Genomic DNA, 97,360 nt, shown 5'->3' on the forward strand with positions numbered 1-97,360 from the left:
GTTTTATCTGGGCTTTATAATCGTAATTTATAATAACATTATGCCATATATAGTCAAGTATGTTGAAAATAACAGGTTCAGTAACTCTAATTTGTCTTGTTCCTGATGGGTCAAATCTTTCCCACTGTCCTTTTATCCAGGCTTCAACCCATAAATGGGCATCTGATGCTCTTATTATATAGTAGCCTCCGAAAGGATTATAACTGCCTCCTCTAAATCCTCCTACAACCCTTGCAGGAATTCCTTTAATGCGAAGCATAAGAGCCATAGAGGTTGCAAAATACTCACAGTTTCCTTTTTTCGTTTTAAAAATAAAATCTTCTACCGGATTTTCTCCCTTTGGAAGAACTTTCAAAGAGTACTCATAGTTTCCAAGAAAAGCAAGTATTTTATTGATTATTTCCCTTTCATCTTTAGCCTCTGATGTTATGTTTTCAGTTAGTGATTTAAATTTTTCAGAAATTAATTTCGGAATTTGAAGATAAATTTTTGATGGTTCACTTTCATATAAATTAAAGTTTAAATAAGATTCGGCAGTATATTTTAAAGTTTTATCAATTGGTGATTCTGTTTTATATACTCCAGGATACTCTAAAATAAGATTTCGTAAAAAAACAATAGATGGAAAATCAAGGACAGCAATGTAGTTTTCAAAGGATGGTTCAAATAAAACTGTATATCTGATTTTTTCACCGGTAACCGTTGGTTTTAAGTTTAAATTTTCTTTTTTAATCCATTTTGTACCATCAAAGGTATCAAAGGTTATCATTCTCCAATACAACTGATTATCTTGAATTCTGTTCATTGTAATCCTCATTACTACAGTTCTGTCTTCTTCTATAGAAGCTACACTTCCAAGATTTACTGTTGATGTAAATCCTGTTTTTGCCTTTGTTAATCCTATGTCAAGTAATGGATAGGGAGTTCTTGGTAAAAAGAAGAAAAAAAGAAAACTCAAAGGTATGGAACAAATAGTTATTATAAGTGCATATCTTAATAATTCGACCAGAATTTTCCTTTCAATAAAAGTATGAGAAGTTTCTTTTGTATAGGTAATGATTAAAATAGAAAATACAGTTAAAATGAGTATTAGACATACTCTTATTAGAAAAACCCATGATATATCAAAAAGAGTTGAGGCTACTAAAAGAAGCATTGAAAGAAGATAAATCTGAAAATATTCTCTTAATGTTTTTTTACCTAATAATCTTATAACTGTGATTAATGTTAAAGCCTCTGTAGAGGGTAAAACAATATCCTCAATAGAAAAACCTAAAAAAGGATAAATCAACAAAATTACTGAAATTATATTTATTAGCCATTGATTTATAGTTTTTCCCTTAAAATAAAATAATATGCTAAGCAAAAATATGAAGAAAGAGAGTAATATTGTTGTATTTGATATATAAGAAACAATACCTAACAGGGCAATAAAAACTGTGGATATAGAAAAGATAAAGAGTAAATTGTCGGTTTTTATTTCTCTAATAAACAGAGAGAGCATAAAGAAGTTTCCTTATATGAGTTGGTCTTAAATCGGGTTTATAAACAGTATTGTCTATTTTCAATCCAATTGGTATACCTTTTTTTGAAAGACTAAGGATAGCATAGGTTGTTTTACTAATTTTTTGTTCAATATCTCCCTGGAAATCTGTTAATTTTAAAATTACAGGATTACCTCTGTATGGAGAAAATTCCTTAGTCATTAGTTCTGAAGTTTTAGCAGTAGCTTTCCAGTGAATATATTTAAGAGGGTCTTGAATACTGTATTCTTTTACTCCTGTAATCTCACCTTCAAAAGAACTACCCCTTGTTAAAGTTGTCTCTAACTTTGTTTTGCCCTCATTTAATAGATTAGAAAAATCACATTTAATAGGTTTTGGAAAAACTATTACCTCATAATCAATGGGTAATCGGAGAATTCTTTTAAAAAAATAAAAGGGAAAATAGGAAGATACAAAGATTTCTGAAATTTTTATCTTCCCTCTTTTTTGAAATATTACAGGTAAATTAACAAGAATTTTATCTTTAACAAAAGGTAAAATGATTTCATTATCCTCTAACCTTATTCTTATCAAAAAGCAGGGAAGAAAATATTTATTTTTTAATTCAATTTTTATATATCCTGGTGTCTGGGCAAATATATCGTTATGAGACAATAAAAAAATTTGAATATTTTTTAAATTAAAAAATGACAAAAAGCCACTTAAAGCCATTAAACTCAAAAGAAATGCAAGAACTATAAAAACTAAATTATTTCCTGTATTTACTGCAGCAAAACCAATAAATAATGTAACAACTATAAATATCCATCCTGTATTTGTTATTTTTACGGAGGGACTGAAACTCCTTCTAAAATTGATAATATCACCTCTTCCTTAGATAATGAATCATCTTTGAGAATTATTCTATGGGGTGTTACAAAGGGTATAATATCCTTAACATCTTCAGGAGCAACATATTCTCTGTTTTTGAAGTAGGCATTCGTTTTTGAAGTATATGTTATTGCCAAACCAGCTCTTGTTGAAAGCCCTAAAAGTATTCTTTTGTCTTTTCTTGTTAATTCTATGAAATTAATAATCCAGTTAATTATTTTATCGGATATGTAAATTTGTCTTATTTCATTTTGAGTTTTTATTATTTCTTCTTTGTCAATTACAGATTCAAGTTTATAAAGCTCTTCTCTTGAGCTTCCTTTTTTAAGAATTTCTTTTTCAGCTTCATAACTTGGATAGCCGATGCTTATTTTTAACATAAATCTGTCAAGTTGTCCTTCTGGAAGTGGAAAGGTGCCGTAAAATTCAATAGGATTTTGAGTTGCTATAACAAAAAAAGGTTTTGGAAGTTTATATGTAACTCCGTCAACAGTTACTTGTTCTTCTGCCATTGCTTCAAGCAATGCCGATTGAGTTTTTGGAGTAGCTCTGTTTATTTCATCGACTAACACTATATTATTGAAAATAGGTCCTGGTTTAAATTCAAATTCTCCAGTATTTTTATTGTAAATAGAGAGTCCTGTTATATCAGTTGGCAGTAAATCATTTGTGCATTGAATTCTTCCAAAGTTTAATGCTAATGTCCTTGATAAAGCAATTGCCAATGATGTTTTACCAAGTCCAGGTAAATCTTCAATTAAAATATGTCCCTTTGAAAAGATTGATATTAGACAGAGAATTATTGCTTTTTCTTTTCCATGAAGACAGCTTTGAAGATGATTGATTATCTTTAATATTTTTTGATTTTTTACTTTTTCAATCATATAGAGGGGGACAAAGCCCCCTCTTTTATTTTAACCTTCCATGTAAACCTTTTCAACTGGAGGTGCAACTTGTTTTTTACGGGACATAACTCCAGGAAGCCATACAGAAGGACCAGATACTTCAACATTGAATGCTTTTTTAATTACATCTGCATTTCCAGAATAGTAAAGTTCTGTTCCTTCTTTTATTATATCTGTAGCCATAAAAATGACCATATCATAACCTTTAGAATTTTTAAGATCATTTAGATAGGCTATAAACTCATCTTTGCGTTCATAAACTTCTTCAATATCTATAACTTCTGTTTGTCCAATTCCAACTTTTTTACCCTTAAAGTCATAATCTTTGAAATCTACATGAACAACATCGGCTATTGGTTTGCCCTTTATGCTTGCCTTTGCCTTTTTGATATCAACTCCAAATTTTGTGATATCTGATATGCCTGCTACTGCTGCCAATTCCTGAGCAACTTTTTTGTCTTCTTCTGTAGTAGTTGGAGATTTAAATATTACTGTGTCAGAAAGAATTGCGCTGAGGAGCAATCCTGCATAAGTTTTATTTGCTTTTACTTCGTTTGAGAACATCTTTGCAATAACTGTTGCTGTACTACCAACAGGTTCAACATGAATAAAAATTGGGTCAGGATAGTTGAAGTTCATCTTGTGATGATCAATGATTTCGAGAATTTTTTCTGCTCCATCAACTCTTTGACCAGGCTCATTGTGGTCAACAAGAACAAGTGTTTTCCCTGCAGCATTTTCTAAAATCTCTGGCGCTGGAACTCCAAACTGTTTTAGCACAAACTCTGTTTCCTCATTAATTGGTCCTGCTACAGCTGCTTTGTAACCTTTAATACCTGCATAAACAATTGCTGAACAGACTGTGTCTGTGTCTGGTGCCTTATGGCCAATTACATAAATATCACTCATTTTCCCCTCCTAAACAAATTTTTTTAAATTGTAAAATTTTGACAATTTCACACTTAAAATGTCAAGAAAAAACCCATTAAAATTTAAAATAGAGTTATTAAAGCTTTTCGAGTAATTTTTGAACCGTTAATCCTATTTCAGGATGAACAAAATCAGGTGCGATTTCACTCAAGGGTTTCAATACAAAATATCTTTCATGCATGAGAGGATGTGGAATAATGAGTTCTTTACTCTTTAAAATAAGGTCATTATAGAAAATTATATCAATATCAATAATTCTCGGACCGTATTTAATAGTATCTGTTCTTCCTAAATTTTTTTCTATTTTTTTAATACATTTTAGTAATTCCAAAGGTTCAAGTGTTGTATAGACCTCTAATGCCATATTTAAAAAATCTTCTTGCTCTGTAAATCCCCATGGAGAGGTGTTGTATATTGAGGAGATTTTTGAAATAACTAAACCATAATTTTTTAATTCCTCAATTGCTTTTTTTAAATTTTCCTCTCTATTTCCTATGTTTGAGCCAATGGACAAATAAACTCTATTCATATCAATAATTTTAATGGTAAAATTAAAAAAATAACAAATCTTAGAAGTGGGAGGGGAAAATGATAAATGCAAAAGTTAAATGGGTTCAAAATATGCAGTTTGTAGGACAGTCAGGAACGAATCACGCAATAGTCATGGATGCTCATCCAGATTATGGTGGAGAAAATACAGGAATGAGACCAATGGAATTATTATTAGTAGGTCTTGGTGGATGCAGTGGAATGGATATAGTATCTATCCTTAAAAAGAAAAAACAAGATATAAGGGGATTAGAGATAAATGTAAAAGGACAGCAACCAGATAGTTATCCAAAAAGATTCACAGAAATTGAAATAGAATTTATTGTAAAAGGGAAAAATCTTTCAGAAGAAGCAGTAAAAAGAGCTGTTGAACTTTCAATGAATAAGTACTGTTCGGTTAAAGCAACTCTTGAGCATTCGGCAAAGATAATTTATTCTTATAAAATTGAAAATATTGAATAGTTTTTACTAAACAGTTTGAGCGGACAGTTGAAAGTTAAAATAAGGTTCTTCCTCTAATTCATAACATCCAGATTCTATAAGATGTTTTAAAAAATTTATATGTGCGGTATGTCCGCCCTTTTCAATAATGAAATGCCCTTTTATGGGATAACCCAATAGAGATAAATCTCCAATTGCATCAAGAATTTTATGCCTGACAAATTCATCTCTAAATCTGAGTTTTCCTCCTACAACTCCTTTTTCATCAAGAACAAGGGCATTTTCAAGGGAACCACCACGAGCAAAGCCATTTTGAAGAAGATACTGTATATCCTTTAAAAATCCAAAAGTTCTTGCAGGTGCTATATCGCTAAGAAAATTCTGCTCATTTATTTCAATTGATAGAGATTGTTCTAAAATTAAAGGATGTTCATAGAAAATTTTATAGGTTATTTTAAAACCTTTGTATGGTTTCGCAATTATTTTTGACCGAGTCTCTTCATAAAAAATAGGCTTTGTTATTTTTAATGATGGAATTGTTTTCCCCTGCTTTGCAATTCCTGTTTTCAATATAGTCTTTGCAAAATCAATTGCACTTCCGTCCATAACAGGAATTTCTGAACCATCTATTTCAATAATTAGATTAGTAATTCCAAAAACATAAAGAGTGGCAAGAAGATGTTCAACTGTTCTAATTTTTACTCCGTCAATTCCTATAGTTGTTGCTAAGGAAGTATCAATAACAAAGGGAAGTTTTGCTTTTATAGGCAAACCTCTATCAGTTCTGTAAAAAACAATACCTGTATCCCTTTTTGCAGGAATAAGTCTTATATTGATCTTTTTGCCTGTGTGTATTCCTACACCAGAAACTGAGATTTCAGATTTTATGGTTTTCTGAAAAGGCATCAAAAAATATTATACAAAAAGGATGCCAAATCAAAATTGTTGATTTTTAGAATTTCAAATATATTGATTGTGGTAAAAATTATACATTAATGGAAAAAAATCAAAAATATGGATGAAGATATTTTTTCTTGATTTAAAGAAATAATGTATGTTAGATTGAACTAAATAAAATAATGAAAATTTTTTAAAAAAGGAAGAATCATGAATAAAAAGTTTCTGTGTTTTTTAACAAGCTTGATTGTATTTATAATTTTAGTTGGGTGTAAAACAGAAAAATACGGGTCTCCTATTAATAAAAATGTACCAACAATTAAAATAAAAGAAATAATGCTAAATAAATCATCTATAGGACAAACAGTAAATCTTGAAGGCATTATAATAACTCAATGTCAAAGTAAGGGCTGTTGGTTTTTTTTGAAAGATGATACGGGACAGATTTTTATTAATCTTGCACCTGCTAATATTTCTATCCCCCCTAAAACAGGTAAAAAGGCTATTGTTACAGGTGAAGTAGCCTTCGAAAATGGTAATTTTTTTATTATAGCTCGGGGATTAGAAATTAGATAATGATCTTTCTTAAGTTAGCCTTTAAAAATCTTTTAAGGCATAAAATAAGAAGTTTTTTAACAGTTTTAGGGATATCTGCTTCTATATCAGTACTTTTCTCAATCATATCTTTCAATAAAGGTTTTGAAAGTAGTCTTCAAAAGGAATTATACAGAACAGGTATACATTTTATGATAGTTCCCTCAGGATGTCCCCATGAGGTAGCTTCATTAGTTCTTCATGGTGCAGTTACACCTAATTTTCTAAATATTGAGGTATTTCAAAAAATAAAGGAATTTGATGAAATAGAATTTATTGCTCCAATACTTATAACTCAAATACCGAACATTGAAAAAGAAAAGATTGATCTCGTGTATGGAATAGAGATGTCAAATATAAAACAAATCAAACCTCAATGGAAAATTGATGGAACAATACCATTTTCAGATGATTCCATTTTATTAGGTTATGATGTAGCTGAACACTATTCAATAAAAAAGGGAGATATATTAACATATGAAAACAAAAGGTTTACTGTCTCTGGAATAGTTCAGAAGACATCAAGTCAAGATGATGCCTTTGTATATATGCCTTTAAAAGCACTACAGGATATCATAAAAAAACCAAATGGTGCTACAGCAATAGGAGTAAAAGTAAAAGATGTAGATAAATTAAATACAGTAATAGAGGAAATTTCTCTAAAAATTCCAGGAATCCAGATAGTTACAATGAGTCAGGTTGTAAATAGTCTTGCTAATCTCGCAGGTTCTGCAAAGATTTTGAGTCTTTCAATTGCCTTGGTAGCAATATTAATTAGTGCTATAGGGGTAATGAATTCTATCTTGATGGCAATTTTTGAACGAACAGAAGAAATAGGTTTGATGCGTGCAATCGGTGCATCTAAGTTTGATATCTTTAGAATAATAATAAAAGAGACAGTACTTTTAACTTTAACGGGAGGCTTAATAGGGCTTATAATGTCTCTTGTTGGAGCAAATATCATAGAGGGCTTTGTTAGAAATTTCATGCCTTACATTCCTTCTGGAAAAATGATTCAATTTGATCCATTCCTTGCTTTAATATGCTTATTTTTTTCAATCTTTTTAGGAATATTTGCAGGAATTTTTCCTGCATGGAGAGCCACTAAGATAAATCCGATAAAGGCAATAAGGGGATGATAGAGCTTAAAAATATCGTAAAAACATATAAAAGAGGAGCTGAGATAGTTTATGCTCTAAAAGATATAAACTTAAAAATTGAGAAGGGAGATTTCATCGCAATTACAGGACCATCAGGTTCGGGGAAAACAACTCTTTTACACATAATAGGATGTCTTGATAAACCATCAAGTGGCGTTATGAAATTTAATGATAAAGATATCGGAAAAATGTCTGAAGCAGATTTAGTAAAAATAAGAAGAGAAAAAATTGGTTTTATTTTTCAACATTTTTATCTATTACCAGGGCTTAACGTACTGGAAAATATTACCCTTCCTTTAATATTTGGAAGAAAAACAAGAAGCAAAGAGGAAATTATTTCTCTTATCGAAAGCGTAGGATTAAAAGACAGGATCTATCATAGGATAAATCAGTTAAGTGGTGGAGAAATGCAGAGGGTTGCTATTGCACGGGCAATAGTTAGTAATCCTGAGATTCTTCTTGCTGATGAACCTACAGGGAATCTGGATACTGAAAACAGTGAAAAGATATTTGAATTATTGAGGTTACTTAACAAAAAGGGTCTTAGTGTAGTTATGGTAACTCATAATACAGAACTTGCTAAGAGGACTAATAAAGTAATAACCCTAAGGGATGGTAAAATATTTTATTGAAATTTTATAATTTTATCACCGTAAATTGCTGCCCCAAATGCTCCTGCAAAAGGAGATAATGGATTGGTTATTAACTTTTTACCTATTTCTCGTTCAATCAAATTTTGAAGCAATGAATTTGATGAGCACCCGCCAGCAAAAACAACATTTCCATCAATAGATATCTTCTTTAACATAGCTATTACCTTTTTTGTTATTGCCTTATGTATTGCAAGAGCAATATTTTCCCTTGGAATTCCTTTTGCTATCATAGAAATTACTTCTGATTCAGCAAATACCGTACACATACTGCTGATACTTATTGGATTAGTGAGATCAACTTTTACCTCTCCAAATTCTTCAAGGGAGTAACCCAATACCTGAGCCATTATTTCAAGAAATCTTCCAGTTCCTGCTGCACATTTATCATTCATTTCAAACTTTTTTACATTTCCTTCTTCGTCAATGTTAATAACCTTTGTATCCTGCCCTCCAATGTCTATTATGGTTTTACAATCGGGGAATAAAGTTTTACAACCTATCGCAAATGCTTTTATTTCAGTAATTGTTGGAATATCTCCATTAAAAGCAAAAAGATGTCTTCCATATCCAGTTGCTACAATTTTTTCAGTTTTAATTTCATTAATAATTTCCTCACATTTTTTTAATGGTTCATAGGATGTTTCTGTTTTCTTTAATTTTAAAATCTTCCCATTTTCGAGCCATAAAGCTTTAATAAATCTTGAACCAATATCAATTCCTAATGAAATCATTTTAAAGTTTCTATAAAAGCCTCAACCCTTGTTTTAATTTGACCAAAATCTTCCATGCTATAATCGGTTTCAATCCTCATATAGGGGAAATCAATTAGTTTTTCAATTTTAAATGCTTCCATCAAATAGGGAGTGCAGAATTGAAGGGAATAATGAATTACTCCATCTGCTTTTAATGTTTTCTTTAATTCTACAATATTGTCTAATCTTTCTTGATTAGGTGTAAAACATGCACAATCAATTGTTAAATAACGAGAGGCAATTTTTTCGATTCCTTCTTCAATTGTTGAAAAATTTTCATCTGTTAGTTCTCTGTAGTTTCTACTACCAACACATGACTCTTCACCAACAACTACAGCTCCGCTGTTTTCAATAATTGAGTGGAGTTTCCAGTTTGGGATTGCAAAAGGACTTCCTGCAATTAGAATTCTTGTTGTTCCCTTAGGAAAAACTCCTTTACCTCTCTTTACTCTCTCTTCTAATTCATCACATAATTCATTCACCTTTTGAGTAAATCTTATAGGGTCATCATAAAAGGAAATCTGATTAACTAACAGGGCATCAAGACCAGAAATTGGAACAGGATCAATGGCTCTTAATTGACTAAGTCTTTGTAAAGCCTTTCTTTTTTTATTTACGATATCCACAGCTTTTTTTAGGTTATCTAAAGTGATTTTTTTACCAGTTAAATCTTCAAGTTTTGTTTTGAATTTTTCAACTTCATTTAGCCATAGGATTCTATCAGATTCGTTTTTCATGTTTGGAATTTCCATTATATACATCTTTCTTGTTATATCATTAAAAATCTCATAGGCTTTCTTTTTACCATCACAGGTAGTCTCACCTACAATTAAATCTGTCATTTCAACATAAGGACATAAGCCAGCTAATTTGAAACCCATAAAAGCTTTTATAAGGGCACAGGTATTTCTTGGAACATACTTTTCTGCTTCTTCAAATCCTATTTCAGCACCAGCACATAATCCAACAAAAACACCATCAACAGCAATAATAAGCTCTTCAGGAACATATACGCAAAAGGTTCCAATAACTTTTCTTTTATTCTTCTTTGCCTCATAAAGCTCCTCAATCCTTAAACCATGAACTTCTGAAATTACAAAATCAAAATATTTCATTCCCTCTGGTCTATTTTTTTGAGATAGATAAATATTTTTGTATGCATCAGAAAGGACAGTTAATAATCCATCATGTTTTTCAAGATTAATTCCCAAATTTTCCCATAATTGAGTGTAATTTTTTGACATGATTTTCCTCCTGAATGTTTTTTGAAATTATAGAATAAAAAAGATAGAGAATTCCAATAGTTTATATTGATGAAAGTTTAGAAATTTATTGGAAAATTCTATAAATTTTCATATTTTATTTATTTTTATTCTACTTCGCCACCAACAACAATTTCTGGTATTCTTAATGTTGGCATTCCATCTGTTACTGGAACTCCCTGAGAATTTTTTCCGCAGGTTCCAATTGAAAATCCTAAATCATTTCCAACCATATCAATGTTTTTTAAAATTTCCTGTCCTGTTCCAATCAATAATGCACCTCTTACAGGTTCTCCAATTGCACCTTTTTCAATAATATATCCTTCTTGAACTTCAAATACAAATTCTCCTGTAACGGTGTTTACTTGTCCTCCGCCCATTTTTTTTACAAAAAGTCCTTTTTCAACAGAGCGAATTATATCCTCAGGTGAATGATTACCAGGTGCAATATATGTGTTACTCATTCTTGGAATAGGATAATGCTCATATGACTGTCTTCTTCCATTTCCTGTAGAAGATTTTCCCTCTTTCATCGCTGTATATTTATCATAAAGATAATTAACAAGAACTCCCTTTTCAACTAAAACTGTTCTTTGTGATGGAGTTCCTTCATCATCAAAAACATAGGAACCACGCATATTTGGAAGGGTAGGGTCATCAATTACAGTAATAAATTCAGATGCGAATCTTTTACCGAGTTTATCACTGTATACTGATAACCCTTCTTGAACTAAGTCTGCTTCAAGACCATGTCCAACTGCTTCATGGATCATCGTTCCACCAGCTTCAGAAGAAATCACAACAGGCATTCTTCCACCCTTTATTCTCCTTGCTTTAAGCATCATTAAAGCTCTCTTTGTTGCTTTAAGGGAGAGTTCTTCTGGTGAAATCTCTTCGAATATTTCAACTCCCTTTAATCCACCTATAACTTCATAGCCTGTCTGGATAATCCCATTTTCATAGGCTACCACATGGATTAAAAATAGTGTATGAATTCTCTCTTCCTCGGTTAAGGCACCTTCTGAATTAGCTATTATAATTTTTTGAAATGAATCCCCATATAGAACTTTAACTTGTTTAATATTTGGACTTTCCTTCCATGATACATCATTTGCTCTTTTTAAAAAATTTATTTTTTCTGAGATAGCCAATTCATTGGGATTTGTTTTTATTGGGAAATTTATTGATGGATTGATTTTTTTTAGATTAATTATATTTTTTGATTTCATGTTTTTTAAAGATGAAATCAATTCTTCAATTCCTTTTTTTGTTAAATCATTTGTATAGGCATAAAAAGTTTTTTCATCTTTAATTACTCTTACACCTAACCCCTTATCAAATACTGAAGAGCATTTTTGAACCTTATTTTCTTCCATCTGAAGCTGATTTGTTATTTTTTCCTCAAAGAAAACATCAATATAATCCCCCTTTAACTTGCTCAATATATCAATGAAAAAATCCATCTCTGCCTCCACAAAGAATTTTTTTATTTTAGCATAGACTCTGGTTAATTGATAATCAATTACTTGCAAAAATGCCTGAAATTTAAGAGAAAGAGAAAATTTAGAAGAATTCTATTTTTTGAACTCATCCCATCGCTCTATGCATTTGATCACATAGGATTTTTGCCTCAGGCGATATTGCCATGGGGATAAAAGCCGTTATCCCTTTAGCGATATAATACAAGAGGATTTTTAAAAGAGATGGACTTGTTAAAATCTTTTAGTGACAGAGAATTAATTGAGGACTGGGTAATGGATTGTGAGCCTCCTGCCTTTGACTTAAGATGGTATGCTACATTACCAGCTTTACTATAATAAAGGCAATCTATTTATGAAAGAGGCCTTGAAGACATAATGGAAGTAAAATAGGCGGATATTTCTTTGATTAAATGTGTGCTACAATATGGAGCATATCCTCCTGACTCGGATGACCCTGAAAAATACTTTTCTTACTAGTAGTGGTATCTTGATAAGATTGCAGATAAACCTACCTTCCAGAGCTCCTATCTAAGCATCTAAGGGAGATTTATTTAAAGGCATTTTAAACTTAGAGAAAATACCTAAGCCTTTCGTTAAATATTTTTTTAAGCCTCTTTCTTGTCATTTTTTATATCGTTTGCTGAAATAGTTAAATGCGAAAGGGCTACAGACATTAAAGTTATTTATTGAATCAGAAAGGGTCTTTCTACTCTTTTCTGTCCTCAAGTCCGATAGAGTTATCTTCTCTTCTACAATAAGTTCCACCATAAAATACTACTACACCTTCCTTTTTGATAGTGTTATAGGCTTCTTCTTTCTGAAATATATCAAGTGGTTTTATGACAGAAGAGAAGGGGATATTCGTCTTCGATTACCTCAAAATCCCTTTTTTCACGATTATGAGCACATCGAAGCCAGACTCACCATTGAAATCACCTCTTACCCTTGAGCCAAAGGCAATGACAGCTAGAAGATTTTCACCAAGTGCTCCTTTTAATCTCTCCGTTGCTCTCTTAATGGCTTCTTTTTCGATGGTGAACATATTGCATTCTTGAAATAATTCTAACACATTTTAGATGGTAAGTTTTTTGATTAGCGGGATTCCATTTTAAATACTCTTTAACTGTCTTTAAAATTTTCTGCCATATCTTTTTTCGTCAATTTCAAAAAATGGTTTTGCTGGAATCTGCATCTTTCTTTTGCCGAAAATACACTAAAGCCAGTACCGGGGTAATGGAGACTTTCGCCTTAAAGGATGAAATCTGTTTTTGAGATATTTTAAAAACAGGCAAATTGTTAAAAACAAACCAATGAAAATAAGAAATGGAATACTTAATATGAGTCCTATAAACACAGGCACTGGAGCAATTAATATTATGATTATCCATTTTAAAAAGTTCATAATTAAGGATAACATTTAAGATAATTTTTCTCAACTATATCAAGAAAATTAAATTCCATCTATTGACAATGTCGTAAATTTTGCTGTAAATTTTAAGATGATGAGCGAAAAAAAGCTGTATTATCGCTTTCTCTCAAATATCCTTCTTGATAAAAACTCAGGAAAGAGGATTATTTTAATCACAGGTGCTAGACAGACTGGTAAAACAACTCTTGCAAAAATAAAGTATTCAGGACTTAGATATATAAATCTTGATCTTATGGAAAACAGGGAAATATTAAGGGAGATTTCAGCTTTAAACTGGCATAGAGATATTGGAGAAGCTGTTATTGATGAAGCACAAAAAGAGGCATCGATATTTGAAAAGATTAAATATGCCTATGATGAGGATAAAATTTCTTTTCAAGTACTGCTTGGGTCAAGTCAGATAATGTTGCTCAAGAAAATAAGAGAATCTCTTGCAGGAAGAATATGGATTTATGAACTCTGGCCTCTTATGATGTGTGAAATGGCTGAAAGTATGACATATCCTCTTCTTGATTCGGTAATAAAGTCAACAAAGCTGGATAAAGTTTTAGAGTCAATATCTTCAGTTTTATTTGAACAGGAGGCATTAAAATTAAGAAGTATTGAGGATCATATTCTTAAATGGGGAGGCATGCCTGCTTTAATTCATATTGAAAGAGATGAAGAGAAAAAAAAGTGGCTTAAGGATTATCAATATACCTATCTTGAAAGAGACCTTTCAGACCTTGCAAGGCTTGAATATCTTGAGCCTTTCAGAAAATTTCAAAAGTTGGTTGCCCTCAGGTCAGGTAGTATTCTCAACTATTCAGACCTTGCAAGAGATAGCGGAATTAGTGTTGATACTGCGAAAAGATATTTTGAATATCTCAGGATAAGTTATCAGACTATTTTTATTCAGCCTTACTACAGAAACATAACAAGTTCAGTTATCAAGACTCCAAAGATTTATATTTCTGATATAGGACTTCTCAGGTCACTTACAGGAATATACGAAGCTGTAACAGGTGAAATATACGAAACAATGGTTGTAACAGAGGTTTATAAATGGGTTAATACAATGCAGATTCCATGTTCAATTTTTTACTACAGAACCCGTTCAGGACTTGAAGTGGACCTTTTGATAGAGACAGAAAAGGGCTTGATAGCCTTTGAAATAAAAGGAAGGCAGGAGGTTGACTCTGTAGACATAAGGTCAATGAAGGCTTTGGCAGAAAAGCTTGGTAATCAATGGATTGGTGGAATAGTTATATATAAAGGAAATCAGATAAAACGCCTTTCAGATAGCATATGGGCAGTGCCTTCATGGAGACTCTTTGTATGAGGTAAATTCAATTTAACTGTAAAGCGGGGATTTATAATGCTATAATAATTTATGGATTTATTTACAAAAAGAGTTTCCTATCTGCACATTCTTCATAATGACAAACCATTTAAAGCAGAGCCTTTATCACTTTTTGACGCTGAAAATAAAAATTTCACTGAGCTAAAAATTGTAACCTATGTTTCTTCTCCTGATTTTTTCTTTGATAAAGTGAAAAAGTTTAAGAAAGTAATAGCTATTCTTGGAGAAGAGGAATCTGCAAGAGAGTTTTATCAACTTGACCCTGTTTTTGAGGAAAGGATTATCCATTCCGCAGAATCAGATCCTGAAGTCCTTGAAGCCATTGCAAATGGTAGAATTGAGTTAAGATACATGAAAGCAGGTGAGCGAATACATTCAAAAATTTACATTTTATCAGATAATCAGGAAAATTCAAGGGTAATGGTAGGTTCTGCAAATTTTACCAGCTCTGCTTTTAGTAACAAAGGACAGTTTGAAGAATTAATCGTTTATGATAGTTTCTATAATCCTTCATTCTGTGAGGCTTACATTAAGAGATTTAATGAAATATATGAAAATTCAATGGATTTTTTGAGCGAAAAAACAAAGAAAAAGCTTCAAAGCCTTATCTTAAGGGCTGAAAATATACTGATTTTTACTCCCGATGACAGAGCAGACAACATCGTTGAAAAAGTTCACAGACAGATTCAAAGTGGTGGAGATGCTTCAAGTCTGGTTGTTGAGGTTATGGATGAAAAGGAGAGAGCTGAAAAAAGAATAATGGAGATTGAAAGAATTGAAAAAATCATTGAAAATGTTACAAAAAAAACAAAAGATGGCTATTCCTTTGAACCAAAACAAAAATTGATATCTCTCAAAGAAAAGCTTAAAGAGATTGTGTCCTTTTCTCACAGAAAAACACAGGAGTTTATTGACAAAAGAAACTTTCTTTATTTAAATCCAGCTAATTGGGAGTTTTACATAAAAGAAAATGATCAAGCAGTCTCTTATGATGCTAATTTAACAGAGGAAAAGCTGAAAGAAAATCTTATAAAGCTTGTTAACTTTGTTAATTCTTACTGGGAGTTTGCAGTTTATAAAGACAGAGAGGTTCTTAAGAGAGTTTTTGAGGCAATACTCTTTGCCTTTACCTCTCCTTTTATCTATCTTATAAGAAAATCAGTAAAGAAAAACAAAGGTGATGAGAAACTTGCAGAGATACCAATAGTTTTAATTCTTGGTGGACTTGCAAACACTGGGAAAACAAAGCTTCTTTTATTTATTAACAAACTTCTCGGGAATAACTTTGAAGTATTCAACTACAAAGACATATATACAAAAACACAGCGAATTCTCTATGACCTCTTCTATACTAACAATATTTTTCCAATTCTGGTTGATGAGATATATGACAACTTCTTCAGAGGAGAAGGTGAAAGACTTATAAAGACTCTCACAAATACAATTACTGAACCACATCCATGTCTGATTGGAACATCTAATGTGGGATTTAGTGCGGAAAGTCAGGTAATAAGACGTATTTACTATTTACATTTTGGTTCACCCTTTTCTGAAGACAAAAAAATAAAAGAAAGAGCTGAGAGATATTTTGAAGAAAATGTGGGAATTATTGATGACAGCCTTTTTAGATATTTCCTATCAGAGTTTGCAAGAAGAATGACTGAAGAGGAGTTTTTCAAAATTGAAGATCCTCTTTCTCTGTCAAGGAAAATATTTATTGATATGTTTTTCCTTGCTGGGATTGATATCCCTGATTTCATAAGCCACAGCCCCTGCGGAGACTACTATAAAATAGGAAGTCAGGAGTGGCAGGCTTTTTATCTAACAAGAAAAAAAGAGTTTAAAGAGATGAAGGATGCAGGAGAAAGATATCTTGTAATTGACCTTAAAAGCATTTATGAGCCAAGGGATGCGGAACAGCTTAAAAATAAACTCCCTCCAAGCGTTGTAAAGTCATCGGGCACTCCTCTGATTCTTCATAAGGACAGATTTCTCCAGTTTATAGGTCAGAAGGAAGGATTTTTGAAAAAATTTTTTGGATAAAGAAACCTCTTTTATACTTTATTGCTTATTTTTGTTGTTACAAGGAGTTCAGTATAAAAACTTATAGGATTTACAAATCATAGGTTTTTGAAATTTCTATCGGCAATTTTAAGATCCTATTTAGTTAGAATTGTAAGATTTTATTTAAATATCTTCCATGAAATTAAAATGAAAATTAAAAATATTAAGGATGCAATTTCAGCAACAACAATAAAAAAAACGATTCTTCTGCCTGCTGGAGTTAATCTAAGCCAAATTTTATCAATAATCTTTAACCATATTTTACTAAATATCGATTTCCTTTGGGTGATCTGAATATAATTGGCTATACTCTTAATCCACAAATGAATATTTCTCTTTTCTGATGTAGAAATTTCTTCATTGCATGTTTCTTCATAGGCAATATGAGTTTTTTGGTCTGTTATTTCTGTCATTTTAAGTGAAATAATACGAGATATTTCTCCATCAAGTTTTATTATTATCTGTTGAGGATTAAAATCAATAATGCTACCAGAATAATTAATTTCTCTTTCTGATATATCGTATCTTACTTTTAGCGTAAAATTTGAAGTAGGGTCATTTTTAATTTTTCTTTCAAAAAAAAGTACACTCCATTGTGGATTAAGACGAAAGACTTTTTCTAAATCAGTAAAAAGTTTATATATAAAATCTCTTCCAACTGGCAATATTAACTCAAAGGAATAATTCATATTTTACCTAACAAAAAACATAGGAATTGGTGATGATTTAAAAATTTTCTCTGGTAAATTAAATGATTCAAATTTCATCTTCCATCCTTTAAGCAATTTAGCTCCCATAATTATCAAATCATAACTATTTTCTTTAATCTCTTTTAATATTTCCTCTGCAGGATCTCCATATCTCATCTTGCTTATTGTATTTATCTGTCTTTCTTGAGCCAACCTTTGAAAATTATCTAAAGCAATCTTTCCCTCTGTCTGAATAGCCCTGTCAAGGTGGGCTCTACATTCATTTCTATTTATTGCATATATCTCATTGGTAAATTTTTTTAAAAAAGGATTAACAACGAATAAACACACAATAGTACTTTCAAATTTTTCAGCCAAACAAATCGCATATTGCTCTGCTTTTTTTGAATGTTCTTCGCCATCTGTACATAAAAGAATTTTTCTTATCATCTCTTTTAAATATTAGTTTTGAAATTAATACAGGGAATGCTCAAAGAGCATCCCCTGTATTTTAACATTAAAAGCAGTTTTTTATCCCTTTATTCTAAATATTTCTGTACCAAGTAGCATTACAACTATTGCAGCAAGTATAGCTTTTGCTGTTGCAGTGGTGAATCCTATTCCAAAGGCAGCGCCACCAGCTTTCTTTAAATCCTGAAAAGCTATGTTTAAACCGACACCAGCAAATCCAATAGCCATGAAAATTCTCACAAGATCCCTATAAAGGATGCTTTTCTGAGTATCTGTAAATACGCCCAACTCATTAAGTGTGACCATTATAAAGAAACCGATAATGAATATAGGGAATTTTTCTTTTATAACCTGCCAAGCACTGAATTTCTGAACCTCTCCTGTTTCTGCTTTAGCTGGTCTTATTACATAATAATAAATTGCCCACATAACAACTATTGGAATAAAACCAATTCTAACTACATTAACAACATTTGCAGTGAGAAGAGCTTCATGACCATACCATGTTGCAGCTGCCACTAATTGAGCAGTATTAAGTATCGCAGTTCCAACCCAAGCACCAAATACTGGTTCACTCATACCTAATAGTCTACCAATATAAGGGAATGTGAAAAGAGCAAGGGTACCAAAAAGAAGTATTGTTCCGATAGCATAGAAGAAATCTCTTGGTTTCGCATTAACAACAGGAGCAACTGCTACAGCCGCTGAAACTCCACAAACACCAACTCCTGCTCCCATTAATCCCATTAAGCCATCATCAGCTCTAACCTTTTTACCCCATATTGAGATTACAATTTGTGTTCCAAGAACAAAGACTATAACCAAAACAAGTCCAATTGCACCAACTCTTAAAACGTCAGACCACATATAATGGGCACCGAGTATTATAATTCCTGGTTTAATTATAGGGCGTGCTGCTAAGGTGCCATCTTGTAGTATTTTTGGTAGCCCGATTGTATTTCTAATTAACATTCCACCTAAAAGTAGGAAGGCAACATAAGTGAACTGAAACTGATTCATTCTCTCGCTAAAGGTAAACTTAAATGGAATTTCTTTGGTTTGAACAAGTTTATCATAGTCATCTTTCTTAAGAATAAAAGGTTTTGAAGGTTTTTTCTTCTCTAATCCTTGCTCATATTTTTTTAATCTTTCTTGGTATTCATTCTGTCTTTTTTGAACATACTCTTCATAGGTTAGCAATTCACCTTTTTCTTTATAGGCTTTTAAAATTCGTTTAGCCTCTGTATTGCCTTTCCCTAATTCACCGATCACGTAAAAATCCCACTGTAAGCCTATCCAGGCAAAAATTAAACAAATAATAAACCCAGGTAATATTTTAGGCCATTGCTTTACATTTAGTAGATCTACACCAACTCCCATATCTAATCCTCCAAGATTTTAATATTTGAAAAATAAAGAACTATAAAATTGTGTACCGATTATACCTAAAACAACCAAGATAACTGTTATTGTAGCTATAATGAGAACTGCGTAATCTTCCCTTCTTTCAGCGTTAAAGGTTTCCTTAGCCTTTTCTTCAAATTGCATTTTTTCATTTCTTTCTTCAGCCATATTTAACCTCCTTTAAAAGCATTTTTAAATATTCCTTTCTGAGACCATTATGCCTTAATTACAGTAACAGGACAAGAAGCACCCTCTAAAACTTTCTTTGCAACACTCCCCATTAGAAATTTTTTTAGTCCTCTTCTTCCATGGGAGGCAATAATAATTTCATCTACCTTTTCTTTTTCTGCAAAATCAATTATGGTTTCTGCTGGTGCACCAACTTCAACAACACCTCTTGCATTAATCCCCTCTTTCTTAATTTTTTCCAATGTGGAAGCAATAATGTTTTTTGACTCCTTCATTACCAATTCTCTAATTGTCTGACAATCCATCTGATCAAGACCTACTGGGCAAAAATCTTCTGCAACATTTAGAATAATCAATTCCGCCTCCTCTTTTTTAATCATCTCGATAGCCTTATTGATTGCCTTTTCGGCATTTGCAGAGCCGTCTGTTGGTACAAGTATTTTTTTCACTTTTTCACCCCCTTTCTAAATTTTTTTAATTTAAAATGCAAATCTAATACCATTTGCTATAACCTTTAAAAATCAAATGGATTTTAAACTATTTTTTTAAAAATGTTTCCTTATCGAAACATTTAATATTTTTTGGTGTTACCAATAAGAAACATTTTTTAATCCTAAATCCTTGATTAACTAACTTTAGCTTTTTATTTTTTAAAATTTGTTAAAAATCAATGTGTTATACTCTTTGTAAAATTCCTGTAACATAAAAATAATTGGTTTTAGGTATAATATTTCTAAATGTTAAAACAAAAAGGTAAATTTACAGATTTGCTTTTCTTTTCTTTTACTTTAATTACAGCTTTTAGCATAATTTTTATATCATTAGGAATTTTTATTGTTTTATTTAAAGAATCATTACCTGCAATGAATAAATTCGGTTTTATCGGTTTTATTCTTTCTAATGAATGGGACCCTGTAAAAGAATTATTTGGTGCAGCTCCAGCTTTGATTGGTACATTAATTACCTCTTTTTTAGCTCTTTTGTTCGCTACTCCAATAGCAATCGGAATCGCTATTTTCATTACTGAAATTGCTCCACCTTTTTTAAAAGGTATTATAGGTACAGCAATCGAACTCTTAGCTGCTATTCCGAGTATAATCTACGGAATGTGGGGATTATTTACGCTTGCACCAATAATGAGTCAAAATATTGAACCTTTTTTGCAAAAAACAGTTGGACAGCTTCCTTTAATTGGTAAACTTTTTGAAGGAACACCCCTTGGTGTTGATTTATTTACTGCAAGCATAATATTAAGTATTATGATTATCCCATTTACAGCTTCAATTGCAAGAGACTCTTTTAATCTCACACCATCGGTGCTTAAAGAGTCTGCCTATGCAATGGGAGCAACAAAATGGGAGGTTGTAAAAGATGTTGTAATGCCCTATTCAAAATTAGGAGTTTTAGGAGGAGTAGGACTTTCTCTTGGAAGAGCTCTTGGTGAGACAATGGCGGTTGCCTTTGTTTTAGGAAATTTGAATCAGATTCCAAAATCTCTATTTGAGGCAGCAGCAACAGTTACAGTAAAGCTTGCAAATGAATTTACAGAAGCTGATAAGGATATATATTTAAGTTCCCTTTATTATCTTGCATTTTTATTATTTATTATGAGTTTTGCAATTCTTGCAATAGCAAAAATGTTTCTTGTGAAAGCAGAAAAAAGATGATAATGAGAAAAAGAAAAATATTAAGCAGTGTAGCACTTTTCGTTTGTTTCCTTACTGCTTTATGGGGCATTTTCTGGCTATTTTTCATAATTATTGATGTTTTAAGGCATGGTATTACCGCAATTAATCCAGCTTTATTTTTAAATGATCCAGCTCCACCAGGCGAACTTGGAGGAGGCTTAAGAAATGCTTTTGTTGGTCATTTTTTAATAACTATTTGTGCCACCTTAATAGGAGTTCCTGTTGGAGTTCTTGGAGGAACCTTTCTTGCAGAATATGGTAGAAAATATAAAATCTCAAAAATAATAAGCACACTCGCAGATATCATGGTTAGTGTTCCAGCAATAATTGTTGGAGCCTTTGTATATGCCATTTTAGTAAAACCTCTTGGACATTTCAGTGGATGGGCAGGAGCTGTTGCATTGGCAATTATTATGATTCCTACAGTTTTAAGAACAACAGAAAATATGCTTTCCCTTATTCCTTGGACTTTAAGAGAAGCTGCCTTTGCATTAGGAGCTCCCTATTATAAAGTAATAATTCAGGTTGTATATCGTGGTGCAGCAACTGGAATTTTAACAGGGATTATTCTCGCAATTGCAAGAGTTACAGGTGAAGCAGCACCACTACTTTTTACAGCTTTCAATAATACTTTCTTCTCTACAAATATGAATGAACCTATAGCATCACTTACAGTTACTATATTTCAATATGCAATGGGTCCTTACGAGGACTGGCATGCCCAGGCATGGGGTGCTTCTTTAATGATAACTGTATTTATTCTTTTTGCAACAATTACGGGGAGAATTCTTATTAAAAGGAGGTATAAAGATTGACACCTGAAATTGAAGTTAGAGATCTTAATTTCTACTATGCTGGTAACGTGCATATTCTTAAAAATATAAACATGACAGTATATAAAAATAAAGTTACAGCATTGATTGGACCAAGTGGATGTGGTAAAACAACACTTTTAAGATGTTTTAACAGGATGCATGACCTGTATGCTGGGAATAAATATGATGGCGAAATTATCTTTCAGGGCAAAAACATTCTTTCAAAAGATACAGATTTGATTGAATTAAGAAGCAAAATTGGAATGGTGTTTCAAAAACCTACTCCCTTTCCAATGACAATTTTTGAGAACATTGCCTACGGATTAAAATTAAGAGGGATAAAAAATAGAAAAGAATTGAAAGAGAAAGTCGAAAAAGCTTTAAAAGATGCAGCCCTTTGGGATGAGGTCAAGGACAAATTAAATACAAATGCCTTTGGATTAAGTGGAGGACAGCAACAAAGACTCTGTATTGCAAGAGCTTTGGCAGTTGAGCCTGAAATTATCTTATTTGATGAACCAACAAGTGCCCTTGATCCAATTTCTACAGCAAAAATTGAAGAGTTAATTATTTCTTTAAAAGATAGAGTAACAATTATAATTGTTACCCATAACATGCAACAGGCAGCAAGAATATCTGACTGGACAGGATTTATGATGCTTGGTGAACTTATTGAATATGACAAGACAGGCAAGATATTTACCGTTCCATCAAACAAGCTTACAGAAGAATATATTACAGGTAGATTTGGTTAATCAGGATACCGAAAGGGATTTCCCCTTATAATTCTTTCAACCTTTGGAGGATTTCCTTTTATTAAGAAAATTGCAAGCCCTCTTTCTTCTGTTTCGTTTCCTAAATAACTCCATTTACCATTCCAAGAAACATATAGCTTGTAACCGTCCTTTTCCATCTCAGCAAACACAGGATTAAATTCGAGCTCTGCTTTGTCAAAGGGTCTTATTGAAGCTATTATTTCTCTGTATGCAGACTCCGAACAGTTTTTTCTTATTCCAGTATTATCTTTATTTTGATAAGCCAATCTTATTTCCTCGACAATATTAAAGGCTTGATTTGTATAGGAGTATTCTTCTGATGGAGTTTTGACCTGTTTTTTCCCTCCGCAACCAAAAATAATTAATATCAGAATAAAAATTATAAACCTTTTCATTTCTGCCTCCAAATAATTTATATTCTGTATTTTACTATTCTGTCCTTGGATATTGCATCAAATATTTTTCTGATTTCTTCTTCATTAACTCTAATAATAACTTCTAAATTATTTCTTTTTGAATAGTAGGCACATATTTTTGCAGCGGTATAGATTTCCTCTTGTGAAAAATCGCCTACTAAAAATATAACCGGACCTTTTCTATCGGCAGGATAAATAAATGTTCCTTTATATTTGTTCAGTAAAATTTCATTTTCTTTTTCATCTCTTCCAACAATTGCTTTACATTTTTCAGAGATTCTGAAATGTCTTCCAATTTTAAGCATCTCAATATTTTCTATTGTAAGCTGATTATGTTTTATAAGATCATTAACTTTCTTACAAAAAGAAGGATCTGTGAGAAGACATCCACCAGCTGGCTGAGGTATAGTCTCAATACCAAATTTTTTTGCTAAAGCAAGCTGAGGTTTTCTTGTTCTTCCCCAGATATCATATAAAAAATCTCTATTGATGATTCCCTCCACTTCAGGCTTCGTAGGAGGAAGAAGTTTTGCAGATAGGGGTCTTAAAATTAAACCTTGCAAATTCGCTTCCTTTTCAATAAGTGTAAGAAATTCTTTTTTCTGAGACATAGGCCTTTGAGAAAGTACTTCTCCAGTAATTATAAATGATGCATTAAACTCAAATAATTTTTCTTTTGCTTCCTTAAGCATCAGAATTTTACAATCAATACAGGGATTAAGATTTTTCCCATATCCATATTTTGGGTTTTTTAATATTTTAATAAATTTTTTTCTTATATCAATCTCGCTAATTTCAAAACCAAACTTTTTGGCATAAATTATGTCCCTTTTCTTTAATGGGCTAACAAATCCTGTTAAAAATCGTAGTGCAATTACATCAAATCCTTGACTCTTAATAATAAGAATTGAAAGTAAGCTATCAAGTCCACCAGAATAAAGTGCTATAGCTTTATGCATAAGGATGAGTTTTAAAGACTTCCATTATTTCCTCTTGTGTAGCTGTAGCAGTTCCTACCTTTCCAACAACAATTCCTGCTGCTACATTGGCTATTTTGGCAGCAAAAATTAAATCGGCACCTGAGACATGAGCAAGTGTTATAGTGGCAATTACAGTATCTCCTGCACCTGTCACATCAAATACTTTTTTAGCAACTGTTGGTAAATGAGTAACGATTACATCAGAATCCTTTTTTTCAAAAAGACTCATACCTTCTTCCCCTCTCGTTATCAGAACAGAATCACAGGAAAGTTTCTTTAAAAGATTAAAACCAGCCTTGATAAGAGTTTTTTCGTCTTTAATCTCAATTTCAGCACCATGAGAAGCCTCAGCAATATTGGGAGTTATAAGAGATACTTGTTTATAAAGTCTAAAGTGTCCTACTTTTGGGTCAACGGCAACGAAATTTCCATTTTTATTTTTATGATTAACTAAAATTCGAAACAGCTCCTCTGATATAACACCTTTTTTATAATCCGATACAATTATAGCGTCAAAATCATTTAATGCACTCTTTATCATGGAAAGAAAAAGCTCCTTTGCTTTTCCTTCAAGCCTTCTATGGTCTTCTATATCAAATCTTACAATCTGTTGATTTCCTGCGATTATTCTTGTTTTAACAGTTGTTCTTCGGTTATCTTCGAAAATATAGTCAATACCAATTCCTTTCTCTTCGAGTAAATCTTTTAATATTTTTCCTGTAGAACCTTTACCAATTATTCCTGAAATGTAAGCTTTTCCTCCCAAAGCAATAAGATTATTTGCCACATTTGCTGCACCTCCAAGTCTGTATGATTCTTCTGTAACTTCAACAACTGGTACAGGTGCTTCTGGAGAAATTCTTGAAACCTTTCCAAAGATATACCGATCTAAAATAATATCACCTATTACAAGAATTTTTTTGTTATGAAAAATTTTTAAAAGATTTTCTAACTTATTTAATGTCATTTTCACCTCTTATTATTTTCAAAATTTCTTCTATTGTTCCTTCACCTTGACTTCCTGTTTTCATATTTTTCCATCTATATAAAGATTTTTTAATTTCATCTTCACCCACTATAACTACCCATTCAACAGAGAGTCGATCTGCTTTTTTTAACTGACTTTTCAGAGATAACTCTTCATAGGGGGTCTCAGTAGCTATTCTTTTTTCTCTGAAAAAGTTGACCACTTTTTTTACTTCTCTGTCAAGTCCTTTCCCTGCATAGGCAACATACAAAATAGGCTTTTTGGTTTCGATTTTTAAATTTGTCTTGCAAACTTCTATTAATCTTTCCATTCCTATAGCAAAACCTGCCGCAGGAGTATAAGGTCCTCCAAAAGCCTCTACAAGATCATCATATCTACCACCAGCAGCTATAGCATTCTGTGCGCCAAGCATTTTAGTGGTTATTTCAAATACTGTTTTCGTATAATAATCTAAACCTCTTACAATTTTGGGATTTATCGTATAGGATACATTTAAAATTGCAAGTTCTTTTTGAAATTTTGATAAATGTTCTTTACAGTTGTTACATAAAAAATCAAGAATTTGGGGAACATTTTTTAAAATCTCTTTACAAGATAAAACCTTACAGTCAAGAACTCTTAAAGGATTTCTATTATATCTTCTTTGGCAGTCATTGCAAAATAAAGATATCTTATCACTTAAAAATTTATTAATTGCTTCTTTATAATTTGGTCTACAATCTTTACAACCAATTGAATTAATTTCGAAATTTAAATTTTTTATATCAAGACTTTCGAAAAGTATTTTTAGCATGTAAAGCATTTCTGCTTCCACAGAAGGAGAAGATACTCCAAAGGATTCAACTCCGATTTGATGAAACTGACGGAATCTACCCTTTTGAGGTCTTTCATATCTAAACATTGCACCAATATAATAAAATTTTTGCGGAGAAGGATTGTTAAAGAGTTGATTTTGAATATATGCTCGTACTACTCCAGCGGTACCTTCGGGTCTTAAGGCAATTTTTCTTCCCTTTTTGTCATCAAAAATATACATCTCTTTCTCTACAATATCTGTATCCTCGCCAATACTTCTTAAAAAAACTTCAGCATTTTCTAAAATAGGAGTTCGTATTTCCTGAAAATTAAAAAGTTCGAAGATCCTTCTTGCCTCTGATTCTAAATATTGCCATAGAGAAACATCAGAAGGAAGAATATCCTGCATACCTCTTATAGAGTTATACTTCACTTTCTTCTCCTTCTCTTTCTTTATCAAATTCAAGCATCCTTAGATGACTCTCAATAAGTCTTTTTATTTCTTCTTTAAAATGTCTTCTTATTCCTTTTAAGTCAACAATATCTTCATGGATTTTTACTACCTTTTCCTGGGCTTCCTTTAAAATTTGTTCTGCTTTAAGTTCTGCTTCCTTGATTATTAATTCTGCTTCTTTTTTAGCATTTTTTTGGTAATCTTCAACAAGTTTTTGCGCTGTCATTAATGTATCTCTAATTGACTGTTCCATTTTTCTGTATTCTTCTAACTGATTTTCAAGAATTGTAACTTTTTCCTTAAGCATGGAGTTTTCTTTTAAAATTTCTTCCAATGATTCTCTAATCATCTCAAGAAAAGAATAAACCTCTTCCATATCAAAGCCTCTGAATTTAACCTTAAATTGTTTCTGCTGAATATCTAAAGGCGTGATTCTCATACTGCTCCTCCTTTTAATTTAAACCCCAATTCAATGAGGCTCTGGATTAAAAATTTTTGTAAGAAATATATGATAAGCAATAATATCAATGGAGACAGGTCTATTGGTAATCTCAATCTTAATAATTTTCTTATAGGACGTAATAATGGTTCAGTTATTCCATATATAAAACGGACAATTGGATTATAAGGATCGGGATTTACCCAGCTTAAAACAGCTCCGATGATTATAATAAAAGAGTAAATTGTTAGGGCAAGATCTAAAATATTGGCTAAAGCAATTATAAAATTACCAAGAATAAACATTTACTCTTCCCTCTTTGATAGTTCTTGAGCTCTTTTTGTGGCTTCTTGAAGAGTTTGAAATAAAATTTCTCTTAAATTACTACTGGATAAAATCCTAAGACCTGCTTCTGTTGTTCCGCCTGGAGATGTAACCTTTTGTCTAATTTTATCAGGTGGAATCCCGCTGTCAAGAAGTTTTGCAGTTCCAATAAATGTCTGTATTATAAGTTCTTTTGCTGTCTCTTCAGCCAATCCAAGTTCTGTTGCTACATCCATAAACTGTTCCACTATATAACATAGAAATCCAGGTCCACTACCAGATAAAGCAGTAACAAGATTCATGTAATGTTCTGGAAGAGTAATAACTTTTCCTACACCCATGAAAATATCTCTTACAGGAGCTACTATTTTCATCTCAAGACATTCACAAATTGCAAGTACTGTCATGGATTCACCAACTATTGCTGCCAGATTAGGCATTGCTCTTATAAGTTTGTCTGTTTTGAGATAATTTTTTATCAGGTTTAAAGGAATTCCTGCGGCTATAGATACAACAGTATGTTTTTCTTTTACATGCTCTTTTATCTCTTCCAGAACTTCCAATATATTCTGGGGTTTTACTGCTATAACAATAATTTCTGAATTATTAACTACATCAATATTCGATGAAGTAGTCTTTATACCATAACATTTTTCGAGATATCTTCGACGCTCATCAACAGGATCAGATACTATTATATTTCTTTTCCCATTTTTTATAAGTCCCCTTATAAGGGCTTCTGCCATATTACCTCCGCCAATAAAACCTATCATCGATGAACCTCCTATTTTATTCTTTGCCCAAAGAGGGCTGTGCCTATTCTTACCATTGTAGCCCCTTCTTCAATTGCTACTTCAAAATCATGGGACATTCCCATAGATAACTCTTTGATAAAAGGATACTTGTTTGACAAAAAATCTCTGATTTGCCTTAGTTTACTAAAGTAGGGTCTTACATTATTAGGATTATCAAAATAGGGTGGAATTGTCATCAGTCCTTCGATTTTAATATTATTTAGATTTTTGCATTTCTCAATTAGTTTTTCAACTTCGTCTTCTTCTATGCCATACTTAGATTCTTCTTGGGATAGTTTTATCTGAATTAAAACTCTCTGAATTTTATTAATTTTTTCTGCTTCTTTATTTATAGATACAGCAAGTTTTTCTGAGTCTAAGGAATGAATAACTTCAAAAAGTCTTACCGCATCTTTGACTTTATTAGTCTGTAAGTGCCCTATCATGTGCCATTCAATATTAAAATCTTTTATTTTTTCGATTTTGTCTTTTGCTTCCTGGACTCTGCTTTCACCAAAAATTCTTAAACCCAAATCAGCAGCTTCTATTATTTTATCAATTGATTGCGATTTTGATACAGCGATTAGTTTAATTTCTTCTGGATTTCTTCCTGCACGCAAGGCAGCATAAGTTATTTTTTTAAAAATAGATGATATTCTTTGCGAAAGCATAATATAATACATTATACATGATTATAAAAATGTTTGATAAAATGTCTTTAAGGTGGAAACTGGTAATACTGTTGCTATTCCTTAATTTTGCATTAATGTCAACACTTTACATATTCTATACTCAGACAGAAAAAAGACTCTTAAAGGAAATTGAAAAACAAACGGCAGACCTTACAAAAGCTATTCAGGTAGGAGTTGAAGAAGTTACCCGAGGAGGTTCAAATAAACTAACAGAATACATTAATAAACTTAGCACTAAAGGTATAAAAGAAGTCTCGATCATCAGTAATCAACAGGAAATTATTGCAAGTACTAACCCTCAATATATTGGTAAACCTATAACACATCGAAAGAAGGAATTAATTATTAAAGCAGAACTTGGTGAACCAGTTTTTGAAGAGGAAAATGTCTATAACGTCATAGTTCCTGTAATTGCTGGCAATGTTCAATATGGTTATATTCATTTAAGAATAAATAAAGATGACTTTTCTCAAATTTTAAGAGATACTACATTAAAAAGAATAATAACAACCTTAATAATATTTTCAATAGGAATAATAATAACCTATTTTATTTCGACAAGATATACAAAACCTATTGATAATTTAACTGAAGCAGCACAAAGAGTAGCAAAGGGAGATTTTACCTATCGGTTAGAAATAAACAGAAAAGACGAAATTGGAAGAATTGCCGAAAGTTTTAACTTCATGATTCAGAAACTTGAAGAAAATCAAATATTACAAAAAAGACTAAGAGAAGCTGAACATCTTGCTGCTATAGGACAACTCAGCAGAACGATTGCCCATGAAGTAAGAAATCCTTTAAATTTTATTAATTTAAGCATTGACCATCTTATAGAAAAGTTAAAAAAAGAAAATGAAAATTCAAATAATTATATTAAACTTCTTGAAAACATGAAACAGGAAATATACAGAGTTAACAATCTAATTACAGAGTATCTTGAATATACAAAACCTCTCAAATTAAATAAAAAACCAGTAAATATTCTGGAAATTATTGAAGAGGTAGTCTATCTTATTGAAGCTACCGCTGAAAAAGAAGGTATCACTATCTATAAAGATTATAAAATTGATTTTATGCTTGATATTGATATAGACTTAATGAAAAGCTGTCTTTTAAATATTATAAAAAATTCTATATATGCAATGAAGGATAAAGAAGTCAAAAATCTTTTTATTAAAACAGAGCTTATAGAAGACGAAATTTTAATAAAAATAACAGATACGGGTTCTGGTGTTGCAGAAGAACTCATAGAAAAAATATTTGAACCCTTTTTCTCTACTAAAAAAGGTGGGTTGGGATTGGGACTGCCTTTAGCTAAAAAAGTTATAGAAGAACATGGTGGAAGAATAGAATTTTCAAGTAAATTAGGACAGGGAAGCGAAGTAAATATATATCTACCAATATAAAAATATGACAACAATTTTAATTATAGATGACGAACCTTTACAAAGAGATATTCTTACAACAATTCTATCAGAAGAAGATTATTTAGTATATTCAGCTTTAAACTTAGAAGAAGCTGAAAAAATAATTAACGAGTTTCATCCTGAGATTATTCTTACTGATCTAAAATTAGGCATGCAAAATGGAATGGATATTTTAAATAACCTTCCGCAAGAACCTTTCTCTCCATTAGTTATTGTTATTACAGCCTTCGGGACAATCTCATCTGCGGTAGAAGCTATAAAAAAAGGAGCCTTTGATTACCTGACCAAACCAATTGATAGAGAAATTCTTTTGTTAACAGTAAAAAAAGCAGAAGAAAGAATTAATCTTATGAAAGAAAATTTAAGGCTCAAAAAAGAATTATATGAAAAATTTAAAATAGAAGGAATCATAGGGAAATCAAAAAAGATGCTTCAAGTTCTTGATATTGTCAAAAAGGTTACTCCAACAAATGCCACAGTACTCATTTATGGAGAAAGTGGAACAGGAAAAGAGCTTATTGCAAGGGCAATTCATTATAACTCTCCAAGAAAAGATAAACCTTTTATTGCAATTAACTGTGCAGCAATACCAGAAACCTTAATTGAAAGCGAACTTTTTGGTTATGAACCAGGCGCATTTACAGGTGCAAATACAAGAAAAATAGGAATAATTGAATCAGCAGATAAGGGCACTCTTTTCCTCGACGAAATTGCTGAACTTCCTCCTTTAACACAATCTAAACTTTTGAGAGTTCTTCAGGAAAAAGAAGTTAGAAGAATTGGAGGAAAAGATGCCATAAAGGTTGACTTAAGAATCATTGCAGCAACAAACAAAAATCTATCTAAAGAAGTAGAACAAAACAGATTCAGAGAAGATTTGTATTATAGACTAAAGGTTATAACAGTTGAAATACCTCCTTTAAGAGAAAGAAAAGATGATATTCCCGAACTTGTAAACTTTTTTATAGAAAAATACTCAAAAGAATTTGGTAAAAGAGTTAATGGTATAGAGGAAAAGGCGCTTCAAGCTTTAATTAATTATCCCTGGCCAGGCAATATAAGACAGTTAGAGACGGTAATTGAAAGAGCAATAATAATTTGTGAAAAAGACAAAATTACATTGAGTGATATTCAAGACGAGTTAAAAATCTCTATACCTAAAAATATTTTGGATATAGAAATACCAGATGAAGGAATAAATTATGAAGAACTTGAAAAGGAAATACTTAAAAAAGCATTAATTAAATCCAATTATATTATTGCAAAAGCTGCAAGATTACTCGGAATGAGTTATAAAACATTCTGGTATAGGCTTGAAAAATTCGGTTTATCAGAAAATTTTCCCAAAAGGGAAAATTTTCCTAAATGAGGAAGTTTTTTATCAAAAACAATTAGAATTTTAGCTTTTTATATTCTGGCATTTATATTGCAACAATCAAATTTATTAGTCAAAATCGAAATCCCTTTTAAAAAAACAGAAAAGAAAGGAGGTGACAAAAGAGGATGAAGAAAATTTTAGCATTAGTAATGGTATTGGTATTCGCACTCACAGTAACAGTAGCATTTGCTCAACAGCCTGCTGCAAAACCAGCTGAACCTGCAAAGAAGGCTGAACCTGCAAAACCAGCTGAGCCTGCAAAGAAAGATGAAAAAGCAGATAAGAAAGAGAAAGTACAGCAGATTACTGGTGAAGTTACAGCTATTGACACAGTTGGTAAAACAATTACAGTAAAAAGCAAAAAGAAGGAACTCACAGTAGCAGTAACAGATGAGCAGATTAAAGATGTAAAGGCTGGTGACAAGGTTGTAGTAAAATATACTGAAAAAGACGGCAAGGCTACAGCAAAGAGCGTAAAGAAGGTAGCAGCCAAAGCTGAGAAAAAAGGTGAAGTAAAGAAAGAAGAAAAGAAAGCTGAGCCTGCAGCAAAACCAGCTGAAAAGAAACAGTAAGCTTTTTCAGTACAAAGGTGGAGGACATACCTCCACCTTTTTTATACTTCGATCCCTCTTTTTCTTAATTCTTCTAATTTCTTTTCCCTGCAGTTTTTGCATCTGAATTCTGGCTCAGGGTCATGAAGTTTGTCATAATTTTTTGTTTTCACTACTCTGTAACCCTCACATATTACTCCACAGTCAGCACATCTTACATTTTCTTTAATTTGCCATAGAGGGAAAAAGGCAGGAATTTTAAAGTGAGATTTAAAAATTGCCTTGTCCACAAACCAGAAAACATTAGCAAGTAAAAACTGATTGAGCAAAAAGGCAGGAATTGTATGAATCCTAAAATAATCACTTAAAACAAACTGCAAAAGTGCCCCTGCAATTCCTGAAAGAACTATCCAGCGACCAAATACATAAACAAACCATGTTTTCATTTTAAAACCTCCGCTAATTTCATTCTTTTTGGGCTTCTTTATATACTTTTTTTGAAAATTCCTCAAAAAGCCTTGTGCATTTTTTGAGTTTATCTATTGCTTCTTTTTTCAGAGGAGCATTTACAAAATCTCTTTTTTCCACTTTTTTAAACCATGTTTTAAGTTTTTCGAGTTCTTCTTCATTTTCCTCAACTTCTGCAAATATAAAGTTTTGTCTTTCAATTTCAAAGGATATTTCTTTAAAGAAGTCTTCACATTTCTCAATTATTTCTGTATATTCTTTGTTTCTTGCCTCTATAAAAGCATTTAAAATTTTTTCTTCCACTTCTTTATTCAAAACCTTTCCTTCTACTAAAAGAGCCTGTCCTCCGTAGTTTTCTATTACTTTCTTGAGATTTTGAATTTTATCGGAAATATCTTTTGAATAAGGTAGAATCCATACTGTTTGATAGTTAATAGCGCCAAGTTTTCTAAGTTCCCTCCATATAAAAACCCTTCCCCTTGAAGGATTTGAAGGAACTGTATAGGATACAAAAATCCACTTCATTTAATTTTTAGTGTAACATTTTTCTTACCTTTATAAGAAAGGGTATGGAGGAGAGCTGAAGAAGTACTGAAAAAACTATTAGTGTAGAGATTGAAAAATCATATAATAAACCTAAAGCAGTGCTACCCAAAAACCAAAAAAATCCGTAACCTGTATTAAATAAACCATATCCTACACCTCTTTTATCCTTAGGAACTAACAAGGCAACTGCTGCTCTCATTACAGACTCTTGAGCACCCATTCCTATCCCCCATAAAATCATTCCAAGGACTGCTTCATAAAATCCTCCAAGAAAACATAAAGGAGCAAAGCCTGCTGATACAATTACTGAAAAAATAAGAATTGCAAGCCCCTTTTTATCAAATAAATAGCCAAATAAAAGAGCAGCCAAAGCATCAACTCCCATTGCTATAGCATAAAAAACAGGTATCCACTGTTCAGAAACAGTTGCCACTTTTTTAAAATGATAAGCAATTAAAGGAAAATCCGCATATCCTGCTCCATTTAATGCAACTGCTACGAGATAAATCCAGTAGACCTTACTTAATCCTTTTGTTTCTATTTGAACAGTACTAATTTCCAAATCCTTAGGTGAAGGATACAAAAATCTTGCAAAAATTAAAATTGAAAAGGCAAGAACTGCCGGAATAAGTAAAATTCCGAAGGCTTCCCTGTAACCACCATGAAAATAAAAAACTCCAGCTATGATTAATGGCCCAAGCATTGCTCCAATCTGATCCATTGCCTCATGAAGACCAAAACCCCAGCCTCGACCAATCTCTACTGTTGCATGGCTAAGCATAGCATCCCTTGAAGGATTTCTTACTGCTTTACCAATTCTTTCAGCCATAATTAACACAGCTGCTATTTGCCACTGACCAACCAATGCCAGTGCTGGCACACTCAAAAGATTAATCAAATAGCCAACTATAGTTATGCTCCAGTATTTACCTGTTTTGTCAGCAATCCAGCCTGAGACAATCCTTAGGGCATACCCTAAAAACTCTCCCAATCCTGAGATAAATCCTACAAGTGTTCCAGTAGCGCCAAGTGCTAAAAGAAATGGTCCTGTAATACTTCTTGCAGCCTCATAGGTCATATCTGCAAAAAGACTTACAAAACCTAACAGAACAATAAATAAAGTAGCCTGTTTCATTTCTCTCCTTATTTAGCTCCTAAAAGCCATGAAAAAACTTTATATAAAATAAATGCTGTAGATGCAGATACAACAAGAGACACCAACCAGTTTATAACAATCTCCTTTATAACTTTAACTTGAATATATTTAACTCCCCTTGCAAGTCCTGCACCACCAATTGCTCCAACTATTGCCTGATTCATAGAAGTGGGGTATCCTAAGAGAGCTGCTACATATGCTGTTGTAGCCTGCCCTAATTGAGCTCCGATTGCGCTGTTTATTTCAAGTTGAACAATATGAAGCCCTACTTTCTCTAAAAGAGGTCTTCCCCATGTTAAAGCACCAATACCAACAACAACTCCTCCTATAAATCCTGCAAACAATAAAGATTTGACTGTGCCACTTCCATACAGAACACTAACAGCCAACCCGCTGTTGTTTGCTCCCAGAGTAAAAGAGGCATAACAGCATGCAAGAATTAAAACATATTTTTTGAATGTCTCTGCTGTTTTTGCTCTTATAGTGCCTACAGTTTTAGTAAAGATAAAACCCAGAATACATCCAACTAAAGGAGTTCCAACCCATGTAATCGCAAGAGGTAACATTGTATGTTCCCATGCAATTGGTGCACCTGTAGCAAGTCCGACACCGACTATTGAAAAACAGGCTAATTGAGCTGTTGATATAGGAAGCTTGAGCCAAGTGTTTACAGCAGTAACTAAAGCTGCATTAAGCATCATTATCATTGCTCTGAATGGTGTAAGATAATCAATAGGTATAATACCAGCACCAACAGTTTTAATTACTTCATGGCTTTGCAGTGTAGCACCCAGCAATGCAGATATTGCCATCAACAAAGTTGCCTTCTTAATATCTAATATTTTAGCACCATAAGCTGTTCCCATCACTGCACCAGTATAATGAGAACCAATAGTCCATCCAAAAAACAATCCTGCCATAATCATCCCTACAACATAAAAAGTTTCCATATTTTTACCTCCAAAAATTTAATGTAACTATTGTTACATAATTTTTAAAAAATGTCAAGAAAAATTTAGTATCAATTGTTACAACTTAATATCAAAATCTAAATTATAATAAAAAAGGAAATATCCTTTTTTAAAAATTTCTACTATGGTATAATTCTATACAATAACTCTCTCAAAAACAATAAAACCCTTTTACTTAAAATTGCCGATAAAAAAACACTGATTTTGTCATTCCGAAGGAGCGTAAGCGACTGAGGAATCTCCTCCTTTTTCACCAGATAGATTCTTTAATGAGAGATTCCTCGGGGTATTGAACCCCTCGGAATGACTGCATAAATATTATATTGCTTTTATCTCTATCGGCAATTTCAGGTTTTATCTTAATTATTACGAACAAAAGTTTATTTTTGAAGTTATAGAAAAAATAAAAAAATTTTTCCCTGAAGTAAAAAAATTATTCTCTATGGTTCTAAGGCAAGAGGAGATTTCCTCGAGGATTCAGATATTGACCCTTTATTTGTAACCGAAAGATTCATTGAAGCTCTTATCAGTTTCTACCACAGATGAATTTAAAATTACAGGATAAAATATAGATTCAGATACTTTCTTTTTAATAAAATTAGTAATTATGGAATACACGATTGATTCGATAGGAAGTATAAAGATATGCCAACCTAAGGAAGGTTATCGTTTTAGTGTTGATGCTTTAATTCTGGCAAATTTTGTCAATCTTAAAAGATTAACAAAGGCTGTTGACATAGGAGCAGGAACAGGAATTATTGGGATTATTCTGGCTAAAAAATATATAGAAAGTAAAATTGTTATGATTGAAATTCAACCTGAGATTGCTGAATTAGCGAAAAAAAGTATTAAATTAAATAATCTTGATAATCGAATAGAGATTATCTGTATGGATGCCAAAAATTTCAGTGCAAGTGGTTTTGATCTTGTTGTATCTAATCCTCCTTTTAGAAGTCCTGGAACAGGTAAAATGAGTCCAAAAGAAGAAAAAGCTCTTGCCCGTCATGAATTAAGTCTTTCAATAAAAGATATTGCAAAGATTAGTCAAAACTTACTTAAACATAGAGGAAGACTTTGTTTAATTCACCTTCCTGAAAGATTAATTGAAATAGTAAGAATAATGAGTAAACACAATCTTGAAATAAAAAGGGTTCGCTTTATTCATTCGAAAATAAATACAGAAGCAAAAATGGTTCTTATTGAGGCAGTTAAAGGAGGTAGGGTATCTTTAAAAGTTGACCCTCCACTTTTTATTTATAATGAAGATGGAAGTTATACTGATGAGATGAAAAAAATATACGAAATTTGAGTTTTTAAGTTTTAAATCTATGTCAATAAAATAGAATTTCTTCTATGAATCTCTCTCAATACTTCCTCTGCCAATATTTCATAATCAACAGCACCACGACTGTAGGGTGAATAAAATTTAACAGGGGTATGATTTTCAAAGGCTTCTACCAATTTAATATCTGTTCTTATCCCTGAGAAAACTTTATTTCTTCCGAATTGATTAGAAACATTTTCAGTAACTTTTCTGTGCTGTTGAATTCTTTGATTTATCATTACAGGGACTAATCCAAGCAGTTTTAATGAAGGGTTTTCTGTGGTTGCAATTTTAAAAAAAATTCTTGCAAGACTTCTTATTCCTTCGGTGGATAAAAAATGAGGTAAAAAGGGAACTAATACATAATCAGATGCAACAAGGGCATTAAGGAGAAGACTGTCAAGGGAAGGAGGTGTATCAATCAGAATAAAATCAAATTCCTCAATTATGCCAGCACTTTTTAATCCCTCTTTTAATAGTTTGTTATTTGAAACTCTTCCGTGTTCAAACAAAGGATTAGCTGGCATTATAAAGAGATTTTCCCATTTAGTTTGAAAAAGTGCTTTTGAAAGTATAAATTCAGGCTCTAAAAATAAAGAATGAACTTTTTGAGAATTTTTGTTTGGTGAAAAACCAAGCCCCAATGTAGCATGAGCCTGAGTATCCATGTCTATAACAAGAGTTCTTTTGCCTCTTATTGCAAACTCTGCAGATAAATTAACAGTGGTTGTACTCTTTCCTGTTCCACCTTTTCTATTTGTTATTGAAATAACTGTTGCCATGATTTTTAAAACAATTCAATTTTCGGTGCTTTTTCTCTTTCCTTTAAAACATTATTTACAATTTTTGCATGAATTTCCCTCTGGGATTGCATAACATATCTTTGATAAAAGCTATCTAAAAGTTTTTGTATTTCTATTGGTTTTTCTTCTAAATCAGGCGATGCTAACCATTTAAGTAAGGCTGTATTGTATTCGGAAAGTTCCTTTAAATCTTCTATTACTCTTTCAAGTTTCTGCCTTACAACATCCTGAAACTGGATTTTGCCGAGCAAATCTGTTACAGTGTTAAATACAACTTCATTCTGCTCATGAATTTTATGAATTATATCAAATATCATATTACCAACAGAACTAAAAGATGACTCCATTGCTTTTACTGTGTTTTCTGCATTTTCTAATTGTTTTAATTGTTCACTTTTTGATATTTCATTTTTTAAATTTTCAAATTCTTTATTCATTCTTTCTGAAAGTTTTTTAATCTGGCTTATAATTTGTTTGGAAGTGTTCTCTGTTTTCATTGAAAGTTTTCTTATTTCATCAGCTACAACTGCAAATCCTCTTCCCTTTTCACCAGCTCTTGCTGCCTCTATTGCTGCATTCAGGGCTAAAAGATTTGTTTGTTCAGCAATATCTTTTATACTATCCATAAGTGGAGTTAAATTATTTACTTCATTAACCAATGAACTCACACGATTCAAATTATCCTGTAAATTTCTTTGGTGTGATTCAATAAGGGATTCTAAAATTTTTATCATCTCTTTATTATGTTTCATCTGGTCTTCAATAACTGAAAGAAGATTTTGCCCAGAAGAGACAGAGCTTTCAATGAGTTCAGTTTGTTTTTTGGTGTTTTCATATAAATATTCAAGTCCTTTTATTAATTCCAAACTGTTTTCTTCAGTAATTTTTATCGTTGATGAAAGATGCTCTGAAAAAAGTTTAAATATATCATTTAACTTTAGCATCTGTTCATCTGAAAATTCATGCTCTGTAATCTTTTTTTCCAAGATTCCATATTCTTTTTCAATTGATTTATAAAGCTTTTTAATAGGACCTACTATCTTTACTGTAAGATAGCCACAAAGAAATAAACATAAAAGTATCAGGATAAAAAAAGTAATGAATATTTTCCATCTTATATCAAAAAAAGGAAAATATTCATATACTATGCTACCTAAAAAGCTAACAAGAATAGCAAAGGGAAGAGTAAAAATAAGATATTTTTTAATGACTTCTCTCATTTTTCTCTTACCTCCCAATAAAGGATACAATTTTATACCCCCCCCCCCCCCGATAAGGAGGACCATCAATAAAAGAGTTTTCATTTTAAGCTCCCGGTAGCACTTTTTTTATTACATTTATTAAATCTCCACCTGAAACAGGTTTTACAAGCCATCCAGTAGCACCCAATTTTTTAGCTTCCTCTCTTTTTTTCTGCTCACTTTCTGTTGTAAGAATTAAAATAGGAACAAATCTCAAGATAGGTCTTACATTTTTTATAAACTCCAATCCGTCCATTACTGGCATATTGATATCTGTAATTATAAGATTTGGTTTCAGTCCTGATTTTATTTTATCTAATGCTGACTGACCATTTGAGGCACTTTCAACTGTGAATCCCTGCATTTCAAGGGCTGCTTTAAGGCTCATTATCATAGTTGCTGAATCATCAACTATTAGAATCGTTTTGCTCATTTATCTCCCTCCTCTTTTTTTTAATATAATGAGACCCTTCACTTCGTTCAGGGTGACAAATAAATGACATTTTAAGCTCCCTTTTCTATAAATCTGAATTCCTTCTCTATCATTTTTTACTCCCTCCTTCTATCATTATTACTCATTTTCTGTCATTCTGACTCTTCTTTTTGTCATTCTGAGCGACAGCGAAGAATCCCCTTCTTCTTTCAGAGAGATTCTGCGGGCATCACATAATTTTTTGCTATTGTCTGGTAGTCAGCCAATATTTTAAATCCTCCTTTTCGGGATGTGCTATTATTTCAGGTTTAAATACAAACAAAAGCTGAAGACAGGCAGTGTGAATGTGGCAGAGTTCTGTTAGATCTACCTTAGGTTTTTTTCTTTCAAGAAACCAATTAAATAAAGCATCTGCATCTTCAATACTTACTAAATCAATAAGTTTTGCCGTGTTATTTTTAAATTCTACTGGCATTTATTAACTCCTTTGGATTTATTATTAATAAAACTGAACCATCTCCCATTATTGCAGTGCCTGCAAAAACTTTCATATTAGCAAGAAATCCTGTAAAGGGTTTAAGAATTATATCTGCTGTTTCATGAAATTTATCTACTACTACTCCTGTTAATTCTCCTTTTACTGAAAGCACAAGCAGAGCATATTTTCCTTCTTCATTTATGACATGAGGCTTGTTTATCTCAAGTAAATCATTTAAATAAAAAATTGGCACAATTTTGTTTCTTAAGACAGTAGTCATCTTGCCCTTCACCCTTTTAATTTTTTGTTTTGAAATTCTAACAGTTTCAACAACTGATTCCATTGGAACACCATATTTTTCTTTTGCAGATTCAATTATCATTACATGTGACACAGCCATTGAAAGAGGTAAAGAAAGAGTGATAGTTGTCCTTTTATTTATGACTGATTGAACTCTGACAGAGCCTCCAAATTTTTCAACTGCTGTTCTTACAACATCCATACCAACTCCTCTCCCTGAAAGGTCTGTAGCGGACTCTGCAGTTGAAAAACCGGGCAGAAAGATTAGATTTATTGCTTCGTTTTCTTTCATTTTTTCAAACTGTTCTTCAGTTATTAATCCTTTCTGGTAGGCTTTAAGTTTAATCTTTTCAGCATCTATTCCTTTCCCGTCATCAATTACCTCTATTAATACATGGTCTGCCTCATGCTTTGCTTTTAAAATAATTGTTCCAGTTTCAGGTTTTCCTTTAGAGATTCTTTCTTCTGGTGTTTCAATTCCATGGTCAAGGCTGTTTCTGATTATATGAATAAGAGGGTCTGAAAGAGATTCAATTACATTTTTGTCTGCTTCTGTTTCTTCTCCTTCAATTACAAGTTTTACCTTTTTATTAAGTTTTTTTGACAAATCTCTTACAAGTCTTGGAAATCTTTGAAATACTGTAGAAACAGGAACCATCCTGATTTGCATTATTGCATCCTGCATTTCCTCTGAAATACGATTTAAAACACTGTATTGGGCTTTTATCTCCTTTGAAAGTTCTGATATGCCATAAAAATTATCTGCTTTTTGAGCAAGATAGGGAAGGCTATTTTTAGCAACAACAAATTCACCAATTAGATTCATGAGTCTGTCAATTTTTGTTTCATCTACTTTTAGAACCTTGCTGATAGTGTGTGATAAAGAGACTTCTTTTTCTTGTGATTCAGTAGATGTAAAAGTGATTTCAGGAGAGACTGTTTCATCTACTTTTTCCGATGGTAAAGAAAAACCAAATTTTGTTTCTATCCATTTTTTTAATAGTTTGAAATCCTTTGGAGAAGTTTTTTGGGATAATTCTTGAAATTCATTTAGAATTTCAGTTTTCTTTAAAGACATCAATCCATTTTCAATGCTTGAGATAATGGATTGCAAAATATTTGTTTTTATTATATTGTTTTCTATGGTTTTAAGTTTTTCAAGGACAATTTTTTGGCTATTAAGAATTTTCAAAAATTCTTCAGGGAATTCAGGCTTTTCTTCTTTTTTTTGGGGTAGTGTGGGTTCTTTCTCAAGACCAAATTTAGGAGGAGTCATTGTTTCAAGACTTTGCAAAAGAGCTTCTATAATGTTTTTTGTCTTCGGTAAATAATCAATTAAAAGCTCTATCCATCTTAACACAGAAGTAAAATATAGCTCAGAAGAAGACAGCTCAATAAGACTTTTTACAGCATTTTTAAAAGTTTGTACATTGTTTTCCTCTAAGTATTTTATTGCATCTGAGACAAAATCTTCATAAACAGGTCCACCATTTTTTTCGCCTTCAGGAATTATTAAGTCAGTAGGTTCAACATCAAAGAATTTAACTTGGTCAAGAACATATTTAAAATGTTCAGAAAGTTCTTCTTTGTTTGCAGAGGATAAAAGCTCAAAATTAGTTATGCATTGATAAATATCCATTAATGAAGGGTCAGGAATCTCTTCTCTTAAGTAAGACCTTACCCATATAAGTTCTGGAGTATTTCTTACAAGGTAAAGAGGGTCTTCACCTTTGTAAAAACATTCAGCCTCTGGTCCATACTGAATCAAAATAATTTTTTTACCCTTTAAAGCCTCTTTTACTGCTTTTATGCGGAATTCTTCAGGTATAACTGAAAAATCAAAAATTTTTTCTGCTATTTCTTCTTTTTTCTCAGGTTTTTCTTCAATTTTCTGCTCTCTTTTTTCAGGAGATTTTAGAAATTTCTCTTTTATCTCTTTAGCTTTTTTTTCGGCTAATTGAATTGAATTGTGAGAAATTGAACCAGAATCCTTTATCTCATCAATGATTATTGAAACTATATCCATTGCCTCAAGCAAAAGGTCTGCTATATCAGAACTGTAAGGAATTGTGCCTTCCCTTACAAGATTCATTAAATCTTCTGAAGCATGTAAGAGCTTTGTCATAGAAGGAAAATCAAAGAGTCCTGAGTTACCCTTTAGAGTATGAACAAGACGAAAAAGTTCATTTAAAAGGTTTTTGTCTTCACCATTTTCTTCAAGGACAATTAAAATTTCGCCAATTCTCTGTAGATAATCTCTGCTTTCAATAATAAACTGTTCAATTAAAGGGTTACTCATAAGACACTCCTGTTAAAAGTTTACAGTACTTTGAAAATTCTTCTGGTTTAACAGGTTTAACAATATAAAAATTAGCTCCTTCCTCAAAGGCTTTATCCATATCTTTTTCTTCAGCCTCTGTAGTTACCATAATAACGGGTGATTGCCGAATGTTTTCTGTTTCCCTCAATTTTTTGACAAAGGAATAACCATCAAGTTTTGGCATGTTTATATCAACTATGTAAAGGTCATAATCATTTATTAATGCTTTCTCAAAGGCTTCTAAACCATTTACAGCTTCTTCAACTTCAAAGCCTGCGTTTTCAATGATTTTTTTGTGATACATTCTTACTGTTGCTGCATCATCTACCACTAAAATTTTCTTCATTTGCCCTCCTCCAGAGGTTTCTGATAGACAATAGCTTCAGGAAATTTTCTTATTTTGAAGATAGGTGATATTCTGCTCATTGATTCTGAATGCCCAAGACAGATAAACCCGCCAGGATTCATTGTATCAAAGAGATTTTCAACAGCTATTTTTCTTGATAAGTCATCAAAATATATGAGAAGATTCCTACAAAATACAATATCAAATCCTCTGTATCTTTTTGTTTCTTTGGTATCTACAATATTTACCCTTGTGAATTCTACTGAATTACGGAGATCTTCGCAAATCTGATAATATCCATTCCCAAGATATTTAAGATATTTTTGAATGATTGCCCTTGGAAGATTTTGAACTGAACGTTCAGAGTAAATACCTTTTTGGGCATTATCAAGAGCATTTGTATCTATATCTGAAGATATAATTTCTATATCCCATTTATCAATTTCTTTCCAGTATTCAAGAAGGTATATTGCAATTGAATAGGGCTCTTCTCCTGTTGAACTCGGAATTGACCATATTCTAATTATATCTCCTCTTCTTTTTCTTAATACTATTTCAGTAAGCATTCTGTTAATCATACATTGAAATTGATATTCCTCTCTGAAAAAGTAGGTTTCATTTATTGTTAAAACATTTATTAAATTCTGTAATTCCCTTCCTGTTGATTCAAATCTCAAAAAGATAAAATAATTTTTAAAGCTATTGTGTCCTGTTGCTTTTATTCTTTCTATAAGTCTTCTATCAACAAAATATCTTTTGCTTTGCTCAAACATGATACCTGTTTTTCTATAAAAGTATTCTCTGAATTTATCAAAATCATCATCTGTTATTTTTATGTCAGGTTCATTTTTTAATGTACACCTATTGTTCACCAACCCTCCTTAAAGCTATATCAGAAACAAATTGAATATAGGGTTCATTTTTAAATCTTTCTTTTACTTTTTTTATTGCTGGTAAAGCTTCTTCTGTTCCTACTTCTGCAAGTAAGTCAAGAGCAGTAGAACAAACATTTATATTTTCATCTTTTTCGATAACATCAATAAGCCATTTAATTACTTTTGGATGCCTTAAACTTTCAAGAATATTTATGGTGAAGATTCTTATGTCGGACTCTTTATCTTGAAGTAATTTTTCAATATAGGGAGCAACCTGCTCAGGTATCTGTTTTAAAGCTTCAATTGCTGAGTTTCTTAAATGAGCATCATCGCTTTTTAAGTAATTAATCAGTCCTGAAATTGCTATTTCATCTCCAATTGCCAGTAGAGAACTTATTATAATTTCACGAACAGCGATATCTTTTTCTTTCTTAAGTTGTTCTATTAAATAACCTGATGCTTCTTTATACTCTGCAAGGTCTCTTGCTGCCCATCTTCTTTCTGTTGGGTTCTGGTTTGAGAGTTGTGTTATTAAACCATCAAAATCTCTTTGAATTTTTCGTCTTTCTTCTTTTATTTCAACTACTTTTTCTTCTTTCTTTTTTATTGGCATCTTTCACCTCATACATTATTTTTTGCCCATTTAATTAATTGTTTTGCTATTTTTTCTGCAGGCAAAACAACTGTTGCACCACCTCTTTCAATTAATTCTCTTGGCATTCCAAAAACTACAGCTGAATCCTCTGATTCAGCAATTGTTTTTCCACCTCTTTTTTTAATCTCAGTGAAAGCATCTGCTCCATCATGACCCATACCTGTAAGCATGACAGCTATAATTTTTTGGGGGTCACAACTCTCCAGTGCTGAACGACCAAGAATTTCTACAGAAGGATGCCAAAGAAATGATGGATTTTCAGGTTTGGAATGAACAATTAGTTTCTGAGCTCTTCTTGTTAATACTACATCAGTACCACCTTTTCCAATGTATATTGTTCCTGTTTCAACTGGCATAGGATGGTCAACTTCAACAACATTGAGTTCACAAATAGAGTTTAATCTTTCAGCAAAGGATTTTGTAAATGTAGGAGGCATATGCTGAGCTACTATTACAGGCATTGGAAAATCAGAAGGTAATTCAGGAAGAATTTCTTCAAGAGTTCTTGGTCCACCAGTTGAAACACCAATTAATACAAGCCGTTCATCTTTAGTAGAAATTTCTTTGGGAGGAGCAGGTCTTAGAATTTTTTCCCTCTCCTCCCTGATTTTTCTTACAAGTGCTTTTGCTTTTAATTTAGCTTTGGTAGCAGACCTTACCTTTGAAATAATTTCATCCCTTATTTCATCAATGTTTAAGGAAATTGTCCCACCAGGTTTTGTAACATAATCAACAGCGCCGAGATTTAAAGCCTCAAAAGTAGCAATCGCTCCTTTCTCAGTTAAAGAAGAAACCATCACTACTGGCACAGGTCTTTGGTTCATAATATGAGCTAAAGCTGTAATACCATCCATCTCAGGCATGTTAATGTCAAGTGTAATAACATCAGGCTGAAAACTGAGATTTTTCTCTATTGCCTCTTTGCCATTTCTTGCAGTTTCAATTACGAAATCTCCTTCTTTCTCAAAAATTTCCCTCAGAAGTTTTCTCATCAATGCAGAGTCATCAACGATGAGAATTTTTGTCATTCTTCAGTCTCCGATTTTTCTAATTCTTTTAATTCTTCTTTGTTAAGTAATTCCTTTGGTTCAATGATTTGTATTATTCTTCCCTGTTTTTCAAGATTAGCAACCCTTGTGAATATTTTAGCCTGTTCAGCAGAAAGTTCAGGTGATTTCTGAATAACAGATTTTGGAATTTTAAGAACCTCATTGACAGAATCAACAATAAATCCAACAGAGACATTATCAATAACAAAAACCATTATTCGCTGGTGCTCATCCATTTGTTTTTTTCCTATGTCAAATCTCTTACGAAGGTCAATAACAGGAAGAACATTCCCTCTTAAGTTTATCACTCCTTCTACAAAATCAGGAGTCTTAGGAACATGGGTTAATCCTTCAGGGATTCTTACTATTTCTTGAACACTTTCTATTGGAACTGCATATTCCTGCTCATCAAGTTTGAAAACTACAAATTGTTCCTCATCTTCCAGAATTTCTTCATTTTCTTTTTTTTCTTCTACGCCTTTTTCTGTTTCCAAAGAATTTAACGCCTCCTTTATATCTTTATGTTTAAAAAGGTTTGAAACTGATATTATAGAGACAAGCCTTTTGCCTTCATTTAACCGACAAATCTCTGCAATCTCAAAATCTTTCTCATCTTTTAAAATTATTGATGGCACAGGTTCAATAATAGATTCTGATACTCTAAGAACTTCTTTAACACTGTCAACAACTATTCCAACAGAAAGATTTCCCATTGAAAGAACTACAATTCTGTTCTGTTCAGTTAGTTGTTCTTCTGGAAAACCAAATAGTCTTCTCAGACTTGCAAGAGGTAGAATTTTGTCTCTCAAATTCATTATTCCTATTATTGATTGTTCTGAGTTCGGCACCTTTGTAATATGCTCAGGAATCTGAACTATTTCCTGAATATTTTCTATTAGTATTGCATATTCCTCATCAGAAACAGTAAAACTTACAAGTTGTCTTTCATCGGTGAGTATTTCTTCCTCTGTAGATTGTTCTTTAGAAGTAATTTCATATTCCTTTGATGAACCTTGAAGAATCTCAGAAAACTCCTTCTCAATTACCTTTTCAATGTCAAGTATCATCACCATCTTGAATTTAGCAATGTCTTTTATGACTCCTTTAAGAAAGTCGGATTTCACAATGCTTTTTATTTCTGAAGAAGTCTCTATTTTTGTTTCATCAACATCTATTACACTGGATACATTATCTACTAAAAAACCGAGTGTCTGACCTAAATCAATAACAATGACTCTACTTGATTCATCAATTGTCTTTTCTTCTAATCCAAAAACTTTTCTTAAATTGATAATAGGTAAAACCTTTCCCCTTAAATTGGCAAGTCCCATAAGTGATGGAGGTGATTTGGGAACTTTGACTATTTCAGGAACACGGATAATTTCCTGAACAGGTGCCATATTTATTGCAAATATTTCTCTATCAATTAAAAATGTAACAAATTCATTAGCCACAACTTCCGTCTCTACCATTTTAACCTCCCTCTGTTATGCAACTGACTGAAGTTCATCTGCAAGAGAGGCTATTTCTTCAATGGCAGCTGCAAGTTCTTCTGCCCCCTGAGCTTGTTGTTTTGCTGCTGAAGCAGCCTCCTCAGTTGCTTTTTCTGCTTCCTGAGCAGCAGATGCTATCTGTTCTACAGCTTTCTTCACCTGTCCGATAGCAACAACTATCTCTTCTGAACTACTTAGAATTTCCTCTGAACCTGCTTTGACTTCCTGCATATCTTTTTCTATTGTATTTAATCCCTCTGTAGCAATTTTTGCCTTTTCCGTTTCTTCTACTGCTGACTTCATTATCTCTTCTATATCACGCATTACAATATTTACTTGATCCTGAATTGCTTTTACCATATCCTTTATTTTTTCTGCATTTACTGCTGAATCATGGGCAAGATTTCTTATATCTGAAGCAACAACTGCAAATCCTTTACCAAATTCTCCAGCACGAGCTGCCTCTATGGCACCACTTACTGCAAGCATGTTTGTCTGAACAGAAACCATTGTTATGGCATCAACTATCTTGTCTATTTTTCTTGAAAGGATTTCAAGTTCTTTTATCCTTTGAAGATTAAGTTTTGCCTCTTCAGCAGACTGAATAATCCCCTTTACCATTTCATTAACAGCAATTTTATTATCACCAAGAAGTTTCTGAATTGCTATAATTTTTTCAAGAGAACCTTTTGCACGATTCTGGGCAATTTCAAGCCCTTTTTCAATCTGGCTCACTGCTGCACTTAATTCCTCTGATGCACTTGCCTGATTCTGTGCTCCTTTTCTGACCTGTTCAAGTGCTGCTGAAATCTGAGCAGCAGAGCGGTTTATCTCTTGAAGAGCACTTGAAAGTTCTTCAGCAGTTGATGCAACTTCTTCTGCACTCTTTGCAACATCTGTTGAGCTTTTTAAATCTTCAGCTAACTCTGAAAGATTCTGAGCAGACTGTTCTGCCTCCTGAAGTGCCTGAGCCTGTTCAGCCACAGTTTTTGATACTTCTTCTGCAGCAGCTGATTGTTCCTCTGCAGCAGCTGCGATATCCTCTGCTCCTTTTAAAGCCTGCTGTGTTGCAACATCAGACTGATGAGCACCTGTTGCTATTTCTTGAGCTCCTTTTACTATTTCAACCATGTCTGTTCTGATTTGTTCAAGTTGAGAAGAAACTATTTTACCTTTTTCTGCTTCCTCTTTAACTTTATTTGCAGAAGAATTGATACCATCTGCTATATTTTTTACATCTTGTTGAATTTGCCCTACTAATTCTTGAATCTGTTTTGCACTTTTTTCAGAGGTTTCAGCAAGGGTTCTTACTTCATCAGCTACCACAGCAAAGCCTTTACCATGTTTGCCTGCTCTTGCTGCCTCTATTGCCGCATTTAAAGCAAGTAAATTTGTCTGGTCTGCTATTTTTGCTACAGTTTTTACTATTTCTCCTATGTTTGCAGACTGTTGTTCAAGTTCTGCAACTTTTTTTACTGATTCAATCTGTCTTTCAGAAGCTAAAACAACATTTTTAACAAGAGCATCAATATCACTGTTTACCCTTGCAATAAGTGCCTGAGCATTTTCAACTTTTGCCTGAGAAATCTCTGAATTTTTCATCTGTTTTGTAATAGTTCCTGCAACCTGTTTAAAAGCAGAAAGACACTCCTGAGATGCACCTGATGCCTGTTCAGCACCTGCAGCAATCTGCTGTGCGGAGCTTTTAAGTTCTTCAACTGCTGAAGAGGCTTCTGCAATACCTGATGCAAGTTGACTTGTTGCAGCTGCTATCCTTTCTGCTATCTGTTGTTGTTTTGCAAGAGTTCTTGCTCTCTTTCTTTGTGCTTCGGCATCTCTTGATGAAGTTGTAAAGGTTTTAGTTGTCTCTGTTTTTGATGATACTTTCTTAACCAATGCCATTTTTTTACCTCCTCTTTTTATTTTAAGACTATGCTAAAAAAGGATATAAAATCCTTTCTGGGTGAGACAGAATTTCCGTAAAACTGCGATCTTTTCGTTATAAAATATTGATTTATAAGGTTTTTTTCGGGGGGGGGGTAGAATGTAATATTCTTCTGAATAGCCTAAAAATAATTGCTACCATAATAGGTCTATTCAATTGTAACATACAAAAAAATACCATAAAGTTTCAAAAATTTCAAGATATTTTCAGTCTATGATTTAAATCATAAATCTCTGATATAGCAACATATTAAAATTAAATTAAAGATAATTTAATAGGAGGTCATAAAATGGTTAAAAGAAAAATAGTTCATATTGATGAGGAAAAATGTGATGGTTGCGGTCTTTGTGTAAATGCCTGTGCTGAAGGTGCAATTAAAATATTGAATGGTAAAGCAGTTTTAATTGATGAAATTTATTGTGATGGACTTGGTGCTTGCCTTGGAAGTTGTCCTAAAGGTGCAATCACCATAGTAGAAAAGGAAGCAAAGCCTTTTAGTGAGGAGGCAGTGCACAAAAAAATGAATTTGATTACAAAAAAAGAAACACCAACATGTGAGTGTTTAACATTAGAAGGATTTCACAAACTCAGTAACTGGCCTATTCAGTTAAAGTTAGTTCCTGTAAATGCGCCATTTTTAAAAGATGCTGATTTGTTAATTGCTGCAGATTGTACAGCTTTTTCCTTTAAAAAATTCCATGAAGAAATTTTAAAGGATAGAAAACTTATAATAGCCTGTCCAAAACTTGATGATTCGAGATTTTATCTGGATAAATTAACAGAGATATTCAGAAACAATAATGTTAAATCAGTGGTGATTCTAAGAATGACTGTCCCCTGTTGTGGAGGCTTAACATGGCTTGTTAATGAATCTATAAAAAGGTCAGGTAAAAACATAGAAGCTGAGGAGAAAGTTATTGGAATCGAAGGAACAGTGAAATAAATTATTGACTTTATTTATCGTTTTGTAGTTTAATATTCTTCATGATTCCGAAAACAGAAAAGATATGGATGGATGGTAAATTTGTAGATTGGGATGATGCAAAGGTACATGTTCTTACCCATTCCCTTCATTACGGATTGGCAATTTTTGAAGGAATAAGGTGTTACAATACAGAAAAAGGTCCAGCAGTCTTTAGATTAAAAGATCATGTGGAAAGACTATTTAAATCTGCTCATATATTTACATTAAAAATACCTTTTACAGAAGAAGAAATTTTTGAAGCCATAAAAGAAACAATTAGAATAAATAAAATTGATTCTTGCTACATAAGACCAATTGTTTTTGTAGGTTATGGAAACATGGGGGTTTATCCTAAAAATAATCCTATTCAAGTGGTAATTGCTGTGTGGCGCTGGGGTGCCTATCTTGGAGAAGAAGGACTTCAGAAGGGAATAAGAGTCAAAATATCTTCTTTTATTAGAAATCATGTAAATTCAAACATGTCAAGGGGAAAAGTGGCTGGATACTATGTTAACAGCCAACTTGCTAAAATTGAGGCAATTTCATGTGGATTTGATGAAGCTGTTTTACTTGATACAGAAGGATATGTTTCTGAAGGAAGCGGTGAAAATATCTTTTTAGTTCGTAAAGGTATCTTGAAAACCACACCACTTACTTCTATTCTTGAGGGAATAACAAGGGATTCAGTCATTACAATTGCAAAAGACTTAGGAATTGAAGTAAAAGAAGAAAGATTTACTCGTGACGAACTTTATATTTCCGATGAAGCTTTCTTCACAGGAACAGCAGCAGAAATAACGCCTATCAGAGAGATTGATGGAAGAACAATTGGTTTGGGAAGTCGTGGTCCAATAACAGAAAAGATACAAAATTTATTTTTTGATATAGTTAAAGGTAAAGTTCCAAAGTATCAACACTGGCTTGATTTTGTCTAATTTATTTTAAATTCATTTTCTTTGCTGCTTCATCAATTTCATCGTCTTTTAAATTTTTGTGAAGCTTTGCTTTATTTCCATTTCTTAGGATTTCGATTAATTCTTGTTTTGTCTTAATGGCTTTTTCATGGAATACTTTATCAAGAGACTTTTCATCTTTATGGCATTTGTCACATTTCAGAGCAAAGGCATCTGTTGATAAAAAAGATAAAATCAAAAATAGGGCTACAATAATAGGCATTTTATTCTCCTTTTTTCAATTCTTGTAAAATAAGCTCATTTACTAATTTTGGATTAGCTTTACCTTTAGTTAATTTCATCACCTGTCCAACAAAAAATCCGATTAGTTTTTCCTCGCCTGCTTTAAATCTTTCAACTTCCTTAGGATTTTTTATAATTACTTCTTTAATTGCATCAACTATAATAGAACTATCAGAAATTTGTGTAAGTCCCTTTTCCTTAACAATCTTTTCTGCTGATTTTCCAGTTTTATACATTTCCTCAAAGACATCTTTAGCAGTGTTTCTGTTTATTGTCCCTTTTTCAATAAGTGTTAAAAGTTCAACAAGTTCTTGAGGAGTTAATCTACATTCTGTAATATCCTTACCATCTTCATTTAACAGTCTTAAAAGTTCTACCATAATCCAGTTCGATACTTCTTTTGGTTTTCCACCTAAGGTTACTGCTTTTTCAAACCATTCAGCAAGAGCTTTCTCTTCTGTAAGAATTTGAGAGTCATATTCAGGTAATCCGTACTCTTTTATAAATCTTTCAAATTTTTGATCTGGAAGTTCAGGCATTGTTTTTTTAATTTCTTCAATCCATTCCTCTGAAACAATTACTGGTACAAGGTCAGGCTCAGGAAAATATCTATAATCATGGGCTTCTTCTTTTGAACGCATTGACTGAGTAGTACCTGTCTGAGAATCCCAAAGTCTTGTCTCCTGTATTATTTTTTCTCCTGCTTGGAGAAGTTTTATCTGTCTTTTAATTTCATATTCGAGGGCTTTTTCAACAAACCTGAAGGAGTTAATATTTTTAATCTCTGTTTTAACCCCGAATTCAGTAGAACCAACAGGTCTTACAGAAACATTAGCATCGCAGCGAAGAGAACCCTGTTCAAGATTTCCATCACAGACTCCAAGATATCTAAGTATAGTTCTTAATTTTTTCATATATAGGGCAGCTTCTTTAGGTGATCTTATGTCAGGTTCTGATACAATTTCCATTAAGGGTACACCAGTTCTGTTAAAATCAACAAAGCTGTATCCTGAAGGATCATGAATATTTTTACCTGCGTCTTCTTCAAGATGAATTCTCTTTATTCGAATTTTTATTTTTTCTCCGTTAACTATTATCTCAAGATAACCATCCTCACATAAGGGAAGTTCATACTGACTTATTTGATAACCTTTTGGAAGATCGGGATAAAAATAATTTTTTCTTGCAAATCTACTATAGGGAGCAATCCTACAGTTCATTGCCAGTCCTGTCTTAATTGTGTATTCAACTGCTCTTTTATTTAACACTGGAAGTACCCCTGGCATTCCAAGACAGACAGGACAAACTTGAGTATTAGGTTCTGCTCCAAATTGGGTGGAGCAACTACAAAATATTTTACTTTCTGTTAAAAGTTGAGCATGAACTTCTAATCCAATTACTGCTTCGTATTGCATTTTCACTCCTTTTTATAAAGTTGGTTTCATTTTATGCCATGGAGTTGATTGTTCATAAGCATAGGCAAGCTGAAGTATTCCAGCTTCATCAAAGGGTTTACCAATAATCTGAAGACCAATGGGAAGTCCCTTCATATTGAATCCGCAAGGTATTGATATAGCAGGAAGTCCTGCAAGATTAACAGAAATTGTAAATATATCAGATAGATACATCTGAAGGGGGTCATCTATTTTTTCACCAATTTTAAAAGCTGGAGTAGGTGCAGTTGGTGTTACAATAAAATCAACTTTTTCAAAGGCTCTTTCAAAATCTCTCTTTATTAGGGTTCTTACCTGTAAAGCTTTTTTATAGTATGCTTCATAATATCCTGCTGAAAGAGAGTAGGTTCCAAGCATTATTCTTCTTTTTACTTCAGTCCCAAAACCTTTTGACCTTGTTTTCATATACATCTCAAGTAAATCTTTGCCAGAAACTCTAAGACCATATTTTACTCCATCATATCGTGCAAGATTTGAAGAAGCCTCTGAAGTAGCAATAATATAATAAGTGGCGACAGCATATTCAGTATGGGGTAAAGAGATTTCTACAGGAATACAGCCAAGAGACTCAAGATGTTTTATGGCATCATTTATTCTTTCTTCAACTTCCTTATCCATTCCTTCTATGAAGTATTCTTTAGGAATACCAATTTTCAATCCTTTTATATCTTTACCAAGATATTCTGTAAAGTCAATAACTCCTATTGGAGCAGATGTTGAATCCATAGGGTCATATCCTCCTATTACATTCATAATCAGTGCAGCATCTGCAACACATTTTGTAATAGGACCAATTTGATCCAAAGAAGAAGCAAAGGCAACAAGTCCAAAACGGGAGACCCTTCCATAAGTGGGTTTAAGTCCAACAACTCCACAAAAGGAGGCTGGTTGTCTGATACTTCCACCTGTGTCAGAACCAAGTGCTGCGATACATTCATCCGCCGAAACAGCAGCAGCACTTCCACCTGAGCTTCCTCCCGGAACTCTTTCTAAATCCCAGGGATTTCTTGTTATGTGAAATCCAGAGTTTTCAGTTGATGAACCCATTGCAAATTCATCCATATTGGTTTTTCCAACAAGAATGTATTTGTTTTCCATTAGTCTTGATGTAACAGTGCTTTCATAGGGTGGAGCAAAATTATATAGAATTTTTGAAGCACAAGTAGTAGGTATCCCTTTTGTGCAAATGTTATCTTTTACAGCTATAGGAATGCCTGTTAAAATACTTTTTTTGCCAGAAAAAACAGCATTTTCAGCATCCTTTGCCATATTATAGGCTTTTTCTACAGTCAAAGTTATAAAAGCTTTAACTTTTCCTTCAACTTCCTGTATTCTTTTAAATACATCTATAATGATTTCATGGGGCCTTATTTCTCCTCTGTGAATCATTCTTGCCAGTTCTACAACTGTTAATTTATGAAGTTCCAAAATCTAACCTCCTTAAAAATTTTTCTCAATTAACTTAAAGCAATTTATTTCTTTTTTTCAAGTTGTGTACATTTAACATATTCCAATTTCATAAATCTCATACATCCATTGCATGATATGCAGTCAGATAATTCTTTCCCTTTCATCCATTTTTTTGGTAAATCAGGTTCTATAATTAAAGGTCTTGAAAGAGAAATCAAGTCTGCATCATTTTTTTGTAAAATATCCTCTGCCACTGAGCGAGAACGAATCCCTCCTACAAGCATAATAGGAACCTTAAGATTTTTTTTAAATTCTCTTGAAAATTCTCTAAAATATGCTTCTTTCTCTGGTGAATCAATCTTCATCCTTACAGGTCTTTTTTCGGGTTTTGATTCCACAATTCCACCACTTACCTCAATTGCATCTATTCCTAAATTTTCAAGTCTTTTAGCAATTCTTAAGCTTTCTTCTAAAGTAACTCCTCCTTCAACAAAGTCACAGGCATTAAGTTTTATCATCACTGGGAAGTCATATCCTACATTGTCTCGGATGCTGTTATAAACTTCTTCAAGAAAATGGAATCTTCTTTCTTCATCGCCTCCCCAGTAATCATTTCTTTTGTTTGTGTAGGGAGACAGAAACTGATTTACAAGATATCCATGGGCTCCGTGAATCTGAATACCATCAAATCCTGCTTCTTTAGCTCTTCTTGCAGATTTACCAAAAGATTCAATAAGTTCCCATATTTCTTCCTGTGTAAGTTCACGTGGCTTGACTTTATAAATCGGTTCATATACTTCTGAAGGTGCAACTGGTTTATCACCACCAAGAAAAAGCGGAGCACACTGTCTTCCACCATGATTTAGCTGAATTACAATTCTTCCACCAGCTTCATGAACAGCAGAGGTTAGTTTTTTTAATCCTTCAATGTAAAAGTCATTGTGAATACAAAGCATTTTAGGAGCACTTCTTCCAGATAGATGAACAAGAGCATTTCCAGTAATTATTAAACCTACACCACCTTTTACAAGATTTATATAAAGATTTATAAGTTTATCTGTAACAAAACCATCTTCATCTGCCATTTTTTCATAGGTTGCAGAACGGACAATTCTGTTAGGCATCTTAATTGTTTTAATTTCAAAGGGGGTAAATAGTTTCATACAATCACCATCCTTGATGCAAGTTTAATAGCCTCAATGAGGCTTGTAGGATCTGCCTTTCCCTGCCATGCTATATCGTAGGCTGTTCCATGATCTGGAGAAGTTCTTATAAATGGAAGTCCTACAGTGAAGTTAACTCCTTTCTGAAAGGCAATAAGTTTAAATGGAGCAAGTGCTTGATCATGATACATTGCAACTACAATATCAAATTCACCATCTAAAGCCTTCTTAAAAATAGTATCAGCAGGGTAGGGTCCTGAAACATTTATTCCTAAAGCTTTTGCTTCTTTGATTGCTGGTTTAATTTCATCAATTTCTTCTCTTCCCATAATTCCTTCTTCTCCTGCGTGTGGATTAAGCCCGCAGACTGCGATGCGAGGATTTTCAATTTGAAGCATATCACAGGCTTTTTTTGCAAAAAAGATTGTTTTTATTACTTTTTCTTTTTTTACAAGATGAGGAACATCTTTTAGTGGAACATGTATTGTTGTAAGAATTACTTTTAATTGTTCACAGTAAAAAGCCATTGCATAATCATCTGTATCAGTAAGTTCAGCAAGCATATCTGTATGCCCAAGCCAAGGAAGTCCTGCCATTCGCAAGGCTATTTTTGTTATTGGACAGGTAACAATTGCTTGGATTATTCCAAGTCTGTATAGCTCCACAGCTTTTCTTATATAAGAAAAGGATGCTCTACCTGATTCCTCAGATGGAGCGCCTTTTATGAGTTTTGCCGGATTTGGAATTTCATTTAAATTTAATAATTCTATATTGTCAGGATCAAAATCTATTCCAATTTTTTTGATTACTTCTTTTATAATGCTTCTATCACCTATAACTATAGGATTACAGATTTTATAGATGTCTTCCTGAGCAAAGGCTTTCACAATAATCTCTGGACCAATTCCTGCTGGATCTCCCATAGTAATAGCAACTCTTCTTTTAGTCATTTTATGCCTCCTACGAAGTATAAGTTAAGTTTTAATATTTTAAGACAGTGTCATCTTTTTTAGGTGTAAATTTAAATATGGAGTCTTTGAGATTTGTATTTATTTTTACATTGCTAAAATCAATTTTAATAGTATTTGCAGAAGCATCTAATACTTTCATTGACTTTACAGGGAAATCTCCATCAGCAATCCTTACCTCTATTGTTTTTATGTTTCCCATTTTACTTTTAGGAATTAGTAAAATTGTGTTTTCAGATTTTTCAGTAACTTCAAAATCTTTTTTTAAATCTGCCATTCTGCCTAAAAGTGCCAGCGGAAGTTGCCCGTATTTTTCCTCATTAAATTCGCTCTGTATTGCCTGTTTTCTTTTTTTGTCATAGACAATGAGAGTTTTTTTATTGATATATATAGTTTGAGAATGTTCTCCAGTATACTGCCATCGGATTTTATCTCCCTTTATAAAGAATCTGCCTTTAAATTGTTGAATTTTGTCTAAATCTTTAATGTAGCTTGTCTGAGTAAAACTACCACTTATATCGTTAATATTTTTATAGGCATCTTCAAGTTTTGATATTCCATTTTGAGCAAAAGTTAGAGAAGGCAGTGACAGTAATATTAAAAAAAGGATGAGATTCTTTGTTACGCTAAGAATGACATTTAATTGAGTGATTTTTGTTATAATGGAAATTTTCATATCTTTAATTATACCAATCAAGATAATTTTTTGGCACATACCAGAAAATGTAATTATGCCATATTCCCGCTGAAGCTGGCTCAATTCCTCTAATTCTTTTATTAACCGCAATTATTGTATCAGGTACATAAAGAAATGTATAGGGTTGATCTTCTGTTATTAATTCGTGAATTCTCCAGTAAAGCTTTTTTCTTTCTTCTTTATTGAGGATCTGTCTTGCTTTTTCAATAAGGCTATCTACCTCTTTATTGCTATAACCAACAAAATTAAACTCTCCTGGCTTGGTTTTTGATGAGTGAAAAATATCATACAAATCCGGATCACGAGAAAGGGACCAGCCAAGAAGAACTGCTTGAAACTGTCTTTTTGTAACAAGTTCAAGAAAACTTTGCCATTCAAGAACTCTTATGTTTAGTTCAATTCCAATTTTTTTAAGTTGTTCCTTAATGATTTGGGCAGTTTTAAGCCTTGCTTCGTTTCCCTGATTTACAAGTAAAATAAAGGAGAATTTCTTACCATCTTTTACAAGAATTCCGTCGTTCCCCTGTTTCCAACCTTCTTCATAAAGAATTTCTTTTGCTTTTTCTATATCATATTCAAAATCCTTTATATTTGGATTATATGCCCATGAAGAGGGAGGAAAAGGTCCTGTACATGGAGTTCCGTATCCAAGTAAAACTCCCTCAATTATTTCCTTTTTATTGATAGCATGGGCAATTGCTTGACGAACTTTTTTTTCTGAAAATAAAGGGTCTTTAAGATTATAGCCAATGTATGTATATCCAAAAGAAGGATATCTATATACATTAAAATATTTTTTGAAATAGGCTTTATTTCCATAATATTTATACTGAGCAGGATTAAGTCCCATAAAATCAATTCCGCCAAATCGCAATTCAAGAAACATGGTTGAAGGGTCTGGAATAATTCTTGTTATAAATTTTTCAAAAAAGGGGATGCCTTCATAGTAGTTTTCATTTTTTTCAAGAACAACTCTTTGTCCTGTAATCCATTCTTTAATTTTATAGGGTCCTGTTCCAATAGGAGTTCTGTTTAATTGAGAGTTAAAGAGTTCTTTTCCTTCAAGTAAATGTTTCGGTAGTATCCCCATTCCCCAGGACTCTAAGGCTGGTGCAAAGGGTTTCTCGTAAATCACTTTTACTGTGTATTTATCAACTGCTTTTACTTCTTTTACTGGACCATAATTGCTGCTGTAAGGAGTGGGATTCTTTGGATCAGTTACTGCTTTATATGTAAAAACAACATCTTCTGCTGTAAATTCAAAACCATCATGCCATTTAATCCCTTTTCTTAGATAAAAAATAATTTCTTTTCCATTTTTTGAAATTTGCCATGATTCCGCAAGATCTCCAACTATGTTTAAATTTTTATCATATTTTGTGAGTCCATTAAAAATCTTTCCACTTATATCAGCACTTGCGGAATCAGATGCAAATAGGGGAAGAAGTCTTTTACCATCAGCAGAGGAGGCACCTGTTATGCTGAAAGGTTCTTTTATTTCAGGAGTTCGTTCGCAGGAAAAAATGAATAATAGGGATAATGAAAGAAAAAATATGAGATATTTTTGGAGCATATTTTATTTCACTTTAGTTTGCAAAATAAATGGAAAATACCTGTTATTTCTGTTGCAATGGTTCTCCTGCTGGTTGCTGTAAAGGCTGAGTCTGAACTGGAATATTTACATCAGATACAACAGATTTTGTTCTTGTAGTCATGTAAGTCAAAAAGAATGATGAAAGCATAAATAAAACTGCCACCACAGTTGCTACTTTATTGAGAAATGTGGCTGCACCTCTTGGTCCAAAAAGGGTTTGAGATGAACCTCCTCCAAAGGCTGGTCCAAGCTCTGCACCTTTACCTCTGTGAAGTAAAACAACAATAATCATTACAATACATAGAATTATGTGAAAAGTTAAAAGCAGGGTTTTCATAGAATCCTCCTTATTTATTTTTGTTTTTCATATTTTACAATTTTTGAAAACTTCTGAGCATCAAGACTTGCTCCACCCACTAAAACACCATCAACGTTATCTACATTCATTATGGCATAAATATTTTCTGGAGTAACACTTCCACCGTAAAGTATTCTTACAGAGTCAGCTTTTTCAGAGTAAATCTCTTTTAATTTATCTCGAATAAATGCGTGGGCTTCTTCAATCTGTTTTTCTGATGCAACTATCCCTGTACCAATTGCCCAGACTGGCTCATAGGCTAAAACAATAGAGCTGGGATTGTTTATATTTTCAAGTCCTTTTTCTATCTGTCTTTTTAAAACATCAAAGGTCATGTTGGATTGTCTTTCCTCAATTGTCTCTCCAATACAAAAAATAACTTTCAATTGTTCATTAATAGATGCCTTAATTTTGCGATTTATTATTTCATCTGTCTCTTGAAAATATTTTCTTCTTTCTGAATGTCCGATTATTACATACTCAACATTTAAATCTTTTAGCATTGTTGGAGAAATCTCTCCAGTGTAAGCACCTTTTTTTTCATAAAAAACATTTTGTGCACAGAGCTTAATAGGGGTATTTTCTAATGCTTTACCAACGCTTTCAAGGCATACAAAAGTTGGAGCAATACCAATTTCTCTATCCTTTATTTCTTTAATTGATGGAATAAAATCTCTAAGAAAATCTAATGATTCCTTAACAGTTTTATTCATTTTCCAGTTGGCAACAAAAAATTTCATCCGCATAATCTAAAAGTTTAATTAAATCAGTTTATTTTAGTCAAATAATTTAATAATTAAACACTTTAAATAGGATGTCTCAGGCATACTTAAAAGTATAGGATGGTCTTTACTTTGTGTTCCTCTATATATTAATTTTCCTGTTTTTTTGTTTCTTAAAAAAGCCTCCTTTATGACTTCATAAAAATCGTAATCAGATACATGTTGAGAACATGAGGAAGTGGCAATAATTCCTTCTTTTTTTAAAAGTTTTATTGCTAAAGTATTCAAGTTTAAATAACCCTCCAAAGCATCCTTTTTTTCATTTTTTGATTTTACAAAAGCCGGAGGATCAACAACAATTAAATCATATTTTTTATCTTTCTTTATCTCCCATTTTAAATAATCAAACACATCTGCCTTTATAAACTGAGATTTATCAATTAAATTGTTTATTTTTGCGTTTTCTTTAGCTAAATCTATTGCATTTTGAGAACTATCAATTCCTGTTATCTTTATTCCTTTTTTTGCCATATGAAGGCTCCATGAGCCGACATAACAAAAAAGATCAAGTCCTTCACCTTTGGTAATAAGATTTTTAAGAAAAATTCTATTTTCTCTTTGATCAAGAAAAAAGCCTGTTTTTTGTCCATGAAGAGGATCAAACAAAAATTTAATATCATCTTCAATTATTAAAGGAAATTCATTTAGATCTCCTTTTACAATAGTTTTTTCAAGTTTTAATCCTTCTTTTAATCTTGAGTGGGAATCATTTCTAAGAATTATTATTTCAGGGCTAAAGATGGTATCTAATATTTTGATTATCATTTCTTTAAAATTTTCCATTCCTGCAGTTAATATCTGAATAACTAAACATTTATTATATTTATCAACAATCAAGCCTGGTAAAAAGTCTGATTCGCTGAAAATCAATCGATAATTTTCCTTTAGTCCCAAAAATTCTTCCCTGTATTGCTTACATTGGATAATTCTACTTCTAAAAAACTGTTCATCAATTGTTAGTTCTTTGAAACTAAGCAGTCTTATAGAAATTGTTGATTTGGGATTTATGTATCCTACACCAATAAATTTATTACTCTTTGATTCATATACTTTTACAAGAGTTCCAGAGTAAAGATTAGATATATCAGAGACTATTTCATTTTTATAAATCCATAAACTTCCATATCTTTTTGAAGGCTTAACAAAAATTTTCTCCATGAAGCATAGTTTGAAAATAGTTTATTTAAAATGTCAATATCTTTTCACAAATATTCTTGAAAAATTTTTTTATATCATTGTAATATGAATAGCTATTTATAAATAATTTTTTTAGGAGGAGCCTGCAGATGGCGTCTAAATCTAAAACCAAAATTAAAAAAAAGTCAGTAAAAGTTACTTCAAAAACTAAAAAACTAAAATCTGAAAAAAAATACCTTTACTACTTTGGTGATGGAAAAGCAGAAGGCACAGGACAGATGAAGGATCTTCTTGGAGGAAAAGGTGCAGGGCTTGCTGAGATGACTAATCTTGGAATACCTGTTCCTTCAGGGTTTACAATTACTACTGAAGCATGCAGAGAATACTTTAAATTAGGTAAAAAATTTCCAGAGGGAATGTGGGATGAAGTCTTAAGGAATCTTAAAAAAGTTGAAAAATCAATGGGATGTAATTTCGGTGATCCCAAAAATCCTCTTCTTGTCTCTGTAAGGTCTGGTGCAAAATTTTCTATGCCCGGAATGATGGATACAGTTTTAAATCTTGGCTTAAATGATGAAACACTTAAAGGATTGATAAATAAGACAAAAAATGAAAGATTTGCCTATGATACCTACAGAAGATTTATTACCATGTTTGGTAGCATTGTTATGGACATAGATAGAAAAAAATTTGAGGATTTACTCGATGATATAAAGGAAAAAAAAGGAGTTAAATTAGATACAGAGCTTGATGCAGATGATTTTAAAACATTAGTTGAAAAATATAAAGAGCTTTATAAAACAGAAACAGGAAAAGATTTTCCTTCAGATCCTTATGAACAATTAAAGATGGCAATCAAAGCTGTTTTTGACTCTTGGTATGGTGATAGAGCAGTAACTTATCGAAGACTTCATGGAATACCAGATGATCTTGGTACAGCCTGCAATATTGTGGCAATGGTTTTTGGAAATATGGGTGAAAACTCTGGAACAGGTGTAGGATTTACAAGAGATCCATCTACAGGTGAAAAGCGCTTCTTTGCTGAATTTTTGCCGAATGCTCAAGGAGAGGATGTTGTTGCTGGAATTAGAACTCCTTTAAAAATTGAAGAGTTAAAGAAGAGAATGCCCAAAATATACTCTCAACTTGAAAAAATATGCCAAAAACTTGAAAAGCATTACAGAGACATGCTTGATATAGAGTTTACAATTCAGGAAGGTAAACTCTATATGCTTCAGACCAGAGTTGGTAAAAGAACTGCGGCTGCTGCAATCAAAATTGCTGTTGATATGGTTAATGAAAAACTGATTGACAAAAAAACTGCTCTTTTAAGAATAGAGCCTGAACAACTTAATCAACTTCTTCATCCTACAATTGATTCAAAAGCGGAAGTTAAAGTAATAGCGAAAGGATTGCCTGCAAGTCCTGGTGCTGCTGTAGGTAAGGTTGTTTTTTCAGCTCAGGATGCTGAAGAATGGGCAGAAAAAGGAGAAAAGGTTATACTTGTGAGAAATGAAACTTCCCCTGAAGATATTGGAGGCATGGCTGTAGCTCAAGGAATTCTTACAGCTCGTGGAGGAATGACATCCCATGCAGCAGTAGTTGGAAGAGGAATGGGTAAATGTTGTGTCGTAGGATGTGGAGCAATAAATATTAATGAAGAGGAAAAATATTTTACTGTAGGTAATTTCACGGTAAAAGAGGGTGACATTATAACATTAAATGGAACAACTGGAGAAGTAATTCTTGGGCAGGCACCTCTTGTAATGCCAACACTTCCAAAAGAGTTTTACATAATCATGAAATGGGCTGAAGAAATTAGCAAACTTCAGGTTAGAGCAAATGCAGATACTCCAAAAGATGCTCGTGTTGCAAGGAGCTTCGGTGCTACAGGAATAGGACTTTGCAGAACAGAACACATGTTTTTTGAGTCAGAAAGAATTAAGGCATTCAGAGAAATGATTCTATCTGATACAATTGAACAAAGAAAAAAAGCACTTGAAAAAATAAAGCCCTATCAAAAAGAGGATTTTATCGGAATATTCAAAGAGATGAAAGGATTGCCAGTAACAATAAGACTACTTGATCCACCATTGCATGAATTTTTACCAAAAACAGATGAAGAGATAGAAACACTTGCAAATGAAATGGGAGTATCTGTAAAAAGAATTAAGGCAAAAATTAAAGCTCTTGAGGAATTCAATCCAATGCTTGGTCATAGAGGTTGTCGCCTTGGAATAACCTACCCAGAAATATATGAAATGCAGGTTAGAGCTATTATGGAGGCAGCCTGTGAGCTTGCTAAGAAAAAGATAAAGGTTATTCCTGAAATAATGATTCCTCTTGTTGCCCATGTAAATGAATTAAAAATTATGAAAGATCTAACTGTGAAAACAGCAGAAGAAGTTATGAAGGATTACAAAGTAAAAGTTAATTATACTGTAGGAACAATGATAGAACTTGCCCGTGCTGCAATAACAGCTGATCAAATTGCTACTGAGGCTGAGTTTTTCTCCTTTGGAACAAATGATTTAACTCAGTCTGTTTACGGACTTTCAAGAGATGACGCAGGAAAATTTTTACCCTTTTATATTGAACACAGAATAATAGATGAAGACCCCTTTATTTCTATTGATACTGAAGGAGTTGGTCAGATAATGGAGATAGCCGTTAAAAAAGGAAAAAAGGTTAACAAAAATCTTAAACTTGGAATATGTGGTGAACATGGTGGAGATCCAAAATCAATTGAATTTTGCCATAAAATTGGACTACATTATGTAAGTTGTTCTCCCTACAGGGTTCCAATAGCCAAGCTTGCTGCTGCCCATGCAAAATTAAAAGAAAAGGGGAAAGAAGTTATAAGAACGACAGTTTAAAAAAAGACAGGGTGGGTGATTCCTTAGTTTCACTCACCCTTTAATCATCCCTTTCAGAATTTCCGCCGTTATAAAGTTGTTTTTCAACTCTGGGATTTAATCGAATAAAAATTATGATTGAATTGTCTTGTTTTTTATAAACTGTCTCAATAGGTTCTAATATTCCAAAGACCCAAGGGAAATAAACTGGTTTTATTTCATAACCAACTATTTTACCAGATTCTATGATTTCCTTGTATTTAATTGAGTTTACAGAAGAATTTTGAAGTATTTCTTTAATAATTTTTAATGCTTGAGCATCATTTATATTTGATAAAATTCTAAATTTAAAAGAAGGAGCATAGGGTTCAATGTTTATATAATCATCAGATTTATCAAGGATTATAAAAGTTTCAGGATCATTGAGGAAGGAGTTTGAATAAATTATGAGATTAAAATTTCCTTTTATTTTACTTTCATCACACTCAATAAGGGAGAGTTCAGCATATGAAATTACAGGAATTAATAGAATAAAGGATATAATTAATGTTTTAATGAATTTCATAAAATTATTATACTAAAATATCATGGATTCAGTCACCGGTGAAAATTTAGTCAAATACTATAAAAATTTTAAAGCTCTTGATTCAGTAAGCTTCACCATCCAGGAGGGTGAGTGCTTTGGTTTTTTAGGAGCTAACGGAGCAGGAAAAACCACATTGATGAATATGATTTACGGATTTATATCTCCAACTTCAGGTAGAATTCAGATTTTTGATAAAGAGTTAAATAAAAAAACTTTGCCAGAGATAAAAAGAATAATAGGGGTAGTTCCTCAGGATAACAACCTTGATCCTGATTTAAGTGTCATTGAAAATTTACTTGTTTATGCAAGATATTTTGATATAAAGAGAAAGGAAGCATTAAAAAGAGCAGAAGAATTATTGAATTTTGTAGATCTTTATAAATGGAAACAAACAAATATCAGAAAACTTTCAGGTGGAATGAAGAGAAAATTAACTTTTATAAGAGGGCTCATAAATGATCCTGAAATATTAATTCTCGATGAGCCTACCACTGGACTTGACCCTCGAAGTAGAAGACAAATATGGGATAGAATAGAAATGCTTAAACATTCAGGGAAAACTATAATTTTAACAACCCATTATATGGAGGAAGCGGAAAAATTATGTGATAAAATAGCTATAATGGGTAAAGGTAAAATTCTTGTAATAGATACTCCACAAAATTTATCAATTCAATTTAGTGGAAATCTTGAAAAAGTCTATCTTAACATGACAGAGGATTAAATATGAATATAAAGAGAGCTTTAAGAGTATGGCAAAGAAATGCGACTGTTTATCGTAAATTATATCGTTCAAGTCTTGCATTAAATTTTCTTGAACCCATGCTTTATCTTATAGCCTTGGGTTATGGACTTGGAGGATTTATCAAGGAGATAAACGGTCTTTCTTACATTGAGTTTATAGCTCCTGGAATAATTATGTCATCGGCAATGTATGCTGCAAGCTATGAATGTACTTACGGAACCTATGTAAGGATGGAATATCAAAAAACCTTTGATGCCGTTTTAGCTACTCCTATAATCTTTAATGAGCTTGTCTTAGGAGAGTTGTTATGGGGGGCAACAAAAAGCCTTATTTATGGAAGCATAATAATAATTGTTATTTCTCTTTTTGGCTTGGTTAAATCCTCTTTTGTTTTATTTTTAATTCCCTTTATTTTCTTTTGTGGACTAATATTTGCTTCTTTATCACTAATTGCTACTGCATTAGTGCCAGGAATTGATTCATTCAATTATTTTTATACCTTAATATTAACCCCATTATTTTTATTTTCTGGGATATTTTTTCCATTGGAGGAAATGCCGGAAATTGTACTAAGCATCGCTAAAATTAATCCTCTTCTTCATTTGGTAAATATTGCAAGAGCCTTTTGTTATGGAAACATAGAAAGAGCTATTTTAACAGATTTATTTTATGTTTTGATATATTTGATTATTTTACTTCCTCTTCCATTTTTATTACTTAAAAGACGATATCTTCTATAAATGTTAAAATATCCCTTTACAATAAATAAATATAAAGGCATCTTTGTTGAAAGAAAAAATAGATTTGTTTTGTCTGCAAAAATAAATACAGAAATCAAAGATTGTTATTTACCAAATCCAGGTCGTCTCTGGGAACTATTAATTCCCAATAAAACAGAATTAATTCTCATTGAAAATTCGAAAAATCAAAAACTTCCTTTTACTGTATTAGGATGTAAAAAGAATGAAAATACCATACTACTTCATACTCATCTTACAAATCGAGTTATTAGCGAGCTAATTAAAAATAAAGCTTTTCCTATTTATAAAGAATACAAAGTCATTAAAGAAGAAATCAAAGTAGGAAATAGTAGATTTGATTTACTATTAAGTGATGGACAGAAGGAGATTTATCTTGAGATAAAAACATGCGCTCTTTTTGGAGAAAAAATTGCCATGTTTCCTGATGCAATAACAGAAAGAGGGAAAAGGCATTTATATGAATTAGCAGAGCTGTCTGAGAAAGGATTTAAAGCATCTGTTCTTTTTGTTATTATGAATTCTCAGATAAAATATTTTTTTCCAGCCTATCATATTGATTTTGAGTTTGCAAAAGTTTTTATGGAAGTAAAAGATAAGGTTGAAATAAGAGCAATTGCTGTTGGATGGGATAAAACTTTGAGTTATTTAAACACTCTAAAGGAAGTAAGTATTCCCTATGATTTTATTGCAAGTCAACTGAAAGACAGAGGAGTTTATTTATTAATAATTTATCTTCCAAAAGATAAAACAATAAAAATAGGTAATCTTGAGGAAATAGATTTCAAAGAGGGTTACTATGTTTATATTGGTTCGGCTAAGAAGGGGCTATCAAAGAGAATTGAGCGTCACAAAAGAAAATCTAAAAAATTACATTGGCATATTGATTATTTTCTACAAAAAGCAAAAATTTTAAATGATATTCCTATAATTACAAACTTTGAAATAGAATGCTTTCTGGCTGAAAAAATTCTTCAAATCTCTGATAATTTTATACAAAACTTTGGCTCATCTGATTGTTCCTGTATAAGTCACCTTTTTTATTTCAAAAATAATCCTTTAAATAATGAGAACTTTATAGATACTATCAATTATTATAGGATTGAATCATTAAGTATTTGAAAAAAACTTTTTATTTTTATTACAATCTAAACGGTTCATATGGGAATGGTAAAAGATTTTTTAGGTTTTCTTAAAGAGTATAAAGTTATAGCCTTAGCTATCGCATTTATTATGGGATCTGCTTCTACAGCCTTAGTTAAATCCCTTGTTGAAAATATTATAATGCCAATAATTACACCGTTTATTCCTGGGGGTGAATGGAAGACAGCGAAATTTTCAATAGGTCCTATTGTAATTGGTTGGGGAGCCTTTTTAGGAGAATGTATAAATTTTACGATTATTGCTTTTGTTGTATTTATGATTGCAAAAAAGATAATGAAATCTCAAAAAGTAGAAAAAATTTAATAAGATGGATAAAAAAGAAAAGGTAATTGAGATTATAAAGCGATTAGAAAAAAGATATCCTGATGTAAAAACAGCATTGAATTTCAAAACACCTCTTGATTTATTAGTTGCCACTATTCTGTCAGCTCAAACGACAGATGTTAATGTAAATAAGGTTACAGAAAAACTTTTTAGAAAATACAAAACAGCCTTAGATTATGCAAATGTATCCATTGAGGAACTACAGAATGACATAAGGAACATAAATTTTTATAAGAATAAAGCAATATATATAAAAAATCTCGCTAAGGTGCTTTTAGAAAAATTTAATGGTCAGGTTCCTCATACTATGGAAGATTTAGTGACTTTACCTGGTGTAGGCAGAAAAACAGCAAATATTGTGTTATGGAATGCCTTCGGAATAAATGAGGGAATTGCTGTAGATACACATGTAAAAAGAATTTCTAAGTTACTTGGCTTAACAGAAAATACAGATCCTGATAAAATTGAGCAAGATTTAATAAAAATAACGCCAAGAGAAGAATGGGGAAGACTTACTCATCTTTTGATTATGTTAGGTAGACAGATATGTAAAGCAAAATCTCCAGAGCATAAAAAATGTCCTTTGTATGATATATGTCCAAGTAATTCAATTTAGAATAGGAAAGTAAAACATTGATTAAGAAGAGTTATAAAGATATCAAATTAACTGTAAATTGGGATATAGATAATCAAAATCTTATATCTATAAGAAATATTCGTTTGCCTAATTTAGAAATTAGTTTTAAAAGGGATTTTGCTACACCTGATATATGGATTTTTGAAAGCGAAGAATTTAACTTTGAACCTATATATGCAGTTAAAGAAAGAGCAAAGTATTTCCCTATTTATTTTGCAAGAAGATTTTTCTATAACATAGAAGAAGTCTCCTCCCTTGCTATGAAACTTGCAGGGCATAGAATTTTGTTTTTTTGTAATTTTGACGATATTTTTTTATTTTTTAAAAAAATGCTTTTAATTAAAGAATCTGCAGGTATTGTAACTGCTGTCAAATCTATACTTGAAAATCCTGAATCATATAATGAAAATCTGATTATTAGTCAACATTCAGTTAATGTTGCCGAGATGAGCAATAGAATAGCTACAATGATGGATGAACAAAGTAAAGATATAAAGCTTGCTGGATACATTCATGATATAGGGAAAATTTGTATTCCATCAAGTATACTTTTCTCTGATAAAAATTTTGATGATCAAAAAATTAAGATTTTTCAACTTCATGTTTTATGGGGTGAAGTGTTATTTGAAAAGTTGTCATCAGGTGGAAGTAATGAAATATTGAGAGATGCTATTGGATTTCATCATGAAAGACTTAATGGTCAGGGTTATTTACGAGGTTTAAAGAAAAATATTCCTAAAATTGCCAGAATAATAGCAGTAAGCGATGTTTATACAGCATTAACTTCAGACAGGCCTCATAGAATGCATTATGATAAGGATGTGGCAATTACATACATAATTTCAAAGGCAGGTGAACTATTTGATTCTGAAGTTGTTGAATCTTTTAAAAGAGTAGTGTATTAAAACTTTTTATCCTCTAAAAAGGGAAAATTTTTTCTTGTTTCAATAACTTTACTAATTTCAATGTTAACTATATATAATCCATCCTTTTCATTTGCAAGAAAGATTTGATTACCCCAAGGATCAAAAACAGCAGAATGTCCTGTGTAAATTATTCCATTTCTGTCTTTACCAACTCGATTTACTCCTACAATATAGCACTGATTTTCTATTGCCCGTGCTCTAAGAAGACAAAGCCAGTGATCGTCTCTTATAGAGGGCCAATTAGCAATTAGAAATATTACATTTACATCTTTTGCTATTTTTCTAAACAGTTCTGGAAATCTTAAATCGTAGCAAATAAAGACACTGCAGGGAATTTGATTGATTTGAAATATTACAGGTTTTTCTCCTGATTGATAAAAAATATTTTCTTTAAGAGGGCTGAAAAGATGAATTTTAGCATAGGTGCAATATATTGAACCATCTTCATTAAATAGAGAGGCAACATTATAAATTTTTCCATTATTATTTAAAGAGTAGCCTGCAAGTATTTTTAATTTTAAAGAGGAGGCAATCTTTGAAAGAAATTGTTCTGTTATGCCTCCTCTTTGTTCTGCTAAATTTGTATTCATAGTAAATCCAGTATTAAACATCTCTGGAAGAACAATTAAATCTACATTTTCTGCTTTTTCAATAAAATTTTCAACCTTTTTAAAATTCTCTTCCTTTTTCTCCCAGACAATGTCTAACTGAATTATTCCAACTTTCATTCAAGGATTGCACCTTTGTCAGCAGATTGTACCATTCGGGCATATCTTATTAAGTATCCTTTTTTAACCTTTGGTTTTGGTGGTTTCCAAGCTTTAAGTCTCTTATTAAGTTCAGTTTTAGGAATTGACAATTCAAGTTTTCTTTTAGGAATATCAATAAGAATTTTATCACCATCTTTTACAACTGCAATTGGCCCACCTTGTGCAGCTTCAGGAGATACATGTCCAATACAAGGACCACGAGTACCCCCTGAAAATCTTCCATCAGTAATAAGAGCAACAGATTCATTAAGTCCCATTCCTGTAATTGCAGATGTTGGAGAAAGCATTTCTCTCATACCAGGTCCACCTGCTGGACCTTCATATCTTATTATTACTACATCACCTTCGGTTATCTTACCATCAAGAATTGCTTTCATAGCCTCTTCCTCAGAATCAAAACATTTAGCAGTACCTTCAAATTTAAGCATCTTAGGTGACACAGCAGTTTGCTTTACTACAGCACCATTTGGTGCAAGATTTCCTTTAAGTATCGCAACTCCACCTTCTGTATGGTATGCTTTTTTTATGGGTCTAATAACATCCTCATCATAAATTTCAGCCTTTTTGGCAATTTCTTTTATATCAACTCCTGCGACTGTTAAATTAGAAAAAAGTTTGTCTTTTAGTCTGTTTAATACTGCAGGAATTCCTCCAGCTCTATAAAGGTCTTCCATATAATGTTGTCCAGAAGGAATAATATTAACAATATGGGGAGTTTTTCTACTAATTTCATCAAATACTTCTAAAGGAAGATCAACACCAGCATCATTGGCAATTGCTTTTATATGTAATACTGTGTTTGTTGAACCTCCTAATGCCATGTCTACCATGATAGCATTATATATAGATTCCTTCGTTATTATTTTCCTTGCATTTATTTTTTTCTTAACAAGTTCTACGATTTTTTCTCCTGTTTCAAAGGCTAATCTTCTTTTTTCACTCATTACAGCTGGTGTAGCAGCTACTCCAGGAAGGCTCATTCCCATTGCTTCTGTAATACAAGCCATAGTATTAGCTGTATACATTCCCTGACAGGAACCTGCTGTTGGACAAGCACACATTTCAAGATTTTCCATATCCTTTTGAGTTAGCAATCCTTTTTTAAATTTTCCAACAGCTTCAAAAGTATCAGTTGTTAGATTTCTTCTTTGACCTTTGTAATAACCCGATAGCATTGGTCCAGCAGTAAGAACAATTGCTGGGATATCAAGTCTTGCAGCAGCCATAAGCATTCCAGGAGTTATCTTGTCACAGTTGGTAAGTAAAACTATACCATCAAACTGATGGGCTTCAACTATGCATTCAATTATGTCAGCAATTAGTTCTCTTGATGGTAAAGAATATCTCATACCCTGATGTCCCATTGCTATTCCATCGCATATTCCTGGAATTCCAAAAATGAAAGGATAGCCACCAGCACTGTGAATTCCCTTTTCAATGAATCGTTCAAGTTCATTCATAGAAATATGTCCTGGGATAATATCAGTAAAACTCGATGCAACTCCTATAAAAGGGCTTCCCATTTTACTCTTAGGAATTCCTGTTGAATAGAGTAATGCTCTATGGGGAGTTCTTTCTAATCCCTTTTTTATAATATCGCTTCTCACTTAGTTTCCTCCCTTAAGGTGAGTTAGCTTATACTGTCTTATTATTTCAGCCATTTTGTCTTTTTTGTATAATTTTTCCTTTTGCATTCTCTTCTTTTCAATCTCTTCTTCTGCAGTTAAATAATATTTTTTGTTCATTTCATCAAGTAAAGCATCAAGTTGCCTGTGTTCCTCATAAAGCTTACGAAATTCTTCATTTTCCCTTTTAAGAATTTCAATGATCTCTTCTTCTCTCATGGAACACCTCCTAAAAAATGTTTTTTATAATTCTACAATAAAATGGGATTTTTTTGAAAAATTTTTTTAGAATATTATCTATGAGAATTTTCTTTATTACTTTTTTCTCTCTTTATGCTTTAATTCATGCCTATTTTTTTATTAAACTTAAATCAGCTTTTAATATTTCCCTTTTAATTCAAATTGCTATTGTCTTTTTTCTCTTATTGATGGTTTTTTCTCCTATAATAATAAGAATTTCAGAAAAAGAAGGATTAGAGACTTTTGCGATTATACTCTCCTGGATTGGCTATTTGTGGATGGCATTTATTTTTCTTTTTTTATTCTTTGCTTTAATAACAGATTTTGGAAGATTTTTGCTCTTTCTAATTTCAAAAGTAATAGGTAGAGAGCTTTCACTGCTTAGTTTTCTCGGAATAAAAAAATTTCATTTTATATTTCCCTTTGTTTGTGCCTTTTTGTTTGTTTTTTATGGATATTTTGAAGCTCAAAATATAAAAATTGAAAGAATCACTATTGAATCAGATAAGGTAATTAATAATTTAAGAATTGTTCAGATTTCAGATGTTCATATTGGTTTAATTATCAGAAAGGATAGAGTAAGAAACATTGTTGAAAAAATAAAAAGTTTAGACCCTGATATTGTAGTTTCTACAGGAGACCTTGTTGACGGACAGATAGATAGGCTTAACAGCATTGCTGAAATATTAAAAGAATTGCAACCACCCTTTGGTAAGTATGCTATAACAGGAAATCACGAGTTTTATGCAGGAATTAATCAGGCACTATCATTTACTGAAAAATCAGGATTTAAGATTTTAAGAAATGAAGGAGTTTATATAGAGAAATTTAATGTTAATATAGTTGGAGTTGATGACTTAGAAGCAATAAGATTCAGATTTAACCCAACGATTTCAGAGGTTGAACTTTTAAAAAATTTTCAGAATGGAGGTTATTTAATTTTACTTAAACATAGACCTCTAATAAATGAGCAATCTAGAGGGCTTTTTGACCTTCAACTTTCTGGACATACACATAAAGGACAACTTTTCCCATTTAGTATAATTACAGCTTTATATTATCCAAAGCATGCTGGTTGTCTTAAAGATATAAATGGATGCTATTTGTATATAAGTCGTGGAACAGGAACATGGGGTCCACCAGTAAGAATATTTGCTCCTCCTGAAATTACTGTTATTGATATAATTAGAAAATTTTAAATGTAGTTTAAGATTGGATTATTCTGAATTTATTACAAACATTGCACGGGTAGGGTGGATTTTCTGAAATGTAATCCTTTCTGAACCTTTTATATTCTTTAGAGTTCCATATAGAGTATAAATTTTTATTTTTTATATTTCCGAAATACAAATTTTTCACATCTTCAGCAGGAATACCTGTGAATACACAGGGTGACACATATCCGAGTGAATTTATGAATAGGGCTGACAGCGCTCTTTCAGAACAAACCTTTGATTTTTTATGGGGATGGGGTATATTAAAAGATATCTCCAATTTTTCCTTTTTACCTTTTTCTGTTATTTTCTCTAATTTATCTATTAATAAATTATACTCTTCGATGTTTTTAGGAATAAGGGATTCTGATTCAAGGGAGGAGTCTGGAATTAAATCAAGAAGACTTATTATTACGTGATCAATCCCATAATTTGAGAAAAAAGTAGGAATATCTTCAATTTCGTCAAAATTTGATGAAAGTAATAAATAGGCAATATGAATTTTTGGAGTTAAAAGCCCTTTATTTATCCTTTTTTTATGGAGAGTATTAATAATCGTCAGTATTTTTTCAATTTTTGTCCCCTCTCTTAATAAATCGTTCTTCTTTATACCTGTTAAAGAGAAGGCTATAATATCAAGTCCTGAATCGATGATTTTGTCAATTTCTTTATCTCCAATGAGCATGCCATTTGTTGTTGTTCCAACAATACAACCCTCATTTTTTGCAATTTCTACAAAATCAAAAAAATGAGGATTTAAAAAGGGTTCTCCCCAACCCTGTAAATAGAGAAGTTTAACCTTTTTTAAATAAGGAACAATATTATAAAAATCTTTCAGACTGAAATTCTTACCTATCCATTTTTTTCTATAAACTGTGTGAGGACAATAAAAGCAAGAGGCATTACAAAGCCCCGATATTTCAAGTTGAATCCAGTCAAGATTTGGAAAGAGTAATTTTTCAAAAAATTTCATTAAAAGTTATTATAAAGGATGGAGAGTTTTTTTTCATCTCTTTATGTTCATATTCCCTTTTGTATTAAAAAATGCAAATACTGTAGTTTTTACTCAGTACCTTATGAAAAATTTTTAGAATTACTCTATGTGGATGCCTTGGTTAAAGAAATAGAACTTACAAAAAAGATTGCCCATCATATTAAAACTATCTATATAGGTGGTGGAACTCCAAGTTGTTTGAGCATTAAAGCATTAGAAAAAATACTTTCAGCCCTGATAGAAAATTATAAAATTCAAGAAAATGTCGAGTTTTCTATAGAAGTAAATCCTTCGACAGTATCTATAGAAAAACTTAATTTATTCAGAGATTTTGGAGTCAATAGAATTAGCATTGGTATACAATCTTTTTTTGATAATGAACTAAAAATTTTAGGGAGACTCCATAACTATAAAGATGCATTGAAAGTCCTAAAAACAGTAATAAATTCAGGTTTTGAAAATGTTTCAGTTGATCTAATTTATGGAATTCCTTATCAAACAATAACAAGTTTTATCAACTCAATAAAAATTGCTACTTCCTTTTCGATAAAGCATATTTCATTGTATGAATTATCTATAGAGAAGGGAACTCCATTAGAAAAAGATTTAAAAAAGAGCAAGATAAATCTATCGATTGAAGATGAAATAGAAAGAATGTATCTTACAGCATCAGAATACTTAGAAAAGATAGGATTTCAAAAATATGAAATCTCAAACTTTGCATACAAAGGATTCGAATGTAAGCATAATTTGGCTTATTGGATGAGAATTCCATATCTTGGTTTAGGACCTTCAGCGCATTCTTTTATAGGTAATAAAAGATTTCATAATCCTTCAAATATCTTTTCCTATGCTAAGATTAAAGAGAAAAACAGAACTGAATGGATAGATGATTATATTGTTACGCCCTCTGAGGAAATAAAAGAGAAAATATTTCTTGGTATGAGAATGAGAAAAGGAGTAACTGTTAAAAGCCCCTGTTTAATTAAATTTTTTAGAAGATTTAATAGTGAAGGATTGATTAATTTAAAAGACAACAAAGTAAGTCTAACGGATAAGGGAATGTTACTTTCTAATGAGATTTTTGTGCAGGTAATATCACATATTGAAAACTGTCCTGTCTGTAAACAAGTATAAGCAAATCCTGTCTGGCAGACTGTGTAAGTAATTCATAAAATTCTTTAATATTACTTAAAGATTTTTTGTTAATCTCTACTATTATGTCTCCTTCCTTCAGTATACCCAAAGCATGACTATTTTCGCTGACTTTTTTAACAAAAACACCATTAACAGCTCTTTTTAAAGAAGTTTTAACAGCTTCAGGAATCTCAGAAACTTCAACTCCTTGTATTTGTAATAATGGTTTAATTTCAGTAAATCCAATTTGAGCAGGAGGTTCTTCCATAGTAACTTTAAAAATTTTTTGAATGCCTTCTCTGAAAACTTTTAATTCAATAGTCTCTCCTGCAAATTTTACTGATATTTCTCTTTGTAGTTCATTAAGATTATTTACTTTTATAGAATCAATTTCAACTATAACATCTCCTCTTTTTAATCCAGCCTTATCAGAAGGTCCGCCTTCGTAAATATTTGTGATTATTGCACCTTGAGATATTCCTATAATTCGCCCAATTTCATTTGTAACTGTCTGAGCCTGTAACCCTAACCATCCTGGCTTTCTTTTAATCAATCTATTGATATCAGAATAGAAGTTTCCTAATAATAATACCTCTGAATTAGAAGCACTTTTTATGACAATACCAAGAGGATTTAGTTCTGGTGAAATTAACAGAGAACCAGCTGTGTGATTTCCTTCAATTATTGCTTTACTTTCCTGGATATTACCTTTTACAACTAATATTTTAGGCTCTTCAATTAGGGTTAAAAGAAAAAAAATATTATTTTTTTTCTGTGGTATTTGAAAACTAACAGGTGATAAATTTTTATCAATTTTTAAGAAAACTAAATTTAATTTAGAATCAACTGCAACAATATTTTTTGATCCCTCTACAATATCTAAAGGAGCAATTACAATATTTTTATCAATTGCTACACCAATTCCTTTATTTAAAGAAATCAGAGAAGAAAAAAAATTCTTTTCAATGTTTTCGATGGAATCTTTCAAAGAATTTTCAAAATCTGCTTTCACATATGCAGGTTGAAATAAAAATAAAAAGAAAATGATGGTTGAAATACAAATTTTTATAAAAGTTTTGGTATAACTTTTATCTTTAAGCATCTTTTAGTATTATGTTCAATTTTGTATCTGTCGTCAAGTCTATACCCTGCAATAAATACAATTTCTCCTGAATTTTCTATAATAGGAATTAAGTCTCTCTCATCTCTTGGAATTTTCTCATCAACAAAAAAATCTTGAAGTTTTTTCTTTTTTCCAAATCCAAAGGGATAAAAGAAGTCTCCAGGCTTTCGTGGTCTTAAAATTAAGGGGAAATTTATCTTTTCTCTATCAATATATACAGTATTTTTCCCATCTCCAAAATCTTTTACTTCTTCTCTGTCTAATTCTTCTATGGAGAGAACAATGGATGCTTCTTGTAAAAATATTTCACCTGGTTTTGATATTTCATATGTTGAAAGTTTTTTAGGTGGTTCTGCTGAAATTACTAATGTTGAATAATTCTTTATTGCTTTTATACCCTTTGGTAAATATATTCTATCTCCGGGTTTTCCTTTTTTAATTAAATCAATTATTTTTTCTATATGGTCAAACTCTATCCCTCTTAAATCTTTTACGCTGTCAATGGCAACTCTTAAAGCTCTTCGTAGAATAACTATATTTAGGATTTCCATAGGATTACAAAATAGTTCTACTTTTTGGTCAGTCTTTCTACTCATTAGTCTCATTAACGATTTTGTTACTGCAACATTTATATAATCATTTTCTTCTCTCATTATATCAGCAGTTTTAGAAATTATTTTTGTTGCCTGAGGAGAAATTGACTTAATCACAGGCATAAGAGTATGTCTGATTTTGTTTCTAAGATATTTCAAGCTTTCATTAGATGGATCTTTTATATATTGAATATTTCTTTTATTTAAGTATTCTTCGATTTCAACCCGTTCTATTTCTATTAGTGGTCTTATAATTTTTTTCCTTACAGGTGGAATACCACTTAATCCAGCAGGACCTGAACCTCTTAAAAGTCTCATAATTACAGTTTCTGCCTGATCATCAGCATTATGAGCAACTGCAATTTTATCTGCTTTTATATTGAGGCTTATCTGATCAAGAGCGCCATATCTTAAGATTCTTGCTGATTCCTGTAAATTAATTTTTTCTTGTTTGGCAAATTCTCTTACATCTACAGATTTTGTATAGAAAGGCAAATCCAAATCATTACAAATTTTTTGACAAAATTCAATTTCTTTTGGCGTTTCATTAGGTCTTAATCCGTGGTCAATATATGAAGCAGAGATCTTAAGTTTATATTTAATTTTTAATTCTCTTAGAACATGAAGCAGACATACAGAGTCAGGACCACCTGAAAGTCCAACAAGAACATGATCTCCAATAGACAACATATTAAACTTTTCTATTGTTTTTTCTACTTTTTGTAATAAATCCATAATTGATAATTTTAACAGATTTGCTAAGTAAATTAAAAAGGGGCAGTATTAACCTGCCCCTTAAAAATTATTCATCGCATCCTAACATTGGTGAGAAAATTTTTTTTGAAGCACCACAAAGGGGGCAAACCCATTCTTCAGGTAAATTTTCAAAAGGAACTCCGGGAGGAATTTTTCCTTTTTTGTCTCCTTTTTCAGGGTTATAAATATAGCCACATCTTCCGCAAACCCATTGTTGTATTTTTTTGTCTTCTGAAATATTATTTTCCTTAATTAAAGTTTTCCAGAGTCCATGGAGATTGCAATATTCACGAGCTGATACTTCATTTGCAGTTATTTCAAAAAATGCTTCAGGGGTTTGACCTAGATTAAGAAACTGTCTATAAACTTTGCCATCTGCTATAAGTTCAATCCATTCAATATAATGTTTTTCCTCCATTGGATGGGGAATACTTCCAACCTTTACTTTGTATCCCTTTTCAGATTTTTCAATTACAGGAACATGCTTTTCTTGTGAAGCATCAATAGTGTTTTCTGTAAAAAGTTTCATAGGTTGTCCACAGCATACAAGCTCTCCAATACCTTCATGTAACACCTCTACAATGTTACCACACCTTTCACATTTGTAGATTTGTAATTTTTTTGTCATAGTCAACCTCCCTTCTTTTTATTAATTAATTATAAATTTTTATATTTGTTAAAATCAATATTGACTTTTTTATTTTATTATTTTATAATAATTATAAAATAAATTTGGAGGTGGAAAAATGGAAGTAAGAATGCCTTTATTAGGTGAAAAAATTGAAGACAGAAAAGTTAAAACAACCCATGGAGTAATCAATTTCCCTGCAGATTACGCTGGGAAGTGGGTAGTTCTTTTCAGTCATCCTGCTGATTTCACTCCAGTATGCACAACTGAATTTGTTGCTTTTCAGAAAAGATTTGAAGAGTTTAAAAAATTAAATTGTGAACTGATTGGTCTTTCCATTGATCAGGTTTTTGCTCACATTAAATGGGTTGAATGGATTAAAGAGAAATTAGGAGTAGAAATATCATTTCCTATTATTGCCGATGACATGGGAGAAGTGGCAAAATCATTTGGTATGATAAGCCCTGCAAAAGGAACAAACACAATCAGAGCAGTATTTATTATTGATCCACAGGGTATTTTGAGACTTGTTCTTTATTATCCACAGGAAGTTGGAAGAAATATTGACGAGATTTTAAGGGCTGTTAAGGCTTTACAGACATCAGATGCAAACAAAGTAGCCATTCCAGCTGGTTGGCCTAATAATGAACTTATCGGAGATAAAGTTATCATACCTCCTGCTTCTGATGTAAAAACATCCCAGGAAAGACAAAAACAGTTTGAATGTTTTGACTGGTGGTTCTGCTATAAGAAACTTTAAATTGAATTAGCCCCTCTTAAGAGGGGCTTTTTATTTCTGATATAATTAATTTTATGAAAGCATGGATTATTAAGGAAATATCTGATTTAACCCATAACTTTGAACCATTGATTTTAGCTAATATTGATGACCCAATTCTATCTGACTATGAGATACTTATTAAAGTTCATGCCTGTGGAGTATGTCATACTGAGATTGATGAGATAGAGGGTAGGGCAATGCCTTCATTTTTACCAATTGTTCCAGGACATCAGATTGTTGGAGAAGTGGTAGAGGTGGGTAAGGTTGTAACCAAATTTAAAATTGGTGATAGAGTAGGAGCAGGATGGATTTACTTTGCCTGTGGGAAGTGCGATTATTGTAAAAAGGGCTTAGAAAATCTCTGTGAAGATTTTAAAGCAACTGGTAAAGATGCCAGTGGTGGATATGCAGAGTATTTCAAAATTCATGAAGATTTTGCTTTCTTTATTCCTGAAAATTTTACATATGAAGAATCTGCTCCGCTTTTCTGTGCAGGAGCTATTGGTTATAGGGCATTAAAGCTGGCTAAATTAGAAAATGGCCAGAATATTGGGCTTGTTGGGTTTGGTGCATCTGGACATATTGTTTTAAAAATCATTAAATATCTATATCCAGACTCTAAAGTTTTAGTTTTTTCAAGAACTGAAAAAGAAAGAAATCTTGCCAAAAAACTTGGTGCATACTGGACAGGAGATTTTGACGAAGAACCTCCTGAAAAAATTAATTCGGCTATAGATACAACACCAGTCTGGAAACCACCTTTTTTAATACTAAAATACTTAAAACCTTCTGGCAGGCTAATTATAAATGCAATAAGAAAGGAAGAAATAGATAAAGAAGAGTTATTAAAAATTGACTATTCAAGAGACTTATGGCTTGAAAAGGAGATAAAGTCTGTGGCAAATATAACGAGAAATGATATCTCAGAATTTCTTTCATTAGCAAGTAAAATTCCTATAAAACCTGAGATTGAGATTTATGAATTCAAAGATGCTAATAAGGCATTAAATGATATAAAAAATAGAAAAATCAAAGGTGCAAAAGTTTTAAAAATATATTGACATAAAATAAATATATTTAATACAATCAAATTAATCCCTGGGGGAGGTCATAAAGGGCCTGAGAGTTCCCATTAAGGGAAGACCCCTTGAACCTGAACCGGGTAATGCCGGCGTAGGGAATGGGAGAGGCTGAATAAAACCAACCTCTATCCTGCAGGGATAGAGGTTTTTTATTTGGGAGGGTTTAATGAGGGTAAAAGTAAATGGTGTTGAAATGGATGTAATGGCAGATACAATAGCAAAGTTATTAAAGGAGCTTGATATTAATCCATCAAGAGTAGTTGTTGAAGTAAATCTTGAAATAGTAAAGAGAGTTCATTTTGATGAATATAAAATTAAAGAAGGCGATTCTATTGAAATCGTCAATTTTGTTGGAGGAGGATAAAATGACGGATCCATTAATTATCAAAGGAATTGAATTTAAATCAAGGCTTTGGGTTGGGACAGGAAAATATAAGAATTTTGAAGAAACTGCTCGTGCTATAGAAGCCTCAGGAACGGATGTTGTAACTGTTGCAGTAAGAAGAGTAAACATAATAGATCGTTCTCAGGAAAATCTTCTTGATTACATAGATCCTAAAAAATATAAAATTTTACCAAATACAGCAGGTTGTTACACTGTTGAAGATGCTCTGCGATATGCAAGATTAGCAAGAGAAGCAGGTGTATCAGATATGATAAAACTTGAAGTAATAGGCGATGAAAAAACTCTATTTCCAGATGTATGTGGATTACTCAAGGCAACTGAAATTTTAGCAAAAGAAGGATTTATTGTATTGCCTTATACAAACGATGACCCTATTACAGCAAAAAGACTTGTTGATGCAGGAGCGGCAGCAGTAATGCCTCTTGGTGCACCAATCGGTTCAGGACTTGGAATAAGAAATCCCTATAACATAAAGATAATTCTTGAAACTGTAGATGTTCCAGTAATTGTTGATGCAGGCGTGGGCACTGCTTCAGATGTAGCTATTGCAATGGAACTTGGCTGCGATGCTGTCCTTGTAAATACCGCAATAGCAGGAGCAAAAGATCCGATAATGATGGCAGAAGCATTAAAACATGCTTGTATTGCAGGAAGACTTGCCTACAAGGCTGGGAGAATTCCTAAAAAACTTTATGCTTCTGCAAGTTCTCCAATTGAGGGAATGCTTATATGAAATTTAATCTTTATCTAATAAGTGACAGAAAACTTTTTGATACAGAAGAAAAATTCCTACAGGCAGTTGATACTGCTTTGAAGGAAGGTGTAAGAGCTTTTCAACTAAGAGAAAAAGATATGACAGCTCGAGAACTTTACTTCCTTGCAAAAAAAGTAAGAGAAATAACTCGCAGAAATGATGCTTTATTTTTTATAAATGATAGAATTGATATAGCTTTGGCAGTAGAAGCTGATGGTGTTCATCTTCCACAGAATGGATTTCCAGCAAGAATTGTGAGGAAAGTATGGAATGATAGATTTATAATAGGAGTTTCCACTCATTCATTAGAGGAAGCTAAAGAGGCTTCAGAATGGGCAGATTTTATAACCTTTGGACCAGTTTTTCATACTCCCTCTAAGGCTAAGTATGGTGAACCGCAGGGTATTGATAAACTAAAAATGATTAAAGAATCTGTAAAATGTCCTGTATTTGCTCTTGGAGGAATTAAACCAGAAAATTTACAGGAAGTCTTACCGTACTGTTACGGAGTAGCTTTGATTAGTGGAATATTAGCTCAGAAGAATATAAAGGGAGCTGTAAAAGAATTTTTAAAAAAATTAGGAGAAGCAAAATGACAAGAATTGAATTAGCAAAAAGGGGAATTATCACAGATGAAGTTAAAGAAGTTGCTACAGAAGAGGGATTAACACCAGAGGATTTATCCAAAAATATAGCAGAAGGAAAAGCTGTAATTACAAGAAATATACTAAGAAATATAAAACCCCTTGGCATAGGTAAGGGATTAAGAACAAAGATAAATGCAAATATCGGAACATCAAAGGATAAAACTGATATTGAAGAAGAGCTTGAAAAACTTGATATAGCAGTAAGATACGGTGCAGATGCGGTTATGGACCTTTCTACTGGTGGACCATTAAAACAAATGAGACAGGCAATAATCAAGCATTCACCTGTAAGTGTTGGAACTGTTCCAATATATGAAGTTGCTGTAAGAGCAATTGAAAAATACGGCAGTATTGTCAAAATGACTGTGGATGACATTTTTAATGTAATTGAGGAACATGCCCAAGATGGAGTTGATTTTATAACAGTTCATTGTGGAGTGACAATGAAAATTGTTGAAATGCTTAAATCCGGTGAAAGAGTTCTACCTATTGTAAGCAGAGGAGGTTCAATCCTTGCAGATTGGATATGTCACAATGGAAAAGAAAATCCCCTTTATGAATATTTTGATAGACTTATTGAAATTGCAAAAAAGTATGACCTTACCCTCAGTCTTGGAGATGGATTAAGACCGGGTTGTCTCAAGGATGCAACAGATAAGTTTCAGCTTCTTGAATTAATAACTATTGGAAAGCTCAAAGATATAGCTGTATCAGAGGGTGTTCAATGCCTTATTGAAGGTCCTGGTCACTTACCAATTAATCATATCGAGACAAATATTAAACTTCAAAAGAGTATTTGTAAAGAAGCCCCCTTTTATGTATTAGGCCCGCTGGTCACAGACTGTGCAATGGGTTATGACCATATTGCAGCTGCAATTGGTGGAGCCTGGGCTGGTTATTTTGGTGCTGATTTTTTATGCTATGTGACTCCTTCAGAACACATAAGACTTCCTGATAAAAACGATGTAAAGGAAGGTGTTATTGCATCAAAAATTGCTGCCCATGCTGCAGATATTGCAAAGGGATATCACAAAGCATGGCAAAGGGATAACAGAATGGCTCAGGCAAGAAGAAACTTTGAGTGGCAGGAACAGATTACTCTTTCCTTTGATCCTGAAAAGGTTCTTTCAATGAGAGCAGAACGTCCACCTATTGATGATGAAAGAGTTTGTAGTATGTGTGGAGAATTCTGTGCTATAAAGATTTCAAGAAAGGCAGTTGAAGAGTAAAAGCAAACATTATCAGGGGCTAAAAAAGTGGATTTGATGGACTTTAGCAGAGAAAAAATTTTTTACAGCTAATTTTCATTGATTTTCTGGCATAATTTTATCAATATATCAAGAATTTTATCAATACTATTTTCATAAATTTCAAATCCATCAGGATAAAACTTTAAATTCTTTATGATTTCTTTTTTCTTGAAACTACTGAGGGTTGAAAGTAATTTCTGAACAAAAACATCTTCTAATGGTTGTTTAAGGATAAATCTAAAACTTCCCTTTTTCTGTTGAATTTTTTCTATATTAATTCTCGATGCAAATATTCTTAATCGTGTGATTTTAAATAGATTATCAACTTCCTTTGGTAATCTGCCAAATCTATCTAAAATTTCTTGATATAATTTGTCTACTTCTGTTTCCTCGTAAATTTGAGTTAATTTTCTGTAAATTCTTATTCTCATTGATGTGTCATCTATATATTCCTCCGGTATAAAAGCAGGTATTGAGATTTTAATCTCAGGCAATTTAGATACGCCGATGTATTCACCTTTTATTTCCTTAATAGCTTCATTAAGCATTTCAATATAAAGGTCAAAGCCCAATCTGTTTATTCCAGATTGCTCAACTCCTAAAAGTTCTCCAGCTCCCCTTATTTCAAGGTCTTTAAGGGCAATATGAAAACCTGCCCCTAAATAGTTCATTTCCTGTATAGCCTTGATTCTCTTTTTTGCATTTTCAGTTAAATATTCTTCAGATGGTAGAATAAAATATGCATAGGCTTGCCTGTCTGATCTACCAACTCTACCTCTTATTTGATACAGATCGCTTAAACCAAAAAAGTCAGCCCTGTTTATTATTATAGTATTAACATTTGGGATATCTATTCCAGAAGCAATTATGGATGTGCATAGTAATATATCGATTTTCCCATCTAAAAAGGAAAGCATGATTTTGTCAAGTTGTTGATCTTTCATCCGACCATGGGCAATTGCAATTCTGGCTGAAGGAACAATAGCTTGTAATTTGCTTTTATAAATTTCAATATCATTAATTCTGTTATGAAGGAAATAAATCTGCCCATTTCTTTTTATTTCTCTATCAATGGCTTCCTTTATTATGGCATAGTCTTCTCTGATTATAAATGTTCTTATAGCAAGTCTATCCCTTGGAGGAGTTTGAATCACAAAAATATCCCATAGACCACTAAGTCCAATTTGAAGGGTTCTCGGAATAGGAGTAGCAGTAATAGTTAGTAAATCAACTTTTGGAAATTTTTCTTTAATTTTTTCTTTTTGAATTACTCCAAATTTTTGTTCTTCATCTATAATAAGTAAGCCAAGATCAAAAAAGTCAATGTCTTTCAGAATCATCATATGAGTTCCTATCAAAATATCAACTTTTCCTTTTTTTGTATCTTCAATTGCTTTTTTTATTTCTTTTTCTGAACGAAAACGACTTAAATACTCAATTCTCACAGGAAAAGCTTCGAATCTTTTTTTAAAGGTTCTGTAATGCTGTTCACACAACAAAGTTGTTGGAACTAAAACTGCTACCTGTTTTCCATCATATACTGCCCTAAAGGCAGCCCGCATAGCAACCTCTGTTTTTCCATAACCTGCATCTCCACAAAGAAGAACATCCATAGGAAAGGGTTGCCTCATTCTCTTTAAAATTTCATCAATTGCCTTCTGCTGATCTTCGGTTTCTTCATAGGAAAAAAAATCATCAAAATTTTTATGGATTTCTGTATCTTCACTATATATAAAACCTCTTTCAGTTTTTCTTTGTGCATAAAGATTAAGTAGTTTATCTGCAATATCATGAATTTTCTTTCTTTCTCTTTCTTTTATTTTCTGCCATCTATTTGTCCCGAGTTTATCTAACTGAGGGATAAATCCTTCTTTTGCAGAATATCGGTATATTTTTTCAACACTCCATGTAGGAACATATACAATATCTCCATCCTTGTACTCTAAAACTAAAACATCTTCTTCAGAATCTTCATATATCTGTCTTTTAATTCCTTTAAAAATCCCGATACCATGATCTTTGTGGACTATGTAGTCTCCTTCTTTAATTTCTAATCCATCTATGGGAATTTTTTGGATTAGGGGTTTTCTTTTTTTAAGTGGTTTTTCAGTAAAAATTTGTCCATCAGAAAGTATTAAAAGATTTTCTCTGAAGAGATAATCTTCCAATTCGCCAATTGTGATTGCATATTTGCCCGAGTAACTTCCAACTTCATTTTTATTTATTATTGGAGCTATTATGTCATGATTAAATAAAATTTCCTTTACTGAATGGGCTTTTCCAAGGGAATTCAATACAATCAGAACTGGAATTTTAAGTGATTTTAAATTTTTAGGAAAATCATATATATTAACCCTTTCCTGAGGAGTAATTCCTAAGCCGGATATAGATTTATCTTTACCGTCAGTTGCATTTTGAGAAAATTTATAAGGCAGATGGGATATCTTAACTAAATTGAAATTTTTATGATTTTCGAAATCTGAATTTTTTCCAATAGAGATGACAATTTCTGGTTCTATGTAATCCAAAATATTGTCTGTTTTTTCACCTTCTAAAGTAGGTATTATTAAAACTTCATAAACTGATTTAAAGGACTTTTGAGTGTCAGGATAAAATATTTTGATTTCTTCAATTTCATTGCCGAAAAATTCAATTCTGTATGGATATTCTTCTCCTAAATTCCATATGTCAAAGACCCATCCATGATGTGAAAACTCTCCTTCCTGAACAACCATCTCAGTTTCTGAATAGCCAGCTTTAATAAGATTGCTTTTTAAGGTATCTCTTTCGATCTCTAAGCCTTTTTTTAAAATAAAGGATAATTTTTCAAGTTCACGATTTATCATTAAAGCAGAGCTGGTTGTTATTATTTTGGAATTTTTGCTTTTGGAAATTTTGATTAAATTTACAAGTCTTTCATTTCCTTCGGAAGGAAGATATAGTATTTGATTTTTTAGATTGAAGAATTCAGAAAAGATATTTATAGCTGTGTAAAGTTTTTGTGTATTTTCATCATTTTCCTCAATTACAATAAATTTTTTGTCAAAAAACAAAAGTGATAGTGCTAAAGAGGAGATAGAAATATTGTAAATCTCTTTATGATTTTGTAAAAGTTGAAGCAATGAATTTTTTTCAACTAACAGAGCTTCTGAAATTGAAAATTCAGTTTTTTCAAATAAATCCATATTAGAAGATTTTTTTAGATATTTACTAATACCGCCAAGGCAGTAAAAAATAATACAGTAAGACTTATATATCCATTCATATTGAAAAAAGCTATATTAAGTTTTGAAAGGTCATGAGGTTTTACTAATGAATGTTCACGAATGAATAAATAGGCAACAACGATAATCCCAATCCAATAGAAAAAGTTGAGATTAAAAATTACTCCTGTAATAACTAAAAAAATCCATGTAATGAAGTGAAATATTCTCGCCATTTTAATTGCCTTTTGAACTCCAAAAATTTTTGGAATTGAATAAATTCCATATTTTTTATCAAATTCAACATCCCATAGTGCATATAGGGTATCGAATCCTGCAAGCCAAAAAATAACAGTTAGAACTAAAGGAATTATTTCCCAATCAAAAGTTCCCTTTACTGCAATCCATGCTCCAAGGGGTGCTAATGAAAGGGCTAAACCCAGCACAAAATGGCAAGCCCATGTAAATCTTTTAGTATAGGAATATAAAAGGAGAATTCCGATCGCAATCGGAGTTAATTTAAAACATAGTGGATTAAGTTTCCACGCAGAGTATACAAAAAGACAAAGACATATTAATGTGAACAAAGTTGCTTCCCAGAGTTTTATTTTTCCTGTAGGAATTTCTCTATTTGCTGTTCTTGGATTAAGGGAATCAATTTTTCTATCTATTATTCTATTAAATCCGAAGGCAGAGGCTCTTGCAAAAACCATTGCAACAGTAATCCAGAAAATCTTTTCAAATTCTGGAATTCCTTGAACAGAAAGCATTGCCCCCACAAAAGCAAAGGGAAGAGCAAAAACACTATGCTCAATTTTTATCATTCTTAAATAAAGAACTGCTTTATTGAAGATGGACATAACAGATTATTATAACATCAATATTTTAAACATTAACAGAAAATGTTGAAAACCTAAAATTGCCAATAGGCATATAAAAAAGAGAGCCTCCTTTTGTGGATTTTAGTTTTAAGGGTGATATAAAATATCACCCAAATGGTGAAAAAATCAAACAAACCAAAAAGGAGGCTCATAGATATGATAAAACAAACTATATTTTCTTTCAAGTTATCCCGCACAAAAGATGAAATAACAGCAAGGTCAGGTTTAGCTCTTTATTCTGAATTCTTCAAAGGGACTTTGTCCCTTTGTATCTACATAAAATTAAATTAAATAAAATTAGGGAGTTTGAGGGACTTTGTCCCTCAAAGATTGGTTCAAATAGGGGTTATCCTGCATACTGTTACATTGAACCAATACTTCTTATGCTTACAAGGGGAGGGAAAACAATAGAGGATTTAAGAGAAATAAACAATGATACTGCATTAAGGAAACTTACTGGGATGGAAAAAATGCCTTCACCATCTACAGTTGGAGATTGGTTAAGAAGACAGGGAAATTCAGAGGGACTTCAGGCATTAAAGAAAGTAATTGACATAACAACTAAGAAAGCATTGTCAATGGATAAAAGGAAAGAGTATACACTTTATGTAGACCCAACGATAATTGAGGCTGAAAAGTATGATGCAAAAATGACCTACAAAGGGACAAAAGGATATAAACCCATTATAGCCACATTAGGAGAAATACCATTAATACTGTCTCACTCATTCAGGCAAGGGAATGAAACAGGGCAGGGAATTGAGGTAATAAAGAAAGCCTATGAAGTATTACCTCATGGTAAAAAAATAAGCCTTGCCTGTCTTGACAGTGAATTTTACAATACTGAAGTAATTGAGTATTTGAGGGACAAGGGGACAAAATTTTGCATAGTAGCAGACAAAACATTCTCAGTTAAGGAATTGATAAAAAGGATAGATAGATGGGAGTCTTTCAAAGACAAAGATGGAGTTCAGACAGAAAAACAGATAGGAGAAACAGTGCACACGATGAACAGGCTTGGATTTTTATTCAAACTTGTAGTGTTAAGATGGAAGCCAAAGCAGAGAGCCCTTAAAGTGCTGTAAGGGGCAAAAACAGGGTTGTTGAATTTTCTATCGGCAATTTTATGGGTTTCCTCAGAATTGATAAAAGAGGCAACCATCCAGCAACCATCCATTTAAACTATATAGTTTTCCCAATAAAACTATAAAAAAGGAGGTCATCAGGATGGTTGCCAAATACTTAAAGGGACTTTGTCCCGACTTGGTTCAGGGATTTCTTCTTTCAAAATCTTTTTCGATTGATATCATAGAAAGCAATATAATCAAATAACTTTAATAAATATCTTGGGATACCTTAACTGTTAAATCTCCGAGCATGTTTGTGTAACTTCCAAGTTCATTATCATACCAGCCATATATTACTGCTTGAGTTACTGGAATTTGTAATTTATCTACTGTTGGAGTTCCAATTGAACACATCTTTGAAATATCAAGGGTAATCATGGCAGTTCTTGTATGTGTTTCACTGCCTTCAATTATTGCAGCAGGACCAAAGAATCCTATTATATCTGTTGAAACTTTTTGATCATCGGTAAACAGTAAATATCCTCTTTTTTCTCTCTCAGCAGCCTCTTTATATATATTGTTTATTAAATCTCCACTGATTAAATTTTCCTCTTCATCTTTGAAAGCAACAACAAGGATAATTAATGAACCAGTTACCACAGGAACTCTTACAGATTGAGCGATAAATCCAATATTTTTCATCTCTGGTAATACAAGTGCAAGAGTCTTGGCTGCGCCTGTGCTTGTAAGAATTATGTTATTCATTGCAGAACGAATTTTTCTTAAATCTGTCGCTCCTGTTTTTGGTACTCTATCAAGTACCTGCTGAGAGGCAGTTACTGCATGAACAGTTGCCATTGAAACACTAAGAATTCTATCTGCTCCAAAATAATCAAGTAGAGGTTTCATCATATGAGCAAGACAGGTTGTTGTACAAGATGCTCCAGATATAATCAGGTGTTTTTTTGGGTCATACATTTCTTCATTGATTCCCATTATTACTGTTACAGCATCATCTGGTATTTCCTTGGTTTTATCCTTTATTTTAAAGGGGGCGCTTACTATTACTTTATAGGCTCCTGAATCCAGATGTCCTCTTACTGAACCATCCTTTGAATCTGATGGAAGTGTGGGATCAAGAAATTTACCAGTTGTGTCAACAACTAATTTAGCTCCCTTTTTTTCCCATCCTATATCTTTTGGATTTCTGTTTTCCGTAAGAATTTTTACTGGTATTCCATCAATTATTATTGTGGAGTTGCTTTCATCTATCTTTTCAATGACACTTTTTGATTTATATCCATAAAGATAGTTATGAAGTCTACCGTAAGTGGAATCATGTTCAATATAAAAGGCTACATCTTTTAGAGAATTACCTACTTTTCTACCAAGATTCACAACTATCTGAGAAAAATATTTTCTTCCAATATGATGCCACAGTGTTAATTTTCCAATTCTTCCTAAACCATTAATCCCCAAAATTGCCTTTTCCATTTTATCCTCCTACAATTTATAAAATTTCAGTTGTAAGATAAATTTTTTGAGTTTCATGTTTTCCAAGATAAACCAATCCGCTTCTTCCATCTATGCTGATAAAATCACCTTTTTTGAGAATTCTTTTTCCTATTTTACACTTTTTTTCGTTCTGATAAACAGTCATTTTTGAAAATCCTACGACACAGGTTTTTCCAAGTTTAGTTGCCACAATTGATGCATGGGATGTAGAGCCACCTCTTGCAGTTAAAATTCCATCAGCATTGGCAATGTGAATGATATCATCGGGGACTGTATCAGCCCTTAAAAGTATTACAGGAGTTTGAGGATCCTGTGCTTTAAAAGTTTTAATGTCATCAACATCAAAAACAATTCGTCCTGACAGAGCACCGCCACTTACACCAATTCCTGTTCCAAGTTTACTTTCATTTAAAGCTACAGAGGGTAGGAATACTGTTATCATTTCACCTTTTAAATAGCTCATTTCTCTTGTCTGAAGGATATAAAGGTCATTTTTTCCGCGTCCTTCAAAGGTAAACTCAATTTCCTGATGATCCCACTTTTCTTTATAAATGAGTTTTTCTGCTATTTCAAGGAGGGTTTGATATATTTCAGGAAAAGCCTCTTCTAAAGATTTTTCATGAACTCTTCCCTCATATAATTTTTGTTCAACTGATATTGGGAAGGTGTTTACAAGACCTGATACAATGTCTTCACCCTGGGCTCCAGGTGTATAGTCTCCCCAAAGAACAAGTCTGTCTGAGGGTTCTTTTGGATTTCTTGTGAATAAAACTCCAGAGCCTGAATTTGTATCAAGATTTCCAAATACCATTTTTTGAACAACTACTGCTGTCCCCCAATCTTCAGAAATTCCGAGAATTTCTCTGTAGGTTTTTGCTTTTTGGGAATACCATGAATTGAAAACTTGATTTATAGCAATTATAAGCTGTTTCCATGGATCCTCTTCTATTTTTATCCCCATAGAAAGAATAAATTCTTTATAAGCAAGAGAAACATCTTTCATCTGGGTAGGTGTAAACTGAATTTTGAATTCTACTTTATATTTTTTTTTATAAAAATTAATTATATTGTCAAATTCATCTCTGTCAAGTCCGAAGGACATTCCCCAACATTGCAAGAATCTTCTGTAACTGTCCCATACAAACCAAGGTTTACCTGTTTGTTTACTGAGTCCCTCAGCAATTTCATCATTTATTCCTACATTAAGAAAGGAGTTCATCATACCAGGCATTGAAATTGCTCCTCCACTTCTTACAGATACTAAAAGAGGATTTGAGGAATCATTAAATTTTCGTTTGGAGTTAATTTCAAGTCTTCTTAATGCTTGCTTTAGTTCTTTTTCTAAATGTGTTAAAGCAGGTTCAAAATTATTTATTACTTCTCTACATCTAAAAACTTCTGTGGTAAGTATAAATCCTGGTGGCACAGATATACCTTTTGTAGAGAGTTTAATTAGATTGTGGCCTTTGTTTCCTAAGTGTATTCTGTCATTTATTTCTCTTTTTGGAGCATAAATGTCACAAAGTATTTTTTTAGGGTCATAGGTCATAAGAAGATCGAGTTCCTTATATTGTAATTTTTCAGCCTGATTATAGGCAGTCTTTATTATCCTGCCAATTAACCTGTCAAGTTGGCTCAATCCAGGATATTCCATTACTATTTCTCTTAGAAATCTCTCCGATGATGCACTGATAAACTCAAAACTTTCTTTGTTATTATTTTCTTGTGTTGTTTTTATTTTTGTTATTATTTTCCTTAACCACTTTGTATATGGTGCCGTACAATAAGTGTTAACAATATCACTAACAGATTCTGATAGATTTCTAAATATGTCCATGTATTGTGAAAAAGTAAATCTTCTTATTTCAAGGGCAACTGTTAACATATCAAGTGTATTGATAAATTTCTGTGATGTAAGTCCATTAAGTTCAAGGATTTTGAGAAAAAGTTTAAGATACTTTTCAATTCTAAAAAGAGTTGCTCTTGTAATAAAATCTAAGTCAATAGATTGCTCTACTTCATCAAGAAGACTGTGAAGTATATTTTCAAGCCTTAAAAATACAGAAAGGGCATTAAACTTTCTTTCGCTGTATCTTCCAAATACTGAAGGTATTCCTGCAGCAATATGTCTTTTATGGGCTATGTCTTCAAAGGCTTCATATTTTTGAGAAGAAAAAATAATATTTTTTAATTCTTCAAGATAATTGACCAAGGCTTCAATTTTTTTATAGAGGGATTCTTCTAAGAATATCTCTATAAGATAAGAACCATCAGGTAAACCTAAATATAGAGTTTCTTTAAGGAAATGATCTAATTCGCAGTAATCTATGTTATATTTGCTATAAAGAATTTGAAATAGTCTGATAGTGAGAATTCCTTTAGTCTTGATGTCTTTAGAAAATTGGTAGGAATTTATTTTTGTAGCTACTGTGTCTATCGGTGTAAAAAGAAGTTCATTCAGAGAAATAAATTCTTCACTTAATCTTTTGAATAATTCTCCTAATTCCATAAAATGTTCTTTTTCATTGTCTAAGTTATCCAATAGTTCTTGGGGAAAATATTTTTTAAGTTTTGATTTTTCTCCAGTGATCCAAAAATTTATGGTTTCTTTCAGTAAATCTATAATTAAAGGACTGCTTTCTACATGAATCTGTTTTCTTATGAAGTGAATTATAGGGTCCTTTCTTTTAAATATTTCATCTACTTCTGTGGAAACAGTTCTTAATTGTCCTTCTGCATTTATTTCATTGAAATAAACTGGCAGTTTTCTTAAAATCGGCTTAACTAAATAGAAAAAAGTGTGTATTTCAGAATTTAAAAGTTTTGTTATATCCCTCTGAAAAAAATCAGTGTCTTTTATATGGACACCACCGAAAAATAAATAAATGCTGAGAGCAGGAATTAATTCCTTAGAGAGTACAGGATTTTTTGATATTAAATCAAACCATAATCGCAAGCCTCTCAAGTGATTTCTGTTGTCTGAAATTGTATAGTCTTCCATAAATCCTTTTAAATTAGGTGAGTGAAATCCAATAGAAATAAAGTTTTCTGTGAATAAATTTATAATTTCTTTGTTTTCTGAAGAGTAAACAGTATTTCCCATTTCTTCTAAAGAAAATAAAACTGCATCTGGCAGTTCATAAAAAAATCTCTCAAATTGTATGAATAATTTCTCTATCAATTCTAAAGTTTTTTTTGTGGAAAGAGAAATCAAAGCAGGAAAAGAATTTTTAAAAATTTTACCAAGTTCTCTTATTGAAAAATCGTATAATTCTTTTAGTTCTTCGTTTTCAGTAATCCAGAATAGATAGAGAATTTTATTTTGAATATCGATCCATATATCTCCTGAATTTATAAATTGTTTATGAATTTCCCGAAGGATATTAAAAATTTCCAATCGGGAAGGAATATTTACTAACTCATTTATTTCGTTGATTTTTTCAATTTTTTTAGTATTATCTAATAATTCTTTGTAAAAATTACTAAAAGTTTCCTGAACAAATGGTAAACCCTGAGGAAAGGCTTCTTTGTAAAAATCAACGGGATTTTTTAGAAATCCCATAGAGTTGTAAAGAGTTTGTAGATATTTTTTATAAATTTTTTTAAATGAGTCTGTTAAATCGAGATGGTAAATATTCATTTTAATGAGAGTTTTGCAAATGATTCTTAATGTATCTAATCTTGAAAGATTTTTGGATATATCCAAAGATAATAGATTTTTAAAGATTTTAGATGCTAAATCAAGAAATTTTTGATTTTCTGGAGCATTACATTCTTCAATTAACTTTAGAATCATTCTTAGTAACGATTTTAGATAGTTTCCTTCAGTATCTCTTTTGTTTATATGATTGATTAGATAATCAAATAAAGCCTCTACTGCATCAAAGCCTTCATGATGCTTCAAGTAATAATTAAAGTATTTTACAAAATGAGTTTCTATTTCGTAGGCAATATTTAAATTTGAAACATTGTTTTGTAGGTTTTTTACTAACTCTTCAACGCTGCTTAGGATTCCTGGATAGGAGGAAAAAATTTTGATAATTTTGTCTATTTTTCCAGGCTCTAAGTAAGGCTCTAAAATACTTTCATTCAACTTCACACTTTAATTATATCAAAAAGATGTAGTAAACTAAAAAAGTTTTATGTTAAAATTTTTCAGAGCTATTTCAAATAATATTGAGCAATGAAGAGAACTTTATATTTGCCTGATATACACGAAGAGTGTGGAATATTTGGTGTTTTCGGTCATTCAGAAGCTGCCAATCTTACCTATTTAGGACTTTATGCTTTACAGCATCGTGGACAGGAAGGGTCTGGAATTTGTTCATCAGATGGAACGAGGCTTTATCTTGAAAAATCTTTAGGTCTTGTCGCTGAAATATTCAATGAAAAAGTATTAAAAAATCTACCTGGACACATAGCAATTGGACATAATAGATATTCAACAACAGGGTCAAGCACTATAGAAAATGTTCAGCCCCTTATGGCTACTTACTCTCTTGGAAATATAGCAATTGTCCATAATGGAAATTTAGTAGATATTGAAAATTTGAAAAATATGCTCGAAAGAGATGGAGCTATATTTCAAAGCACCTCCGATAGCGAAATAATTTTACATCTTATTGCAAGAGGAAAAAGTGGGGAACCAAAAGAGAGAATTGCGAACGCTGTAAGGCAGATATCAGGAGCTTTTTCTCTGTTATTAATGACAGAAAAAGAATTAATTGCTATTAGAGATCCCTATGGTATAAGACCCCTCTGTCTTGGGCAGATCAAAGATGCCTATGTAGTTGCATCAGAGACATGTGCCTTTGACCTTATTGGCGCAACTTATCTGAGAGATATAGAGCCTGGTGAAATGTTAATTATTGATGAAAACGGTTTAAATTCTATGAAAATTTTCAATTCTGTGAAAAAGGCATACTGTATATTTGAGTTTATTTATTTTGCAAGACCAGACAGTTATATTTTTGATCATATATGCGTTCACACGATAAGAAAAAAACTTGGAAGACAACTTGCCAGAGAACATGCCATAGATGCTGACCTTGTTATTCCTGTACCTGATTCCGGAGTACCTGCGGCATTAGGATATGCTGAGGAAAGCGGAATACCCTTTGAATTTGGATTGATAAGAAATCATTATGTTGGAAGAACTTTTATAGAACCAAAACAGAATATCCGGCATTTTGGTGTAAAAGTAAAGCTCAATCCTGTCAGAGATGCTCTAAAAGGTAAGAAAGTAGTGGTTATAGATGATTCTATTGTGAGAGGAACAACTTCAAAAAAAATAGTAAAAATGATAAAAGAAGTTGGAGGTGCTAAAGAGGTTCATCTAAGGATTAGCTCTCCACCTACCATCGGTCCTTGTTTTTATGGAATAGATACTCCAACAAGACAAGAACTTATTGCCTCTTCACATAAAATTGAAGAGATTAGAAAATATACAACAGCAGATTCTCTTGGTTATTTAAGTATTGAAGGATTAAAGAAAATAGTACCTAATTCCGATCTTTACTGTATGGCTTGTTTTAACTGTAGATATCCCATCGAGTTTCAATCTAAAAAAATAAATCAGTTGGAGCTTTTTGAATGAACATAAAACCCCTTAAAAATATTTTTAAAGTCAATTTAAATATTCAATCCAATGAAAGGCTCCTTTTGTTTACAGATTCCATTAGGAAAGAAGAAAATCTTACTGAATATGACAGAATAAGAAGACAGTCATTGAAAGATGTGGTCTTAGCTTTAAAAGAGATTGGGAGTAAAATTTGTAAAGAACTTATTTATTTTGAATATCCCTCTTTAGGATCTCACGGATTGGAACCTCCTGCAGAGCTATGGGAGCTTGCTTTTGGTAAAAGAATACTTAATGATTTTAAAAATAAAGGCATTTTAGAAAAATTAATATCAAAGGAAATAAACAAGAAAGAGCTATTGAGTGTGAAAAGAAATATTAAAATTTACAAAGAAGATGCTGTAGATGCAGTTATTGCACTATCTAATTTTTCAACCAGTCATACAAATTTTAGAGATTTACTTACCCAAGTTTGTGGAACAAGATATGCAAGCATGCCACTTTTTGATATCTCAATGCTTGATGGAGCCATGTGTGCAGATTGGATGGAAATATATAAAAGGGCTTTAAAGATAAAAAAAATTCTTCAAAAAGTTATAAAAATTCGTATAGAAACGCCAAACGGTACTCATATTACATTATTTAAAGATAAAAGAAAAATCCATATTGATTCAGGAATATTAAGTAAAAAAGGCTCCTTTGGAAATCTACCTGCCGGCGAAGTATTCCTTGCGCCCTTAGAAGGTTTATCAGAGGGTAGACTTGTAATAGAATGGGCACCTACAAGAAAATTAAATAATCCTTTAATTCTGCATATAAAAGAGGGCAGGGTCGTTGAAATACAAGGAGATGAACACTACAATTTAGAACTTGAGAAAAAATTAAATGAAAGAGTTGAAAATAGAAACATTGCAGAACTTGGCATAGGTATTAATGACAAAGCCAGCAGACCAGATAACATACTTGAGTCAGAAAAAATACTTGGCACAATTCATATTGCAATTGGTGATAATTCATCCTTTGGCGGGAAAATAAGGACTCCTTTTCATCAGGATTTTATTTTCTTTGCTCCTAATGTTTATGGAATTGACACTAATGGGAAAGAAATAATTATTTTAAAAGAAGGTAAAATTCTGGTATAATAATTTTTTATGAAAGCAATTGTTGAAATAGAATTTAAAGATTTGCCTGTAGAAAGAATTCAGCAAATACTAATTGAAATGCTTTCTACATTAAAAACCCTTGAGATGATTGATGAGGGCAAATTTCAAATATTCACGCCTGACGGAGTAGTTACAGAAAAGTGCATATTTGAAGAAAATAAAGTAGTTGCTTGAAGAAGAAATCCTCTGCTGTAAGCAGAAGTAAGTAAAATGTCAATAAAAATCGTCTGCCAGAACAAAAAAGCTTATGCTGATTATTTTATTGATGAAACTATAGAGGCAGGAATTGTTCTTACTGGAACAGAGGTAAAATCTTTAAGAGAAGGCAAAGCCAATTTAAAAGACAGTTATGTAATCATCAAGGATGGAGAGGCTTGGCTTCTTAATTGTCATATAAGTCCTTACAGTCATGGAAATATTTACAATCATGACCCTCTAAGAACAAGAAAACTTTTGTTACACAAAAAAGAGATTGAAAGACTAAGAGGTAAAACACAGCAACAGGGTTATACACTTATTCCGCTTAAGTTATATTTCAAAGGTCCCAATGTAAAAGTTGAAATTGCTCTTGCAAGGGGTAGAAAAAAATATGAAAAAAGAGATATAATTAAAAAAAGAGAAGCTCAAAGAGAAATTGAGCGAGCTATAAAAAACAAATGATCTTTAACAAGGGGGCGAAAGGACTCGACGGAGGTAGTGAGGGCTAAGCTGCATGTCGTGGTTCTCACCGCCACGTAAAATAGGTGGGGAAAACACAACTGCCAACAACGAATTGGCACTCGCTGCTTAATTAAAAGCAGCCGCCTTCTTAGGTTCTGCTCTGAGGCTTAAGAAAGGCGTCATAAATCAGAGCTATCCTTAAGTGTTTAACCCGACACTTAAGGGAAACTTAAGGGTTGTAGGCTATAAGAGAGCCTGTGGAAGGGCGCACTTATAGCCGAAGCTCAAAGCTTCCACTAAGCATGTAGATGCTTAGAAGTAGCACCTTCGGACGCGGGTTCGATTCCCGCCGCCTCCACCATAAAAATCCTTAAAAATCAATAACTTTTATTCCAAAATTTTTATCCGATTTCTATCCGGAAATTATATATAAGAAAGCAAAAAAATGATATGGTCAAATTTAATATAAATGGTAAAATTCCTTTTTTCCATGTAAGGTTGTAAAGTGTGCAAAGACCTTTGAAATGCATTATTAAATACCAAATAAAAGCAACCGTTGTCCCAATTGATAATACAATGTTCATATTATCTAATCCCGAGTTAATTGTCAATCAGAATAAAAATGGGTAGTGTAAAATATTTTGTGTAAAATTTTATAAAACAAAGAAGGATGTACCTCCTGTAAAATATTAATGGCAAAAAACTAAAAAAGGAGGCACATCCATGGAATTAAAAATTAGCGTATCATAAGCTGTGGAATTAATCAAGGAGATTAAAGCAATGCCTGAGAAAATTTTTAATTACATTGAAAGCAGTCTCAGAGAATCGGTAGGGTCATTTTTAAGTGGACTTATGCAAAAGGAACTGACTGCTCATCTTGGAAGGCAGAGGTATGAAAGAAAGCAAGACAGCAAAAACTATCGTAATGGTTCATATCTAAGAGAATTGTGTCTGTCCATAGAATTTTTTCACAAACATCTGCTTCAATTCATATAAAGCTAACTTAACCAAAGGAATCGACTTTTTCCATTTATTCTTCTCTATCCCGCTTACTTCTTCATCTTT

At 32.2% G+C, this 97,360-nt stretch carries 97 protein-coding genes, 1 other RNA gene, 1 pseudogene and 1 riboswitch (1 of these 100 cut by a window edge); of the genes and pseudogenes, 38 read left to right on the top strand and 61 right to left on the bottom strand.

Features of this window, described 5'->3' with window-relative positions; genetic code table 11:
* From QI155_RS07220 to folK, 5 genes are all read right to left on the bottom strand, one after another.
* On the bottom strand, nucleotides 1–1,504 hold the 5' portion of the coding sequence (locus tag QI155_RS07220) for a DUF3488 and transglutaminase-like domain-containing protein (protein WP_281321351.1). Its footprint begins 356 nt before the window's first position; the window shows 1,504 of its 1,860 coding nt (coding positions 1–1,504); it begins with the start codon at nucleotides 1,502–1,504; its stop codon lies off the left edge, out of view.
* Nucleotides 1,485–2,216, bottom strand: coding sequence for a DUF58 domain-containing protein (locus QI155_RS07225; protein ID WP_068861722.1), 732 nt, complete (start codon nucleotides 2,214–2,216; stop codon nucleotides 1,485–1,487). The genes QI155_RS07220 and QI155_RS07225 overlap by 20 nt, the downstream gene beginning before the upstream one ends.
* A gap of 113 nt (nucleotides 2,217–2,329) precedes the next feature.
* Nucleotides 2,330–3,259: a MoxR family ATPase gene (locus tag QI155_RS07230; protein WP_068861723.1), complete on the bottom strand. Its 930-nt coding sequence runs from the start codon at nucleotides 3,257–3,259 to the stop codon at nucleotides 2,330–2,332.
* Between the two features lie 30 nt (nucleotides 3,260–3,289).
* Nucleotides 3,290–4,189: a manganese-dependent inorganic pyrophosphatase gene (locus tag QI155_RS07235; protein ID WP_068861724.1), complete on the bottom strand. Its 900-nt coding sequence runs from the start codon at nucleotides 4,187–4,189 to the stop codon at nucleotides 3,290–3,292.
* Nucleotides 4,190–4,286: 97 nt separating this feature from the next.
* Complete coding sequence (folK, locus tag QI155_RS07240; protein ID WP_281321352.1) at nucleotides 4,287–4,739, bottom strand: 2-amino-4-hydroxy-6-hydroxymethyldihydropteridine diphosphokinase; 453 nt, start codon at nucleotides 4,737–4,739, stop codon at nucleotides 4,287–4,289.
* A 59-nt stretch (nucleotides 4,740–4,798) separates the two neighbouring features.
* Here folK and QI155_RS07245 point away from each other — a divergent pair, with 59 nt between their 5' ends.
* Entirely contained in the window at nucleotides 4,799–5,221 is a 423-nt protein-coding gene (locus QI155_RS07245) for an OsmC family protein (RefSeq protein ID WP_281321353.1), read from the top strand.
* A 6-nt stretch (nucleotides 5,222–5,227) separates the two neighbouring features.
* On the opposite strand, the gene lpxC is transcribed toward QI155_RS07245, so the two are convergent.
* Nucleotides 5,228–6,106, bottom strand: a complete 879-nt coding sequence (gene lpxC, locus QI155_RS07250; protein WP_068861299.1) for a UDP-3-O-acyl-N-acetylglucosamine deacetylase — start codon at nucleotides 6,104–6,106, stop codon at nucleotides 5,228–5,230.
* A 201-nt stretch (nucleotides 6,107–6,307) separates the two neighbouring features.
* On the opposite strand from lpxC, the gene QI155_RS07255 reads away from it, so the two are divergent.
* From QI155_RS07255 to QI155_RS07265, 3 genes are read left to right on the top strand one after another with little or no spacing between them, the layout of a single operon-like run.
* Nucleotides 6,308–6,673 carry a hypothetical protein gene (locus QI155_RS07255; RefSeq protein ID WP_281321354.1) on the top strand — a complete coding sequence of 122 codons (366 nt, stop codon included), beginning with the start codon at nucleotides 6,308–6,310 and terminating at the stop codon, nucleotides 6,671–6,673.
* Complete coding sequence (locus tag QI155_RS07260; RefSeq protein ID WP_068861301.1) at nucleotides 6,673–7,830, top strand: FtsX-like permease family protein; 1,158 nt, start codon at nucleotides 6,673–6,675, stop codon at nucleotides 7,828–7,830. The genes QI155_RS07255 and QI155_RS07260 overlap by 1 nt, the downstream gene beginning before the upstream one ends.
* The gene (locus tag QI155_RS07265; RefSeq protein WP_281321355.1) at nucleotides 7,827–8,483 is read left to right on the top strand and encodes an ABC transporter ATP-binding protein; all 657 of its coding nucleotides are present in this window, start codon (nucleotides 7,827–7,829) and stop codon (nucleotides 8,481–8,483) included. Before QI155_RS07260 ends, QI155_RS07265 begins: the two co-directional genes overlap by 4 nt.
* On the opposite strand, the gene QI155_RS07270 is transcribed toward QI155_RS07265, so the two are convergent.
* From QI155_RS07270 to QI155_RS07285, 4 genes are all read right to left on the bottom strand, one after another.
* Nucleotides 8,477–9,235, bottom strand: a complete 759-nt coding sequence (locus tag QI155_RS07270; RefSeq protein ID WP_281321356.1) for an acyl-CoA dehydratase activase — start codon at nucleotides 9,233–9,235, stop codon at nucleotides 8,477–8,479. The two genes, QI155_RS07265 and QI155_RS07270, sit on opposite strands and share 7 nt — an antisense overlap.
* Complete coding sequence (locus QI155_RS07275) at nucleotides 9,232–10,500, bottom strand: double-cubane-cluster-containing anaerobic reductase (RefSeq protein WP_281321357.1); 1,269 nt, start codon at nucleotides 10,498–10,500, stop codon at nucleotides 9,232–9,234. Before QI155_RS07275 ends, QI155_RS07270 begins: the two co-directional genes overlap by 4 nt.
* A 125-nt stretch (nucleotides 10,501–10,625) precedes the next feature.
* Entirely contained in the window at nucleotides 10,626–11,981 is a 1,356-nt protein-coding gene (locus QI155_RS07280) for a TldD/PmbA family protein (RefSeq protein ID WP_281321358.1), read from the bottom strand.
* An 889-nt stretch (nucleotides 11,982–12,870) separates the two neighbouring features.
* Nucleotides 12,871–13,041, bottom strand: a complete 171-nt coding sequence (locus tag QI155_RS07285; RefSeq protein ID WP_143600813.1) for a nucleotidyltransferase domain-containing protein — start codon at nucleotides 13,039–13,041, stop codon at nucleotides 12,871–12,873.
* A gap of 226 nt (nucleotides 13,042–13,267) precedes the next feature.
* On the opposite strand from QI155_RS07285, the gene QI155_RS07290 reads away from it, so the two are divergent.
* From QI155_RS07290 to QI155_RS07300, 3 genes are all read left to right on the top strand, one after another.
* Nucleotides 13,268–13,420 carry a hypothetical protein gene (locus QI155_RS07290; protein ID WP_281321359.1) on the top strand — a complete coding sequence of 51 codons (153 nt, stop codon included), beginning with the start codon at nucleotides 13,268–13,270 and terminating at the stop codon, nucleotides 13,418–13,420.
* Between the two features lie 81 nt (nucleotides 13,421–13,501).
* A complete protein-coding gene (locus QI155_RS07295) occupies nucleotides 13,502–14,749 on the top strand; it encodes an ATP-binding protein (RefSeq protein WP_281321360.1) in 1,248 nt (415 codons plus the stop codon).
* Nucleotides 14,750–14,800: 51 nt separating this feature from the next.
* Nucleotides 14,801–16,813: a phospholipase D family protein gene (locus QI155_RS07300; RefSeq protein WP_068861307.1), complete on the top strand. Its 2,013-nt coding sequence runs from the start codon at nucleotides 14,801–14,803 to the stop codon at nucleotides 16,811–16,813.
* A gap of 140 nt (nucleotides 16,814–16,953) precedes the next feature.
* On the opposite strand, the gene QI155_RS07305 is transcribed toward QI155_RS07300, so the two are convergent.
* The 5 genes from QI155_RS07305 to QI155_RS07325 form a co-directional block, all read right to left on the bottom strand.
* The gene (locus QI155_RS07305; protein WP_143600815.1) at nucleotides 16,954–17,523 is read right to left on the bottom strand and encodes a hypothetical protein; all 570 of its coding nucleotides are present in this window, start codon (nucleotides 17,521–17,523) and stop codon (nucleotides 16,954–16,956) included.
* A 3-nt stretch (nucleotides 17,524–17,526) separates the two neighbouring features.
* Nucleotides 17,527–17,973 carry a universal stress protein gene (locus tag QI155_RS07310; protein ID WP_068861309.1) on the bottom strand — a complete coding sequence of 149 codons (447 nt, stop codon included), beginning with the start codon at nucleotides 17,971–17,973 and terminating at the stop codon, nucleotides 17,527–17,529.
* Between the two features lie 81 nt (nucleotides 17,974–18,054).
* Complete coding sequence (locus QI155_RS07315; RefSeq protein WP_068861310.1) at nucleotides 18,055–19,374, bottom strand: putative sulfate exporter family transporter; 1,320 nt, start codon at nucleotides 19,372–19,374, stop codon at nucleotides 18,055–18,057.
* Between the two features lie 18 nt (nucleotides 19,375–19,392).
* Entirely contained in the window at nucleotides 19,393–19,566 is a 174-nt protein-coding gene (locus QI155_RS07320; RefSeq protein WP_159426693.1) for a hypothetical protein, read from the bottom strand.
* A 47-nt stretch (nucleotides 19,567–19,613) separates the two neighbouring features.
* A complete protein-coding gene (locus QI155_RS07325; RefSeq protein WP_068861311.1) occupies nucleotides 19,614–20,036 on the bottom strand; it encodes a universal stress protein in 423 nt (140 codons plus the stop codon).
* Between the two features lie 288 nt (nucleotides 20,037–20,324).
* On the opposite strand from QI155_RS07325, the gene pstC reads away from it, so the two are divergent.
* From pstC to pstB, 3 genes are read left to right on the top strand one after another with little or no spacing between them, the layout of a single operon-like run.
* Nucleotides 20,325–21,254, top strand: a complete 930-nt coding sequence (pstC, locus tag QI155_RS07330; protein WP_281321361.1) for a phosphate ABC transporter permease subunit PstC — start codon at nucleotides 20,325–20,327, stop codon at nucleotides 21,252–21,254.
* Nucleotides 21,251–22,090 (top strand): phosphate ABC transporter permease PstA, encoded by an 840-nt coding sequence (pstA, locus tag QI155_RS07335; protein WP_068861666.1) that lies wholly within the window; start codon nucleotides 21,251–21,253, stop codon nucleotides 22,088–22,090. Before pstC ends, pstA begins: the two co-directional genes overlap by 4 nt.
* Nucleotides 22,087–22,845 (top strand): phosphate ABC transporter ATP-binding protein PstB, encoded by a 759-nt coding sequence (pstB, locus tag QI155_RS07340; RefSeq protein WP_068861667.1) that lies wholly within the window; start codon nucleotides 22,087–22,089, stop codon nucleotides 22,843–22,845. Before pstA ends, pstB begins: the two co-directional genes overlap by 4 nt.
* Here pstB and QI155_RS07345 read toward each other — a convergent pair.
* Genes QI155_RS07345 through QI155_RS07380 form a run of 8 tightly spaced genes read right to left on the bottom strand, consistent with a single transcriptional unit; the run spans nucleotide 22,842 to nucleotide 28,727 of the window.
* Nucleotides 22,842–23,261, bottom strand: a complete 420-nt coding sequence (locus QI155_RS07345; RefSeq protein ID WP_068861668.1) for a hypothetical protein — start codon at nucleotides 23,259–23,261, stop codon at nucleotides 22,842–22,844. The two genes, pstB and QI155_RS07345, sit on opposite strands and share 4 nt — an antisense overlap.
* A gap of 17 nt (nucleotides 23,262–23,278) precedes the next feature.
* Nucleotides 23,279–24,241, bottom strand: a complete 963-nt coding sequence (locus QI155_RS07350; protein WP_068861669.1) for a DUF814 domain-containing protein — start codon at nucleotides 24,239–24,241, stop codon at nucleotides 23,279–23,281.
* Complete coding sequence (gene rfaE1 / locus QI155_RS07355) at nucleotides 24,234–25,229, bottom strand: D-glycero-beta-D-manno-heptose-7-phosphate kinase (protein WP_068861670.1); 996 nt, start codon at nucleotides 25,227–25,229, stop codon at nucleotides 24,234–24,236. Before rfaE1 ends, QI155_RS07350 begins: the two co-directional genes overlap by 8 nt.
* Complete coding sequence (gene hisS / locus QI155_RS07360) at nucleotides 25,216–26,478, bottom strand: histidine--tRNA ligase (protein WP_083200180.1); 1,263 nt, start codon at nucleotides 26,476–26,478, stop codon at nucleotides 25,216–25,218. The genes rfaE1 and hisS overlap by 14 nt, the downstream gene beginning before the upstream one ends.
* Complete coding sequence (locus tag QI155_RS07365; protein WP_068861671.1) at nucleotides 26,468–26,938, bottom strand: DivIVA domain-containing protein; 471 nt, start codon at nucleotides 26,936–26,938, stop codon at nucleotides 26,468–26,470. Before QI155_RS07365 ends, hisS begins: the two co-directional genes overlap by 11 nt.
* Complete coding sequence (locus QI155_RS07370) at nucleotides 26,935–27,243, bottom strand: YggT family protein (protein WP_068861672.1); 309 nt, start codon at nucleotides 27,241–27,243, stop codon at nucleotides 26,935–26,937. The genes QI155_RS07365 and QI155_RS07370 overlap by 4 nt, the downstream gene beginning before the upstream one ends.
* On the bottom strand, nucleotides 27,244–28,035 hold the full coding sequence (proC, locus tag QI155_RS07375) for a pyrroline-5-carboxylate reductase (protein ID WP_068861673.1): 792 nt from the start codon (nucleotides 28,033–28,035) through the stop codon (nucleotides 27,244–27,246).
* Between the two features lie 11 nt (nucleotides 28,036–28,046).
* On the bottom strand, nucleotides 28,047–28,727 hold the full coding sequence (locus QI155_RS07380) for a YggS family pyridoxal phosphate-dependent enzyme (protein ID WP_281321362.1): 681 nt from the start codon (nucleotides 28,725–28,727) through the stop codon (nucleotides 28,047–28,049).
* 29 nt (nucleotides 28,728–28,756) lie between these two features.
* Here QI155_RS07380 and QI155_RS07385 point away from each other — a divergent pair, with 29 nt between their 5' ends.
* The 3 genes from QI155_RS07385 (at nucleotide 28,757) to QI155_RS07395 (ending at nucleotide 32,128) form a co-directional block, all read left to right on the top strand.
* Nucleotides 28,757–30,157: a HAMP domain-containing sensor histidine kinase gene (locus QI155_RS07385; RefSeq protein ID WP_281321363.1), complete on the top strand. Its 1,401-nt coding sequence runs from the start codon at nucleotides 28,757–28,759 to the stop codon at nucleotides 30,155–30,157.
* 4 nt (nucleotides 30,158–30,161) lie between these two features.
* Nucleotides 30,162–31,547 (top strand): sigma-54 dependent transcriptional regulator, encoded by a 1,386-nt coding sequence (locus tag QI155_RS07390; RefSeq protein ID WP_068861147.1) that lies wholly within the window; start codon nucleotides 30,162–30,164, stop codon nucleotides 31,545–31,547.
* 134 nt (nucleotides 31,548–31,681) lie between these two features.
* Complete coding sequence (locus tag QI155_RS07395; protein WP_068861146.1) at nucleotides 31,682–32,128, top strand: hypothetical protein; 447 nt, start codon at nucleotides 31,682–31,684, stop codon at nucleotides 32,126–32,128.
* Nucleotides 32,129–32,169: 41 nt separating this feature from the next.
* Here QI155_RS07395 and QI155_RS07400 read toward each other — a convergent pair whose 3' ends face one another.
* The 4 genes from QI155_RS07400 to QI155_RS07415 are packed head-to-tail and all read right to left on the bottom strand — an operon-like array spanning nucleotide 32,170 to nucleotide 35,227.
* A complete protein-coding gene (locus tag QI155_RS07400; RefSeq protein ID WP_068861145.1) occupies nucleotides 32,170–32,553 on the bottom strand; it encodes a hypothetical protein in 384 nt (127 codons plus the stop codon).
* A 19-nt stretch (nucleotides 32,554–32,572) separates the two neighbouring features.
* The gene (locus tag QI155_RS07405; RefSeq protein ID WP_068861144.1) at nucleotides 32,573–33,100 is read right to left on the bottom strand and encodes a Chromate resistance protein ChrB; all 528 of its coding nucleotides are present in this window, start codon (nucleotides 33,098–33,100) and stop codon (nucleotides 32,573–32,575) included.
* Nucleotides 33,101–33,107: 7 nt separating this feature from the next.
* Nucleotides 33,108–34,256 (bottom strand): MFS transporter, encoded by a 1,149-nt coding sequence (locus QI155_RS07410; RefSeq protein WP_068861143.1) that lies wholly within the window; start codon nucleotides 34,254–34,256, stop codon nucleotides 33,108–33,110.
* 8 nt (nucleotides 34,257–34,264) lie between these two features.
* Nucleotides 34,265–35,227, bottom strand: coding sequence for an inorganic phosphate transporter (locus tag QI155_RS07415; RefSeq protein WP_068861142.1), 963 nt, complete (start codon nucleotides 35,225–35,227; stop codon nucleotides 34,265–34,267).
* A 628-nt stretch (nucleotides 35,228–35,855) separates the two neighbouring features.
* Here QI155_RS07415 and QI155_RS07420 point away from each other — a divergent pair.
* Complete coding sequence (locus tag QI155_RS07420) at nucleotides 35,856–36,557, top strand: methyltransferase (protein ID WP_068861141.1); 702 nt, start codon at nucleotides 35,856–35,858, stop codon at nucleotides 36,555–36,557.
* Nucleotides 36,558–36,574: 17 nt separating this feature from the next.
* Here QI155_RS07420 and QI155_RS07425 read toward each other — a convergent pair whose 3' ends face one another.
* The 11 genes from QI155_RS07425 to QI155_RS07475 form a co-directional block, all read right to left on the bottom strand.
* The gene (locus QI155_RS07425; protein ID WP_068861140.1) at nucleotides 36,575–37,354 is read right to left on the bottom strand and encodes a ParA family protein; all 780 of its coding nucleotides are present in this window, start codon (nucleotides 37,352–37,354) and stop codon (nucleotides 36,575–36,577) included.
* 5 nt (nucleotides 37,355–37,359) lie between these two features.
* Nucleotides 37,360–38,595: a methyl-accepting chemotaxis protein gene (locus tag QI155_RS07430; RefSeq protein WP_159426689.1), complete on the bottom strand. Its 1,236-nt coding sequence runs from the start codon at nucleotides 38,593–38,595 to the stop codon at nucleotides 37,360–37,362.
* Between the two features lie 85 nt (nucleotides 38,596–38,680).
* Nucleotides 38,681–39,049: a response regulator gene (locus tag QI155_RS07435; protein ID WP_068861138.1), complete on the bottom strand. Its 369-nt coding sequence runs from the start codon at nucleotides 39,047–39,049 to the stop codon at nucleotides 38,681–38,683.
* 244 nt (nucleotides 39,050–39,293) lie between these two features.
* Nucleotides 39,294–39,524 (bottom strand): hypothetical protein, encoded by a 231-nt coding sequence (locus tag QI155_RS07440; protein ID WP_068861137.1) that lies wholly within the window; start codon nucleotides 39,522–39,524, stop codon nucleotides 39,294–39,296.
* Entirely contained in the window at nucleotides 39,508–42,126 is a 2,619-nt protein-coding gene (locus QI155_RS07445) for a chemotaxis protein CheA (RefSeq protein ID WP_068861136.1), read from the bottom strand. The genes QI155_RS07440 and QI155_RS07445 overlap by 17 nt, the downstream gene beginning before the upstream one ends.
* Nucleotides 42,119–42,493: a response regulator gene (locus QI155_RS07450; RefSeq protein ID WP_068861135.1), complete on the bottom strand. Its 375-nt coding sequence runs from the start codon at nucleotides 42,491–42,493 to the stop codon at nucleotides 42,119–42,121. The genes QI155_RS07445 and QI155_RS07450 overlap by 8 nt, the downstream gene beginning before the upstream one ends.
* Entirely contained in the window at nucleotides 42,490–43,365 is an 876-nt protein-coding gene (locus tag QI155_RS07455) for a protein-glutamate O-methyltransferase CheR (RefSeq protein WP_281321364.1), read from the bottom strand. The genes QI155_RS07450 and QI155_RS07455 overlap by 4 nt, the downstream gene beginning before the upstream one ends.
* Nucleotides 43,355–43,981 (bottom strand): HEAT repeat domain-containing protein, encoded by a 627-nt coding sequence (locus QI155_RS07460; RefSeq protein ID WP_068861133.1) that lies wholly within the window; start codon nucleotides 43,979–43,981, stop codon nucleotides 43,355–43,357. Before QI155_RS07460 ends, QI155_RS07455 begins: the two co-directional genes overlap by 11 nt.
* A gap of 8 nt (nucleotides 43,982–43,989) precedes the next feature.
* Nucleotides 43,990–45,051, bottom strand: a complete 1,062-nt coding sequence (locus tag QI155_RS07465; protein ID WP_068861132.1) for a chemotaxis response regulator protein-glutamate methylesterase — start codon at nucleotides 45,049–45,051, stop codon at nucleotides 43,990–43,992.
* Nucleotides 45,048–46,544, bottom strand: a complete 1,497-nt coding sequence (locus QI155_RS07470; protein ID WP_068861131.1) for a chemotaxis protein CheW — start codon at nucleotides 46,542–46,544, stop codon at nucleotides 45,048–45,050. Before QI155_RS07470 ends, QI155_RS07465 begins: the two co-directional genes overlap by 4 nt.
* A 15-nt stretch (nucleotides 46,545–46,559) precedes the next feature.
* Nucleotides 46,560–48,467: a methyl-accepting chemotaxis protein gene (locus QI155_RS07475; protein WP_068861130.1), complete on the bottom strand. Its 1,908-nt coding sequence runs from the start codon at nucleotides 48,465–48,467 to the stop codon at nucleotides 46,560–46,562.
* A gap of 332 nt (nucleotides 48,468–48,799) precedes the next feature.
* Between QI155_RS07475 and QI155_RS07480 the strand changes: the two genes are divergently transcribed.
* Together QI155_RS07480 and QI155_RS07485 are read left to right on the top strand one after the other, a co-directional pair.
* Nucleotides 48,800–49,453, top strand: coding sequence for a 4Fe-4S binding protein (locus QI155_RS07480; protein WP_068861129.1), 654 nt, complete (start codon nucleotides 48,800–48,802; stop codon nucleotides 49,451–49,453).
* Between the two features lie 41 nt (nucleotides 49,454–49,494).
* Nucleotides 49,495–50,409: a branched-chain amino acid transaminase gene (locus tag QI155_RS07485; RefSeq protein ID WP_068861128.1), complete on the top strand. Its 915-nt coding sequence runs from the start codon at nucleotides 49,495–49,497 to the stop codon at nucleotides 50,407–50,409.
* A gap of 1 nt (nucleotide 50,410) precedes the next feature.
* Here the strand turns inward: QI155_RS07485 and QI155_RS07490 are convergent, their stop codons facing one another.
* The 10 genes from QI155_RS07490 to QI155_RS07535 are packed head-to-tail and all read right to left on the bottom strand — an operon-like array spanning nucleotide 50,411 to nucleotide 60,254.
* Nucleotides 50,411–50,650, bottom strand: a complete 240-nt coding sequence (locus QI155_RS07490) for a hypothetical protein (RefSeq protein ID WP_068861127.1) — start codon at nucleotides 50,648–50,650, stop codon at nucleotides 50,411–50,413.
* 1 nt (nucleotide 50,651) lies between these two features.
* Nucleotides 50,652–52,085: an Asp-tRNA(Asn)/Glu-tRNA(Gln) amidotransferase subunit GatB gene (gatB, locus tag QI155_RS07495; protein ID WP_281321365.1), complete on the bottom strand. Its 1,434-nt coding sequence runs from the start codon at nucleotides 52,083–52,085 to the stop codon at nucleotides 50,652–50,654.
* A gap of 12 nt (nucleotides 52,086–52,097) precedes the next feature.
* Complete coding sequence (gene gatA / locus QI155_RS07500; protein ID WP_068861744.1) at nucleotides 52,098–53,552, bottom strand: Asp-tRNA(Asn)/Glu-tRNA(Gln) amidotransferase subunit GatA; 1,455 nt, start codon at nucleotides 53,550–53,552, stop codon at nucleotides 52,098–52,100.
* 44 nt (nucleotides 53,553–53,596) lie between these two features.
* On the bottom strand, nucleotides 53,597–54,697 hold the full coding sequence (locus QI155_RS07505) for an NADH:flavin oxidoreductase (RefSeq protein ID WP_068861743.1): 1,101 nt from the start codon (nucleotides 54,695–54,697) through the stop codon (nucleotides 53,597–53,599).
* Nucleotides 54,694–55,647 carry a 4-hydroxythreonine-4-phosphate dehydrogenase PdxA gene (pdxA, locus tag QI155_RS07510; protein WP_281321366.1) on the bottom strand — a complete coding sequence of 318 codons (954 nt, stop codon included), beginning with the start codon at nucleotides 55,645–55,647 and terminating at the stop codon, nucleotides 54,694–54,696. The genes QI155_RS07505 and pdxA overlap by 4 nt, the downstream gene beginning before the upstream one ends.
* 31 nt (nucleotides 55,648–55,678) lie before the next feature.
* Nucleotides 55,679–56,341 carry an outer membrane lipoprotein carrier protein LolA gene (locus QI155_RS07515; protein ID WP_143600901.1) on the bottom strand — a complete coding sequence of 221 codons (663 nt, stop codon included), beginning with the start codon at nucleotides 56,339–56,341 and terminating at the stop codon, nucleotides 55,679–55,681.
* A 4-nt stretch (nucleotides 56,342–56,345) separates the two neighbouring features.
* Nucleotides 56,346–57,935: a peptide-binding protein gene (locus tag QI155_RS07520; protein WP_281321367.1), complete on the bottom strand. Its 1,590-nt coding sequence runs from the start codon at nucleotides 57,933–57,935 to the stop codon at nucleotides 56,346–56,348.
* Between the two features lie 43 nt (nucleotides 57,936–57,978).
* Complete coding sequence (secG, locus tag QI155_RS07525; RefSeq protein WP_068861490.1) at nucleotides 57,979–58,293, bottom strand: preprotein translocase subunit SecG; 315 nt, start codon at nucleotides 58,291–58,293, stop codon at nucleotides 57,979–57,981.
* A gap of 14 nt (nucleotides 58,294–58,307) precedes the next feature.
* Nucleotides 58,308–59,054 carry a triose-phosphate isomerase gene (gene tpiA / locus QI155_RS07530; RefSeq protein WP_254045498.1) on the bottom strand — a complete coding sequence of 249 codons (747 nt, stop codon included), beginning with the start codon at nucleotides 59,052–59,054 and terminating at the stop codon, nucleotides 58,308–58,310.
* 36 nt (nucleotides 59,055–59,090) lie between these two features.
* Entirely contained in the window at nucleotides 59,091–60,254 is a 1,164-nt protein-coding gene (locus QI155_RS07535; protein ID WP_068861492.1) for a class I SAM-dependent rRNA methyltransferase, read from the bottom strand.
* A 128-nt stretch (nucleotides 60,255–60,382) separates the two neighbouring features.
* Between QI155_RS07535 and ppdK the strand changes: the two genes are divergently transcribed.
* Complete coding sequence (gene ppdK, locus QI155_RS07540; protein ID WP_143600842.1) at nucleotides 60,383–63,109, top strand: pyruvate, phosphate dikinase; 2,727 nt, start codon at nucleotides 60,383–60,385, stop codon at nucleotides 63,107–63,109.
* A gap of 40 nt (nucleotides 63,110–63,149) precedes the next feature.
* Here ppdK and QI155_RS07545 read toward each other — a convergent pair whose 3' ends face one another.
* On the bottom strand, nucleotides 63,150–63,653 hold the full coding sequence (locus QI155_RS07545; protein WP_068861493.1) for a hypothetical protein: 504 nt from the start codon (nucleotides 63,651–63,653) through the stop codon (nucleotides 63,150–63,152).
* Nucleotides 63,654–63,675: 22 nt separating this feature from the next.
* Here QI155_RS07545 and QI155_RS07550 point away from each other — a divergent pair, with 22 nt between their 5' ends.
* Genes QI155_RS07550 through QI155_RS07575 form a run of 6 tightly spaced genes read left to right on the top strand, consistent with a single transcriptional unit; the run spans nucleotide 63,676 to nucleotide 68,207 of the window.
* Entirely contained in the window at nucleotides 63,676–64,398 is a 723-nt protein-coding gene (locus QI155_RS07550) for an ABC transporter ATP-binding protein (protein ID WP_068861494.1), read from the top strand.
* Between the two features lie 2 nt (nucleotides 64,399–64,400).
* Nucleotides 64,401–65,159: an ABC transporter permease gene (locus QI155_RS07555; protein WP_068861495.1), complete on the top strand. Its 759-nt coding sequence runs from the start codon at nucleotides 64,401–64,403 to the stop codon at nucleotides 65,157–65,159.
* The gene (gene sfsA / locus QI155_RS07560; protein ID WP_068861496.1) at nucleotides 65,160–66,299 is read left to right on the top strand and encodes a DNA/RNA nuclease SfsA; all 1,140 of its coding nucleotides are present in this window, start codon (nucleotides 65,160–65,162) and stop codon (nucleotides 66,297–66,299) included.
* Nucleotides 66,300–66,344: 45 nt separating this feature from the next.
* Nucleotides 66,345–66,644 (top strand): MscL family protein, encoded by a 300-nt coding sequence (locus tag QI155_RS07565; RefSeq protein WP_216819058.1) that lies wholly within the window; start codon nucleotides 66,345–66,347, stop codon nucleotides 66,642–66,644.
* Between the two features lie 4 nt (nucleotides 66,645–66,648).
* Entirely contained in the window at nucleotides 66,649–67,281 is a 633-nt protein-coding gene (gene nth / locus QI155_RS07570) for an endonuclease III (RefSeq protein ID WP_068861498.1), read from the top strand.
* Between the two features lie 17 nt (nucleotides 67,282–67,298).
* Entirely contained in the window at nucleotides 67,299–68,207 is a 909-nt protein-coding gene (locus tag QI155_RS07575) for an HD domain-containing phosphohydrolase (protein WP_281321368.1), read from the top strand.
* Here the strand turns inward: QI155_RS07575 and QI155_RS07580 are convergent.
* Genes QI155_RS07580 through QI155_RS07590 form a run of 3 tightly spaced genes read right to left on the bottom strand, consistent with a single transcriptional unit; the run spans nucleotide 68,204 to nucleotide 70,842 of the window.
* Complete coding sequence (locus QI155_RS07580; protein ID WP_281321369.1) at nucleotides 68,204–68,956, bottom strand: carbon-nitrogen family hydrolase; 753 nt, start codon at nucleotides 68,954–68,956, stop codon at nucleotides 68,204–68,206. The genes QI155_RS07575 and QI155_RS07580 overlap by 4 nt on opposite strands.
* Nucleotides 68,953–70,605 carry a dihydroxy-acid dehydratase gene (gene ilvD, locus QI155_RS07585; RefSeq protein ID WP_068861763.1) on the bottom strand — a complete coding sequence of 551 codons (1,653 nt, stop codon included), beginning with the start codon at nucleotides 70,603–70,605 and terminating at the stop codon, nucleotides 68,953–68,955. The genes QI155_RS07580 and ilvD overlap by 4 nt, the downstream gene beginning before the upstream one ends.
* Nucleotides 70,606–70,842: a DUF465 domain-containing protein gene (locus tag QI155_RS07590; RefSeq protein WP_068861764.1), complete on the bottom strand. Its 237-nt coding sequence runs from the start codon at nucleotides 70,840–70,842 to the stop codon at nucleotides 70,606–70,608.
* Nucleotides 70,843–70,922: 80 nt separating this feature from the next.
* On the opposite strand from QI155_RS07590, the gene QI155_RS07595 reads away from it, so the two are divergent.
* Nucleotides 70,923–72,062: a metallophosphoesterase gene (locus QI155_RS07595; RefSeq protein ID WP_281321370.1), complete on the top strand. Its 1,140-nt coding sequence runs from the start codon at nucleotides 70,923–70,925 to the stop codon at nucleotides 72,060–72,062.
* A 7-nt stretch (nucleotides 72,063–72,069) separates the two neighbouring features.
* Here QI155_RS07595 and QI155_RS07600 read toward each other — a convergent pair whose 3' ends face one another.
* A complete protein-coding gene (locus QI155_RS07600) occupies nucleotides 72,070–73,050 on the bottom strand; it encodes a radical SAM/SPASM domain-containing protein (RefSeq protein ID WP_281321371.1) in 981 nt (326 codons plus the stop codon).
* Nucleotides 73,051–73,068: 18 nt separating this feature from the next.
* On the opposite strand from QI155_RS07600, the gene hemW reads away from it, so the two are divergent.
* The gene (gene hemW, locus QI155_RS07605; RefSeq protein ID WP_281321372.1) at nucleotides 73,069–74,208 is read left to right on the top strand and encodes a radical SAM family heme chaperone HemW; all 1,140 of its coding nucleotides are present in this window, start codon (nucleotides 73,069–73,071) and stop codon (nucleotides 74,206–74,208) included.
* Here hemW and QI155_RS07610 read toward each other — a convergent pair.
* The 4 genes and pseudogenes from QI155_RS07610 to QI155_RS11080 all read right to left on the bottom strand — a co-directional run.
* Nucleotides 74,144–75,196, bottom strand: a complete 1,053-nt coding sequence (locus QI155_RS07610) for a PDZ domain-containing protein (protein WP_173894036.1) — start codon at nucleotides 75,194–75,196, stop codon at nucleotides 74,144–74,146. The two genes, hemW and QI155_RS07610, sit on opposite strands and share 65 nt — an antisense overlap.
* Nucleotides 75,197–75,273: 77 nt before the next feature.
* Nucleotides 75,274–76,659, bottom strand: a complete 1,386-nt coding sequence (gene tilS / locus QI155_RS07615) for a tRNA lysidine(34) synthetase TilS (protein WP_068859753.1) — start codon at nucleotides 76,657–76,659, stop codon at nucleotides 75,274–75,276.
* 67 nt (nucleotides 76,660–76,726) lie between these two features.
* Nucleotides 76,727–76,933, bottom strand: coding sequence for a rubredoxin (locus tag QI155_RS11075; protein ID WP_348650833.1), 207 nt, complete (start codon nucleotides 76,931–76,933; stop codon nucleotides 76,727–76,729).
* Between the two features lie 6 nt (nucleotides 76,934–76,939).
* Nucleotides 76,940–77,308: pseudogene (locus QI155_RS11080) on the bottom strand (desulfoferrodoxin); the annotation flags it as partial.
* 118 nt (nucleotides 77,309–77,426) lie between these two features.
* On the opposite strand from QI155_RS11080, the gene QI155_RS07625 reads away from it, so the two are divergent.
* From QI155_RS07625 to thiC, 6 genes are all read left to right on the top strand, one after another.
* On the top strand, nucleotides 77,427–78,068 hold the full coding sequence (locus QI155_RS07625; protein ID WP_068859755.1) for a peroxiredoxin: 642 nt from the start codon (nucleotides 77,427–77,429) through the stop codon (nucleotides 78,066–78,068).
* A 53-nt stretch (nucleotides 78,069–78,121) separates the two neighbouring features.
* Entirely contained in the window at nucleotides 78,122–79,150 is a 1,029-nt protein-coding gene (locus tag QI155_RS07630) for a zinc-dependent alcohol dehydrogenase family protein (protein WP_068859756.1), read from the top strand.
* 29 nt (nucleotides 79,151–79,179) lie between these two features.
* A riboswitch (TPP riboswitch) is annotated at nucleotides 79,180–79,287 on the top strand.
* A gap of 50 nt (nucleotides 79,288–79,337) precedes the next feature.
* Nucleotides 79,338–79,535: a sulfur carrier protein ThiS gene (thiS, locus tag QI155_RS07635; RefSeq protein WP_068859758.1), complete on the top strand. Its 198-nt coding sequence runs from the start codon at nucleotides 79,338–79,340 to the stop codon at nucleotides 79,533–79,535.
* Nucleotide 79,536: 1 nt separating this feature from the next.
* Complete coding sequence (locus tag QI155_RS07640) at nucleotides 79,537–80,310, top strand: thiazole synthase (RefSeq protein ID WP_068859760.1); 774 nt, start codon at nucleotides 79,537–79,539, stop codon at nucleotides 80,308–80,310.
* The gene (gene thiE / locus QI155_RS07645) at nucleotides 80,307–80,927 is read left to right on the top strand and encodes a thiamine phosphate synthase (protein WP_068859762.1); all 621 of its coding nucleotides are present in this window, start codon (nucleotides 80,307–80,309) and stop codon (nucleotides 80,925–80,927) included. Before QI155_RS07640 ends, thiE begins: the two co-directional genes overlap by 4 nt.
* Entirely contained in the window at nucleotides 80,924–82,207 is a 1,284-nt protein-coding gene (gene thiC / locus QI155_RS07650) for a phosphomethylpyrimidine synthase ThiC (RefSeq protein WP_281321373.1), read from the top strand. Before thiE ends, thiC begins: the two co-directional genes overlap by 4 nt.
* Before the next feature lie 68 nt (nucleotides 82,208–82,275).
* Here thiC and mfd read toward each other — a convergent pair whose 3' ends face one another.
* On the bottom strand, nucleotides 82,276–85,413 hold the full coding sequence (mfd, locus tag QI155_RS07655; RefSeq protein WP_281321374.1) for a transcription-repair coupling factor: 3,138 nt from the start codon (nucleotides 85,411–85,413) through the stop codon (nucleotides 82,276–82,278).
* 14 nt (nucleotides 85,414–85,427) lie between these two features.
* Nucleotides 85,428–86,291 carry a UbiA-like polyprenyltransferase gene (locus QI155_RS07660; RefSeq protein ID WP_083200059.1) on the bottom strand — a complete coding sequence of 288 codons (864 nt, stop codon included), beginning with the start codon at nucleotides 86,289–86,291 and terminating at the stop codon, nucleotides 85,428–85,430.
* A 287-nt stretch (nucleotides 86,292–86,578) separates the two neighbouring features.
* Between QI155_RS07660 and QI155_RS07665 the strand changes: the two genes are divergently transcribed.
* Nucleotides 86,579–87,397 (top strand): transposase, encoded by an 819-nt coding sequence (locus tag QI155_RS07665; protein ID WP_281321375.1) that lies wholly within the window; start codon nucleotides 86,579–86,581, stop codon nucleotides 87,395–87,397.
* 249 nt (nucleotides 87,398–87,646) lie between these two features.
* Here the strand turns inward: QI155_RS07665 and QI155_RS07670 are convergent, their stop codons facing one another.
* Nucleotides 87,647–88,873 carry a glyceraldehyde 3-phosphate dehydrogenase NAD-binding domain-containing protein gene (locus tag QI155_RS07670; RefSeq protein WP_068859773.1) on the bottom strand — a complete coding sequence of 409 codons (1,227 nt, stop codon included), beginning with the start codon at nucleotides 88,871–88,873 and terminating at the stop codon, nucleotides 87,647–87,649.
* Nucleotides 88,874–88,889: 16 nt separating this feature from the next.
* Nucleotides 88,890–92,993 carry a PEP/pyruvate-binding domain-containing protein gene (locus QI155_RS07675; protein ID WP_281321376.1) on the bottom strand — a complete coding sequence of 1,368 codons (4,104 nt, stop codon included), beginning with the start codon at nucleotides 92,991–92,993 and terminating at the stop codon, nucleotides 88,890–88,892.
* Between the two features lie 84 nt (nucleotides 92,994–93,077).
* Here QI155_RS07675 and purF point away from each other — a divergent pair, with 84 nt between their 5' ends.
* The 6 genes from purF (at nucleotide 93,078) to QI155_RS07705 (ending at nucleotide 97,291) form a co-directional block, all read left to right on the top strand.
* A complete protein-coding gene (gene purF / locus QI155_RS07680) occupies nucleotides 93,078–94,490 on the top strand; it encodes an amidophosphoribosyltransferase (protein ID WP_281321377.1) in 1,413 nt (470 codons plus the stop codon).
* Nucleotides 94,487–95,614 (top strand): aminopeptidase, encoded by a 1,128-nt coding sequence (locus QI155_RS07685; protein ID WP_281321378.1) that lies wholly within the window; start codon nucleotides 94,487–94,489, stop codon nucleotides 95,612–95,614. The genes purF and QI155_RS07685 overlap by 4 nt, the downstream gene beginning before the upstream one ends.
* Before the next feature lie 9 nt (nucleotides 95,615–95,623).
* On the top strand, nucleotides 95,624–95,809 hold the full coding sequence (locus QI155_RS07690; RefSeq protein WP_068859781.1) for a hypothetical protein: 186 nt from the start codon (nucleotides 95,624–95,626) through the stop codon (nucleotides 95,807–95,809).
* Between the two features lie 36 nt (nucleotides 95,810–95,845).
* On the top strand, nucleotides 95,846–96,295 hold the full coding sequence (gene smpB, locus QI155_RS07695; protein WP_068859783.1) for an SsrA-binding protein SmpB: 450 nt from the start codon (nucleotides 95,846–95,848) through the stop codon (nucleotides 96,293–96,295).
* 10 nt (nucleotides 96,296–96,305) lie between these two features.
* Nucleotides 96,306–96,656: a transfer-messenger RNA gene (gene ssrA, locus QI155_RS07700) on the top strand.
* 419 nt (nucleotides 96,657–97,075) lie between these two features.
* Nucleotides 97,076–97,291 (top strand): transposase, encoded by a 216-nt coding sequence (locus tag QI155_RS07705; protein ID WP_143600681.1) that lies wholly within the window; start codon nucleotides 97,076–97,078, stop codon nucleotides 97,289–97,291.
* The last annotated feature ends 69 nt before the right edge of the window (nucleotides 97,292–97,360 follow it).

It is taken from the genome of Thermodesulfovibrio sp. 1176 (assembly GCF_029946585.1).
Lineage (GTDB): Bacteria > Nitrospirota > Thermodesulfovibrionia > Thermodesulfovibrionales > Thermodesulfovibrionaceae > Thermodesulfovibrio.

What these genes read in the sequence shown, in the direction of transcription:
- QI155_RS07430 (WP_159426689.1), bottom strand. Translation starts at nt 38,595, where the DNA reads ATGAGAGAAGTCATTAAAAAATATCTTATTTTTACTCTTCCCTTTGCT.
- proC (WP_068861673.1), bottom strand. Translation starts at nt 28,035, where the DNA reads ATGATAGGTTTTATTGGCGGAGGTAATATGGCAGAAGCCCTTATAAGG.
- QI155_RS07270 (WP_281321356.1), bottom strand. Translation starts at nt 9,235, where the DNA reads ATGATTTCATTAGGAATTGATATTGGTTCAAGATTTATTAAAGCTTTA.
- QI155_RS07480 (WP_068861129.1), top strand. Translation starts at nt 48,800, where the DNA reads ATGGTTAAAAGAAAAATAGTTCATATTGATGAGGAAAAATGTGATGGT.
- lpxC (WP_068861299.1), bottom strand. Translation starts at nt 6,106, where the DNA reads ATGCCTTTTCAGAAAACCATAAAATCTGAAATCTCAGTTTCTGGTGTA.
- thiC (WP_281321373.1), top strand. Translation starts at nt 80,924, where the DNA reads ATGACAAGAATTGAATTAGCAAAAAGGGGAATTATCACAGATGAAGTT.
- smpB (WP_068859783.1), top strand. Translation starts at nt 95,846, where the DNA reads ATGTCAATAAAAATCGTCTGCCAGAACAAAAAAGCTTATGCTGATTAT.
- QI155_RS07690 (WP_068859781.1), top strand. Translation starts at nt 95,624, where the DNA reads ATGAAAGCAATTGTTGAAATAGAATTTAAAGATTTGCCTGTAGAAAGA.
- QI155_RS07565 (WP_216819058.1), top strand. Translation starts at nt 66,345, where the DNA reads ATGGTAAAAGATTTTTTAGGTTTTCTTAAAGAGTATAAAGTTATAGCC.
- QI155_RS07475 (WP_068861130.1), bottom strand. Translation starts at nt 48,467, where the DNA reads ATGGCATTGGTTAAGAAAGTATCATCAAAAACAGAGACAACTAAAACC.
- QI155_RS07450 (WP_068861135.1), bottom strand. Translation starts at nt 42,493, where the DNA reads ATGAAGAAAATTTTAGTGGTAGATGATGCAGCAACAGTAAGAATGTAT.
- QI155_RS07315 (WP_068861310.1), bottom strand. Translation starts at nt 19,374, where the DNA reads ATGGGAGTTGGTGTAGATCTACTAAATGTAAAGCAATGGCCTAAAATA.
- QI155_RS07305 (WP_143600815.1), bottom strand. Translation starts at nt 17,523, where the DNA reads ATGAATTATTCCTTTGAGTTAATATTGCCAGTTGGAAGAGATTTTATA.
- QI155_RS07285 (WP_143600813.1), bottom strand. Translation starts at nt 13,041, where the DNA reads ATGTTCACCATCGAAAAAGAAGCCATTAAGAGAGCAACGGAGAGATTA.
- QI155_RS07235 (WP_068861724.1), bottom strand. Translation starts at nt 4,189, where the DNA reads ATGAGTGATATTTATGTAATTGGCCATAAGGCACCAGACACAGACACA.
- QI155_RS07350 (WP_068861669.1), bottom strand. Translation starts at nt 24,241, where the DNA reads ATGCATAAAGCTATAGCACTTTATTCTGGTGGACTTGATAGCTTACTT.
- QI155_RS07370 (WP_068861672.1), bottom strand. Translation starts at nt 27,243, where the DNA reads ATGTTTATTCTTGGTAATTTTATAATTGCTTTAGCCAATATTTTAGAT.
- QI155_RS07465 (WP_068861132.1), bottom strand. Translation starts at nt 45,051, where the DNA reads ATGACAAAAATTCTCATCGTTGATGACTCTGCATTGATGAGAAAACTT.
- QI155_RS07470 (WP_068861131.1), bottom strand. Translation starts at nt 46,544, where the DNA reads ATGGTAGAGACGGAAGTTGTGGCTAATGAATTTGTTACATTTTTAATT.
- QI155_RS07550 (WP_068861494.1), top strand. Translation starts at nt 63,676, where the DNA reads ATGGATTCAGTCACCGGTGAAAATTTAGTCAAATACTATAAAAATTTT.
- QI155_RS07230 (WP_068861723.1), bottom strand. Translation starts at nt 3,259, where the DNA reads ATGATTGAAAAAGTAAAAAATCAAAAAATATTAAAGATAATCAATCAT.
- QI155_RS07435 (WP_068861138.1), bottom strand. Translation starts at nt 39,049, where the DNA reads ATGAGCAAAACGATTCTAATAGTTGATGATTCAGCAACTATGATAATG.
- QI155_RS07320 (WP_159426693.1), bottom strand. Translation starts at nt 19,566, where the DNA reads ATGGCTGAAGAAAGAAATGAAAAAATGCAATTTGAAGAAAAGGCTAAG.
- QI155_RS07625 (WP_068859755.1), top strand. Translation starts at nt 77,427, where the DNA reads ATGGAAGTAAGAATGCCTTTATTAGGTGAAAAAATTGAAGACAGAAAA.
- thiE (WP_068859762.1), top strand. Translation starts at nt 80,307, where the DNA reads ATGAAATTTAATCTTTATCTAATAAGTGACAGAAAACTTTTTGATACA.
- QI155_RS07555 (WP_068861495.1), top strand. Translation starts at nt 64,401, where the DNA reads ATGAATATAAAGAGAGCTTTAAGAGTATGGCAAAGAAATGCGACTGTT.
- QI155_RS07515 (WP_143600901.1), bottom strand. Translation starts at nt 56,341, where the DNA reads ATGAAAATTTCCATTATAACAAAAATCACTCAATTAAATGTCATTCTT.
- pdxA (WP_281321366.1), bottom strand. Translation starts at nt 55,647, where the DNA reads ATGACTAAAAGAAGAGTTGCTATTACTATGGGAGATCCAGCAGGAATT.
- secG (WP_068861490.1), bottom strand. Translation starts at nt 58,293, where the DNA reads ATGAAAACCCTGCTTTTAACTTTTCACATAATTCTATGTATTGTAATG.
- QI155_RS07260 (WP_068861301.1), top strand. Translation starts at nt 6,673, where the DNA reads ATGATCTTTCTTAAGTTAGCCTTTAAAAATCTTTTAAGGCATAAAATA.
- QI155_RS07425 (WP_068861140.1), bottom strand. Translation starts at nt 37,354, where the DNA reads ATGGCAACAGTTATTTCAATAACAAATAGAAAAGGTGGAACAGGAAAG.
- QI155_RS07685 (WP_281321378.1), top strand. Translation starts at nt 94,487, where the DNA reads ATGAACATAAAACCCCTTAAAAATATTTTTAAAGTCAATTTAAATATT.
- purF (WP_281321377.1), top strand. Translation starts at nt 93,078, where the DNA reads ATGAAGAGAACTTTATATTTGCCTGATATACACGAAGAGTGTGGAATA.
- QI155_RS07535 (WP_068861492.1), bottom strand. Translation starts at nt 60,254, where the DNA reads ATGGAGAAAATTTTTGTTAAGCCTTCAAAAAGATATGGAAGTTTATGG.
- QI155_RS07580 (WP_281321369.1), bottom strand. Translation starts at nt 68,956, where the DNA reads ATGAAAGTTGGAATAATTCAGTTAGACATTGTCTGGGAGAAAAAGGAA.
- QI155_RS07640 (WP_068859760.1), top strand. Translation starts at nt 79,537, where the DNA reads ATGACGGATCCATTAATTATCAAAGGAATTGAATTTAAATCAAGGCTT.
- QI155_RS07300 (WP_068861307.1), top strand. Translation starts at nt 14,801, where the DNA reads ATGGATTTATTTACAAAAAGAGTTTCCTATCTGCACATTCTTCATAAT.
- QI155_RS07275 (WP_281321357.1), bottom strand. Translation starts at nt 10,500, where the DNA reads ATGTCAAAAAATTACACTCAATTATGGGAAAATTTGGGAATTAATCTT.
- QI155_RS07590 (WP_068861764.1), bottom strand. Translation starts at nt 70,842, where the DNA reads ATGAGAGAAGAAGAGATCATTGAAATTCTTAAAAGGGAAAATGAAGAA.
- QI155_RS07310 (WP_068861309.1), bottom strand. Translation starts at nt 17,973, where the DNA reads ATGATAAGAAAAATTCTTTTATGTACAGATGGCGAAGAACATTCAAAA.
- QI155_RS07265 (WP_281321355.1), top strand. Translation starts at nt 7,827, where the DNA reads ATGATAGAGCTTAAAAATATCGTAAAAACATATAAAAGAGGAGCTGAG.
- QI155_RS07485 (WP_068861128.1), top strand. Translation starts at nt 49,495, where the DNA reads ATGATTCCGAAAACAGAAAAGATATGGATGGATGGTAAATTTGTAGAT.
- thiS (WP_068859758.1), top strand. Translation starts at nt 79,338, where the DNA reads ATGAGGGTAAAAGTAAATGGTGTTGAAATGGATGTAATGGCAGATACA.
- QI155_RS07505 (WP_068861743.1), bottom strand. Translation starts at nt 54,697, where the DNA reads ATGAAACTATTTACCCCCTTTGAAATTAAAACAATTAAGATGCCTAAC.
- QI155_RS07630 (WP_068859756.1), top strand. Translation starts at nt 78,122, where the DNA reads ATGAAAGCATGGATTATTAAGGAAATATCTGATTTAACCCATAACTTT.
- tpiA (WP_254045498.1), bottom strand. Translation starts at nt 59,054, where the DNA reads ATGAAATTTTTTGTTGCCAACTGGAAAATGAATAAAACTGTTAAGGAA.
- QI155_RS07245 (WP_281321353.1), top strand. Translation starts at nt 4,799, where the DNA reads ATGATAAATGCAAAAGTTAAATGGGTTCAAAATATGCAGTTTGTAGGA.
- sfsA (WP_068861496.1), top strand. Translation starts at nt 65,160, where the DNA reads ATGTTAAAATATCCCTTTACAATAAATAAATATAAAGGCATCTTTGTT.
- QI155_RS07395 (WP_068861146.1), top strand. Translation starts at nt 31,682, where the DNA reads ATGAAGAAAATTTTAGCATTAGTAATGGTATTGGTATTCGCACTCACA.
- QI155_RS07445 (WP_068861136.1), bottom strand. Translation starts at nt 42,126, where the DNA reads ATGAGTAACCCTTTAATTGAACAGTTTATTATTGAAAGCAGAGATTAT.
- hemW (WP_281321372.1), top strand. Translation starts at nt 73,069, where the DNA reads ATGGAGAGTTTTTTTTCATCTCTTTATGTTCATATTCCCTTTTGTATT.
- QI155_RS07420 (WP_068861141.1), top strand. Translation starts at nt 35,856, where the DNA reads ATGGAATACACGATTGATTCGATAGGAAGTATAAAGATATGCCAACCT.
- QI155_RS07440 (WP_068861137.1), bottom strand. Translation starts at nt 39,524, where the DNA reads ATGCCAGTAGAATTTAAAAATAACACGGCAAAACTTATTGATTTAGTA.
- QI155_RS07545 (WP_068861493.1), bottom strand. Translation starts at nt 63,653, where the DNA reads ATGAAATTCATTAAAACATTAATTATATCCTTTATTCTATTAATTCCT.
- QI155_RS07280 (WP_281321358.1), bottom strand. Translation starts at nt 11,981, where the DNA reads ATGGATTTTTTCATTGATATATTGAGCAAGTTAAAGGGGGATTATATT.
- QI155_RS07410 (WP_068861143.1), bottom strand. Translation starts at nt 34,256, where the DNA reads ATGAAACAGGCTACTTTATTTATTGTTCTGTTAGGTTTTGTAAGTCTT.
- folK (WP_281321352.1), bottom strand. Translation starts at nt 4,739, where the DNA reads ATGAATAGAGTTTATTTGTCCATTGGCTCAAACATAGGAAATAGAGAG.
- QI155_RS07660 (WP_083200059.1), bottom strand. Translation starts at nt 86,291, where the DNA reads ATGTCCATCTTCAATAAAGCAGTTCTTTATTTAAGAATGATAAAAATT.
- QI155_RS07345 (WP_068861668.1), bottom strand. Translation starts at nt 23,261, where the DNA reads ATGAAAAGGTTTATAATTTTTATTCTGATATTAATTATTTTTGGTTGC.
- tilS (WP_068859753.1), bottom strand. Translation starts at nt 76,659, where the DNA reads ATGGATTTATTACAAAAAGTAGAAAAAACAATAGAAAAGTTTAATATG.
- QI155_RS07385 (WP_281321363.1), top strand. Translation starts at nt 28,757, where the DNA reads ATGTTTGATAAAATGTCTTTAAGGTGGAAACTGGTAATACTGTTGCTA.
- QI155_RS07405 (WP_068861144.1), bottom strand. Translation starts at nt 33,100, where the DNA reads ATGAAGTGGATTTTTGTATCCTATACAGTTCCTTCAAATCCTTCAAGG.
- QI155_RS07600 (WP_281321371.1), bottom strand. Translation starts at nt 73,050, where the DNA reads ATGAAATTTTTTGAAAAATTACTCTTTCCAAATCTTGACTGGATTCAA.
- QI155_RS07595 (WP_281321370.1), top strand. Translation starts at nt 70,923, where the DNA reads ATGAGAATTTTCTTTATTACTTTTTTCTCTCTTTATGCTTTAATTCAT.
- QI155_RS07225 (WP_068861722.1), bottom strand. Translation starts at nt 2,216, where the DNA reads ATGGCTTTAAGTGGCTTTTTGTCATTTTTTAATTTAAAAAATATTCAA.
- rfaE1 (WP_068861670.1), bottom strand. Translation starts at nt 25,229, where the DNA reads ATGACATTAAATAAGTTAGAAAATCTTTTAAAAATTTTTCATAACAAA.
- QI155_RS07400 (WP_068861145.1), bottom strand. Translation starts at nt 32,553, where the DNA reads ATGAAAACATGGTTTGTTTATGTATTTGGTCGCTGGATAGTTCTTTCA.
- pstC (WP_281321361.1), top strand. Translation starts at nt 20,325, where the DNA reads ATGTTAAAACAAAAAGGTAAATTTACAGATTTGCTTTTCTTTTCTTTT.
- pstA (WP_068861666.1), top strand. Translation starts at nt 21,251, where the DNA reads ATGATAATGAGAAAAAGAAAAATATTAAGCAGTGTAGCACTTTTCGTT.
- QI155_RS07415 (WP_068861142.1), bottom strand. Translation starts at nt 35,227, where the DNA reads ATGGAAACTTTTTATGTTGTAGGGATGATTATGGCAGGATTGTTTTTT.
- nth (WP_068861498.1), top strand. Translation starts at nt 66,649, where the DNA reads ATGGATAAAAAAGAAAAGGTAATTGAGATTATAAAGCGATTAGAAAAA.
- QI155_RS07705 (WP_143600681.1), top strand. Translation starts at nt 97,076, where the DNA reads ATGCCTGAGAAAATTTTTAATTACATTGAAAGCAGTCTCAGAGAATCG.
- QI155_RS07490 (WP_068861127.1), bottom strand. Translation starts at nt 50,650, where the DNA reads ATGCCTATTATTGTAGCCCTATTTTTGATTTTATCTTTTTTATCAACA.
- QI155_RS07255 (WP_281321354.1), top strand. Translation starts at nt 6,308, where the DNA reads ATGAATAAAAAGTTTCTGTGTTTTTTAACAAGCTTGATTGTATTTATA.
- gatB (WP_281321365.1), bottom strand. Translation starts at nt 52,085, where the DNA reads ATGCAATACGAAGCAGTAATTGGATTAGAAGTTCATGCTCAACTTTTA.
- QI155_RS07460 (WP_068861133.1), bottom strand. Translation starts at nt 43,981, where the DNA reads ATGCCAATAAAAAAGAAAGAAGAAAAAGTAGTTGAAATAAAAGAAGAA.
- ppdK (WP_143600842.1), top strand. Translation starts at nt 60,383, where the DNA reads ATGGCGTCTAAATCTAAAACCAAAATTAAAAAAAAGTCAGTAAAAGTT.
- QI155_RS07520 (WP_281321367.1), bottom strand. Translation starts at nt 57,935, where the DNA reads ATGCTCCAAAAATATCTCATATTTTTTCTTTCATTATCCCTATTATTC.
- mfd (WP_281321374.1), bottom strand. Translation starts at nt 85,413, where the DNA reads ATGGATTTATTTGAAAAAACTGAATTTTCAATTTCAGAAGCTCTGTTA.
- QI155_RS07365 (WP_068861671.1), bottom strand. Translation starts at nt 26,938, where the DNA reads ATGAGAATCACGCCTTTAGATATTCAGCAGAAACAATTTAAGGTTAAA.
- QI155_RS07670 (WP_068859773.1), bottom strand. Translation starts at nt 88,873, where the DNA reads ATGGAAAAGGCAATTTTGGGGATTAATGGTTTAGGAAGAATTGGAAAA.
- QI155_RS07295 (WP_281321360.1), top strand. Translation starts at nt 13,502, where the DNA reads ATGAGCGAAAAAAAGCTGTATTATCGCTTTCTCTCAAATATCCTTCTT.
- QI155_RS07390 (WP_068861147.1), top strand. Translation starts at nt 30,162, where the DNA reads ATGACAACAATTTTAATTATAGATGACGAACCTTTACAAAGAGATATT.
- QI155_RS07380 (WP_281321362.1), bottom strand. Translation starts at nt 28,727, where the DNA reads ATGCTTTCGCAAAGAATATCATCTATTTTTAAAAAAATAACTTATGCT.